This window comes from Kribbella sp. NPDC049174 (assembly GCF_043197365.1).
In the GTDB taxonomy this organism is placed as follows: Bacteria; Actinomycetota; Actinomycetes; order Propionibacteriales; family Kribbellaceae; genus Kribbella.
The window spans coordinates 671751-781876 of the sequence record NZ_JBICSZ010000002.1; the positions used below are offsets into that span (position 1 = coordinate 671751).

General features: G+C 69.1%; 109 protein-coding genes and 1 pseudogene (2 of these 110 cut by a window edge). 58 read left to right on the top strand and 52 right to left on the bottom strand.

Features of this window, described 5'->3' with window-relative positions; genetic code table 11:
- On the top strand, window positions 1-159 hold the end of the coding sequence (locus ACGFIF_RS13705; protein ID WP_393154580.1) for a protein phosphatase. 264 nt of this gene lie to the left of the window's left edge; only the last 159 of its 423 coding nucleotides appear in the window; its start codon lies beyond the left edge, outside the window; it ends in the stop codon at window positions 157-159.
- A gap of 13 nt (window positions 160-172) precedes the next feature.
- On the opposite strand, the gene ACGFIF_RS13710 is transcribed toward ACGFIF_RS13705, so the two are convergent.
- Window positions 173-916, bottom strand: a complete 744-nt coding sequence (locus ACGFIF_RS13710; protein WP_393154581.1) for a DUF899 family protein — start codon at window positions 914-916, stop codon at window positions 173-175.
- Window positions 917-1033: 117 nt separating this feature from the next.
- On the opposite strand from ACGFIF_RS13710, the gene ACGFIF_RS13715 reads away from it, so the two are divergent.
- Together ACGFIF_RS13715 and ACGFIF_RS13720 are read left to right on the top strand one after the other, a co-directional pair.
- Window positions 1034-1975: an RNA polymerase subunit sigma-70 gene (locus ACGFIF_RS13715; protein WP_393154582.1), complete on the top strand. Its 942-nt coding sequence runs from the start codon at window positions 1034-1036 to the stop codon at window positions 1973-1975.
- A 95-nt stretch (window positions 1976-2070) separates the two neighbouring features.
- Window positions 2071-2880 carry an SAM-dependent methyltransferase gene (locus ACGFIF_RS13720; protein WP_393154583.1) on the top strand — a complete coding sequence of 270 codons (810 nt, stop codon included), beginning with the start codon at window positions 2071-2073 and terminating at the stop codon, window positions 2878-2880.
- Window positions 2881-3091: 211 nt separating this feature from the next.
- On the opposite strand, the gene ACGFIF_RS13725 is transcribed toward ACGFIF_RS13720, so the two are convergent.
- Window positions 3092-4255 carry an acyl-CoA dehydrogenase family protein gene (locus tag ACGFIF_RS13725; RefSeq protein ID WP_393154584.1) on the bottom strand — a complete coding sequence of 388 codons (1164 nt, stop codon included), beginning with the start codon at window positions 4253-4255 and terminating at the stop codon, window positions 3092-3094.
- 136 nt (window positions 4256-4391) lie between these two features.
- Here ACGFIF_RS13725 and ACGFIF_RS13730 point away from each other — a divergent pair, with 136 nt between their 5' ends.
- On the top strand, window positions 4392-5729 hold the full coding sequence (locus ACGFIF_RS13730; RefSeq protein ID WP_393154585.1) for a UDP-glucose dehydrogenase family protein: 1338 nt from the start codon (window positions 4392-4394) through the stop codon (window positions 5727-5729).
- 13 nt (window positions 5730-5742) lie between these two features.
- Here the strand turns inward: ACGFIF_RS13730 and ACGFIF_RS13735 are convergent, their stop codons facing one another.
- The 3 genes from ACGFIF_RS13735 to ACGFIF_RS13745 all read right to left on the bottom strand — a co-directional run bounded on the left by ACGFIF_RS13735 (window position 5743) and on the right by ACGFIF_RS13745 (window position 8727).
- A complete protein-coding gene (locus ACGFIF_RS13735) occupies window positions 5743-6963 on the bottom strand; it encodes an MFS transporter (RefSeq protein WP_393154586.1) in 1221 nt (406 codons plus the stop codon).
- A gap of 74 nt (window positions 6964-7037) precedes the next feature.
- The gene (gene purE / locus ACGFIF_RS13740; protein WP_393154587.1) at window positions 7038-7541 is read right to left on the bottom strand and encodes a 5-(carboxyamino)imidazole ribonucleotide mutase; all 504 of its coding nucleotides are present in this window, start codon (window positions 7539-7541) and stop codon (window positions 7038-7040) included.
- Between the two features lie 13 nt (window positions 7542-7554).
- Window positions 7555-8727 carry a 5-(carboxyamino)imidazole ribonucleotide synthase gene (locus tag ACGFIF_RS13745; RefSeq protein WP_393154588.1) on the bottom strand — a complete coding sequence of 391 codons (1173 nt, stop codon included), beginning with the start codon at window positions 8725-8727 and terminating at the stop codon, window positions 7555-7557.
- A gap of 154 nt (window positions 8728-8881) precedes the next feature.
- Between ACGFIF_RS13745 and ACGFIF_RS13750 the strand changes: the two genes are divergently transcribed.
- Window positions 8882-9442 (top strand): GtrA family protein, encoded by a 561-nt coding sequence (locus tag ACGFIF_RS13750; RefSeq protein WP_393154589.1) that lies wholly within the window; start codon window positions 8882-8884, stop codon window positions 9440-9442.
- A gap of 46 nt (window positions 9443-9488) precedes the next feature.
- Here the strand turns inward: ACGFIF_RS13750 and ACGFIF_RS13755 are convergent, their stop codons facing one another.
- On the bottom strand, window positions 9489-10304 hold the full coding sequence (locus tag ACGFIF_RS13755; protein WP_393154590.1) for a phytanoyl-CoA dioxygenase family protein: 816 nt from the start codon (window positions 10302-10304) through the stop codon (window positions 9489-9491).
- 70 nt (window positions 10305-10374) lie between these two features.
- Between ACGFIF_RS13755 and ACGFIF_RS13760 the strand changes: the two genes are divergently transcribed.
- Together ACGFIF_RS13760 and ACGFIF_RS13765 are read left to right on the top strand one after the other, a co-directional pair.
- The gene (locus ACGFIF_RS13760; RefSeq protein WP_393154591.1) at window positions 10375-11208 is read left to right on the top strand and encodes an AraC family transcriptional regulator; all 834 of its coding nucleotides are present in this window, start codon (window positions 10375-10377) and stop codon (window positions 11206-11208) included.
- 50 nt (window positions 11209-11258) lie between these two features.
- Window positions 11259-12476: a GNAT family N-acetyltransferase gene (locus ACGFIF_RS13765; RefSeq protein ID WP_393154592.1), complete on the top strand. Its 1218-nt coding sequence runs from the start codon at window positions 11259-11261 to the stop codon at window positions 12474-12476.
- A gap of 43 nt (window positions 12477-12519) precedes the next feature.
- On the opposite strand, the gene ACGFIF_RS13770 is transcribed toward ACGFIF_RS13765, so the two are convergent.
- From ACGFIF_RS13770 to ACGFIF_RS13780, 3 genes are read right to left on the bottom strand one after another with little or no spacing between them, the layout of a single operon-like run.
- On the bottom strand, window positions 12520-12912 hold the full coding sequence (locus ACGFIF_RS13770; RefSeq protein WP_393154593.1) for an MAPEG family protein: 393 nt from the start codon (window positions 12910-12912) through the stop codon (window positions 12520-12522).
- Window positions 12909-13868 (bottom strand): hypothetical protein, encoded by a 960-nt coding sequence (locus ACGFIF_RS13775; RefSeq protein WP_393154594.1) that lies wholly within the window; start codon window positions 13866-13868, stop codon window positions 12909-12911. Before ACGFIF_RS13775 ends, ACGFIF_RS13770 begins: the two co-directional genes overlap by 4 nt.
- On the bottom strand, window positions 13865-14821 hold the full coding sequence (locus tag ACGFIF_RS13780; RefSeq protein WP_393154595.1) for a glutamate-cysteine ligase family protein: 957 nt from the start codon (window positions 14819-14821) through the stop codon (window positions 13865-13867). Before ACGFIF_RS13780 ends, ACGFIF_RS13775 begins: the two co-directional genes overlap by 4 nt.
- A 56-nt stretch (window positions 14822-14877) precedes the next feature.
- On the opposite strand from ACGFIF_RS13780, the gene ACGFIF_RS13785 reads away from it, so the two are divergent.
- Both ACGFIF_RS13785 and ACGFIF_RS13790 read left to right on the top strand, forming a co-directional pair.
- Complete coding sequence (locus ACGFIF_RS13785; protein WP_393154596.1) at window positions 14878-15378, top strand: MarR family winged helix-turn-helix transcriptional regulator; 501 nt, start codon at window positions 14878-14880, stop codon at window positions 15376-15378.
- A 25-nt stretch (window positions 15379-15403) separates the two neighbouring features.
- A complete protein-coding gene (locus ACGFIF_RS13790; RefSeq protein WP_393154597.1) occupies window positions 15404-15718 on the top strand; it encodes a hypothetical protein in 315 nt (104 codons plus the stop codon).
- Here ACGFIF_RS13790 and ACGFIF_RS13795 read toward each other — a convergent pair.
- Window positions 15706-16287: an ArsR/SmtB family transcription factor gene (locus tag ACGFIF_RS13795; RefSeq protein WP_393154598.1), complete on the bottom strand. Its 582-nt coding sequence runs from the start codon at window positions 16285-16287 to the stop codon at window positions 15706-15708. The genes ACGFIF_RS13790 and ACGFIF_RS13795 overlap by 13 nt on opposite strands.
- A gap of 58 nt (window positions 16288-16345) precedes the next feature.
- On the opposite strand from ACGFIF_RS13795, the gene ACGFIF_RS13800 reads away from it, so the two are divergent.
- Window positions 16346-16921, top strand: a complete 576-nt coding sequence (locus ACGFIF_RS13800) for a dienelactone hydrolase family protein (RefSeq protein ID WP_393154599.1) — start codon at window positions 16346-16348, stop codon at window positions 16919-16921.
- Window positions 16922-17040: 119 nt separating this feature from the next.
- Here ACGFIF_RS13800 and ACGFIF_RS13805 read toward each other — a convergent pair whose 3' ends face one another.
- Both ACGFIF_RS13805 and ACGFIF_RS13810 read right to left on the bottom strand, forming a co-directional pair.
- Window positions 17041-17268 (bottom strand): hypothetical protein, encoded by a 228-nt coding sequence (locus ACGFIF_RS13805; protein ID WP_132215074.1) that lies wholly within the window; start codon window positions 17266-17268, stop codon window positions 17041-17043.
- 46 nt (window positions 17269-17314) lie between these two features.
- Window positions 17315-18778 (bottom strand): MFS transporter, encoded by a 1464-nt coding sequence (locus ACGFIF_RS13810; RefSeq protein WP_393154600.1) that lies wholly within the window; start codon window positions 18776-18778, stop codon window positions 17315-17317.
- A 195-nt stretch (window positions 18779-18973) separates the two neighbouring features.
- On the opposite strand from ACGFIF_RS13810, the gene ACGFIF_RS13815 reads away from it, so the two are divergent.
- Entirely contained in the window at window positions 18974-19615 is a 642-nt protein-coding gene (locus ACGFIF_RS13815; protein WP_393154601.1) for a TetR/AcrR family transcriptional regulator, read from the top strand.
- A 10-nt stretch (window positions 19616-19625) separates the two neighbouring features.
- Here ACGFIF_RS13815 and ACGFIF_RS13820 read toward each other — a convergent pair whose 3' ends face one another.
- Window positions 19626-20420: an NAD(P)H-binding protein gene (locus ACGFIF_RS13820; protein ID WP_393154602.1), complete on the bottom strand. Its 795-nt coding sequence runs from the start codon at window positions 20418-20420 to the stop codon at window positions 19626-19628.
- A 57-nt stretch (window positions 20421-20477) separates the two neighbouring features.
- Here ACGFIF_RS13820 and ACGFIF_RS13825 point away from each other — a divergent pair, with 57 nt between their 5' ends.
- Window positions 20478-21608: an epoxide hydrolase family protein gene (locus ACGFIF_RS13825; RefSeq protein ID WP_393154603.1), complete on the top strand. Its 1131-nt coding sequence runs from the start codon at window positions 20478-20480 to the stop codon at window positions 21606-21608.
- Window positions 21609-21680: 72 nt separating this feature from the next.
- On the opposite strand, the pseudogene ACGFIF_RS13830 reads toward ACGFIF_RS13825, so the two are convergent.
- Window positions 21681-22010, bottom strand: a pseudogene (locus ACGFIF_RS13830) (GNAT family N-acetyltransferase); the annotation flags it as partial.
- A 121-nt stretch (window positions 22011-22131) separates the two neighbouring features.
- Here ACGFIF_RS13830 and ACGFIF_RS13835 point away from each other — a divergent pair.
- Window positions 22132-22620 (top strand): winged helix-turn-helix transcriptional regulator, encoded by a 489-nt coding sequence (locus tag ACGFIF_RS13835; protein WP_393154604.1) that lies wholly within the window; start codon window positions 22132-22134, stop codon window positions 22618-22620.
- A gap of 9 nt (window positions 22621-22629) precedes the next feature.
- On the opposite strand, the gene ACGFIF_RS13840 is transcribed toward ACGFIF_RS13835, so the two are convergent.
- Window positions 22630-23499 carry a helix-turn-helix domain-containing protein gene (locus ACGFIF_RS13840; protein WP_393154605.1) on the bottom strand — a complete coding sequence of 290 codons (870 nt, stop codon included), beginning with the start codon at window positions 23497-23499 and terminating at the stop codon, window positions 22630-22632.
- Between the two features lie 154 nt (window positions 23500-23653).
- Here ACGFIF_RS13840 and ACGFIF_RS13845 point away from each other — a divergent pair, with 154 nt between their 5' ends.
- Entirely contained in the window at window positions 23654-24484 is an 831-nt protein-coding gene (locus ACGFIF_RS13845; protein ID WP_393154606.1) for an SAM-dependent methyltransferase, read from the top strand.
- Between the two features lie 54 nt (window positions 24485-24538).
- Here the strand turns inward: ACGFIF_RS13845 and ACGFIF_RS13850 are convergent, their stop codons facing one another.
- Window positions 24539-25639: a ricin-type beta-trefoil lectin domain protein gene (locus ACGFIF_RS13850; RefSeq protein ID WP_393154607.1), complete on the bottom strand. Its 1101-nt coding sequence runs from the start codon at window positions 25637-25639 to the stop codon at window positions 24539-24541.
- A gap of 102 nt (window positions 25640-25741) precedes the next feature.
- A complete protein-coding gene (locus ACGFIF_RS13855) occupies window positions 25742-26296 on the bottom strand; it encodes a helix-turn-helix domain-containing protein (RefSeq protein WP_393154608.1) in 555 nt (184 codons plus the stop codon).
- 68 nt (window positions 26297-26364) lie between these two features.
- On the opposite strand from ACGFIF_RS13855, the gene ACGFIF_RS13860 reads away from it, so the two are divergent.
- The 3 genes from ACGFIF_RS13860 to ACGFIF_RS13870 are packed head-to-tail and all read left to right on the top strand — an operon-like array spanning window position 26365 to window position 28122.
- Complete coding sequence (locus ACGFIF_RS13860) at window positions 26365-27051, top strand: AzlC family ABC transporter permease (protein WP_393154609.1); 687 nt, start codon at window positions 26365-26367, stop codon at window positions 27049-27051.
- Window positions 27048-27371 carry an AzlD domain-containing protein gene (locus ACGFIF_RS13865; protein ID WP_393154610.1) on the top strand — a complete coding sequence of 108 codons (324 nt, stop codon included), beginning with the start codon at window positions 27048-27050 and terminating at the stop codon, window positions 27369-27371. The genes ACGFIF_RS13860 and ACGFIF_RS13865 overlap by 4 nt, the downstream gene beginning before the upstream one ends.
- 25 nt (window positions 27372-27396) lie before the next feature.
- Complete coding sequence (locus ACGFIF_RS13870; RefSeq protein WP_393154611.1) at window positions 27397-28122, top strand: hypothetical protein; 726 nt, start codon at window positions 27397-27399, stop codon at window positions 28120-28122.
- On the opposite strand, the gene ACGFIF_RS13875 is transcribed toward ACGFIF_RS13870, so the two are convergent.
- Both ACGFIF_RS13875 and ACGFIF_RS13880 read right to left on the bottom strand, forming a co-directional pair.
- Window positions 28119-30218 (bottom strand): spermidine synthase, encoded by a 2100-nt coding sequence (locus tag ACGFIF_RS13875; protein WP_393154612.1) that lies wholly within the window; start codon window positions 30216-30218, stop codon window positions 28119-28121. The two genes, ACGFIF_RS13870 and ACGFIF_RS13875, sit on opposite strands and share 4 nt — an antisense overlap.
- Before the next feature lie 96 nt (window positions 30219-30314).
- A complete protein-coding gene (locus ACGFIF_RS13880) occupies window positions 30315-31175 on the bottom strand; it encodes a serine protease (RefSeq protein WP_393154613.1) in 861 nt (286 codons plus the stop codon).
- A 280-nt stretch (window positions 31176-31455) separates the two neighbouring features.
- On the opposite strand from ACGFIF_RS13880, the gene ACGFIF_RS13885 reads away from it, so the two are divergent.
- On the top strand, window positions 31456-32931 hold the full coding sequence (locus ACGFIF_RS13885) for an LCP family protein (RefSeq protein ID WP_393154614.1): 1476 nt from the start codon (window positions 31456-31458) through the stop codon (window positions 32929-32931).
- Window positions 32932-32937: 6 nt separating this feature from the next.
- Window positions 32938-33945, top strand: a complete 1008-nt coding sequence (locus ACGFIF_RS13890; RefSeq protein ID WP_393154615.1) for a glycosyltransferase family 2 protein — start codon at window positions 32938-32940, stop codon at window positions 33943-33945.
- On the opposite strand, the gene ACGFIF_RS13895 is transcribed toward ACGFIF_RS13890, so the two are convergent.
- Genes ACGFIF_RS13895 through ACGFIF_RS13915 form a run of 5 tightly spaced genes read right to left on the bottom strand, consistent with a single transcriptional unit; the run spans window position 33931 to window position 38141 of the window.
- Window positions 33931-34686, bottom strand: a complete 756-nt coding sequence (locus ACGFIF_RS13895; RefSeq protein WP_393154616.1) for an ABC transporter ATP-binding protein — start codon at window positions 34684-34686, stop codon at window positions 33931-33933. The genes ACGFIF_RS13890 and ACGFIF_RS13895 overlap by 15 nt on opposite strands.
- Window positions 34673-35560, bottom strand: a complete 888-nt coding sequence (locus ACGFIF_RS13900) for an ABC transporter permease (RefSeq protein ID WP_393154617.1) — start codon at window positions 35558-35560, stop codon at window positions 34673-34675. The genes ACGFIF_RS13895 and ACGFIF_RS13900 overlap by 14 nt, the downstream gene beginning before the upstream one ends.
- Window positions 35561-35598: 38 nt before the next feature.
- The gene (locus ACGFIF_RS13905) at window positions 35599-36300 is read right to left on the bottom strand and encodes a tyrosine-protein phosphatase (protein ID WP_393154618.1); all 702 of its coding nucleotides are present in this window, start codon (window positions 36298-36300) and stop codon (window positions 35599-35601) included.
- Between the two features lie 9 nt (window positions 36301-36309).
- Window positions 36310-37416, bottom strand: coding sequence for an iron-containing alcohol dehydrogenase family protein (locus ACGFIF_RS13910; protein WP_393154619.1), 1107 nt, complete (start codon window positions 37414-37416; stop codon window positions 36310-36312).
- A complete protein-coding gene (locus ACGFIF_RS13915) occupies window positions 37404-38141 on the bottom strand; it encodes a sugar phosphate nucleotidyltransferase (protein ID WP_393154620.1) in 738 nt (245 codons plus the stop codon). The genes ACGFIF_RS13910 and ACGFIF_RS13915 overlap by 13 nt, the downstream gene beginning before the upstream one ends.
- A 67-nt stretch (window positions 38142-38208) precedes the next feature.
- Between ACGFIF_RS13915 and galE the strand changes: the two genes are divergently transcribed.
- On the top strand, window positions 38209-39162 hold the full coding sequence (gene galE / locus ACGFIF_RS13920; protein WP_393154621.1) for a UDP-glucose 4-epimerase GalE: 954 nt from the start codon (window positions 38209-38211) through the stop codon (window positions 39160-39162).
- Between the two features lie 20 nt (window positions 39163-39182).
- Entirely contained in the window at window positions 39183-39602 is a 420-nt protein-coding gene (locus ACGFIF_RS13925) for a hypothetical protein (RefSeq protein WP_393154622.1), read from the top strand.
- Here ACGFIF_RS13925 and ACGFIF_RS13930 read toward each other — a convergent pair.
- Window positions 39599-40378 carry an SDR family NAD(P)-dependent oxidoreductase gene (locus tag ACGFIF_RS13930; RefSeq protein WP_393154623.1) on the bottom strand — a complete coding sequence of 260 codons (780 nt, stop codon included), beginning with the start codon at window positions 40376-40378 and terminating at the stop codon, window positions 39599-39601. The genes ACGFIF_RS13925 and ACGFIF_RS13930 overlap by 4 nt on opposite strands.
- 1 nt (window position 40379) lies before the next feature.
- Window positions 40380-41060: a TIGR03089 family protein gene (locus tag ACGFIF_RS13935; RefSeq protein ID WP_393154624.1), complete on the bottom strand. Its 681-nt coding sequence runs from the start codon at window positions 41058-41060 to the stop codon at window positions 40380-40382.
- Between the two features lie 67 nt (window positions 41061-41127).
- Between ACGFIF_RS13935 and tatA the strand changes: the two genes are divergently transcribed.
- Window positions 41128-41463, top strand: coding sequence for a twin-arginine translocase TatA/TatE family subunit (gene tatA, locus ACGFIF_RS13940; RefSeq protein ID WP_393154625.1), 336 nt, complete (start codon window positions 41128-41130; stop codon window positions 41461-41463).
- Here the strand turns inward: tatA and ACGFIF_RS13945 are convergent.
- On the bottom strand, window positions 41401-42318 hold the full coding sequence (locus tag ACGFIF_RS13945; protein ID WP_393154626.1) for a LysR family transcriptional regulator: 918 nt from the start codon (window positions 42316-42318) through the stop codon (window positions 41401-41403). The two genes, tatA and ACGFIF_RS13945, sit on opposite strands and share 63 nt — an antisense overlap.
- A gap of 70 nt (window positions 42319-42388) precedes the next feature.
- On the opposite strand from ACGFIF_RS13945, the gene ACGFIF_RS13950 reads away from it, so the two are divergent.
- The 5 genes from ACGFIF_RS13950 (at window position 42389) to ACGFIF_RS13970 (ending at window position 48011) form a co-directional block, all read left to right on the top strand.
- On the top strand, window positions 42389-43210 hold the full coding sequence (locus ACGFIF_RS13950; protein ID WP_393154627.1) for an SDR family NAD(P)-dependent oxidoreductase: 822 nt from the start codon (window positions 42389-42391) through the stop codon (window positions 43208-43210).
- A 47-nt stretch (window positions 43211-43257) separates the two neighbouring features.
- Window positions 43258-44595 (top strand): hemolysin family protein, encoded by a 1338-nt coding sequence (locus ACGFIF_RS13955; RefSeq protein ID WP_393154628.1) that lies wholly within the window; start codon window positions 43258-43260, stop codon window positions 44593-44595.
- Window positions 44592-45662, top strand: a complete 1071-nt coding sequence (locus ACGFIF_RS13960; RefSeq protein ID WP_393154629.1) for a hemolysin family protein — start codon at window positions 44592-44594, stop codon at window positions 45660-45662. Before ACGFIF_RS13955 ends, ACGFIF_RS13960 begins: the two co-directional genes overlap by 4 nt.
- Before the next feature lie 130 nt (window positions 45663-45792).
- Window positions 45793-46902, top strand: coding sequence for an NAD(+)/NADH kinase (locus ACGFIF_RS13965; protein ID WP_393154630.1), 1110 nt, complete (start codon window positions 45793-45795; stop codon window positions 46900-46902).
- A gap of 11 nt (window positions 46903-46913) precedes the next feature.
- Window positions 46914-48011 carry a mannose-1-phosphate guanylyltransferase gene (locus tag ACGFIF_RS13970; protein ID WP_393154631.1) on the top strand — a complete coding sequence of 366 codons (1098 nt, stop codon included), beginning with the start codon at window positions 46914-46916 and terminating at the stop codon, window positions 48009-48011.
- Window positions 48012-48357: 346 nt separating this feature from the next.
- On the opposite strand, the gene ACGFIF_RS13975 is transcribed toward ACGFIF_RS13970, so the two are convergent.
- The 5 genes from ACGFIF_RS13975 to cofD form a co-directional block, all read right to left on the bottom strand.
- Window positions 48358-48861, bottom strand: a complete 504-nt coding sequence (locus tag ACGFIF_RS13975) for a PIN domain-containing protein (protein ID WP_393155470.1) — start codon at window positions 48859-48861, stop codon at window positions 48358-48360.
- A 48-nt stretch (window positions 48862-48909) separates the two neighbouring features.
- Window positions 48910-49368: a helix-turn-helix domain-containing protein gene (locus tag ACGFIF_RS13980; protein ID WP_393154632.1), complete on the bottom strand. Its 459-nt coding sequence runs from the start codon at window positions 49366-49368 to the stop codon at window positions 48910-48912.
- A gap of 642 nt (window positions 49369-50010) precedes the next feature.
- Window positions 50011-50772, bottom strand: a complete 762-nt coding sequence (locus tag ACGFIF_RS13985) for a DUF3105 domain-containing protein (RefSeq protein WP_393154633.1) — start codon at window positions 50770-50772, stop codon at window positions 50011-50013.
- A 44-nt stretch (window positions 50773-50816) separates the two neighbouring features.
- Window positions 50817-51791 carry a coenzyme F420-0:L-glutamate ligase gene (locus tag ACGFIF_RS13990; RefSeq protein ID WP_393154634.1) on the bottom strand — a complete coding sequence of 325 codons (975 nt, stop codon included), beginning with the start codon at window positions 51789-51791 and terminating at the stop codon, window positions 50817-50819.
- Entirely contained in the window at window positions 51788-52765 is a 978-nt protein-coding gene (gene cofD, locus ACGFIF_RS13995; protein ID WP_393154635.1) for a 2-phospho-L-lactate transferase, read from the bottom strand. The genes ACGFIF_RS13990 and cofD overlap by 4 nt, the downstream gene beginning before the upstream one ends.
- Before the next feature lie 114 nt (window positions 52766-52879).
- Here cofD and ACGFIF_RS14000 point away from each other — a divergent pair, with 114 nt between their 5' ends.
- The 4 genes from ACGFIF_RS14000 to ACGFIF_RS14015 all read left to right on the top strand — a co-directional run bounded on the left by ACGFIF_RS14000 (window position 52880) and on the right by ACGFIF_RS14015 (window position 59446).
- On the top strand, window positions 52880-54130 hold the full coding sequence (locus ACGFIF_RS14000; RefSeq protein WP_393154636.1) for a hypothetical protein: 1251 nt from the start codon (window positions 52880-52882) through the stop codon (window positions 54128-54130).
- Between the two features lie 375 nt (window positions 54131-54505).
- Window positions 54506-54757 (top strand): WhiB family transcriptional regulator, encoded by a 252-nt coding sequence (locus ACGFIF_RS14005; protein WP_020389877.1) that lies wholly within the window; start codon window positions 54506-54508, stop codon window positions 54755-54757.
- Window positions 54758-55058: 301 nt separating this feature from the next.
- The gene (locus ACGFIF_RS14010) at window positions 55059-57971 is read left to right on the top strand and encodes a glycosyltransferase (protein WP_393154637.1); all 2913 of its coding nucleotides are present in this window, start codon (window positions 55059-55061) and stop codon (window positions 57969-57971) included.
- Complete coding sequence (locus ACGFIF_RS14015) at window positions 57968-59446, top strand: DUF5719 family protein (RefSeq protein ID WP_393154638.1); 1479 nt, start codon at window positions 57968-57970, stop codon at window positions 59444-59446. The genes ACGFIF_RS14010 and ACGFIF_RS14015 overlap by 4 nt, the downstream gene beginning before the upstream one ends.
- 1 nt (window position 59447) lies before the next feature.
- Here the strand turns inward: ACGFIF_RS14015 and ACGFIF_RS14020 are convergent, their stop codons facing one another.
- Window positions 59448-59831, bottom strand: coding sequence for a DUF3499 domain-containing protein (locus ACGFIF_RS14020; RefSeq protein ID WP_393154639.1), 384 nt, complete (start codon window positions 59829-59831; stop codon window positions 59448-59450).
- A gap of 31 nt (window positions 59832-59862) precedes the next feature.
- Between ACGFIF_RS14020 and ACGFIF_RS14025 the strand changes: the two genes are divergently transcribed.
- The 3 genes from ACGFIF_RS14025 (at window position 59863) to ACGFIF_RS14035 (ending at window position 62352) form a co-directional block, all read left to right on the top strand.
- Window positions 59863-60309: a metallopeptidase family protein gene (locus ACGFIF_RS14025; RefSeq protein ID WP_393154640.1), complete on the top strand. Its 447-nt coding sequence runs from the start codon at window positions 59863-59865 to the stop codon at window positions 60307-60309.
- A 230-nt stretch (window positions 60310-60539) separates the two neighbouring features.
- On the top strand, window positions 60540-61616 hold the full coding sequence (locus ACGFIF_RS14030) for a Gfo/Idh/MocA family protein (RefSeq protein ID WP_393154641.1): 1077 nt from the start codon (window positions 60540-60542) through the stop codon (window positions 61614-61616).
- On the top strand, window positions 61609-62352 hold the full coding sequence (locus tag ACGFIF_RS14035) for a ThuA domain-containing protein (RefSeq protein WP_393154642.1): 744 nt from the start codon (window positions 61609-61611) through the stop codon (window positions 62350-62352). Before ACGFIF_RS14030 ends, ACGFIF_RS14035 begins: the two co-directional genes overlap by 8 nt.
- A 36-nt stretch (window positions 62353-62388) precedes the next feature.
- Here ACGFIF_RS14035 and ACGFIF_RS14040 read toward each other — a convergent pair whose 3' ends face one another.
- From ACGFIF_RS14040 to ACGFIF_RS14050, 3 genes are read right to left on the bottom strand one after another with little or no spacing between them, the layout of a single operon-like run.
- On the bottom strand, window positions 62389-63036 hold the full coding sequence (locus ACGFIF_RS14040; protein WP_393154643.1) for an ABC transporter ATP-binding protein: 648 nt from the start codon (window positions 63034-63036) through the stop codon (window positions 62389-62391).
- Window positions 63033-63872 carry an ABC transporter ATP-binding protein gene (locus ACGFIF_RS14045; protein ID WP_393154644.1) on the bottom strand — a complete coding sequence of 280 codons (840 nt, stop codon included), beginning with the start codon at window positions 63870-63872 and terminating at the stop codon, window positions 63033-63035. Before ACGFIF_RS14045 ends, ACGFIF_RS14040 begins: the two co-directional genes overlap by 4 nt.
- The gene (locus tag ACGFIF_RS14050; protein WP_393154645.1) at window positions 63869-66970 is read right to left on the bottom strand and encodes an FtsX-like permease family protein; all 3102 of its coding nucleotides are present in this window, start codon (window positions 66968-66970) and stop codon (window positions 63869-63871) included. Before ACGFIF_RS14050 ends, ACGFIF_RS14045 begins: the two co-directional genes overlap by 4 nt.
- A 120-nt stretch (window positions 66971-67090) precedes the next feature.
- Between ACGFIF_RS14050 and ACGFIF_RS14055 the strand changes: the two genes are divergently transcribed.
- Genes ACGFIF_RS14055 through ACGFIF_RS14075 form a run of 5 tightly spaced genes read left to right on the top strand, consistent with a single transcriptional unit; the run spans window position 67091 to window position 71909 of the window.
- A complete protein-coding gene (locus tag ACGFIF_RS14055; RefSeq protein ID WP_393154646.1) occupies window positions 67091-68476 on the top strand; it encodes a phosphomannomutase/phosphoglucomutase in 1386 nt (461 codons plus the stop codon).
- Complete coding sequence (locus tag ACGFIF_RS14060) at window positions 68477-68674, top strand: Trm112 family protein (RefSeq protein WP_393154647.1); 198 nt, start codon at window positions 68477-68479, stop codon at window positions 68672-68674.
- On the top strand, window positions 68674-69750 hold the full coding sequence (locus ACGFIF_RS14065) for an SIS domain-containing protein (RefSeq protein ID WP_393154648.1): 1077 nt from the start codon (window positions 68674-68676) through the stop codon (window positions 69748-69750). Before ACGFIF_RS14060 ends, ACGFIF_RS14065 begins: the two co-directional genes overlap by 1 nt.
- A complete protein-coding gene (gene manA / locus ACGFIF_RS14070) occupies window positions 69744-70916 on the top strand; it encodes a mannose-6-phosphate isomerase, class I (RefSeq protein WP_393154649.1) in 1173 nt (390 codons plus the stop codon). Before ACGFIF_RS14065 ends, manA begins: the two co-directional genes overlap by 7 nt.
- A 33-nt stretch (window positions 70917-70949) precedes the next feature.
- On the top strand, window positions 70950-71909 hold the full coding sequence (locus ACGFIF_RS14075; protein ID WP_393154650.1) for a cation diffusion facilitator family transporter: 960 nt from the start codon (window positions 70950-70952) through the stop codon (window positions 71907-71909).
- On the opposite strand, the gene ACGFIF_RS14080 is transcribed toward ACGFIF_RS14075, so the two are convergent.
- Window positions 71906-72265 (bottom strand): MerR family transcriptional regulator, encoded by a 360-nt coding sequence (locus ACGFIF_RS14080; protein ID WP_337005270.1) that lies wholly within the window; start codon window positions 72263-72265, stop codon window positions 71906-71908. The genes ACGFIF_RS14075 and ACGFIF_RS14080 overlap by 4 nt on opposite strands.
- A gap of 120 nt (window positions 72266-72385) precedes the next feature.
- Between ACGFIF_RS14080 and ahcY the strand changes: the two genes are divergently transcribed.
- Window positions 72386-73822 (top strand): adenosylhomocysteinase, encoded by a 1437-nt coding sequence (gene ahcY, locus ACGFIF_RS14085; RefSeq protein ID WP_393154651.1) that lies wholly within the window; start codon window positions 72386-72388, stop codon window positions 73820-73822.
- A 51-nt stretch (window positions 73823-73873) separates the two neighbouring features.
- Here the strand turns inward: ahcY and ACGFIF_RS14090 are convergent, their stop codons facing one another.
- A complete protein-coding gene (locus tag ACGFIF_RS14090) occupies window positions 73874-74878 on the bottom strand; it encodes an RDD family protein (protein WP_393154652.1) in 1005 nt (334 codons plus the stop codon).
- Window positions 74879-74958: 80 nt separating this feature from the next.
- Between ACGFIF_RS14090 and ACGFIF_RS14095 the strand changes: the two genes are divergently transcribed.
- Window positions 74959-75957, top strand: coding sequence for a stage II sporulation protein M (locus tag ACGFIF_RS14095; protein ID WP_393154653.1), 999 nt, complete (start codon window positions 74959-74961; stop codon window positions 75955-75957).
- A 53-nt stretch (window positions 75958-76010) separates the two neighbouring features.
- Window positions 76011-76784 (top strand): DUF1206 domain-containing protein, encoded by a 774-nt coding sequence (locus ACGFIF_RS14100; RefSeq protein ID WP_393154654.1) that lies wholly within the window; start codon window positions 76011-76013, stop codon window positions 76782-76784.
- Between the two features lie 76 nt (window positions 76785-76860).
- Here ACGFIF_RS14100 and ACGFIF_RS14105 read toward each other — a convergent pair whose 3' ends face one another.
- Genes ACGFIF_RS14105 through ACGFIF_RS14115 form a run of 3 tightly spaced genes read right to left on the bottom strand, consistent with a single transcriptional unit; the run spans window position 76861 to window position 79963 of the window.
- On the bottom strand, window positions 76861-78450 hold the full coding sequence (locus ACGFIF_RS14105; protein ID WP_393154655.1) for an ABC transporter permease: 1590 nt from the start codon (window positions 78448-78450) through the stop codon (window positions 76861-76863).
- Window positions 78447-79358, bottom strand: coding sequence for an ATP-binding cassette domain-containing protein (locus ACGFIF_RS14110; protein ID WP_393154656.1), 912 nt, complete (start codon window positions 79356-79358; stop codon window positions 78447-78449). Before ACGFIF_RS14110 ends, ACGFIF_RS14105 begins: the two co-directional genes overlap by 4 nt.
- Entirely contained in the window at window positions 79355-79963 is a 609-nt protein-coding gene (locus tag ACGFIF_RS14115; protein WP_393154657.1) for a TetR family transcriptional regulator, read from the bottom strand. The genes ACGFIF_RS14110 and ACGFIF_RS14115 overlap by 4 nt, the downstream gene beginning before the upstream one ends.
- 180 nt (window positions 79964-80143) lie before the next feature.
- Between ACGFIF_RS14115 and ACGFIF_RS14120 the strand changes: the two genes are divergently transcribed.
- From ACGFIF_RS14120 to ACGFIF_RS14140, 5 genes are read left to right on the top strand one after another with little or no spacing between them, the layout of a single operon-like run.
- Window positions 80144-81946: an ABC transporter substrate-binding protein gene (locus tag ACGFIF_RS14120; RefSeq protein WP_393154658.1), complete on the top strand. Its 1803-nt coding sequence runs from the start codon at window positions 80144-80146 to the stop codon at window positions 81944-81946.
- A complete protein-coding gene (locus tag ACGFIF_RS14125) occupies window positions 81943-82986 on the top strand; it encodes an ABC transporter permease (RefSeq protein ID WP_393154659.1) in 1044 nt (347 codons plus the stop codon). The genes ACGFIF_RS14120 and ACGFIF_RS14125 overlap by 4 nt, the downstream gene beginning before the upstream one ends.
- Window positions 82983-83867 carry an ABC transporter permease gene (locus tag ACGFIF_RS14130; protein ID WP_393154660.1) on the top strand — a complete coding sequence of 295 codons (885 nt, stop codon included), beginning with the start codon at window positions 82983-82985 and terminating at the stop codon, window positions 83865-83867. Before ACGFIF_RS14125 ends, ACGFIF_RS14130 begins: the two co-directional genes overlap by 4 nt.
- Window positions 83867-84826 carry an ABC transporter ATP-binding protein gene (locus tag ACGFIF_RS14135; RefSeq protein ID WP_393154661.1) on the top strand — a complete coding sequence of 320 codons (960 nt, stop codon included), beginning with the start codon at window positions 83867-83869 and terminating at the stop codon, window positions 84824-84826. The genes ACGFIF_RS14130 and ACGFIF_RS14135 overlap by 1 nt, the downstream gene beginning before the upstream one ends.
- Window positions 84820-85764, top strand: a complete 945-nt coding sequence (locus tag ACGFIF_RS14140) for an ABC transporter ATP-binding protein (protein ID WP_393154662.1) — start codon at window positions 84820-84822, stop codon at window positions 85762-85764. The genes ACGFIF_RS14135 and ACGFIF_RS14140 overlap by 7 nt, the downstream gene beginning before the upstream one ends.
- Before the next feature lie 60 nt (window positions 85765-85824).
- Here ACGFIF_RS14140 and ACGFIF_RS14145 read toward each other — a convergent pair whose 3' ends face one another.
- Complete coding sequence (locus ACGFIF_RS14145; RefSeq protein ID WP_393154663.1) at window positions 85825-86079, bottom strand: amphi-Trp domain-containing protein; 255 nt, start codon at window positions 86077-86079, stop codon at window positions 85825-85827.
- Between the two features lie 73 nt (window positions 86080-86152).
- Here ACGFIF_RS14145 and ACGFIF_RS14150 point away from each other — a divergent pair, with 73 nt between their 5' ends.
- Both ACGFIF_RS14150 and ACGFIF_RS14155 read left to right on the top strand, forming a co-directional pair.
- Complete coding sequence (locus ACGFIF_RS14150) at window positions 86153-86485, top strand: ArsR/SmtB family transcription factor (protein WP_393154664.1); 333 nt, start codon at window positions 86153-86155, stop codon at window positions 86483-86485.
- Window positions 86485-87288: a VOC family protein gene (locus tag ACGFIF_RS14155; RefSeq protein WP_393154665.1), complete on the top strand. Its 804-nt coding sequence runs from the start codon at window positions 86485-86487 to the stop codon at window positions 87286-87288. The genes ACGFIF_RS14150 and ACGFIF_RS14155 overlap by 1 nt, the downstream gene beginning before the upstream one ends.
- A gap of 324 nt (window positions 87289-87612) precedes the next feature.
- Here the strand turns inward: ACGFIF_RS14155 and ACGFIF_RS14160 are convergent, their stop codons facing one another.
- The 8 genes from ACGFIF_RS14160 to ACGFIF_RS14195 all read right to left on the bottom strand — a co-directional run bounded on the left by ACGFIF_RS14160 (window position 87613) and on the right by ACGFIF_RS14195 (window position 95066).
- The gene (locus ACGFIF_RS14160; RefSeq protein WP_393154666.1) at window positions 87613-88194 is read right to left on the bottom strand and encodes a dihydrofolate reductase family protein; all 582 of its coding nucleotides are present in this window, start codon (window positions 88192-88194) and stop codon (window positions 87613-87615) included.
- Window positions 88195-88259: 65 nt separating this feature from the next.
- The gene (locus ACGFIF_RS14165; protein WP_393154667.1) at window positions 88260-89210 is read right to left on the bottom strand and encodes a helix-turn-helix domain-containing protein; all 951 of its coding nucleotides are present in this window, start codon (window positions 89208-89210) and stop codon (window positions 88260-88262) included.
- A gap of 95 nt (window positions 89211-89305) precedes the next feature.
- Entirely contained in the window at window positions 89306-89773 is a 468-nt protein-coding gene (locus ACGFIF_RS14170; protein WP_393154668.1) for a Tn3 family transposase, read from the bottom strand.
- Between the two features lie 228 nt (window positions 89774-90001).
- The gene (locus ACGFIF_RS14175; protein WP_393154669.1) at window positions 90002-91294 is read right to left on the bottom strand and encodes a DUF58 domain-containing protein; all 1293 of its coding nucleotides are present in this window, start codon (window positions 91292-91294) and stop codon (window positions 90002-90004) included.
- A gap of 13 nt (window positions 91295-91307) precedes the next feature.
- Entirely contained in the window at window positions 91308-92279 is a 972-nt protein-coding gene (locus tag ACGFIF_RS14180; RefSeq protein WP_393154670.1) for an AAA family ATPase, read from the bottom strand.
- Window positions 92276-93418: a DUF4350 domain-containing protein gene (locus ACGFIF_RS14185; protein ID WP_393154671.1), complete on the bottom strand. Its 1143-nt coding sequence runs from the start codon at window positions 93416-93418 to the stop codon at window positions 92276-92278. Before ACGFIF_RS14185 ends, ACGFIF_RS14180 begins: the two co-directional genes overlap by 4 nt.
- Window positions 93415-94044, bottom strand: coding sequence for a DUF4129 domain-containing protein (locus ACGFIF_RS14190; RefSeq protein ID WP_393154672.1), 630 nt, complete (start codon window positions 94042-94044; stop codon window positions 93415-93417). The genes ACGFIF_RS14185 and ACGFIF_RS14190 overlap by 4 nt, the downstream gene beginning before the upstream one ends.
- Window positions 94041-95066 (bottom strand): hypothetical protein, encoded by a 1026-nt coding sequence (locus ACGFIF_RS14195; protein WP_393154673.1) that lies wholly within the window; start codon window positions 95064-95066, stop codon window positions 94041-94043. Before ACGFIF_RS14195 ends, ACGFIF_RS14190 begins: the two co-directional genes overlap by 4 nt.
- Window positions 95067-95295: 229 nt before the next feature.
- On the opposite strand from ACGFIF_RS14195, the gene mtrA reads away from it, so the two are divergent.
- From mtrA to hpf, 5 genes are all read left to right on the top strand, one after another.
- A complete protein-coding gene (mtrA, locus tag ACGFIF_RS14200; protein ID WP_131345780.1) occupies window positions 95296-95973 on the top strand; it encodes an MtrAB system response regulator MtrA in 678 nt (225 codons plus the stop codon).
- 95 nt (window positions 95974-96068) lie between these two features.
- Window positions 96069-97754, top strand: coding sequence for an MtrAB system histidine kinase MtrB (gene mtrB, locus ACGFIF_RS14205; protein ID WP_393154674.1), 1686 nt, complete (start codon window positions 96069-96071; stop codon window positions 97752-97754).
- Window positions 97751-99508, top strand: coding sequence for an LpqB family beta-propeller domain-containing protein (locus ACGFIF_RS14210; RefSeq protein WP_393154675.1), 1758 nt, complete (start codon window positions 97751-97753; stop codon window positions 99506-99508). The genes mtrB and ACGFIF_RS14210 overlap by 4 nt, the downstream gene beginning before the upstream one ends.
- Window positions 99509-99678: 170 nt before the next feature.
- Window positions 99679-100260 (top strand): ComF family protein, encoded by a 582-nt coding sequence (locus ACGFIF_RS14215; RefSeq protein WP_393154676.1) that lies wholly within the window; start codon window positions 99679-99681, stop codon window positions 100258-100260.
- A gap of 233 nt (window positions 100261-100493) precedes the next feature.
- Entirely contained in the window at window positions 100494-101120 is a 627-nt protein-coding gene (gene hpf / locus ACGFIF_RS14220; protein ID WP_393154677.1) for a ribosome hibernation-promoting factor, HPF/YfiA family, read from the top strand.
- Window positions 101121-101259: 139 nt separating this feature from the next.
- On the opposite strand, the gene ACGFIF_RS14225 is transcribed toward hpf, so the two are convergent.
- On the bottom strand, window positions 101260-102075 hold the full coding sequence (locus ACGFIF_RS14225) for a S1 family peptidase (RefSeq protein WP_393154678.1): 816 nt from the start codon (window positions 102073-102075) through the stop codon (window positions 101260-101262).
- A 137-nt stretch (window positions 102076-102212) separates the two neighbouring features.
- Window positions 102213-103010 carry a hypothetical protein gene (locus ACGFIF_RS14230; protein WP_393154679.1) on the bottom strand — a complete coding sequence of 266 codons (798 nt, stop codon included), beginning with the start codon at window positions 103008-103010 and terminating at the stop codon, window positions 102213-102215.
- A 209-nt stretch (window positions 103011-103219) separates the two neighbouring features.
- Between ACGFIF_RS14230 and ACGFIF_RS14235 the strand changes: the two genes are divergently transcribed.
- From ACGFIF_RS14235 to ACGFIF_RS14250, 4 genes are all read left to right on the top strand, one after another.
- Complete coding sequence (locus tag ACGFIF_RS14235) at window positions 103220-104803, top strand: BTAD domain-containing putative transcriptional regulator (RefSeq protein WP_393154680.1); 1584 nt, start codon at window positions 103220-103222, stop codon at window positions 104801-104803.
- A 106-nt stretch (window positions 104804-104909) separates the two neighbouring features.
- Entirely contained in the window at window positions 104910-106061 is a 1152-nt protein-coding gene (locus tag ACGFIF_RS14240; protein ID WP_393155472.1) for a winged helix-turn-helix domain-containing protein, read from the top strand.
- A 218-nt stretch (window positions 106062-106279) separates the two neighbouring features.
- On the top strand, window positions 106280-109213 hold the full coding sequence (gene secA, locus ACGFIF_RS14245; protein WP_393154681.1) for a preprotein translocase subunit SecA: 2934 nt from the start codon (window positions 106280-106282) through the stop codon (window positions 109211-109213).
- Window positions 109214-109308: 95 nt separating this feature from the next.
- Window positions 109309-110126: the 5' portion of an NAD(P)H-dependent flavin oxidoreductase gene (locus tag ACGFIF_RS14250; protein ID WP_393154682.1), read on the top strand. 124 nt of this gene lie beyond the right edge of the window; only the first 818 of its 942 coding nucleotides appear in the window; the start codon lies at window positions 109309-109311; the stop codon falls past the right edge of the window.

The following is a 110126-nucleotide window of genomic DNA, read 5'->3' on the forward strand; positions in this document are numbered from 1 at the left end:
GCGTGCGGGGGCGGCAATGGCCGGACCGGTACGGCCCTGGCATGTCTGGCAATCCTGGACGGCGTACCGGCGGACGAAGCGGTGGCGTTCGTCCGCGCCAACTACGACCGCCACGCCGTCGAAACCCCCTGGCAGAAGCGCTATGTCCGCAACTACTGAGAGCGGGACGGCCTCATCCGCAGCAGTGTCCGCGCGGTGCGCCAGCGTCGAGCGGTACGGCGCCCGGCCTGGTCCACTGCGGGACGGGGCGTCCGTCCTTCTTCCACCAGGTGCCGGTCCGATCCTGCGGCCAGCCCTCCGGCGAGTCCTCCCAGACTTCCTGCCGGCCGTAGACCGTCAGATCAAGCAGGTGGGCCTGCACCATGGTCGCTTCGACGCCGCGCGCGATCGTCTCGTTGGTGAGGAAAACCCGATCGCCGTCGCGCAGGTAGCAGGCGATGTAGCCCGGTTCGTCGATGAGCCCGGCGCCGACGCCGCGATCGTCGACCCCGACCATCGAGTACCACGGCACCGTGTAGCCCATGAACTCCCGGAACGGCGCGATCTCCTCCCACGGCCCCTCGCAGAAGACCGCGAAGGACACGCCGCGATGGTTCAGGTAGCTGACGTCGTGCACATCGAAGATGCTCGCCGTGCAGCCCTCACACTGGCCTTCGATCCCCGCGCCGAGGTGCCACATGTGCTTGTACGCGATGAGTTGGTCGCGGCCGTCGAACACGTCCAGGAACGAGACCGGCCCGTCCTGGCCGACCAGCGTGGCCGAGGCGTCGACCTCGGTCATCGGCAGCCGGCGCCGGGCCGCCGCGATCGCGTCGCCCTCCCGGGTGTGGGCCTTCTCCCGGGCGAGGAGGGCCCGGCGTTCCCGGCTCCAGGTCTCACGGTCGACGATCGGCGGCGATGCGGACGCTTCGGTCATGGGGTTCTCCTCGTCGGTCTGGCGAGCACAAGCTCAGTGGGTGTTATGAATATCGACGAGCAACCCGGCGAACCGTCATCGCACTTTCTTGATCGCACCCCGGGAGGACCTGAACGCATGGCGAGCAGCGCGGACGAGGTGTGGTTCCGGGACGCGTTCGAGGAGCACCGGCGCCCGTTGCACGCGCACTGCTACCGGCTCGCCGGGAACGTCGCCGACGCGGACGACCTGGTCCAGGAGACCTTCCTGCGCGGCTGGCGCTCACGGGCGCAGTACGAGGGGAGGGCATCGATCCGGACCTGGCTCTACCGGATCGCCACCAATGTCTACCTCGATCACCGCAAGGCCGCGGCGCGACGGACCGTACCGGTCGGCGACCCGATGGAGTGGTGCACCGACATCGGTCCCTATCCCGACGCGCTGCTGGGCGAGGACCCGCCATCAGAACTGGTGGCGCGGGAGACCGTCGAGCTCGCGCTGATCGCCGCGCTGATGTACCTGCCGCCACGGCAGCGGGCGGCGTTCGTCCTGCGTGACGTCTCCGGCTGGACACCGGCCGAGATCGCCGACGGTCTCGGCCTCGCGGTGCCAGCGGTGAACAGCCTGATCCAGCGTGCCCGGAAGACTCTCCGTCGCTGTGCGCCAGGTGACTCCCGAGAGTGGCGCCGACCGGTGCTGACCAGCGAGGACGAGGACGTCTTGCGTCGCTACGCCGCGGCTGCGGATCCCGCCAGCTTCCGGGAGTTGCTGGCCGAAGACGTGCGCATCACCATGCCGCCGGACCCACCGGTCATCGGGAGAGACGCAGCGGCCGAGTTCCTGGGCAGGCCTCTGGATTGGCGCACGTTCCCGTCGGCTGCCAACGGCCGGCCTGCCCTGATCTGCTACCTCCGTCGTCCCGGCAGCGATCAGTACGACGCGATGGTCGTCGACGTCCTCAGGATCGAGAACGGCAGGATCGTGGCAAGCAACGCCTTCGTCGGAGCCCACCACGTCACCGCCTTCGGCCTGCCCAAAACCCTCAACTCTCCGCAGGTAGAACGGCGGTGTTTCTTGTAATGTCACAGTTGCCGTTTTGGTAGCCACTCTGTGCGATGCCTGCTGCGCTCCGCCTGGCGTCGCGCGCCATTTCAATAACTGAGGAGCTCGCGCCTATGCCCGAAGACGTCATCCCTCTGATCCGAACCGATATTCCACACTCGGCGCGGATCTGGAACTACTGGATGGGCGGTAAGGACAACTTTGAGATCGACCGTGTCGCCGGCGACGCCGGCACGGAGGTCGATCCGGACATCGTGACGATGGCTGTGCAGTCTCGGCGGTTCCTGGTTCGTGCTGTGACCCACCTGGCCGCCGAGGCCGGTATCCGCCAGTTCCTGGACATCGGAACGGGCCTGCCAACGATGCAGAACACCCATGAGGTCGCCCAGAGCGTGGCACTGGATTCGAAGATCGTCTACGTCGACAACGACCCGATGGTCCTGACGCACGCCCGCGCGTTGTTGACCAACACCACGCCCGAGGGCGTGACCACCTACATCGACTGCGACTACCACCAGCCCGAGCAGATCGTCGCCGACGCCCGTAACGTGCTGAACTTCCATGAGCCGATCGGCGTCATGTTCATGGGCGTGCTGGGCCACGCCCACACGTACGACGACATGCGCAGGATCGTTTCCACGGTGATGGATGCGGTCCCTTCGGGCAGCTACCTCACTCTGTGGGATGGCACCACCGACAGCCAGGCTTACGTAACGCTTTGCGAGAACTACGCCAAGTCCGGCGGTACTCCCTACGTGCCTCGTCCGAAGGAGCAGATCCACGCGGTCTTCGAAGGCCTGGAGCTGGTGCCGCCTGGCTTCGTACCGATCACTCAGTGGTGGGCAGAGGGCACTGACGACGAGGCCGGCGAGAGCGAAACAAGACCGATCTCCGCCTACGGCGCCGTCGGCCGAAAGCCGTAACCAGGCCCGGTGACCATGCGCTCCCGTTGCGCCGACCGACGCACCGGGAGCGCATGACTTCTCGGCACCGGCGTTGACCAGCCGGGCTCCACAGCTCGCGGACGAAGCCGGCCGGCGTTCCTGGAGTCGGGCACCTCAGCCAACTCGTTCCATGTCACCGACCGATGCGCGTGAGGAGGCCTGAAAGGCTCTCTGACCCGCGGAAACGGCGTCAGCTGAGGCCCTTCAGGAGTTGGCGGGCCATGACGATGCGCTGGACCTGGTTGGTGCCTTCGTAGATCTGGGTGATCTTGGCGTCGCGCATCATCCGCTCGACCGGGTAGTCGTGGGTGTAGCCGTAGCCGCCGAGGAGCTGGACGGCGTCGGTGGTGACGGCCATCGCGACATCGGAGGCGAAGCACTTGGCGGCGGCGCCGAAGTAGGTCAAGTCGGCGTCACCACGCTCCGACCGAGCGGCGGCGGCGTACGTGAGCTGCCGGGCCGCCTCGATCTTCATGCCCATGTCGGCGAGCATGAACTGCAGGCCCTGGAACTCGGCGATCGGCTTGCCGAACTGCTTGCGCTCCTGCACGTACCCGAGCGCGTAGTCGAGGGCGCCCTGGGCGATCCCGAGCGCCTGCGCGGCGATCGTCACCCGGGTGTGGTCCAGCGTCGCCATCGCGGTGCCGAAGCCGGTGCCGGGGTCGCCGATCAGCCGGGACACCGGGATCCGGACGTTGTCGAGGTACACCTCGCGGGTCGGCGAGCCCTTGATGCCGAGCTTCTTCTCCGGCGCGCCGAACGAGACGCCCTCGTCGGACTTCTCCACCACGAACGCGCTGATCCCCTTCGAGCGCGCGTCCGGGTCGGTCACCGCGAAGACGGTGTAGTAGTCGCTGACGCCGGCGTTGGTGATCCACCGCTTCACGCCGTTCAGGACGTAGCTGTCGCCGTCGAGCACCGCCCGCGTCTTCATCGAGGCGGCGTCCGAGCCGGCCTCGGGCTCCGACAGGCAGTACGAGAACATCGCGTCACCCGCGGCCACCGGCGGCAGGTACCGCTGCTTGACCTCGTCCGAGGCGGACAGCAGCAGCGGCAGCGAGCCGAGCTTGTTCACGGCCGGGATCAGCGAGGTCGAGGCGCAGGCCCGGGCGACCTCCTCGATCACGATCACCGTCGCGAGCGCGTCCGCCCCGGCGCCGCCGTACTCCTCCGGGATGTGCGGGGCGTGGAAGTCGGACGCCTTCAGCGCGTCGTACGACGCCTTCGGGAACTCGGCCAGCTCGTCCACGTCACCGGCGTGCGGGGCGACCTTGGCGTCGCAGACGTCGCGAACCGCCGCCCGGATCGCCTGGTGCTCCTCGGACAGCGCGTACAGGTCGAAAGAGTTACTCACGAGTCGCACTGTACGACGCGAGGCCCGCGAAACGGCACCCGTCGGACGCCGAAAGTGACCAACAGCGCACGCGGCGGAGGACCGGTGGACATGAGCCGGTCACCGGCTGATAACCGCGGTGGGTAGAGTCCCGGGCATGAGTGAAGCGACCTCCCGCCCCCTGCGGATCGCCGTGATCGGTACCAGCTACCTCGGCGCGAACACCGCCGCGGGGATGGCCGAGTTCGGTTTCGACGTGATCGGAGTCGAGATCGACGAGCACCGGCTGAAGCTGCTGAACGACGGCAAGGCGCCGCTGTACGAACCCGGGCTGGACCCACTGCTGAAGAAGCATGTCGACTCCGGCCGGCTGCGGTTCACCAAGGACTATCGCGAGATCGCGGACTGGGCCGACGTGCACTTCATCGCGGTCGGCACCCCCCAGCTCGAGGGCAGCGACGCGGCCGACCTGTCCCAGGTCAACTCGGTCGTCGACATGCTCGCGCCGCTGCTCACCCGCCCGACCCTGATCGTCGGCCGGTCCACCGTCCCGGTCGGTACGTCGATGCTCGTCGAGGCCCGGTTCCACGCCGAGGCCCCGGCCGGTACGGCGGTCGAGGTCGCCTGGCAGCCCGAGTTCCTCCGCGAGGCGCACGGCGTGGAGGACACGCTGCACCCGGACCGGCTCGTGTTCGGCGTCCAGTCGGAGACCGCGGAGGCTCGGCTGCGCGAGGTGTTCGCCACCCCGATCGCCGAGGGGACGCCGGTGGTCGTCTGCAACCGGCCCACCGCCGAGCTGGTGAAGGGCGGTGCGAACGCCTTCCTGGCCACGAAGATCTCGTTCATCAACGCGCTCGCCGAGATGGCCGACGCGACCGGTGCCGACGTCACCCAGCTGGCGGACGCGCTGGGGTACGACAAGCGGATCGGCCGCGGCATGCTGAACGCGGGTCCCGGGTACGGCGGCGGCTGCCTGCCCAAGGATCTGCGCGCCTTCATGGCCCGGGCCGGTGAGCTCGGGGTCGAGGAGGTGATCACGCTGCTGCGCGAGGTGGACGACATCAACCACCACCGCCGGGCCCGGATCGTCGACCTGGCCCACGAGGTGCTCGGCGCGGAGTGGGTCGGCCGGAACGTGACCGTCCTCGGTGCCGCGTTCAAGGCCGGTACCGACGATGTCCGCGACTCGCCCGCCCTCGACGTGGCCGGCCGGATCCAGCTGCACGGCGCGAACGTCACCGTCTTCGACCCGGAGGCGATGGAGAACGCCCGCAAGGTCCGGCCGACGCTGCGGTACGCCGGCTCTGCCGTCGAGGCCTGCGAGGGCGCGCACGTCGTACTGCACCTGACCGAGTGGCCCGAGTTCCGCCAGCTCGACCCGGTGGCGCTGAAGGACGTCGTCGCCATCCCCGCGCTCATCGACGCCCGGCTGCTGCTGGACGCGGCCGTGTGGCGTGCCGCGGGCTGGACCTACCGAGCGCCCGGAAAGCCCTAGGTACCGGAAGGCCCTAGGTGACGGTTGCCGAGCGCAGGACGGGTCGAGTCAGGACGACGACACCCGTCAGCGCCGCGGCGATCGAGATGCCGAGGCAGACGCCGGTGATGCCGACGCCGTTGACGTCCGAGAGGGTGCCGAGGACCGGGTTCATCACCACGAGCGCGAGGCTCTGGCACAGCACCACGACCGACTGCAGCCGCGACTGGTACTCGCGCTCGACCGAGTTCATCAGCAACGGCAGCACGTGACCGGTGAACGTCCCGACGCCGATCCCGCTGAGCACGCCGGCCGCGAACGCCAGCGGCAGCGGGTCGAGAACCGACAGACCGAACAGCCCCACCGCGGCGATCAGCAGGCCGAGCCCGGCGAACACACCTGGCCGGGGGAACGCCCCGCGCATCAGGATGCGGAGCGCGATCACACCCACGCCCAGACTCCGGCTCGCCACCAGGATGCCCGCGGTCGCCGCGTCCCACCCGTGTGACCTGGCCAGCAGCGGGAACAGCAGCGCGTCCAGCGGCATCAGCAGCCCGGCGGCGACCGTCATCGTGATCAGGAGTGCGCGGGTGAGCGGCCGGCCGAAGGCGACCCTGATCCCGGCCGCGATCGACCGCAGCATGCCGGCCGGCATCTGGCCGGGCGGGGCGATCGTCTTCCGCAGCAGGATCAGGACGACGATCATCACGCCGAAGGTGAGGGCGTCGAAACCGGCCGCGGCGGCGAGGCCCTGCCAGCTGACCAGGAGGCCGCCCACCGCGGTGCCGGAGACGGCGAAGACGACGCCGGTGACCTGAAAGCTGGCCAGCGCCCGCGGCACCTGCTCCGGCGGGACGAGCAGGCGCGGCATCGAGCGCGACGACGGCAGGAAGAACGCGTCGATCACGCCGACCACGAGGGCCAGGCCGAGCAGCAGCCAGATCGGCTCACCCGCCACCAGCGTGGCCGGCACCAGCGTGGCCGTCACGACGAACATCGCCGTACAGCTGGCCAGGAGGACGCGTGGCGCGCCGAACCGGTCGCCGACCGCGCCACCGACCAGCAGCAGGGCGGCGCGGGGCGCGGCGGCGAGGAGCAGGATCAGACCGGCGACTCGGCCGCCGTGTTGGCTGGCGGACCAACCGATGGCGAACGTCATCGTCAGGTCGCCGAGCAGGGACACGGCGGCGCCGAACAGCCAGATCCAGTAGCGGACCGGGATGCGCTGCGTATCCGATTCAGCGGGCGGAGTCACGATCGACGACCTTAGACGACATCGGTTGGGATCTCACGGCTACCCGGCCACGCCCTGTGGAAAACCGGTCTAGCTCAGTCTTTACGGAGCTCTGCCGCGCCGTCACGGACCGTGCTGCCCTTGGACCGGGCACTCTCGGCCAGCGATTCCTGGAAGGCGATCATCCGGTCCCGCAGTTTCTCGTCCGAGGCAGCCAGGATCCGGACCGCGAGCAGGCCCGCGTTCCGGGCGTTGCCGATCGAGACCGTGGCCACCGGCACCCCGGCCGGCATCTGCACGATCGACAGCAGTGAGTCCATCCCGTCGAGGTACTTCAGCGGCACCGGTACGCCGATCACCGGCAGCGGAGTCACCGACGCGAGCATGCCCGGCAGGTGCGCGGCGCCGCCGGCTCCCGCGATCAGCACCTTGAGACCCCGCTCGTGAGCTGACCGTCCGTAGTCGATCATTTCGGTCGGCATCCGGTGTGCCGACACCACGTCCGCCTCAAAGGGCACGTCGAACTCGATGCACACCTCGGCCGCGGCCTTCATCACCGGCCAGTCGGAGTCCGACCCCATCACGATTCCCACACTCATGCGGTAGCGCCCCTTACTCGTCGATGGTGCCGGTCAGGTACGCGGCCGCGTGCCGGGCGCGTTCACGAACGTCCTCGAGGTCGTCGCCGTACGCCGTGACGTGGCCGATCTTGCGCCCCGGTTTCACGGCCTTGCCGTAGAAGTGGACCTTCAGCCCGGGGTCGCGGGCCATGCAGTGCAGCAGCCCGCGGTGCATGTCCTCGACGTCCCCGCCGAGCACGTTGACCATCACCGTGTACGGCGCTCGCGCGGCCGGCGATCCGAGCGGCAGGTCGAGCACCGCGCGGAGGTGGTTCTCGAACTGGGACGTGACCGCGCCGTCGATCGACCAGTGGCCGGTGTTGTGCGGGCGCATCGCCAGCTCGTTGACCAGCAGGCGGCCGTCGCGGGCCTCGAACATCTCCACCGCGAGGATGCCGACCACACTGAGCTCGCCGGCGATCTTGAGCGCCGTCTGCTGGGCCTGGGCGGCCCTGTCCGGGGCGAGGCCGGGCGCGGGCGCGGTGACCTCGACGCAGATGCCGTTCTCCTGCACCGATTCGACGATCGGGTAGGCGACCGCCTGGCCGTGCGGCGACCGGGCCACGATCGCGGACAGTTCGCGGACGAAGTCGACCTTCTCCTCGGCCAGGATCGGTACGCCGGAGCCGAAGGCGGCCATGACCGCCTCGTCGTCCGGACCGTCCACGAACCAGACGCCCTTGCCGTCGTACCCGCCGCGGGTGGTCTTCAGGATGATCGGGAAACCGCCGACCCGCTTGGCGAAGTCCTCGACGTCGGCGGGCGATTCGACCACCTGGTGGGCCGGGGACGGCGCGTCGAAGCTGTCGAGGCGGCGGCGCATGACCGCCTTGTCCTGGGCGTGCACCAGCGCGTCCGGGCCCGGGTGGACCTTCACACCGTCCGATTCCAGGGTGTGCAACAGGTCGGTAGGTACGTGCTCGTGGTCGAAGGTGACCACGTCGCACTCGGCGGCGAACCGCCGTACCGTCTCGGGATCGCGGTAGTCGCCGACCGGCGCGTCCGCCACCGCCTGGGCTGCGGACACCGCCGGGCCCTCGGCGAGCACCCGGAGCTGGATGCCGAGCGCGACCGCTGTTTCCTGCGTCATCCGGGCCAACTGCCCGCCGCCGACCATGCCGACCACCGGCGTACCGACGGGGAGGTCCTTCCGTTCGAACTTCACAGCGTGGAGCCTAATGTCCATACATCACCCCGCCCGCAGCGGGCCACAGGGACGCGCTGGGGCGCGCGGGTGATTTCGGAGTCGGCCCGGTCGCCGGGTACCGTGGGAAGCTGCCCTCCCGTTGCGGTGTGATCACAGAAGGTTCCGGAGACCGTTGAAGCTCGTCACCACGCTGTATCGCCAGGTCGAGCACCTGGTGCACGAAGTGGCCAAGTTCGGTCTGGTCGGTCTGCTCGGCATGGTCGTCGACCTGCCGATCTACAACTGGCTGGTGTTCAACAACCCGCTGGTGATCGCCGACTCGGGCGTCGGCATGCTGCACCACAAGCCGCTGACCGCGAAGTTCATCTCGGTCACCGCCGCGACCATCGCGACGTACCTGGGTAACCGGCACTGGACCTGGCGGCACCGCGAGCGCACCGGGCTGCACCGCGAGTACGTGCTGTTCTTCGTGCTGAACGGCGTCGGCCTGCTGATCGCGGCCGGCTGCCTCGGCTTCTCCCGCTACGTGCTGGACCTGCACAGCTGGCTGGCCGACAACATCTCCGCGAACGTGATCGGCCTCGGCCTCGGCACGCTGTTCCGCTTCTGGTCCTACCGCAAGTTCGTCTTCCGCGAGGAGATCGAGCTCGACGAGGCCGAACACACGCCGGCCCCCGATTCCCCCGCCGAACTCGACGGCGAATCCACCGGCGACCTCCCCGTCGTCCGCTGACACACACTTCCCGAGCGGCGCCACCCTGGTCGGGGTGGCGCCGTTTCTACGTGCGGGGCCAGAGGACGGGCTGGATGGCAGGGTCGGTGTAGTCGGGGGTGTTGGTGGCCGGGGTGTTGCGGACGAGGGTGTCGTTGGGGTGGGCCGCGCCGGGGCGCCAGCGGTTGCCGGTGGGCTGGAGGTGGATCGCGATGGACCGGCGTGGCGCGGTCCCGCGGTTGGCTGAGCTGCCGTGGACGGTCCGGCAGTGGTGGAAGCTGACCTGCCCTCTGCGCATCCGGGGCGTGACCGGCGTCGGGTCGAAGCCCTGGGCGACGAGTGCGGCATCGAGGGCTGCGCTGTCCTGGGAGAAGAAGTCCAGACCCGTGACGTCCCACTTGTGACTGCCGGGCAGGAACGAGACCGCACCGTTGACCTCATCGACGTCGTGGAAGCCGACCCAGGCGGTGAGCATGTGGTCCGACGTACACGACTGCCAGTACTGCCGGTCCGTGTGCCAGCCCACCCGGGCCGTGCCGCCCGGTCGGTCGACCGGCTTCCTGAGGAGCTGGTCGTGCCACAGCCGGATCCCGTCCGCACCGGACAGCGCAGCTGCGGTGGCCCCGATCGCCGGATGCTGCACCAGCGCCGCCAGCTCGTCGACCCGGAGCGAGGCGTAGTCGTTCTTACGCAGTACGTCGCCATCGGCCGGCTGCCAGCCCCGCGTCGACGGCAGGTCGGGCAGCGCGTGATCGTGGTCGCCCGCGTAGAAACGCTCCATACCGCGCTCGGCCGCGTCGAGTACGTCGGGCGCCAGCATCACCGGCGAGATCCAGTAGCCGTGCTCACGATAGAACGCAATGTCCTCAGGTCCTGGCTGCATGAGGTAACCGTACGAAGCCGGCGTCGACTATTGCGTTGCCGATGTTCAGGCGACTGGACACAATCTTCAGGTGTCTCTGAGTCGACCGGACGGGCTGCGTGCGGGCTTCCACGCCGACGTACACGACCCGGTCAGCGGACTCATGCACGCGGGGGAGCAGTGGGTGCCCGAGCAGTTCCTGATCGAGCCGCACGAGCATCCGGTCTGGGAGATCTACCTTCAGCTGCACGGTGTCACTCGGTGGGTCGCCGGCGGCCAGAGCTATCTGCTCCAGCCTGGACACCTGTTCGCCGTACCGCCGAATCTCGTGCATCACCTGGCCGGGCGGTCGGGTAATCACCACTTCTACTTCGCCGCGGTCGATCTCGCACCCGTCGTACGGCGGCAACCTTCGTTGACCGCGGTCTGGCCGCCGACCGTGGTTCACCGGGAATCGGGAGAGCTCAGCTCTGCCTTCGCCCAGCTCGTCCGCGAGCTCACCACGCGCCACGAGTACGCCGACGTCGGGCTTAGTCTCGCGGTCGACCACTTGGTGCTGGCAGTCTCTCGTGCGATGGCGCCGACCGGTGCGCCGCAACTCGCGATGCACCCGGCAGTGCGGACCGTCAAACGCCTGCTGGACCAGGAGTTCCACGAACGCTGGACACTCCGCCGTCTCGCCGACCGAGTCGGCCTCGCCCCGTCGTACCTGGCCGAACTGTTCGCGAACCACCTCGGCCAACCCCCACACCGCTACCTCAACGAACGCCGGATCGATCGCGCCCGCCAACTCCTCGACTCCACCGAGCTGACCATCACCGCCATCGCCCACACCCTCGGCTTCAGCTCCAGCCAGCACTTCGCCCGAGCCTTCCGCCAACTCACCGCCACCACGCCGACCGCGTACCGCACCAGCGTCCGCTGATCCCAGAAAAGGCGTCGGCTGTTGTCGGTGGGGCGTGTGAAGATGCGGGGATGACGGGAATCGACGTTCGTGTGGCGGTTGCTGAGGACTACGAAGAGTTTCTGGCTCTGTTCGGCGGGGCCATGATGTTCGAGATGCAGGCTGACGACCTGGGCCGGCAGCTGTTCGAGCCGGAGCGGGCGCTGGTCGCGGTCGAGGGTGCGGAGATCATCGGCACGACCAGGGCGCTGACCCGTGATCTGTCCGTGCCTGGTGCGGTGGTGCCGGCTGCGCATGTGACCGCGGTCGGTGTCCGGCCGACACATCGGCGGCGCGGTGTCATGGCGGAGCTGATCAGCCGGCAGTTGCGCGAGGTGCCGGAGGCGATCGCGGTGCTCTGGGCCAGCGAACCCGGGATCTACGGACGGTTCGGGTACGGCGCGGCCGCCTGGGGGACGTCGTACGAGGTCGATCTGCACCGGGTCGGACCGCCTGTGGTGCGGACCCGCCCGGGCGAGCTCAGTGAGCTCGCCGCAGACGACGCCGTGAAGCTGCTGGCGCCCCTGCTGCGGAGCCTGCAGGAGCGTCGGCCCGGCGTGTCCGGCCGGAGCGAGCTCGGCTGGCAGAAGCATCTGCAGGACAAGCCGGACGATCGTGGCGGCAAGACGGCTCGCCGGATCCTGGTGCACCGTGACGAGACCGGCGAGATCGACGGGTACGCGCTGTACCGGGGAAAGATGAACTGGGACTCGGGTGGACCAGCCAGCGAGGTGTCGGTCGAGGAGCTGGTCGCGATCGAGCCGTCCGCGTACCGGGCCCTGTGGCAGCACCTGCTGACGCTGGACCTGGCCGCCAAGCTCGACTTCGGGTACGCCGCGATCGATGAGCCGGTGCAGCAGCTCGTCACCACGCCGACCGCGCTGAACCGGCGAGTGACCGAGTCCCTGTGGGTCCGGGTGACCGAGGTGGCTCGGGCCCTCGGCGAGCGGCGGTACGCCGTTCCCGTCGACCTGGTGATCGAGGTCGCCGACGACCTGATCCCGGCCAACGCGGGCAGGTACCGGCTGACGGCTGCCGGCCCGGCGGCGGAGGCGCGATGCGAACGGACCGAGGACCCGGCCGACCTGAGCCTGACCGTGACCGAGCTCGGCGCCGCGTACCTCGGCGGCCGGCCGCTCGCTGAGTTCGCCGCGACCGGCCGGATCACCGAGCAGACGCCAGGCGCCCTGGCCGCCGCCACGGCAGCCTTCGGCTGGCCGGTTCTCCCGGCCAGCATCGAGATCTTCTGATCCGCCCGCCGACTCTTCACCGAAGAGTCGGCGGGCGGTCGCCTCAGATGGTTGCGATCGCGGTGACGCCGATCGCGACGCCGACCGCATAGGTGCCTAGGGCCCCTATATCGCGGAGTGGGCCGTGTGAGGCGAGGCTCTTCGAGGTCAGCATGCCGAGCGCGTGCAACGTGCGGACGACGAGGGCTGCCACGGCCAGCGCGCCGACCAGCCAACTGTCGGACAGGGCAGAGCAGACGAGGAGCAGGACGATCATGGTCGGGATGTACTCGGCGGCGTTGCCGTGGGCGCGGATCGCGATCAGCAGCGGGTCGGCCGGATCGGTCGGCGCCTGGTTGCCGCCGCCGCGCATCGCGCGATGACGGGTGACGTTGGCGCCGAGCAGGAACAGCAGGATGCCCATCAGGGCCATCGAAACGATCGTCACGGTGCTCATGCGAATACTCCTTCGCGATCAGGGGTGAGTCGGCGCACCATGGCTTCGCTGAGCCGGGTGCCGAGGAGTGCGTCGGTCTTGTGCATCCCGCCGGGGCAGGTGACGTTGACCTCGATCAGCCGGCCGCCGATGACGTCGGCACCGGCGATGGCCAGGCCGTGCCGGACCAGCAGCGGACGCAGCGCGGCGGCGATGGCAAGGTCGGCGTCGTCGATCGCGGCCGGTGCGACCGGCGGTCCGATCCGGAAGTCGTCGGCACACGGCCGCCGCAAGACCGCGCCGACGATCTCGCCGTCGAGCAGGAACAGCCGTTTGTTGCCGTACTCAACGGCCGGCAGGTACTGCTGTGCGATCACCTGCCGGCGCCCGCCCCGCGTGGCCGACTCGAGCAGGGCGACCGCCGAATGGTCGTTCTGCACCAGCCACACATCGATCCCGGCGAACCCGTCGACCGGCTTGACCACGGCCGTCCCGACCCGCGCGACGAACTCGCGCAGTCCGCTGAGCGACGTACCGACGTACGTCGGTGGGCACAGCTCCGGGAACCGGAGCGCGACCAGCTTCTCGTGCACCGCGCGAATCCCATCGGGCCGGTTGACCACGCGGGTGCCGGCGAGATCGAGCAGGTACGTCGTGTGCAAGTACCGATCGTCGACCGGCGGATCGATGCGCAGATGCACAACCTCGAAGTCGGCGGCATCGACGACGGCGACGTCGAGCTCGTCCCACCAGGTCGGGTCGACCACCCACCGGTGGTCCACGCCGGGCCGCCGCGGCCGCAGCCGGATCTTGTGCGCGTGCGCCTGAACCCGGCCGTCGACTACGGCGAGTTCCTCCGGCGCACAGCACCACACGTCGAGGCCGAGGTCCTGGCTCGCGTTCATCAGGCCGATCGTGGCGTCGATCTCGGCGTGCAGCCCGGCGAGCGGGTCGGTGATGAAGAGGACGCTGTTCATGCGACGAGCTCCAGATCAGGAATCAGCTCGTGGCCGCGAGCCGCGGTGGCCGGATCTCCGTCAGCGGCCGAGCGCCAGTGCTCAGCCAAGTGGGCACGTTCCGGCTCCAGTGCGCGCAATGCGTTGCGCCGGCGCTCGTCGTCGTACACCAAACTCGTCAGCGCGCCGATCACCTGGCCGAGCGCGTTCGGCTCCTGCGCGTCGAGGAAGCGGACCTCGAGGTACGTCGTCCGCGGCCGCACCGGCGGGAACATCGTGGAGAGGTGCTCGGCCGGGCCGCCGGTCGTGAAGGCGGTGGCGCCGGCGGCGAACGCGGTGTAGGCCGCGACCGGGTCGTCGCCGTGCAGGACGCGGTCGTCGAAGCCGGTTCGCGCCGGGTCGACCTCGAGCCAGGTGGTCAGCCGTCCTTCACGCCCGACGCTGCGAGCGAAGGCCGCCGCCAGGAACGGGCCGGCGAGGTTGAGGACCCGCCACTGCTCGGCGCCGGCCCTGCCCGGCCACCAGTCGAGGCACACCTGTGTGGAGGCGGTACGACGCATCATCCGGCGACCGGCCGGGCCGATGGAGTCGAAGTGCCGGTGCATCGCGACGTACCTGGGGCTGGTCAACTGCAGCGGCACCTCGTGTTCGGGGCGCGGGTCGACCGGGAGCGCGTAGGTGCTGATGCGTGCGGCGGTGAGGTGGCGTTGCAGATCGTCCGTGAGCGTGCGGACCTGGGCGACCGGGTCGAGGGTGCACGGCAGGCTCAGCTCGAGCTGGCCACCCGGTTCGAATCCGACGTACGGCGAGACGAGCGCGGCTGCGGCTGCCCGCCGTACCCGCTCGATCGGTACGGCGGCACCCGTCGTGCTGTCGGCGACGAGGAGCTCCTGCTCCACGGCCACCCGGACGGTGCGGCGGCGGCCCTGGGCGAACAGGCCGGCGACGATCGGGTGTAGCTCCTTGGGATCCATGACTGCTCCTGATACTGTAAGGATGCCTGTCGAAATATTGAAAGGAATCCTTACGGATGTCAAGAGTCGATCTACCCCGGCTCGACCGCAAGCCGTTCATCGCCCTGGTGGACCGGGCGAACCGGGCACTCCAGGCGGACATGGTCCGCAGAGGGCACCGAGACGGTCATCCGGAGCTGAAACCGGCCCACAACGCGGTCTTCGGGACGCTCAGCCGAGACGGATCGCGCGCTGCCGACATGGCCACGCGGGCCGGGATCACCCGGCAGTCGATGGGTGAGGTGATCCGCGAGTTGGTCGCCCTCGACATCCTCGAGATGCGCCCCGACCCCGAGGACCGCCGCGCCAAGCTGGTCACCTACTCCGACCACGGCGTCGAGGTCGCCGCCGACGGCTACACCCACCTCAAAGACCTCGAGGCCCGGTTCGCCGAGGAGTTCGGCCAGGAGGACTACGACACCGCCCGCAAGGTCCTCGCCCGAATCGCCGACCTCCTCGACCGCTGGGCCGCCGAGGAGGACGACCCCCTGTCAGCCCGTGACGACGAAGCGGGCTAGCGCGGGCCTGGCTCAGGGGATTCGTATGGCGGGGGTCGGGCCTGATCCGATCGGCATCTTGGGGTCCGGGATCGGTGGTGGCGCGATCGCTGTGCCGGTTTACGGCATGCTCGGCGGCTACGCCATCGCCGGCCGCGGTCGCCTGGTGCCTCGGTTGATCGCCGGCGTCCTGGCGTTCAGCGTCGTACCGATTTGGGTGCTGACGGTCGGCTCCTTCGCCCCGCATCTCACCCTCGACACTCCAGCCGGCCTCTGGGTCGCCCTGTACTACTTCTCGTTCATGGCCATGCTCATGCTCGCCTGCGCGATCCCGCACCGGCCGGTGGTTCAGTCGTCCTGAGGTGGTGGCAGGGTCGGGTAGTCGAGGATCGGGTAGAGGCCGACGGTGAAGCCGTAGGTGGTGTCGCCGGTCCGGGGGAGCTTGTCGAACGTGTGGATCAGCCGGTCGACCTGCTGCCAGAACTCGGCGGCGCGCTCCTCCGGGATCCGGGCGTGCCGGATGAAGGACCGGAGCTGGCCGGCGTCGTACGCCGCGGTCGACTCCTTCGCGGCGACCTCGAAGTCGTTGAAGTCCGGCGGTAGCGGTACGCCGTCCGGGCCGGACCGGCCGAGGCCGACGTAGAACATCCGCGCGGCGCGGCCGTAGAAACGCTCCTCGATCGCCCGCACCCGCCGGGTCCGGACCACCCGCAGGATGCCGGCATCGGCGAGCACCTTCACATGGTGCGCGACCGTGCTCTTCGGCCGCTTCACCGCGGTCGCCAGCTCGGTCACGGTCGCGGCCCGCTCGTGCAGCAGGCCGAGGATCGTCGTCCGCAGCGGATCGCTGATCGCGCGGACCTGCTCGGCGGTGGTGAGCTCGATCGTGTCCTCGAGCTCGTAATCCGGCACCGGAGTATTGATCGGCATGATCGGATTAGACTAGCATCGCCGATTGTTCGAAATAATTGGATCATTGGAGCGGATCATGGCCGAGGTCGTGCTGTACCACCACGCGCAGGGACTCACCGAGGGAGTGAAGGCCTTCGCCGACGAACTGCGGCAGGCGGGCCACACCGTCCACCTGCCTGACCTGTACGACGGGCACACTTTCGACACCCTGGAGGAAGGGATCGGGTACGCGCGGACGACCGGCTTCGGTGTCGTGAAGAACCGCGGTGTCGCAGCGGCTGAAGGACTTCCGGAGGCGCTCGTCTACGCGGGTTTCTCGCTCGGCGTGATGCCGGCGCAGGAGCTGGCCCAGACCCGCCCGGGGGCCAAGGGTGCGCTGTTCTTCGACGCCTGCCTGCCGGTCGAGGAGTTCGGCACCTGGCCCGACGGCGTACCGGTCCAGATCCACGGCATGGACGAGGACCCGTTCTTCACCGAGAAAGGCGGTGACCTCGACGCCGCCCGCGCTCTGGTCGCCTCCACCGACCAGGCCGAGCTGTTCCTCTACCCGGGCAAGCAGCACCTCTTCGCCGACTCGTCGCTCCCCGGGTACGACGCGGAAGCCGCAGCCCTGATGACCAGCCGGACCTTGACCTTCCTGGAGCATGCCTGACCCCGGACGACAGTCCGGCCCGGTCGGAGCGACCGGGCCGGAAGTCGAAGGGATGGGTAACCGAGTCGGGGGGCCGACGGGGTACCGGATGAGGGGAGGGGAGTCGTGGCGGGCAGACGTCAGAGGGCGTGGAGTTTGGGGAACGGGGCCAGGATGCGCATGAGCTTCCCGTCGCCGAAATCGACGACGACCGCGTGGCCGCCATCGACCGAGCTGACCCGGCCCAGGCCTTCCTTGTCGTGGGACACCCGCTGGCCGACCTCGAAGACCTTGACCGGGTCCGGCACGCGGGGTTTGAACGGGCTCGTGGAGAGGTGACGACGCGTCGTCGCGCGGAAGGAATCCATCAGGGTTCCAGTATGCGCCAATCCCAGCCGCTGAGAACCTGCTCGGTCAGGAAAGCGTGGCTCCGGCGGCCTCCACGGGTGCCGGTTCGGCGGCCTGAGCCGGGCGGCGGGTGGGGATGAACGAGGCGGTCGCCAGGGCGGCCAGGGCCGCGGCGGCGCCGATGATCAGCACGACGCGGAAGCCGTTCTGCGATGGCAGAGCGTAGCCACCCAGGTTGATGGTCAGCTGGGCCAGGATGACGCCGGCGACCGCGCTGGAGACCGACGTGCCGATCGAGCGCATCAGCGTGTTCAGGCTGTTCGCGGCCGCGGTCTCCGAGACCGGTACGGCGGACATGATGAGCGCGGGCATGGCGCCGTACGCGAGGCCGATCCCGGCACCGATCAGGACCGAGACCAGGACGAGCTGCCAGACCGCGGACATCAGCACGGTGCCGACGCCGTACCCGGCGGCGACCACCACGGCACCCATCATCAGAGTGACCTTCGGGCCGCGGGTCGTGGAGATCTTGGCGGACAGCGGCGCGGTGAGCAGCATGACCAGGCCGGACGGGCCCATCACCAGACCGGCGCCGAGCATCGACTGACCGAGGCCGAAACCAGTTGCCTTGGGCATCTGCAACAACTGCGGCAGGACCAGCGACATGGCGAACATCGCGAACCCGAACACCATCGACGCGAGGTTCGTCAGCAACACCTGAGGACGAGCCGTGGTGCGCAGGTCGACCAGCGGTTCAGGGGTACGGCGTTCCCACCAGCCCCACACCAGCAACGCGACGACAGCCAGCGCGAACAGGCCGAGCGTCCGGCCGTCGGTCCAGCCCCAGTCGGCACCCTGGGAGATCGCCAACAGCAACGAGATCAGGCCGACCGAGAGGCCGAGACCGCCGAGCAGGTCGAAGCGTCCGCCCGACCGCACCGAGGACTCCGGGACGAAGCGCAGGACCAGCGTGAACACGATCACGCCGAGCGCGGCGGAGATCCAGAACAGCGTGTGCCAGTCGAAGTTCTCGGCCAGCAGAGCGGCTGCGGGGAGGCCCAGAGCACCGCCGACGCCGAGTGATGCGCTCATCTGCGCGGTCGCCGTACCGAGCTTCTCCGACGGCAACTCGTCGCGCATGATGCTGATGCCCAGCGGGATCACACCGGCGGCCAGGCCTTGCAGGGCGCGGCCGACGATCATCGGCGTCAGCGAGGTGCTGAGCGCGGCGACGACCGAGCCGACGACGAGCATCGCCACGCTGAGCAGCAGCATCCGGCGCTTGCCGTACATGTCACCGAGCCGCCCGACGATGGGCGTGGCGACGGCGGCCGCGAGTAGGGTGGCGGTGATCGCCCAGGCGGTGCCGGAGGCCGAGGCGTTCAGCAGCCTGGGCAACTCCGGAACCAGCGGGATCACCAGGGTCTGCATCAGCGCGACCGTGATGCCGGCCGAGGCGAGCACCGGTACGACGGCACCGGACCGCACCGGCGCCGGCGGCGCCTCGACCGATGAGGGGACAGCGGACATCACAGGCCTCCGAAGAGCGACTAGATAGTTGGTTTATGCAACTAGACCTTAAGTCAGGCAGTTGACTTAAACAAGTCGAACGGGCAAGCTGGGACCGAAATCAACGCGGAGATGGGTTCACGTGACACGGAGTGATGGACCTGATCCCAGTGGCGGCCTGAGCAGGCCCCGGGAAGTACCGGTGCGGTGATGATGATGGAGAAGGACGTGCGATCGGTGCGGGTGACCGCGACCCGCGAACTAATCCTGGCGACGGCGGAGCGGATGTTCGCCGAGCGCGGCGTGCACGAGGTGTCCAACCGGCAGATCAGCGAGGCGGCCGGTCAGGGCAACAACACGGCGGTCGGGTACCACTTCGGGACCAAGACGGACCTGGTCCGGGCGATCGTGCGCAAGCACTCCGAACCGATCGAGGCGCGGCGCCGCGAACTGCTGGCCGAGATCGGCAGCAGCGCCGACGTCCGCGACTGGGTGACCTGCCTGGTCCGCTCGGCGACCGACCACATGGGCAGCCTGGGCACCCCCAGCTGGCTCGCGCGGTTCAGCGCGCAGTTGATGAACGACCCCTCCCTGCGCGAGATCCAGATCGAGGAGTCGCTCAACTCACCGACGTTGCGGCAGATCCTCGACGGTCTCAATCAGTGCCTGGTAGACCTGCCGTTGCCGGTGCGGCTGGAGCGCGGTGACATGGCTCGGCACCTGATCATCCAGATGACGGCCGAGTTCGAACGTGCGCTGGCCGAGGGGACGCCGACAACGCGGGCGACCTGGCGGGAGATGGCCGATGGACTCATCGACGGGATCGTCGGATTGTGGACGGCGCCGGTGACCACGTGAGTGGCGATCGTCAGCGAGGACTGAACGCACCCGCGTTCCGGCCGGCCCAGTCCAGGAAGGTCCGGGCCGGCCGCCCGGTGAGCTCTGCCACGGTCGTGGTGACAAGATCGGACCGCGGCCGCCGTTCGGCACTGGTGAGCAGCGCATCGACGAGTGCCTGCGGGCGGCCGTCGGCAAGCATCTGAGCCCGAGCCTCGTCGAACGGCGTCGGCTCGAAGGTGAGGGTGCGGCCGAGCGTCGTACCCAGGATGTCGACCTGATCGGCGCGACTGAGCACTCCTGGCCCGGTCAAGGTGTGGGTCGTGCCGGGCTGGGGATCCAGTAGGACGCGTACGGCGGCCGCGGCGATGTCACCTGGGTCGATCACGGCTGTCGCGGCGTTGTCCGGGCCGCGGACGACGTCGCCGGCTCGGATCTGGCCGGCCCAGCCGAGTGCGTTGGACGCGAAGGTGTCGGCGCGCAGAACGATCCACTCCAAGCCGGACTGCTGGATGGCCTGCTCGAGATCGCTGTGCAGCCTGGTGATCGGGTCCGTGTCGCGGCCGAACCGGACGGCGGACGAGGAGAGATAGACAACCCGCTCGGCCTGCTGCGAGATCGCGTCGAGTGTTGCCGTCGCCCCCTCGGCGGTGAGGAACGGCCAGATCAGGAACACCGTGTCCACGGCCTCGAGCGCCCCGGCAAGAGTCTCGGGCCGGCCGAGATCGGCGCCGGTGCCACGGTCGAGGGTGCGGACCTCAGCTGCGGGCAGTTGAGCAACCAGTTCGCGGCCGACGTTCCCGGTGGCACCTGTCACGAGGATCATCTCCGGCACAACCCTCGCGCGGCGCCGGCGTATTCCGGGGCGCGTAGGTTTCGGGGTATGCGAGAGTTCAGGATCCGGGTCCCGGACGAGGCGCTGGACGACCTGGCCGAGCGGCTTCGGCGGGTTCGTTGGCCGGAGCAATTGCCCGGTGGCGGGTGGGAGCGCGGGGTGCCGGTCGAGTACCTGCGCCACGTGGTCGAGCAGTGGAAGTCGTACGACTGGCTGGCGTGGGAGGCGCGGCTCAACGGCTATCCGCAGTTCACGACCCGGATCGACGAGCAGACGATTCACTTCCTGCACGTTCGATCGCCCGAGCCGGAGGCCTTGCCGCTCATCCTCACCCACGGCTGGCCGGGATCGGTCGCCGAGTTCCTGCCGGTCCTCGGCCCGCTCACCGATCCGGCGTCGTACGGCGGGGATCCTCAGGACGCCTTCCACATCGTTGCGCCGTCGGTTCCGGGTCATGGGTTCTCCGTGCCGCTCGAGTCGTCGGGGTGGAATCACCGGCGGATCGCGCACGCGTGGGCGGAGTTGATGGCGCGATTGGGTTATCAGCAGTACGGCGCTCAAGGCGGGGACACCGGGTCCGTCGTCTCACCACTGCTCGGCCACATCGACGCAGCGCACGTCATCGGCGTACACATCAACGGCGGGCTGGCGTTTCCGCCGATCGAGCCCGGCGATGTCGAGCAGTTGAACGAGATCGAGCGGGCCCGACTGGCGGCGGCCGAGCGGCTGCGCGAAGTGGGGACCGGGTATGCCGAGCTGCAGGGGACACGGCCACAGACGATGTCGTTCGGGTTGAGTGATTCGCCGGTCGGTCAGTTGGCCTGGATCCTGGAGAAGTTCTGGGAGTGGACCGATCCGGCGCGCGCGTTGCCCGAAGACGCGGTCGAGCTCGACCACCTGCTGACGGACGCGTCCATCTACTGGTTCACCAACACCAGCGCGTCATCGGCCAACCTGTACTACGAGAATCGTGTGGCGGCTGACGATCCGGCCGAGCCGTCCGGTGTGCCGACCGGGGTCGCGGTGTTTCCGACCGATCCCGCGATCCGGCGGGTGCTAGAGCGCCGCCACCGCATCGTCCACTGGTCGGAGTTCAGCCGCGGCGGTCACTTCGCCGCCCTCGAGGCTCCCGACCTGCTGGTCGACGACATCCGCGCGTTCTTCCGAAGTCTTCGCTGACACCAGGAAGTTGATCAGCGCGCCGTCGCGTTCGGCGGTGGCGTCCGGCCAGCGCCGGCGGATCATCCGGACGGTCAGCTCGTTGGCCGGGCTGACCACGAACAGGAACCGCGTCATCCCGGCCGCGACGGCATCCGCGGCCGCGACCGACAGCATCCGTACGCCGAGGCCGCGCCGCTGCTCGGGTTCGCTGATCACCGCGGCGAGCTCGGCGGTCGTCCTACTGTCGTCGCCGTAGGCACAGGCCCACATCGCGTGGCCGACGATCGTGTCGCCGCGGGTGGCCACCCAGGCGCGCCCGATCGGGCAGAGCATGCGCAGCACCAGCGCGGGTCGCGGCGGACGGCCGATGGCGGTCTGGAACCGGAAGTAGAGGCTGAGATCGGTCAGCCCGGAAAGCATCGTGGTCAGGCCCTCCGCGTCGGGTTCACCGGCCGGGCGGATCTGGGGTGGCTGAGTCTGGTTCACGGATTCAGCCTGGCCCGACTTGGCTGAGTCTGTCAAGCGGACTTATCCTCGGGATATGAATGAGCAGGCGCCCGAGGCGATGCGCTGGTCGACGGAGAACTGCACGATCTCGCGGACGATGCAGATCCTCGGCGACAAGTGGACCTTCCACGTGCTGCGGGAGCTGTTCGTCGGCGTCCGGCGGTTCGAGGACATCCGGGCCCGGTCCGGGATCCCGCGGCAGGTGCTGACCGAGCGCCTCGCGGCGCTGATCGAGCGCGGCCTGCTGCGGCGGCATCCGTACCGCCTGCCCGGACAGCGGGAGCGGTACGAGTACCGCCTGACCCAGGCCGGGCTCGACCTCTATCCGGTTCTGGTCGCGATGATCCAGTGGGGCGATCAGTACCTCCCGCTCGACGGCGGCCCGCCGATCGTCCCGCAGCATCGCGACTGCGGTGAGCACGTGAGCGTCGTACTGCGGTGCCAGGCCGGCCATGAGCCGGACGCCCGCGCGATCGCGATCCGTCCCGGTCCGGGGGCGACACCGCGAGCCCTGGCCGGCTGACGCTGTCGGTCAGAGAAGGTCGATCGCGTTGCGGATCAGGCGTTCGGTCTCGCGCGGCTGAGCGGCGGAGATCGACAGGGTGTCCATGGTGACGGTGTAGCCGTCCACCTCGTCACGTTTGTCGACGTACACGGCACTGGTGAGGTGCTCGATGTAGACGATGTCCGGCAGGTCGGCGTCGTTGAACCGGAGCAACGTGAACGCGCCGCCGGTGGCGCAGTACCCGCCCTTGTCGAACGGGATGATCTGCATTGTGACGTTGTGCCGCTTGGACGCCACGATCAGGTGTTCCAGCTGCGCCTTGAGGATCTCCTTGTTGCCGATCGGTCGGCGCAACACGGCCTCGTCGATGACGGCCCACAGCCGGGCCGGACGCTGCCGGGTGAGCACCTGCTGCCGCGACATCCGCAAGGACACCAGGCGTTCCCGCTCCGCCGACGGCAACGGCTTGTCCCGGCCGAGCTGGAACACGGCCCGCGCGTACTCCGGTGTCTGCAGCAGACCGGGGACGAACTGGAGCTCGAACGTACGCACGAGGTCGGCCGCCATCTCCAGGCCGAGGTAGGAGTGAAACCAGGTCGGCGTGACGTCGTCGTACCGCTGCCACCAGCCGGGGTTGTTCGCCTCGCGGGCCAGGTCGAGCAGGCGCTCGCGTTCGGTCTGGTCGTCGAGTTTGTACAGCGTCAGCAGGTCGTCGACATCGCGGACCTTGAAGCCGACCCGGCCGAGTTCGAGCCGGCTGATCTTCGACTCCGAACCGCGGATCGCCCAGCCGGCGTCGGTCCGGGTGATCCCGGCGTCCTCGCGCAGCCGGCGCAGGTGAGCTCCGAGCATGATGCGCAGGGCGGTCGGCCCGCCGTACGCGCCCGGCTCAGTCACCCTCGCCTCCCCAGAAGTCACGTGCAAGCCGATCGATCATTTCACAACAGATTGTGACGCGGGCCAACGCGGCGCGCATGCACGACGTGTTCACGGAACCCTACGGTCAGTAGAGTCTGCCCTACAGACATCCCGACTCCTGCGAGGTTCGCTGATGCCCGATGCCACCAAGGCACCCAGTTCGATTCCGGTGGGCGTGGACACCACCCGGGCCAGCATCGCCCGGGTGTACGACGCCGCGCTGAACGGCAAGGACAACTACGAGGTCGACCGTGAAGTGCTCCGCCAGGTCGCCACCGTGGCACCGCAGGTCAACGATCTCGCGTGGTCCAACCGGAACTTCCTGATCCGGGCCTGCCGCTTCCTGGCCGGCCAGGCGGGTATCACGCAGTACCTCGACTGCGGCTCCGGGCTGCCGACCGCGGAGAACACCCACCAGGTGGTGCAGCGGCTGCGGCCCGAGGCCAAGGTGCTCTACATCGACAACGACCCGGTGGTGCTCGCGCACGGCCGCGCGTTGCTGGAGGAGAACGACAACACCCTGTTCGTCAGCGCCGACATCTTCGAGCCCGACGAGGTGCTCGAGCTGGTGAAGGAGCAGGACTTCCTGGACTTCGACCAGCCGATCGCGGTGATCCAGAACGGCACCATCCACCACTACCTGGGCGACGACGCTCCGCAGCTGATGCAGAAGTACGTCGACGCCGTGGTGCCCGGTTCGTACACGGTGATCGCCCACTTCCTCGACCCGCAGACCCCGGAGCACTCCGAGATCGCGCGCAAGATGGAGGAGAAGTTCACCCACAGCCCGATGGGCAGCGGCGTCTTCCGCACGTACGACGAGATCCGCGCGATGTTCCCCGGCCAGGAGCTCGTCCCGCCCGGCCTGGTCCTCTGCGACGACTGGTGGCCGGACGGCCCGCGGGTCAAGCCCCTCAACCAGGTCGAGGAGTGCATCGCCGGCGGCGTCGGCCGCAAACTCTGATCCTCGAGGTACGACGAGGCGCCCGGGACCGGCGGTCACGGGCGCCTCGTCGGGTCAGGCCGGCACGGTCCAGCGCTGTGCCGCAGCATTGTTGCAGCTGGCAACGGTTACCGGATTGCCCGAGGCAGCGGGTGCGGTGAGGCAGAGTCCGGTCGAGCGGTTGCGGACGGTGCCGTCACCGGGTAGGTCCCAGCTCTGGTTCGTGCCGCCGTGGCAGCTGTAGAGGACGACGGCGCCGGCCTGGGTCGCGCTCGCGTCGAGGCAACTGAACAGCCCGTGGATCGAGCCGTTCTCGGCGCGTACCCAGTTCTGGTTGTTCCCGCCGGTGCAGCTGTACAGCAGGATCGCCGTACCGTTGGCACTGCCGCCGCCGGAGACGTCGAGACAGCCGCCGCTGCCACGGATCTCGCCGGACGACGAGTTGCCGATGCCGTTCTCCTGCACCGCTGTGGATCCGGAGATCGTCACCTGGCTGTCGGCCGCACAGCCGCTGCTCTCCGAGCTGCCGGTGAAGTGGGCAGTCTGGCTGCCGCTGGTCGGCAGGGTCATCGTGAGCTTGGAGTACGGCTCGTCGTCGCAGGTGGCCCGGTCGTTGTTCCAGTCGAAGTACTCGGTCCAGCTGACCATGCCCGACGTACTGATGGTGTTGCCTGCGCCGGTCTGCAGGCTGCCGAGCTTGAACGACGTACCGGCGGTCAGGTCGCGAACGGTCACGCCGTACCAGCCGCTACCTTCGCTCGCGATGGCGAACGCGTAGGTGTGACCGGCGACCGGACTCTGGTCGAGCCTGCAACTGCCGCCGGTGCCGTCCTCCTGGAACTGGATGCAGTAGGTGCCGGCGTCGCCTGCCCGCCAGGCGGTCGAGTTCCAGAGCGAGTAGATGAACATGCCGACGCCGTCACGATGGGTCTGCATGCCGGTGTAGCCACCGACACTGCCGGCAGTGAAGCCGAACTGGTTGGCCCAGTACACGTTGGCCTTGCCCGGTGACGCGTTGATCGTCATCCGGAACTCGGCCTGTGTCAGCGACGGGTTGTCGAAGGTGTAGTTGACGTACGTGCCGGGCGTGACGCCGACCGCGGTCGCGGTCGACGCCGGGATCAACGCCGTGGTGAGGCCGAGAAGGGCGCAGAGCAGCAGGGACTTGAGTCGCATCGGGGTGCTACCTCCAAGCGAAGCGGGGCGGACTTCGTTTGAGCGCTCGACGACGATGATGCGCAGAATTGTGCAGTGCTGTCCAGACCTGAGCAGGAAAAGTCAGTTGTGCTCGGAGACCAGGACTGCCGTGGTGCCTTCTTCCAGGGCCTGGAAGATGTGCGGGAGGTCGCCGGGGTAGGCGAGGTAGTCGCCGGGGCGGAGTTCGATCGGGTCGTCGGCGGGGCCGACCAGGGCGAGGCCCGAGCTGAGGACGACGTGCTCGACGACGCCGGGCATGTGGGGTTCGGACTTCCGGCCAGGGCCGGGGGAGGCGACGATGCGGTAGATGTCGCGGCGGGCGTTCGGCGGGCTGGACGCGACCAGGGTGGCGCTGTACTCGGCCTGGTCGGAGTAGATCACCGGACCGTCGCCGGCGCGGATCACCTGGACCTTGGGCCGGGGCGGATCGAGCAGCGCGGCGAACGGGGTGTCGAGGGCGACGGCCAGCGCCCACAGGGTTTCCACGCTCGGGTTGCCCGTGCCGGACTCCAGCTGGGACAGCGTGGACTTCGCGACGCCGGCGCGTTTCGCCACTTCGGTCAACGACAGTCCCGCGCGGGCCCGGTGGCGGCGCAGCGAGGCCGCGATCACGTCGAGCGGGGCCTTGGTGTCCATCAGTGTTCGCTCCATCGGTCTACTTGTTCGGCTTGACGAACGGGCGCCTGCTGTTCATCATAAAACCCATGCGTTCGATCTGGCGAACACTCGACCGAGGACTGGCCCGCGACATCGGGCTGGTCTGCCTGGCCGACGGCGTCGTCGGGCTCTCGTACGGCGCGATCAGCGTCGGCAACGGGCTGCCGCTGTGGGTGCCGGTGGTGTTGTCGATCGTGGTGTTCGCGGGTGCGTCGCAGTTCCTGTTCGTCGGGATCGTGGCGGCCGGCGGGAGCCCGATCGCGGCGATGATCGCCGGTCTGCTGGTGAACACCCGGCACGTCGCGTTCGGGCTGGCCGTCAGCGACGTGATCGGTCGCGGTTGGCGGCGGGTGCCGGGCAGTCACCTGATGACCGACGAGAACGTCGCATTCGCATTGGGCCAGGACGAACTCAGGCAGAAGCGGGCAGCGTACTGGGCCGCTGGGATCGGGATCTTCGTCTGCTGGAACGTCGGTGTCGTGGTCGGCGGGCTGGCCGGGACCGTGATCACCGACACCGACGTCTTCGGGCTGGACGCGGCGTTCCCAGCTGTCCTGTTGGCGCTGGTGCTGCCGGCGTTGCGGGACAAGTCGACGCGCACGGCGGCCTTGGTCGGAAGTGTGGTCGCGTTGGCGGCGACGCCGTTCCTGCCGGCCGGTCTGCCGGTGCTGCTCGCCCTGGTGGGCTTGGTGTTCTACCGCACGAACAAGCCCGCCCTGGAGGTCACTTTATGAACAACACCCCGCTGCTGCTGGCCGCGATCGCGATCCTTGCTGTTGGCACCTTTTCGCTCCGGTTCGCGGGGCCCTTGATGCGCAGCCGGTTCGAGATCCCGGAGCGGACCCAGCAGGTCCTCGGTGCCGCGGCGATCGTCCTGCTGGCCGCCTTGGTCGCGACCGCCGCGTTGATGGACGGCGACGGTCCCGCCGGGATCGCCCGGCCGGCCGGTGTGCTGGTCGGCGGCGTCCTGGCCTGGCGGAAGGCGCCGTTCGTGCTGGTCGTGGTGGCTGCCGCCGCGACCGCCGCTGGTCTGAGGTTGCTCGGCGTACCTTAGGCCGCGGTGGCGCTACCGTTCAGTCATGAGCACCTATCCCGGACCGGCCGCGCCGCGGAAGAAGAGGACCCTGACCTGGATCGCGGTCGCGTGCTTCGTGATCGGGCTCGGTCTGACCGGCTTCTTCACCTACCGAATCATCGCGACGGCTCCGCGGACGCCGGAGCCGATCGAGGCGGGTGTCGTCCACCTGGACAAGGAGGGCCTGACGATCTACGCGTCGGTGCCGGTGCTCACACCACCGTGCGAGGCGAAGGACTCCAGCGGCGCCGACATACCGCTCAAGGAGCCGACCGGCTCGGAGCAGATCACGGTCAACTCCGAGACCTGGTACGTCGTCGCCCGGTCGGTGGACAGGGTGCCGGCGGGCGACTACAACATCTCCTGCACCGACGACGAGACCGGCGCGACGTACGCCGCCGGCCCACACATGTCGGTCGTCGCGTTCGTCGTCTCGATCTTCGGCGCGATCGGCTCGTTCCTGATCTTCCTCGGCCTCGGCATCGTCTTCCTGGTCGTCGGCGCGGTCAGGAATCGCCGCCGCAACCGCCCCGGCGACACCTTCCCCGGCGGCGGCCCGGGGCAAGGTGCCCCGGGCAACTACCCACCGGGCAACTACCCGCCGCCGGGCAACTATCCGCCGCCGGGCAACTATCCGCCGCCCGGCAACACCTTCCCGACCCAGCCGCCGGGCACCGGCTTCCCGCCGTACAACGCGGGCCCTAACCCGGAACGCCCGCAGGACCGCTAACTTCGGACCACCGCGCGGACCTTCGGTGTCAGCAGGAAGGCTCCGATGTAGAGCAGCGCGGCGACGATCAGCAGCCCGTCGAAGCCGATCAGCAGAGCGGCGTACTCGAGGCAGCCGCCGAGCATCGCCCCGAGCAGGTTGGCACCGAACGAGGCGGTGGCATCCGCGGTGTCGGTGAACCGTTTGGCGAAGATCACGTTCGCGGCGAAGATCGGCAGGAACGCGATCAGGACGGCGACCACCGCGCGCAGGCCGACCGGCATCGAGAGCAGCCACTCGTCGGGGAAGATCCACGCCAGTGCCAGCCCGCCGAACAGGACGGCGTACATCACCTTCATCGGTGGAGTCTTGAACCGTCTGGTCACTTCGACCGCGGCCAGTACGGCGATCAGGACGCCGGCGAACACGATCGCGTTCACCACCCACGTCGTACCGAACAACAGGGCGAACCCGGTGATGCTCTTCGTCTCCAGCAGCATGAAGCCGGCGCCGAGGAGGAACAGGTCGGCGTACGGCTTCATCCGCCGGTACGACGACCCGCCGCCGGCGATCCCGACCCCGATCAGCCCGGCGACCATGATCAGGCCGAGAGTGACCAGGTAGAGCGACGGGATCCGGTCGGTGAACAGGTACAGGAACGGCCGGTTGTCGGTCGCGGGCGGCGGGGTGATCGACGTCGCCCCGGCCCACGCCTTGTCGCCGCAGGTCTGGTCGGCCTCGGTCAGCCCGACCGTCACGACCGCCTGCTGCAGGTCGTCACCGACCTGGTCCACACACGGCTTGTGCCCGAACGCGGTCTCCGCGGTCGACGCCAGCCGGTCGATCAGCCAGGTCTCGCGGTAGTAGTTGTACATCGCGAACGCGCCACCCGGGTTGAGGTGCTCCTTGGCGCTCTCGAACGCCTCCTGGGTGAACAGGTAGCTCTCCAGCCGCAGCGAACTCGCGCCGTTCACCAGCGTCAGCGAGTCCGGCAGGGCCAGCAGGATCAGGTCGTACTTCTTGTCCGTCCGGGACAGGAACGCCCGCCCGTCGTCGATGTGCGAGGTCACCCGCGGGTCCTGGTACGGACGGTCCGGGTGCAGTTCCTTGCCGAGGTCGCGGATCCGCGGGTCGATCTCGACCGCGTCGACGTGCTCCGCGCCCTTCTTCAGCGCGATCGCGACGTCCGAACCCGAGCCGGCACCGATGATCAGCACGTTCTTCGGGGCCTTGCCGGCGTTCGCCCGCTCGTACGGCAGCCCGTACTGCGGCTCCCACTGCAGCCGCGAGTCGGCCGGGATCGCCTGCTGGTGCGGTACGCCGTTCACCGTGATCGTCAGCAGCGGGACGCCCTGCCAGGTGTAGCTCTTGGTCTGCACCTTGTAGTACGGCGACCAACTGTTCTCCGGCTGCTTCGACTCGTGGAACAGGATCCCGACCATCACCAGCAGCGGCGACAGGACGAGGACCGCGCTCAGCCCGGTGGCGACGACCGTACGACGCGATATCGCACCGATCTGGGTCCGCGGGATCATCAGGGCGCCGAACATCCAGGTGACGATCGCGCCCCACCAGATCGGCGGCGCGCCCAGGAACGACAGCCCGGTGAACGCCCCGATCCCGATCAGGCTGCCGATCAGGTCGTACCGGTACGCCGTCAGTCGCGGCAGCTCGGCGAAACAGCGGCCGACCAGCTCGGCCGGACCGGCCAGGATCACCGCGGCCGCGATGAAGATGATCGGCAGGATCACCCAGACCGGCGGGCCGGTGGTGTTCAGGCTGGTGAAGTAGATGACGCTCTCGGAGCTGCCGCGGTTGACGGTGACCGGCTTCCAGGCGACCACCAGGACGAGCAGGCCGAGCATCAACGGTGAGTAGTAGGGCAGTCGTTTCGCCCGGCTGGACCGGAGGATGCCGATCCCGATGCCGAGGAACGAGCCGAGCAGGACGAAGTTCGAGAAGTAGCTCAGATGGACCACGTTGGAGCCGGTCCAGCGGATCAGCGCGAGCTCGAGGAAGAGCATCAGCGCACTGGACGCGACCAACCTGGTCCGGACCCCGAACGGGCTCGGCCATCGTGCTTGGCTGACTTGGTCAGTGGAGGTGTCGACTGCCATGCGCCGCGACGTTACCGGATATCAAGTGGAATGCGTCACTCGTACGGTGTTCAACCGGTCCGGCGGCCACGCGCGGTGGCCGCCGGACACACTCGGTCAGCGGCGGGCGGCGGGCTTCGGGAGTTGGCAGCCGGACTTGTTCAGGTCGATGGTGCGGGTCGCGGTCAGGCAGGTGTAGATCCACCAGGTCTGCTGGCCGTAGGCGGCGCCCTGGTCGACGGTGATGTTGCCATTGGCGTCGACCTCGCACGGGTTGTTGACCGTGCAGCGCTCGCCGTCCTCGTTGCCGGTGTTGTTGACACCGATGACCTCACCCGTGGAGGTGCTCACCACCGGGGATCCCGACGTACCACCGATCGTCTCGCAGCCGGGCTGCTGGTACTTGATCGAGTTCTGCCAGGTCCAGTTGCCCTCGCGCAGTTGCGGGATCGTCGCCTGCACCGAGCAGGTGTAGATGCGCTTCCAGTACCCGGACACGACCGCCATGCCGGCGCCGTCGGCCGGTCCTTGCTTGGCCAGGGTCAGCGGGCTGACGTTGAGCCGGGACTTGATCGACGCGTACGACTCGTTCACCTCGTAGACGAGCATGTCGGTTTTGGTCATGGTGCCGAAGACGATCCGGCGCGCCCGGACCGTGCCGGCCCGGCTCGAGTCGGGCCGGAGCAGCGTGATCGAGCGGCTCGACGCCCGGTTCACCAGTACGACGCCCGGATTCAGGAACCCGCCTTCGTAGCAGTGCCCGTTGGTGAGCACCAGCGCGCGATCGGAGTCGACCGACTCGGCGTACCGGACGAGGGAGGCGGAGCAGTTGCTGAGTGCCGCGATCCCGGCGAAGTCGGCACCTGGTGCCTGGACGGCCGGCTGCGGGGCGGACTCGACGGCCTGAGCCGACATCGTTCCGACCAGAGTGGTGGTGACAGCCGCTGTGGCGGCCAGAAGTGTACGGAACAGTTTCATGGGCGGTTTCCTGTCCTCACTGAGTGTGCTTGGGGCACTTCGTAACGCATCCACCCGCCGTCTACCATCACAACTGCGTCAAACCGGCCGTCCACAGGGTGTCTGCACGGGTTTTCCTGCGCTGAGTGAGAAGGCTGCTACTCTTCGTCTCCGGATCCGCCCTTGCTCGAACCATCACACCGCTCGGCACGTCTACTCAGTGGTGGTGGGGACGACAAGGTACGGTCGACTGCAGCTTCGGTCCGCCGTGTTGCGTGAGATCAGAGAACGGAAGGACGTCATGCCGCAGGAGAAGCCTGACCTGCGCAGTCTCAGCGAGCCGGTGCGATTCAAGCGGGCGTTGACGCTGGTACTGATGACCCTGGTGCTGCCGGGGTCGGCGCAGATCGTGGCCGGTAGCAAGCGGGCCGGCAGATGGGCCTGGCGGGTGATCGCCGGCCTGGTCGCGATCGTCGTCTTCCTGGTCGTGCTCTCGCTGATCTGGCGGTCCGGCACGATCAATCTGATGGCCCGGCCGGGCACGCTGCGGATCGTCCAGATCCTGCTGATCGTGCTCGCGATCGGCTGGGCCGCGCTGTTCGTGGACGCGTACCGGCTCGGCCAGCCGCTGACGCTGGAGCGCAACCACCGGCTCGCCACCAGCATCCTGGACGCGGTGCTGGTGTTCGCGGTGGTCGGCGCACTGATCTACGGCAGTGTCATCGTGAACACGCAGCGGGACTTCGTCGCCAGTGTGTTCGGCAGCGGCCAGAAGTCGAAGGCCGAGAAGGGCCGCTACAACGTCCTGCTGCTCGGCGGCGACTCCGGTGCGGACCGGATCGGCACCCGGCCGGACAGCATCACGCTGGCCAGTATCGACGCCGACACCGGCCGGACCCTGCTGATCGGCCTGCCGCGGAACATGGCCAAAGTGCCGTTCCCGGCCGGTACGGCGATGGCCAAACAGTTCCCCGAGGGCTTCACCTGGAAGAACTGTGCGTCGAACTGCCTGCTCAACGGCGTCTACATGTACGCCTCCGAGCACAAGAACCTGTTCCCCAATGACCCGAACCCGGGCGTGACCGCGACCCGGCAGGCGGTCGAGGCGATCACCGGGCTGAAGGTGAACTACTACGTGCTGATCGACCTGGCCGGGTTCCGGGACCTGCTCAACGCGGTCGGCGGAATCACCCTGGACGTCGGCAAGCGGGTCCCGATCGGCGGCGGCAGTTCGCCGATCAAGGGCTATATCGAGGCCGGCAAGAACCAGCACCTGGACGGCTACCACGCGCTCTGGTTCGCCCGGTCCCGGGAGGGATCGACCGACTACGAGCGGATGACCCGGCAGAAGTGCGTGATGTCGGCGATGCTGAACCAGCTGTCGCCGCAGACCGTGCTGACCAAGTTCCAGGGCATCGCCAAGGCCAGCAAACAAGTGGTCCAGACCGACATTCCGGCCGGTGAGCTGGGCACCTTCACCGATCTCGCGCTGGACGCGAAGAAGCTCCCGGTGTCAAGCTTCTCCGCGGTCCCTCCGTTGATCCGGACCGGCGATCCCGACTTCGCCCTGATCAGGACCAAGGTTGCGGAAGCGGTCGGGAAGTCGGAAGCGCTGGACAAGGCGGCCCCGGAAGGAGACGGTAAGACTTCGAGCACTCCGCGTAGTCCTACCAGCAAGCCCACCACCAGTACCACCAAGAAGACCCCGAAACCCAGCAGCTCACCGTCCAAACCCACCAACGACGTCGACGACGTCGCTTCGATCTGTAAGGCCTGACCTGATATGCCGTTGTCCCACTGGCCGCCAGTGTCCGTCGTGATGCCCGTGCTGAACGAGGAACGCCACCTCGAGGAAGCGGTCGGCCGCGTCCTCGACCAGGACTATCCCGGCGAGCTGGAGGTCGTCCTCGCCATCGGCCCGAGCAAGGACCGGACCCAGGAGATCGCGGAGAAGCTCGCCGACCGCGACCCGCGGATCACGATCGTGCCGAACCCGACCGCCAAGACACCGGCCGCGCTGAACGTCGGCATCGCGCACGCCAAGCACGACATCCTGGTCCGGGTCGACGGCCACGGTGCCCTCACCGACGGGTACATCACCCGCGCGGTCGAGGTGCTCGACGAGAGCGGCGCGGACAACGTCGGCGGCGTGATGGCGGCCGAGGGCCGGACGCCGACCGAGATGGCGGTCGCCTGCGCGTACCGGTCCCGGCTGGGGCTCGGCGCGTCGACGTTCCACCAGGGCGGTAAGGCGGGTCCGGCCGACACTGTCTACCTCGGCGTGTTCCGGCGGGCCGCGCTGGAGCGGGTCGGCGGGTTCGACGAGACCATGCACCGGGCCCAGGACTGGGAGCTGAACTACCGGATCCGCAAGACCGGCGGCCTGATCTGGTTCAGCCCGGACCTGTCCGTCACCTACCGGCCGCGATCCTCGCTGTCGGCGGTGGCGAAGCAGTTCTTCCACACCGGCCAGTGGCGCCGTGAGGTGATCCGCCGGCACCCGGAGACCGCGAACAAGCGCTACCTCGCGCCGCCGGTCGCGGTGATCCTGCTGGCGATCGGCACCATCCTCGGCATCATCGGCCTGATCACCGGCAACAGCTGGCTCGACCTGGGCTTCCTGGCTCCGCTCGGCTACGGGCTGCTGCTGCTGGCGGGCTCGGCCTTCGAGGGGCGCTACCTGCCCTGGAAGGCGTTGTTCTGGATGCCGCTGGTCTGCGCCACCATGCACGTCTCGTGGGGTCTGGGCTTCCTGGTCGGCCTCCGCGAGAAGCCGTCAGCCGCGCGTTGATTTCGTGTAGGCGGCAACGACCTCGGCTGCACTGCCGTCGAGGCGGAGTACGCCTTGATCCAGCCACAGTGCGCGGTTGCAGGTGTCGAGTACGACGTCCAGGCTGTGGCTGACCAGGAACACTGTCCCGGCGTGGTCGCGTAGTTCGCGGATCTTGCGTTCGGACCGGACCCGGAATTCGGCGTCCCCGGTCGCGAGTGCCTCGTCGACGAGCAGGATGTCGTGGGTCTTGGCCGACGCGATCGCGAACTTCAGCCGGGCCGCCATCCCGGACGAGTACGTCGACATCGGCAGGTCGATGAACTCGCCGATCCCGGAGAACTCGACGATCTCGTCGTACCGCCGGTCGATCTCGGCCGCCGACATCCCCATCGCGAGACAGCCGAGGACGACGTTGCGGTCGCCGGTGAGGTCGTTCATCATCGCCGCGTTGACGCCGAGCAGCGACGGCCGGCCGCCGGTGTAGATGGCGCCGGACTCGGGTGGCAGCAGGCCGGCGATCGCGCGCAACAGGGTCGACTTGCCGGAGCCGTTGCGGCCGATCACGCCGATCGCGTCGCCTTTGTAGGCGGTGAAGCTGACGCCCTTGACCGCGTGCACCTCGCGGATCGTCGGCCGGTCCTGCCGCTTGAGGATGCGCCGGAACGCGGTGGCCGCCGTACCCTTGCCGCCCTGTCCGGCGATCACCTTGTAGACGATGTCCACGTGGTCGGCGATGACCGTCGGTTCAGCCCCGTCCATAGCGGTCCTCCGCTCGCCAGAAGTAGACGAACCCACCGGCCAGTACGACGACCGACCAGCCGATCGCGATCGGCCAGGCGTGCGGCAGCTGGTTCACCTCGTGCTCGTCGAGGAGCGACCGCCGGACGATGTCGATGTACGCCGAGATCGGGTTGAACGCGAGGACGTGGATCACCCACTCCGGCGCGTTCGCCTCGGTCAGCTTGGCCGGCAGCGAGAAGAAGATCCCGGAGGCGTACAGCCAGGTCCGGGTGATGAACGGCAGCAGCTGACTGACGTCGGAGATGAAGGTGCCGATCCGCGCGAAGATCAGCGTCATCCCGACGTTGAACATGCTCTGCAGCAGCAGCGCGGGGGCGACGAGCAGCCAGCGCCAGGCGAATCCGTCGGTCACGCCGACGATGACGAACAGGAGGCCCATCGAGACGAGCATCTGGTTCAGCTCGTTGAGCACGTAGCCCAGCGGGAGGGTCGCGCGCGGGAAGTGCAGGGTGCGGATCAGGGACAGGTTGAGGGCGAGGGAGCGCGAGCCCTCGGTCATGCAGCGCTGTGTGTAGGTGAAGACGAAGATCCCGCTGAGCAGGAACGCGACGTAGTTGTCGATCCCGTTCTTGGTGCCGAGCAGGACACCGAACGCCAGGTAGTAGACGGCCGCGTTCAGGATCGGGGTCAGCACCTGCCACAACGAGCCGAGGCGGGCACCGGCGTACATCGCGTAGGTGCGTGCTCGCGCATAGCTGGCGATGAACTTGCGACGGCCCCAGAGCTCACGCAGGTAGGCGCCGAGCCGTGGGCGGAGCGAACTCTTGGTCAGCCCGTAACGTTCGGCCAGTGCCGCCGGGTCAGTCACTCCGGTCGGCTTGGCGATGGGCATGGGCGCCAATGTACTGCGCTTGGTGATGTTGTCGTGACTCAGGTCAGGCGCTTGCGCAGCCGGTCGAGATCGTCGGTGCTGAGGCCGCCGTGGCGCAGGTAGGCCTCGGGGCCGCCGTACGTGTCGTCGAGGTGGCGCAGGATCGCGATGATCGACTCGGCCCGGGTGTCGCGGAACTCGATCATCTCCGGGTGCAACGACGTGTCCGGCTCGTCCGCGAGTTGCTCCTCCAGCCAGCCGGCCAGCCGTTCCTGGGTGAGGAAGTAGTCGGCCACGATCTCGTCCTCGGGTACGCCGGCGATGCTCAGGGCCAGCGCGACGACCATGCCGGTGCGGTCCTTGCCACCGTGGCAGTGCACCACCACCGCACCGTCGGGTGCGTCCGCGATCGCCTTCAGCGCGGCCGCGAACAACTCCGGGCGCCGATCGAGCATCCACGTACACGCATCGATGATGGTCGCCTGCCCGTGGTCCGGATCCGCCGGATCCTGCAACGCCTGCCGAACCGCCAACGGATCGTCCGTGAACGGCGTCGGCCACTCGGCCACCTCGCCGTCACCTCGCAGATCCAGGATCCGCCCGACGCCGGCCCGCCGTACCGCTTCGACGCCCTCGGGTGACAGGAACTGCAGGCTGTCGGCGCGAATCAGCACGCCCTCCCGGACCCGGCCCCCATCGGCCGTCGGCAATCCACCAACATCCCGCACGTTCCGGCACCCCGGCCAGTCAAGATCCACCACCCCATCCAATCAAACGCCGAGGTTCCGGCCTTCGGGGGTGACCGGGGCCTGGGTACGGGCGTAGGCGTGGTCGGTGAAGTCGGCGACCTTGGCGGTGATGCGTTCGGGGGTGAGCGCGGCTTCTTCCAGGACGGTGAAGCGGCCCGGGCGGGTCTGCGGGGCGAAGGCGACGATCTCGGCGAACTCGTCCAGCGTGAACCCGAGTTGCAGCGGCGTCACCGGCAGGCCGTGCCGGTACAGGCAGTCGACGGTGGCGTGGAAGCGGTCGAGGTCGCCGCGCAGGAACCAGGCGAACGCCGCGCCCAGCCCGACCTGCTCACCGTGGAATCCACGCCGCTCCGGGTACAGCAGGTCGATCGCGTGCGAGATCTCGTGACACGCCCCGGACGACGGCCGCGACGTACCGGCGACCACCATCGCCATCCCGGACAGCACCAGGCTTTCGGCCAGCGTGGTCAGGAACCGGTCGTCGGCGAGCGTGCCGGGATGGTCCATCACCGCCTGCGCCGCGGTCCGCGACAGGGCCACCGCCAGCCCGTCGATCGCCTCACCACGCAGCAGGTGCGCGGCCTCCCAGTCGGCGGTCGCGGACAGGTTCGAGACGATGTCGCCGATCCCGCTGCGGACCGACCCGGCCGGCGCCTGGCCGATCAGGTCCAGGTCGACCAGGACCGCGATCGGCGCCGGCACGCTGTACGAGCCGCGGCCGGCGTCGTTGTCCAGGGTGCTGATCGGCGAGGCGATCCCGTCGTGCGCGAGGTTGGTGGCGACCGCGACCATCGGCAACCCGATCCGGGCCGCGGCGAACTTGGTCACGTCCAGCACGGTGCCGCCGCCGATCCCGACGATCGCGTCGTACTGCTGCCGCCGGCTCTTCTCCATCAGCTTGATCGCGGCGTTGATCGTGCCGCCCTCCACGGTGAACCAGTCCGCGCCGACGAGGCCGGGCTCGAAGGTCTCCCGGATCTCCGGCCCGTGCGTCGCACCGACCGCGATCGCGACCCGCCCGGACGGCGAGATCCGCTGGTCCGCAAGGATCTTCGACAGGTCGCCCAGCGCCCCGCGCCGCACGTCGACCACCAACGGCACAGGAATCATCCGGGCTAGGAGCGGCATACGATCTCCCGCGCCCGGGCCAGGTCGTCGTGGTTGTCGATCTCGACCCAGTCGACGGTGCCGATCGGGGCGACATCGATGCGGAAACCCTGGTCCACCAGGATCTGGTACCCATCTTCGTAGTACAGGTTCGGATCGCGTTCCCAGGTCGCCCGGAGCGCGTCGGCGAGCTCCGCAGCGGCGGTCGGCTCGATCAGGGTGACGCCGATGTATTCGCCGGTGGCGGTGGCCGGATCCATCAGTTTGGTGATCCGCTCGACGCCGGCCGGCTCCGACCAGATCACCTTCATCTCCTCGTCGGCCAGCTTCTTCTCGGTGTCCAGCGCGAGGACGATCTGCCGGCCGTCACCCCGGGCGTCGAGCAGCGCGCGCTGGACCGAGGCCGGGTGCACGGTGTCACCGTTCGCGAGCATGACTCCGTTGGTCAGCAGGTCGCGGGCGCACCACAGCGAGTACGCGTTGTTCCAGGTCTCGGCCTTGTCGTTGTGGACGAGTTCGAGGTGTACGCCGTACCGCTCCTCGAAGCCCTTCACCCGGGCCTGGACGGCCTCGGCGGCGTACCCGACGACGACGGCGACCTCGGTGATGCCGACCTCGGCGTAGTTGGCCAGCGTGAGGTCGAGAACGGTGGTGCCGGGATGGATCGGGACCAGTGCCTTGGGCAACGTGTCCGTGTACGGGCGGAGGCGGCGGCCGGCTCCGGCGGCGAGCACAAGTCCGATCATTGCCTGATGGTACGGGTTCGGCCCGTCTGCGCGCCCTGGGTTGCGGTGTGGTGGCAGGATCGAAGACATGACGTGGCTCGTGACTGGTGGTGCCGGATACATCGGGGCGCATGTGGTGCGCGCGTTCCTCGCGGACGGTATCGACGTGGTGGTGATCGACGACCTGTCCAGCGGGAAGGCCGAGTTCGTCCCGGACGGCGTCCCGTTCGTGCGGTCGAACCTGCTCGACGGTGCGGCGGTCCGCGACGCGCTGGACGGGGTCAGCGGGGTCGTCCACCTCGCCGGGTTCAAGTACGCCGGAGTGTCGGTGGACCGGCCGTTGCACACCTACACGCAGAACGTGACCGCGATGGTGTCGCTGCTGGAGGCGATGGCGGACAAGGAGATCCGCAACCTCGTCTTCTCCTCCAGCGCGGGGGTCTACGGGACACCCAAGGACGAGGTGGTCACCGAGCAGACGCCGCCGGACCCGCAGAGCCCGTACGGCGAGTCGAAGCTGATCGGCGAGTGGTTGCTCCGGGACCAGGCCCGCGCCGTCGAGCTGAACCACACCTCCCTGCGGTACTTCAATGTGGTCGGCTCCGGCGATCCTTCGGTATACGACGCCAGTCCGTACAACCTGTTCCCGATCGTGTGCGACTTGTTGACGCGGGGGAAGGTCCCGCAGATCTACGGCACCGATCACCCGACGCCGGACGGCACGTCGGTCAAGGACTACGTGCACGTTGCTGACCTGGCCCGCGCGCACGTGGCCGCGGCCCGGGCACTCGAAGGCGGGAAGGCGCTGGAACGCGTCTACAACCTCGGCAGCGGCACCGGTACGTCGGTCCGCGAGATCATGGACGCCGCCCGCAGAGTCACCGGCATCGACTTCACGCCGACGGAAGGCCCCCGCCGTCCGGGCGACCCCTCCCGGGTCGTCGCCACCGGCGAACTGGCCGCCCGCGACCTGGACTGGAAGAACAGCTACACGGTCGACGACATGTTCGCCACCGCGTGGCAGGCCTGGCCGAAGGGCTGATCCGGCCTACCATCTGGCCCATGACTGCCGACCCCGGCAACCCCGTTGGGATGCCCGACCCCGGCAACCCTGCCGGGAAGCCCGCCGGGATGCCCGACCCCGGGGGCCGATGGACTCCGCCGGGGGCGGCGGACGCCGTTGTGGGGTGCCCATGTGGGCTGCCGGTGCGGCAGCCGTGGCGGACGCGTGACGCGCTCTGGAGCCCCGCGTCGTTCCTCGGCGGGCTGATCTGGCTCGCGCTCGGGATCGGATCGGTCATCGGTGGCTGGACGACCTTTGGTTACAGCCTGCTCGGCGTTCTGGCTGCGCTGACTCCGGGATCCCTTGTTTTGCAGGCGATCCGCCGTCATCGCGGCGGATGCCTGCTCGGTCGCGCGTTCTGGTTCGGCCTCGCTGTTCCCGGCCTACCGCTCCGCGTGACCTTCTGGTTCAGCTTCTAGTACTCCTTCCGGAAGTGGCCGGAGGGGGTCAGGTTCATCAGGCCCGGGCCGGTGAGGATGCCGCCTTCGACCGGGAGGGTGTGGCCGGTGATCCAGGAGGCGTCGTCGGAGGCGAGGAACGCGACGGCGGCGGCGATGTCCTCGGGTTCGCCGACCCGGCCGAGCGGATACATCTTGCCGAACTCTGTGAGCGTGTCCGGCTGATTGTCCCAGTTCGGGGTCCGGATGGTGCCCGGCGCGACGACGTTGAAGCGGATGCCCATCCCGCCGTACCGCGCCGCGTAGTTCACCGTCATCGCGATCTGGCCGGCTTTGGCCGCGGAGTACTCGATGTTGCCGAAGGCAGCGAGGCCGTTCACCGAACTGATGGTGACCACGTTGCCGCGGGTCTTCACCAGGTGCGGGAGCGCCGCCTGGATGCAGCGAGCCGCACCGACCAGGGTCAGGTCAAGCTGCTGGTGCCACTCCTCGGTGGTCGCATCCTCGGGCACGGACGTCACGATGCACCCGCCGGCGTTGTTCACCACCACGTCCAGCCGGCCGAACCGCTCGACCGCGGCGGCGACCGCCGCGTCGACGTCGTCGCGGTTCGTCACGTCGACCCGCAGGCCGATCGCCTGCTCGCCGAGCTCCCCGGCGACCTGAGCGACCTTCTCCTCCTGGAGATCGGTCACGACCACCGAGCCACCCTCGGCCGCGATCCGCCGTGCCACCGCGGCACCGATCCCTTGCGCCGCCGCCGTGACGAGTGCCACCCGCCCTGTGAACCGCTGCACGTCAGTCTCCCACCACTCGATCGACCTTTTCGTCCGACATCCGCCGCTCCAGTTTCGACGCGTCCAGGTTGCGGCAGAGCACGATCGAACCACCTCCGGCGATCACCCCGACCAGCAGACCCACACCTTCGGGGCTGACCAGGTCGCGGGTGACCAGGATCCGGTCCGCGATCGGTTCCGCCGTACTGATCAGGTCGTCGTGTGTCAGGTCGTCGTACGCCGGTGACGTCGGCGACGGTGGATCGAACGGGACGAACACGTCCGGGTGGTTGTAGACCTCGGCGCCGTAGTCGTGGATGCCGTCCGGGAGCGGCTCGCGGAACCGGCCGCCGAGCGGCAGCAGCGCCGACGCGATGGTCTCCCGCTCACCGCGGATCGCGAAGTCCGGTCCGGTGATCGCGAGCGCGCCGGTGCCGCTGGTGAGCGACGCGCCGGCCGACCAGGCGGACAGCGCCCAGACGACGCCGAGCCAGTGCGGCGGAAGCCCGATCGCGACCGTCTCGCCGGACTCCAGGTCGTACTCGTCGACCAGCAGGTTGGCCGTCTTGGCGACCCAGTTCGCGGTGGTGACGGTGCTCAACTCGATCCGCTCACCGCTCGCGTCGTCGTAGTAGGTGAGGAAGGGAGCGCCACCGTCCCGGCGGACCGCGGTGGCGAAAAGTTCCGGCAGAACTCGTGACATATGGCCCACCCTACGGTTCGCCGGCCGACGTACTTTGGCGGGGGATTTCCTGGAAAGAGGACATGTCATGGTGCCACTGCTCGAGCTGCCGCAGGGCGGCGAATGGATCGTCATCCTGGTCATCGTGGTGTTGCTGTTCGGGGCGAAGAAGCTGCCCGAGCTCAGCCGGAACGCCGCCCGGGCGATGGTCGAGTTCAAAAAGGTCACCGCCGAGGAGGAGAAGCCGGCACCTGCACCTGCACCTGCACCTGCACCTGCACCGGCACCGGCAGCACCGGCAGCAGCGGCACCGGCAGCAGCGGCGAGCGCGGTCGAGGCGAAGGCGCCGGCGGCCCAGGGCTCAGTGACCGACCTCGAGGGTGGCGGCGCGCAGGGCGTCGGCGAGGAGCGCCGCGGCGTCTGACGGCCGGCCGGGAAGCCGGGCCAGGACGGTCCGGCGGAGTTCTTCCGGTCCACCGCGGACAGCGAGCACGCGGACGCCGGGCGGTGCGGCCGCGGCCATCGATGCGGAGATCGTGGTCAGACCGGCACCGGCAGCGACCAGCTGCAGCTTCGCCAGCCAGTCGCGGACCGTGTGCGCGATCTCCGGACGTTCGTCGAGCCCCGGCCACACACCCATCAGCAACTCCTCGCCGGACGGCGGCCCGGCGATCCAGCGCTGACCGCGCAGTTCGGACACGTCCACCCAGTCGTTCGCGGCGAGCGGATGACCGGCCGGCACCGCCAGCAGCAGGCTCCGCTCTGCCAGCGTCTCCAGCTTCAGCGCGGGCGACTCGGCGTCCGGCGGCCGGAACGGCGGCGCCGACGCCAGCAACGCCAGATCCACGCTGCCCGCCCGCAGCGCCCGTACCAGGGCCGGCGTCGAGCCTTCCCGCGTCGTCACCGTGATCGCCGGATGTGCCCGCCGCAACGCACTGATTGCCCGGGGCAACACCACCGCACCCGTGCTCGGGAACCACCCGAGCCGCACGGTCCCACCCGCCACCGGCAGCCCGGCCAGCTCACGTGCGGTCGCGTCGATCCGATCCAGTACGCCGGCAGCGGTGCGCAGTACCACCTGGCCTGCTGCCGTCAGCCGCACGCCTTCGCGCCGCCGTTCGAGCAACGACGCACCTGCCGCACGCTCGAGCGAGGCGATCTGCCGGGACACCGCCGACTGCGTGTACCCGAGAGCGGTCGCCGCCGACGTGAACGTCCCGCGCTCCGCGACCTCGCGGAACACCCGTAACGCGACCAGGGAGACATCGGTGAAGTCCATGACGTTTACGCATACTACGTGTGCTGAAGTCTCGTTGGAGTCATGCCGGATCCGAACCTAGGTTGGCCGCATGACAGCTCATCGCATCGCTCTCGTCACCGGCGCCAACCAAGGCATCGGCTTCGCCTTCGTCCAGGAGCTCGCCACCCGGATGGACCCCGAGGACCTGGTCCTCCTCACTGGCAGAGATCCCCAGCGGGTGGCCGAGGCGGTCAGCAGGATCGACGGAGTCGCCCGGGTCGAGGGGCGGGTGCTGGACGTGACCGACCCGGATGCGGTCGCCGGACTGGCCGGGGAGCTGGGGGCGGTCGACATCGTGATCTCCAACGCGATCGGACCGTTGGTGCCGGAGCGTCCCCAGAGTGAGCAGGTGGATGTCTTCGTGGATGTCGCCAATCGCGGCGCGCAGTACGTGCTCCGGTCGTTCGGACCGATCATCAGGCCCGGCGGCCGGCTGATCGTGGTGGCGAGTTCGCTGGGCACGCTCGATCACCTGCCGGAGCGGTTGTGGCCCCGGTTCGACGGCGTGACGTTGGCGGAGGTCGAGCAAGCGGTCGAGGACTGGCTACGCTCAGTGCACGACGGTACGGCGGGGGAGCACGGCTGGCCGGAGTGGATCAACCTGCCGTCCAAGGTTGCGCAGGTCGCGGCGGTCCGGGCGGTCGCGGCAACCCGTCGTACCGCGGATCTGGCCGACGGGACGTTGGTCGCAGCGGTCTGTCCGGGGCTGGTCGACACGCGTGCGTCGCGACCGTGGTTCGAGGACTTCAGCCAGGCGAAGGCGCCGGCCGAGGCGGTCACGCCGATCGTGGACCTCATCCTGGCCGACCGCGTCGATCCGGCCATGTACGGCGAGTTGATCCGCGACGGCAAGGTCCTCCTCTGGAAGTAGTTCACCCCGCGGTACTGCGATCGCTGGAGTTCTCCTACAGTCGGTACATGCTGATCCTGGCCGGCCTGGGCCTCATCCTGGTGCTGACCGTTGCCACCGGCTACTTCGTCGCGCAGGAGTTCTCGTACGTCGCGGTCGACCGGAACCGGCTGCACAAGCTGGCCGACGGTGGTGACGCGGCGGCCGCCCGAGCCCTGAAGGTGACGGCGCGGCTCTCGTTCGTGCTGTCCGGCGCGCAACTCGGGATCACCATCACCGCACTTCTGGCCGGGTATGTCGCCGAGCCCTACCTCGGTGAGGGCCTGGCCCGCGTCCTCGGCTCGGCCGGCGTCCCGGAGACGGTCAGCCTGTCCATCTCGGTCGTCCTGGCGTTGCTCGCGGCAACGATCATCCAGATGGTGCTGGGCGAGCTGGCGCCGAAGAACCTGGCGATCGCGAAGGCCGAAGCGATCGCGCTGGGCCTGTCCCGGTCCACGTTGATGTACCTGGCCGTCGCGGGTCCGCTGATCACGGTCTTCGACACCGCCTCGAACCGGATCCTGCGCCGGGTCGGCATCGAGCCGGTCGAGGAACTCCCGCAGGGTGCCACTGCTCAGGAGCTCGACCGCATCATCGTCAGCTCGTACGAGCAGGGGCTGCTGGACGAGGACACCACGCGGCTGCTCGACCGCGGCCTCGACTTCCGTGGCCGGATCGCCGGTGAGGCGATGCGCCCGCGCCCCGACGTGGTCACCGTGCACCAGGACGACCCGCTGACCCGGGTGGTCGAGCTGCAGGACACCGGGCACAGCCGGTTCCCGGTCATCGCCGACTCCGTCGACGAGGTGGTCGGGGTGATCGCGATCGGCGACGTGGTCGAGGTCGAACCGGCCGACCGGAGCCACGTCACTGTGGGCTCACTCGCGTCGGAGCCGGTCGCCATACCGTTCACGCTGCCGCTGCCCGTCGTACTGGAACGGCTACGGACGGCGCATCGCCAGCTCGCGATCGTGGTGGACGAGTACGGCGGATTCGCCGGGATCATCACGCTGGAGGACATCGCGGAGGAACTGGTCGGTGAGATCCGGGACGAGGACGATCTGCCGGAGACCGGGCTGGTCCAGGGCGCGGACGGGTCGTGGGTGGTGCCGGCGCGCTGGCGGCTCGACGAGGTCGCCGAGGCCACCGGCATCAACCTGCCGGAGGGGGACGGCTACGAGACGGTGTCCGGCCTGGTGATGGCCGAGCTCGGCCGGATCCCGGTGGTCGGTGACGAGGTGATGGTGGAACTGCCCCGGCGGTTCGATCACGACGGCCGCCTGATCCCGCCCGAGATCGTCCGGCTCACGGTTCAGAGCATCGAACGGCATGTGCCGGGGATCGTCGTGATGGAGCGGGTGACATGAGTACGCCGATCGCCCTGCTCATCTCGGGACTGCTGCTGATCCTGAACGGGTTCTTCGTGGCCGCGGAGTTCGCCCTGGTCGCGTCGAAGCGGCACCGGCTCGAAGCGGCCGCCGCGTCCGGCAGCCGATCGGCACGGGCCGCGATCGCCGGAGTGAGCGAGCTGTCGCTGATGCTCGCCGGCGCCCAGCTCGGCATCACCCTGTGCACGCTCGGCCTCGGCTCACTGGCCGAGCCGGCGGTCGCGCACCTGCTGCATCCGCTGTTCGAGCTGATCGGCCTGCCGGAGGGCGCCGGCCATGTGATCGCGCTGATCATCGCCGTCGGTGGTATCGGTCTGCTGCACGTCCTGCTCGGTGAGATGGCCCCGAAGTCCTGGGCGATCAGCAACCCCGAGCGGTCCGCGCAGCTGCTCGCGCTGCCGTTCCGCGGTTTCACGTTCGTCTTCCGCCCGTTGCTCCTTGTCCTCAACTGGCTCGCCAACCTCTGCGTCCGCGCACTCAAGGTGACCCCGCAGAACGAGCTGGCCAGCGCCCACGGTCCGGACGAACTCCGGCTGCTGATCGAGTCGTCCCGCCGGCACGGCACCCTCGAAGCGGCCGAACACGACCTGCTGACCGCGATGCTCGCCCTGCAGAACACCACGGTCGTCCAGGTGATGACGCCGATCGCGAACCTCAGCACGGTCCCGGCCGACGCCTCGGCCCGCGAGGTGGAGCTCACCAGCCGGCGTCAAGGCCGCTCCCGCCTGGCCGTCGTCAGCACCGGTACGACGATCTGCGGCATCGTGCACGTCCGTGACGCTGCCCGCGCGACCACGGGCGGCGGGACCACCCTCCGCGCCTCCGACCTGATGACGGCGCCGCTGCAGTTGCCGGCCGACACCCCGGTCGCGACGGCGATCCGGACGATGCGCGATCGCCGTTCCCAGTTGGCCGTCGTACAGGCCGATGATCAGCCGCTCGGGGTGGTGGCGCTGGAGGATCTGCTCGAGGAGGTGATCGGGGAGTTCGACGACGAGACGGACCCGATCATCAGTGCCGCGCGGGGAGAAGCACCGGAGCAGTAGTCTCCCGGATCGTTGAAGTTGCCGAGGGCAAGCAAGTCGATGTGGTGGAGTCGTGGTCGGACCTGGTGAGTAACGGTCCTCCGGGCGGTTGGCTACCTTTGAGGCAGTAACCGTCCGGAGGAGGACTGTCGTGCCTGTACGCCGGCTTGGGCTAGTAGTTCACGAGGGGCGTCCGCTCGCCGTGCAGACGGCCGGGACCGTGCGGGAGTGGGCGGACCGGCACGGGATCGGGTGCACCGATATCGACGTCTGGAAGGCGCATGAGGACCGGCGCGGCGGCATGGACGAGCTGCATCACGCCGGCGACCCGGATCTGGTCGTGACGCTGGGCGGTGACGGGACGTTCCTGCGCGGCGCCCGGATCGCGGCCAAGAACAACGCCGCCGTCCTCGGGGTGGACCTCGGCAAGGTCGGCTTCCTGACCGAGGTCGCCTGCAGCGACGTGGAGGCGGCGCTCGAGGCGGTGCACCACGGTGGGGCCAGCTTCGAGGAGCGGATGACGCTGACCATGCGGGCGTCCCGTCCGTTGGAGATTCCGGCCGGGATCGAGTCGCTACTGCGGTACGGACACGGGCCTTCGCTGCCGCCACCGGCTGTCCGGGCGGAGAGCACCGAGGGTGACGGGTGGGGTGTTGCGCTGGACGTGACGGCGTTGAACGACGTCGTACTGGAGAAGCTGGCTCGGGATCACCAGGTGGCGCTTGGTGTGTACCTGTCCGGGCGGTTGCTGGCGTCGTACTCGGCGGATGCGGTGATCGTGGCGACGCCGACCGGCTCGACGGCGTACAGTTTCGCGGCCGGTGGACCGATCCTGTCGCCGAACACCGAGGCGATCGTGTTCACCCCGGTCGCACCGCACATGACTTTCAACCGTTCCGTTGTGGCGGCGCCCGACGAGTCGATCGGGCTGCGCGTGCTGCCGCACTCGGGACAGGCCGCGGTCAGCATTGACGGGCAGTTGCGTGGGGTGCTCGACCCCGGCGACTGGATCGGCGTGTACGGCGCGCCCCGACGGCTGCGCCTGGTGCGGCTGCGCCCGACGGATTTCTACGGCCGGCTGCGCGATCGCTTCCGCCTGACCGACGCCCCCGCAACCGCCCAGGACGGCGAATCCGACGCCTTCTGGCGCCCAACCACCCCCGTCCCCGCAGACCTGTCCCACCTCCGCCTGCCCCCACCCCCCGACGACGTCCCTTCCGACGCCGCCCAGCTCTCCTCGCCACCTGACGACGCCCGGTAAGGTCTCTCCTCATGCGAAACGTGGTGATCCTGGCCGGAGGTTCGGGGACGCGGCTGTGGCCGATGTCGAGGGACGACAGGCCCAAGCAGGTGCTACCGCTGGCGGCCGGGCAGTCGCTGCTGCGGGTGGCGTACAACCGGCTGCGCGGCCTGGTCGAGCCGGAGAACATCTACGTATGCACGGTCGGTGCGTACACCGAGGTGGTCCGCAAGGAGCTGCCGGAGCTCGGCGAGCACAACATCATCGGTGAGCCCGCCCGCCGCGACACCGCGAACGCGGTCGGCCTCGCGTCCGCCGTGGTGGCCCGCAACGACCCCGACGCCGTGGTGGCGTTCGTCGGGTCGGATCACCTGATCAGCCCGGAAGACGAGTTCCGGGCCGCGATCGAGAGCGGTTTCGACGTGGTCGAGCAGCGGGCCCGGTCGCTGGTGACGTTCGGGATCGAGCCGACCCATCCGCACACCGGCCTCGGCTACATCGAACGCGGCGAGGCCATCGAGAGGACCAAGGCGTACGTCGTCGACCGGTTCCGGGAGAAGCCGGACCGCGCCACCGCCGAGGAGTACCTGGCCACCGGGCGGTTCTGGTGGAACTCCGGCATGTTCGTCTGGCGGGCCGAGACCGTGCTCAGCGTCCTCGACGAGCTGCTGCCCGAGTCCGCCTCGCAACTGCGCCAGGTCGCGTCGGTCTGGGACACCCCGGAGCGTGACGCCACGCTGGCCGAGATCTACCCGAACCTGCGCAAGATCAGCGTCGACTACGCGGTGATGGAGCCGGCCTCCCAGGGCAAGGTCGACGCCGACGTGGTCGTCGTACCGATGCCGGTGCACTGGCTGGACGTCGGCTCGTGGGCCGCGCTGGCCGGCACGTACGGCGTCGATGCCTGCGGCAACCGCACGGACGGCACCACGCTGAGCTGCCTGCTCGACTCCCACGACAACATCATCGTCACCGACGACCCCGACCACCTGATCGCTGCCGTCGGCCTCCGCAGCCACATCATCGTCCACACTCAGGACGTCACCATGGTCTGCCCACTCGCCGACGGCGAACGCGTCAAAGACCTGGTAGCCCAAGTCCAAGAAGACCACGCCGAGCGCTACATCTAACCGCCCAAAGGACACCGCCTCCGGCGGGGTCGCGCGGCCTGGTAGCGGCGTGCAGGTGATCGGCGGACCAACTGCGGACACCTGACGAGGGGCTGCTACGCGACCGGACACGCCTCCGGCGGAGGGCTCGATGGCCAACCGCGACGAGCGATCGGCGAACGGGATGTGGACGCCTCCGCGAGGCTGGTGCGCAGGCACCGAAATGCGTGCAAGCAGTGAGTAACGTCAAACAACTCGCTCCCACCGCTCGCGGCATTGGGAGGTAGTTGTTGTCTGGCCGGGCGACGGGGCGCGGGAGCCCTGGCGGCGGGATGTTGCACCGTTGCCGGACCGAGGCTTCTAGGCGTCAGGCCGGGAGGGCCGCAACGCTGCCGAGAACTCCGACCTGTTCGAGCGAGTTGAGTACATCATCGAGTGTGCTCGGAGGGTTCTGGAAGCTGTCGGCCATCCGTTGAACCTGCGCATAGACCGCCTGCCGGTTCAGGTCGATCAAGTCGAGCACGAACTCGTCAGCGGTCTGAGCTGCCACGTTCCACGCCGACAGTTTGTCCTCGGGGAAGTCCTTCGTGTTCTCTGTGACGATCAGCTGTGCATTGCCCTTGATGGCCGCGGCGAGCACGTGCCGGTCATCGGGATCGGGAAGGTCCAGGACGTCGATCAGCGGTTCGTAGCCAGTGATGAGGACATCTCGAATCGCCCTGTTCATCAGCTCCCGGGTCCGGCCGAGCTTGATCGGATCGAGGTCGGGCCGATTGCTGGTGAGATTGCGGAACGTCTCATCGAGGATCTGATCGGTCCACCTCGCCTGGACCAGACCAGCCTGCGCGACCCGGATCAGGAGGTCGCGCAGGCTGTTGGGTAGAGAACGTTTGCGTCGTAGATGACGATGACCGGCACGTCAGTACAGCCCCATCTCCCGGTTGAGATCGGTGAGCTCGTCGGCAGCTTCGCGGCGTGCGTGATCGTCCCTGCGCTTGTAGTCCATCAGTGAGTCAGCGCGCACTCGACGATGCTTCCCGACCTTGCGGTATCCGATCTCGCCCGCGTCCAGCAGGCCGATGAGAAATGGTCTGGAAACGTTCAGCAGATCAGCTGCCTGCTGTGTCGTCAGCTCTGCGTGAGCAGGAACAACCGACACTGCTTGGCCAGCCGCCATGTGTGCGAGGATGCGCGCCAAAAGCTCTACAGCACTCCGCGGAAGAGCAAGGGTGTTGTCTGGGTCCCCGCCCACAACCACCCGAATATCACGCTCCTCAGCGTGGCTGGCCAGGTAGCGCTGGACGCGACGCATCGCAACGTCCGCTGTCACGGCCTCGGCGGCATCCGGCCGTACGGCTGAAAACTCTGGGGTGCCCATAGCTTCTCCTCCTGTGGATCGCTGGTGCTCATCAGCGATCTCAAACGAATTATCCGCAACAAACGCAGCAAACGCAACGGTGGAGATGCCTTCAAGCCGGCGTCCGCACCGAGTGCGCGGACTTTGGTTGAGGGCGTGCCGATTTGTGAGCGAGAGTCCATGACTGGGTGCTCCGAGCAGGTCTCGTGTGCGGCGGATTGGCCCAACGGATCAGGCGTGTCACGGCTGGGTGGCCAAAGAGAGCCGGCGTCGCCGAAGGCGGTGTCTGGTGCAGGCAGAACTCACGCCCTCAGTACGGCGAACGCCCCAGTGACCTCAGTACGGCGAACGCCCAGCGACTGCGGCGCTGGCGAGCTGTTTGGGTGGGATCGGTGTGGCAGTCCGGGGGTCTGCTGCGGTCGCCGATGCAGCTCACTCGCCGATCACGGCAACGGAGGTCGAGGCCGGGCGGGTGCCGCCGGAGGCGGCCGGAAGAAGAGCCGCCGGAGGCGGTGTCCGCTGTGGGTTCTGGTGTGAGTTCACTCGCCGGTCGCGTCGACCTGGGTCCACATTGGGTGACCTGCCGAAGGCAGCACAAAGACAGCCGCCGCCGAAGGCGGTGTCCTTTCGGCGGCGGTGTTCAGCGGTGGTCAGGTGGTGGGGTCAGCCGCCGTTGGGTTCTTGGGCGTCGGAGGCGGGGTATTTGTCCATGAACTGCTGGAGGGCCTCGCCGCTGACGGAGCCGCAGAACTGGCGGTGGCCGAAGGCGGTGGTGCCGCCGGCGGCGTTACCGCTCCAGTGGGAGAAGGCGACGTTCTTGCCTTCGGGCCAGGGCTTGCCCTCGGACTCCTTGAAGGGGGCCGCGATGAACTTGCCGGTCGAGCTGTCCGGCAGCTTCGCCTTGGAGATCTTCTCGATCAGGTCGATCTGGTCCTTGGCCAGGGTGTCGCGGTACCACAGGATCGTGTAGCCGTGCTCGAGGTTGTGCACCAGGTTCGGCACCGCGGGCCGGTCGTCGACGGTGTAGAACTTCTTCCCGAACGGCGCCCAGACGGCGTAGTGCGGGCCGGACGACGGCGGCGACACCGGGTAGGCGATGACCTCACCGTCGGGCTTGTGGTCCTGGGTGCCGGAGGCGGGGTCGTCGATGACCTTGTCGCAGGAGGCGGATCCGGCGGCGACGCCGAGCTCGGTGATCGCCTGGTTCTTGGTCCGGGAGTCCTGGATCAGCCGGATCGCCGGGTAGGCGATGATGGCCAGCCCGACCACGATCGACGCGACCACGATGAAGAGCGTCCGGTTGCGGTCGGCCCTCGCCTGGTCCCGCTGCATCTTCTCGATCATCTCGCGGCGCGACTGCTTCTGCGACGACGCTTTACCCACAGTGTTGGTCTTCCCGGATCGGGGCGGCCAAGGCGCCGCCATGCGGATGCAGTGTACGCATCGACCCTGAGAGGTTGCCTAGAAAACTACTTCGACCGTGAGCCGAACGTGACCGTGGCCTCACTGCCCGGTCCGGTCCGTACGTCGACGCCGTATCCCTCCGCGTGCAGCAGTACGGCGAGCCGCTCGGCGATCACGCCGACCGCGACAGGTTCGTCCCCGAAGACCGTGACAGCGTTGTCAAGCAGCTCGACGTGGATGTCCTCGACCTCGTCCAGCAGCCCGTCCCACAGCGACGGATCCACCTCGCGCGGGCCGGCCGGAGACTGCCGGTCGAGTACGGCGGCTCGCGCGGCCTCCCGCGTCCCCAGGCTGAACATGTCCGACGACGCGTCCCGCACCAGCGCCCGCGCGCCCGGCCCGTGCTCCCCGACCGGCAGTACGACGTCCTGCAGCCCCCGGAGTACGGCGACCGGCACGCCGTCGGCCTTGCCCTTGACCAACTCACTCGCGCTCGCGATCTCGTCGGCCAGCGCCGGCTCGGTCACCGCGAGGACGTTGCCGTGGCTGTCCGTCGTACCGCGAAGGTCTTCCACCACCCGGACCCCGGCGGCGCCGATGGCGAGGTCGGTCTGCCCGTTGCGCCACGGGCGGCCGAGGGTGTCGGTGATGACGACGCCGACGTTGACGTCGTACCGCTCCTTCAACGCGGTCCGCAGAGCTCGTGCGGACAGATCGGGGTCGATCGGGAGCAGCAGGACCGTGCCGGGCGCGGTGTTGGACGTGTCGGTGCCGGCGGCCGCCATCACCAGGCCGTGCCGGGTCTGCACGATGCGGGTCTCGCCGCGCTGGGCGACGACCCGGACGAGCTCGGCGTCGATCGCCTCCTGGCGGGTCCCGGTGGTCAACCGTCCCTCGGCCTTGCTGACGATCTTCGACGTGACCGAGACGACGTCGCCGTCGCGCAGGTCGGCCTCGTCGCCGATCAGGGCCGCCAGGTCGGCGCCGGCGGCGACCTCGGGCAGGCCGGTGACCGGGTAGATCTCCAGGTGCTTCCTCATCGCCGGACTGCCTCCGCGAGGTTCAGCGCCGCATCGGCCATCGCGGCGGTCTTGGTCTCGTCCGTCATCCACAACGGCACGGCCTGGACGTGAATTCCGGCGCCGGCGATCGAATCCTGCTGGGCGTAGTCCGAGGTGTCGATCAGCCAGCCGTCCAGTACGCCGCCAGACGCGCGCGAGCCGTAGTACCGGGCCACGGCCGAGGCGGTCGAGGCCACCCCGACGGTGGCCAGCACCTTGTCGGCCATGCCGCGGACCGGACCGGAGCCGATGATCGGCGACAGGCCGATGACCGGCGCGGCGGTCTCCCGGACCGCCTCGCGGATCCCCGGAACGCCCAGGATGGTGCCGATCGAGACGACCGGGTTCGACGGCGGCAGGATCAGCGCGTCGCAGTCCGCGATCGCGTCCAGTACGCCGGGCGCGGGCTTGGCCTTGTCCTGGCCGACCGCGACGACCTGGTGCGCCTGGATCTCGGCGTGCCAGCGGACCCAGTACTCCTGGAAGTGGATCGCCTTGCGCCGGCCGGGCTTGTCCGGGTCGTCGACCACCACGTGCGTCTCGACCCGGTCGTCGCTCATCGGGAGCAGTCGCACCGGCAGCTTCCAGCGCGCGCACAGCGCCTCGGTGACCGCGGTCAGCCCGTAGCCGGCGTCGAGCATCTGGGTCCGGACCAGATGGGTGGCCACGTCGCGGTCGCCGAGACCGAACCAGGTCGGCTCCACGCCGTACGCGGCGAGCTCCTCCTTGATCACCCAGGTCTCGTCCTCCCGGCCCCAGCCGCGCTCGGCCGAGATGCCGCCGCCCAAGGTGTACATCACCGTGTCGAGATCCGGACACACCCGCAGCCCGAACAGGGTGATGTCGTCCGCGGTGTTCCCCACCACGGTGATCTCGGCGTCCGGCCGGGCCCTGAGCAGCCCGCGCAGGAAGGTGGATCCGCCGATGCCACCGGCGAGCACTGTCAATCGCATGGGAAGAGTCTGCACGAGTCGTCAATGTGGCGGACCACCGCACGACTATGCTGCGGTGGGTCATAACCAAACCGCACAGCTGTTGTACGGCCCCCAACATCCCGAGGAGCCCTCGTGGTCACCGACGCAACCAAGAAGCTCAGAGAGCCGGTCGCGTACATCCTGCTCGCTTTCGCCGGCCTGATGGCGCTGGCTTCGCTGATTCGCCTGTTCGTCGGCGGTGCCGGCTTCACGGCAGCCGCCGGAGGCGTGCAGGGCACGCTCACTCCGCCCGGACTCGCCGCGCTGGTGATCCTTCTCTCGCTGGTCGGCTCGGTCTGGCTGGTGAACGAACTCGGCGAACGCACGCCCAACGCGCGGATCGTCACCCTCGCCTCGCTGGTCATCACCGGCGTGGTCGTGCTGCTCGGCCTGATCACGGCGTTCGCCGGGTTCGCCGAGACCAGCACCGCCGGTCTGAAGATCGTCGGTTTCATCTATGCCCTCGGTGGTCTCGCGCTGTACGGCGCCGCCGGGCTCTACATCCTCAAGACCTTCCAGGCTCTGCCGGCGCCGGTTCGCGCGCCGAAGCAGGGTCAGTTCGCCCCGCAGGGCCAGCAGTACGGCGGCCAGCAGCAGTACGGCCAGCAGGCGCCGTACGGGCAGCAGCAGGGCGGCTATGGCCAGCAGCAGGGCCAGTACGGGCAGTACGGCCAGGAGCAGGGCCAGGGCCAGGGCCAGTACGGCGGCTATGGCGCAGCCGCGGCTGGTGGCGCGGCCGCCGGTGCGGCCGGTGGCTACGCCGCTGCGCAGGGCGACCAGCAGTGGCCGCAGGAGCAGGGCTGGAACCAGGGCGAGCAGCAGAACTGGTCGGCCGGTGAGGCCGAGGCTCAGCAGGCCGGCGGCGAGCAGGCGTGGTCCCCTGAGGGCCAGCACGCCGAGCCGACCCAGGCGTGGAGCGCCGAAGGCCAGCAGCAGTGGTCCGGCCAGGAGCAGGGCCAGCAGTGGCCGCAGGAGCAGCAGCAGTGGGGCGGCGGCGAGGCCGGTCAGCAGCAGTGGGGCGGCCAGGACTACCCGCAGCAGGAATGGCCCGTGCAGCAGCCGGAGCAGGCCCAGCCGGAGCAGACGCCGGAGGCCCAGCCCTGGTCGGCCCAGCCGGAGCAGGCGCAGCCGGAAGCTCAGCCGGCCTGGCAGCCGGGCGAGCAGGCCTGGCCGGCCGCCGAGGAGACTCCGGCCGCCGAGCCGGCCGCCCAGCCGGAGGCGCAGCCCGCATCCGAGGCGGCCGACGAAACCCGCGTGGATCCGCGGGTTTCCGAGTCCGACAAGGACGAGCCGGGGCAGCAGCAGGGCCAGGGTCAGCAGGGCTGGTGGTCGCAGCCGTCCTGATCCGGCACCTGCCTGATCACGCCGCCCGGCGCGGCGAACGGTGGCGATTCGCCTGCCTGACAAGGCAGCAAGCCCTTACCGAACCTGTGGGGTAAACATTTTTCCACCGGTTCGCGGGGTACCACATGGAAGCGAGAGGCCTGTGTACGCAGGCCTCTCCTTCTTTTGCAGCCGTGTTGCGGATGATGCCAATAGCAGACCACGGCTTGACTTTCGTGGATTGCAGGAATGTAATTTCAACCGTGTCGTTCGTTGGACACTCGGTATCGGGGACCGTTGCAGAGCGCAGGACGGACGAGGTCAGGCATGTGGACCGCAAACCCACATGTACAGGGGAACGAACAGGGTCGAGGAGGTCGTACCGTGACAGAGCTGATGGCGATTGTCGACGGTGAGGCGATCGAGGAGGAGCCGAACTGGCAGGAACGGGCACTGTGTGCCCAGACCGACCCGGAGGCTTTCTTCCCGGAGAAGGGCGGATCCACCCGCGAGGCGAAGAAGGTCTGCCTCGGCTGTGACGTGCGGGGCGAGTGCCTCGAGTACGCACTGCAGAACGACGAACGCTTCGGCATCTGGGGCGGTCTGTCCGAGCGGGAGCGCCGCAAGCTGAAGAAAAAGGCCGTCTGAGGCCCGGCTGATCGTTCGGTGGTGGTGCCCTGCCACCCCGCCGCGATCGGCATCGAGGAGCACAACCAGAGAAGAATCACCAGCGGAGGCCCCGGCTCGACATTCGTCGCCGGGGCATGCTGCTGTCCGGGGGCCGGAGCCGCGCCGGAGTCCGCGGTGGTGGGGTTGCCGGGGCCGGGGTGGTCGGGCTGGCGGGGTGAGCGAGGCGTAGCTCTGGGTCGCGGCTGTATGGTGAGTCCTCGCCGCGACCTTGGTCGTGGCTGAAGGCCGTCCCTTCCCCTCAAAGGTGTTACTGCTCCGCATGGAACAAGAAGCTCCGGCCGGCTGGGAGTTCTTCGACTCCGTCGACTACCCGACCGACCACACCGACGACCCGATGGGTCGGCCGCGGGTCCGGCATGTCGTCACCGCGGTGGTGGTCGGGCACGAGGGTGCTGCCTGGCTGCCCCGGCTGTCCGAGGCGCTGTGGGCGCTCAACCCACGCCCGGACCGGCTGATCGCGGTCGACACCGGCTCCACCGACGAGACGGCCGAACTGCTCGCCGCGATGCCCGGGGTCGAGCCCGTGGTCAGTGTGTCCGCCCGCACCGGTTTCGGTACGGCGGTCGCCCGCGGTCTCGAGGCGGTCGGCTTCGCCCCGATCCCGTCGTCGGTCGGACCGTACGGCGACGACGGTCACATGCCGGTGGTCGAGTGGCTGTGGCTGCTGCACGACGACTGCGCACCGGCCCCGAAGGCTTTGGAGAAGTTGTTGCTCCAGGCCACGATGTCGCCGGACACCGGGGTCTGGGGTCCGAAGCTGCGGCTGTGGCCGCGGGACCGTGAACTGCTCGAGGTCGGAGTCAGCACCTCGCTCGGCGGTCGCCGCGACACCGGGATCGAGACCGGTGAGCTCGACCAGGGCCAGCACGACCAGTTGCGGAACGTGCTGTCGGTCAGCTCGGCCGGCATGCTGGTCCGCCGCGACGTCTGGGACGCGCTGCACGGGTTCGACCCGCGGCTCCCGATGTTCCGCGACGACCTCGACTTCGGCTGGCGGGCCAGCCGCGCGGGTTTCCGGGTCGGCGTCGCACCCGACGCGGTCGTCTACCACGCGCAGGCCGCCGCGACCGGTGAGCGCGCGCTGGCCGGCACCCGGCGGCACGCATACCAGCTCGACCGCTCGCACGCGTACTACACAGTCCTGGCCAACGCACCCGGCAAGCTGCTGCCACTGCTGATCCTGCGCTTCCTGCTCGGCACGATCCTGCGCTCGGTCTGGTTCCTCATCGGCAAGACGCCGTCCGGTGCTGTGGACGAGTGGACCGCATTGCTCGGCACGTTGCTCGCCGGCGGCTGGACCCAGGCCCGCAAGGACCGCCGCAACATCGATCGAGTCCCGTACGACGACATCAAGGGACTGTTCTCCCGGTCCGTGCACGCCTTGCGGCACAACCTGGAGGAGACGACCAGCACGATCTCCGAGCGGATCCGCGAAGCCTGGGCGGACGAGCCGGAGGAGCAGGTCGTCACGACCGCACGCCGGGCGAAGTCCACGGCGCGCGTTGCCGTCGACCAGCCTCGTTGGCGTCGGCAACTGATTCGCCGGCCCTTCCTGATCGCCTGGGTCTTCCTCGCGATCGGTGCGTTCGTCGCGGCCCGCAGCCTGATCGGTAGCGGTGTGCTGCGATCCAATCTCCTGCTGCCTCCGCACGAGAGCCTTGGCGCGCTCTGGGATGCGGCCGCTGCTGCTCCGCCGGGTGTGACACCTCCTGCTTGGCTCGGCCAGTTCTGGGCCTTCTCCACAGTGATGTTCGGTCCGTCCGGTGCGACGAACCTGCTGCTGCTCGGTGCTGTTCCGTTGGCCGGTCTGGCCGCGTGGGTTCTGCTGCGTGCGTTCGTCGTCGACCGGGTGGCCCGGGCTTGGGGTGCGACGGCGTACGGGCTGGCTGTCTTTGCGAACGGCGCCGTAACGCAGGGGCGGATCGGGACGTGTGTGGCGGCGATTGTGCTGCCGTTGCTCGGTGCTGCCGTGCACACGGTCGCTCGACGGCGTCGCGTGATCATCCAGGGCAGTTGGCGGGCCGCGTGGTTCGCGGGGATCTGCCAGGCCGTGCTGTTCGCGTTCACGCCGGCTCTCGGTCTGCTGGTCAGCGTCACGCTGGTCATCGGCGGAGTGCTCGGACTGGGGTGGCGTCGACAGGGGCGCCAGCTCGTGTTCTCCGTCGTGCTGGGTCTGCTGCTCGTGTTGCCGTGGACGATCCAGTTGGTACTGCACCCGTCGCGACTCGGACAGGAAGCGGGCGGACCGCCCACTGCCGCCATCGGTCCGGGTGACAGCCTTCCGCACTTGCTGACCGGTACGCCGATCGGTGCGCCGACTCCTTGGTGGCTCGTCGTACCGCTGATCGTGGTGGCGTTGGTCAGCCTGCTGCGTGAGTCACGGCAGCGCTACGAGCTGCTCGGGTGGTTCGCCGCACTCGCCGGTCTGGCCGCGACACTGATTGCCAGCCGGCTGGGTGGTGGCAGTGGGCCGCTGATGTTCCTGATGACCGCGGGCTGGATCATCGCGGTGACGGTCGCCTGGGACTCGGTCGGCAAGTCCAGTGAGCTCATCGTGCAGGGCGTGCTCGGGATCGTGCTGGTGACGACGATCGTGACCGCCGGGTTCTGGATGGTGCGGGGTGCCGACGGTCCGCTGTGGCGTGGCACCGCGCAGGACCTCCCGGCGTACCTGATGTCCGCGCAGGGTCCGCCGGAGGACGCGTCGATCCTGGTGGTGCGGAAGGACCCGAGTACTCCGATGCGGTACTCGCTGGTCAAGGACGGCGGTCCGCGGATGGGTTCGCTGGAGGCCGCGCCGAAGCCCGAGCAGACCAAGCCGATCACCGATGTGCTGTCGACGCTCGGCGGTGGCGGGACAGGTGAGGAGGGCCGGCAGTTGGCCGGACTGGCGATCGACTACGTCTACCTGCCCGCGCCGGTCGACCCGACGCTGCAGGCGACACTCGACTCGCTGCCAGGCTTGACCAGGGCGAGTGCGGCCGACGGTGACGCGGCCTGGCTGGTCGACCGGTCCGGCAACAAGGGCACCTCGCCAATCGTCGACGTGACCCACAGCCTGTGGCGCGTGCTCGGCCTGATCGTCTGGATCATCGCGCTGATCTTCTGTCTGCCGACCGTCCGCCGTACCGTCGCGGTCCCGCACGGCACCCACGCGAGGAGGGACCGATGAGGCGACTGCTCTCGGACGCCCGGATCCGGCTCGGTGCCTGTGTGCTGGCGATGGCTGCCGCTGCCGGACTGGGCATTGTCACGCAGGCCAAGGACCCGGTGACCCGGGCGGAAGGCGTGGACGAGCCCACCCGCGTCGTCGTGAACCGTACGGCGCTGTCCTGCCCGGCCCTGGCCAGTGGCGGCAAGGTGTCGAGCGTGGTCAACGCGGTGTCGCCCACGCTGCCCGAAGGTACGCCGACCGCCGAGGGCAACGAGACCCCGCTGACCATCGCGCCGCTGCCGGAAACCGCCGACCCGACCGGGTCGTTGCTGGTGCGCGGCAAGATCGGCTCGAGCACACCGGCCATCAAACCCGCGCCGCTGCTGATCCGCGGCGTCGGCCCGCTCGCGGCCGGCACCGTCGGTACCAGTACGACGACCTCGATCGAAGGCGTGAACCAGGGCATGGCGAGTACGCCGTGCCAGTTGCCCGGCTCGGACTTCTGGTTCGTCGGCGCGTCCGGGGCCGGCGATCGGCGGGACGTGCTGGTGCTGACGAACCTCGACAGCATCAACGCCGAGGTCAACGTCACCGTCTACGCACGCAGCGGTCCTCAGGATCTGCCGCAGGCCCGCGGCATCGTCGTACCGGCGCGGGGTACGTCGGAGCTCTACCTCAACCTGATCGCGCGCAACCTGCGCGACATCGCGCTGCACGTGGAGTCCACCGGCGGCCGGGTGGCGCCCGCATTGCGGTCCAACGCGACCAACGGCACCAAGCCCGCCGGTGTGGACTGGCTGAATCCGTCGGCACCGCCGGCGAACAAGGTGTTCGTGCCTGCCGCCGCCCCCGGCGCCGGACTGCGGATCCTGTCGGTGGCGAACCCGTCCGACCTGCAGGCCAGCGCCAGCCTGACCGTGCACGGGCCGAACGGGCCGTTCAAGCCGGCCGGCCTGGAGACCGTGCAGATCCCGGCCGGGTCGGTGAAGACGTTCAAGCTCGACCCGGTGCTGCACGGCGATCCGAGTGCCATCACGTTGACGTCGGACCAGCCGGTGACAGCCTCCCTGCGGATGGTGGACGCGAGCGGGGACGACTTCGCGTCGATCGGGTCCGCCGAGGCGCTGACCGGGCCGGCGTACCTGGTGCTGCCGGCACACCAGCAGCCCGCGACCCTGCAGGTGACTGCGCCCGGTAAGACCGGCAGTGTGAAGTTCGAGTTGCGCGACGCGGCCGGGCGGATGCTGGACACGCGGGCCCTCGACGTGATCGCCGGTGCGACGAGTCCGATCTCGCTCAAGGCTCAGCCGCGTCCGACGTACCTGATGGTCGAGCAGACCCGCGGCACAGTGGTGGCGGGTGTCACGCTGATGCCGGCGGCCAAGCCGGCCGAGGATGACGTCGCTCAGGTGGCTGCCTGGCCGCTGAACACGTCGTTGGTGTTCCGGGCGCAGCTCGGGGCCCAGCCGGATGTGCGCGCTGCGCTGAGGTAGCTCAGCCTTCGGAGGTGTTCGCGCCGGGGTCCTGCAGCATGCGCAGGTGTCCTCGGCGGGCCACCTCGACCGGCGCGCCCGGAGTGCCGGCGCCCGGCTCCTGCCGTGGCAGCGGGCGGGCCGCCTCGCGGACCGCGTTCGCCAACGCCTCCAGGTCGTCCGACGACGGTCCGGCCGCGGCCGGGTCCGGAGCCAGCCGGATCACTTCCCAGCCGTTCGGAGCGGTCAGCCGGTCGGCGTGGTCGGCGCACAGGTCGTAGCAGTGCGGTTCGGCGTACGTCGCCAACGGGCCGAGCACACAGGTGGAATCGGCGTACACATACGTGAGCGTCGACACAGCCGGCTTATGACAGGCGGCGCGCGAACAGATCCTGGCGATGCTCACGACCAGACGTTACCCCCACTAGGCTGAGCGCGTGACCGAGGCTCGCCGTCATCGCAGGCACATAGACCGCCACGGCCGCGGCATGCTCGGCCCGATCAGCCGGCCGAGCAGGTTCGCGCCGCGTGGACTGCCGCTGCAGCGATCCGCCGCGGCCCAGTTCGACGAGGTGGTCGCGATCGAGGTGACCCGGCTGGAGAAGCGGCTGCCGCAGGTCGTCGCCCGGGTCGAGTTCGCCATCGAGGACGTGCCGAACCTCGACCTCGACGCGGTCGAGATCCCGCTCACCCACTCCACCGGCGGTACGTCGCACGAGCCGTACCGGATCGTGGTCTTCCGCCGCCCGATCGAGCTGCGGGCCGAGCGGTCCGGCACCAGCCTGGCCTGGCTGGTCCGGTCCGCGCTGGTGCTCGAGCTGGCCGACGTACTGGCGCTGTCGCCGGAGCAGATCGACCCCGAGTTCGACTCCGACGACGACTAGCTGTGTTGAATTGCCGGGCCTTCGGCGCCGGCGCGGTCCTGGGCCCCTGGCTCCCGACCTTCCCTCGTCGCTCCGGTCGCTTCGCTCCCTGCGCTCCTCAGTCCAGGCCGGGAGGGCCCATGACCTCATGACACGCCTATGGAACCACCCGATCCACTGGTGTTCGAACCTGTTCCGTACTGTGGGAAGCGGTTTGTGACCTTCGTTGTCATTGCGAGAGGATCGGGAGTGTGAACGATCAAAAACTGCGCGTCGGAGTGGTCGGACTGGGCTTCGCCGGGCGTACGGCGCTCGAGGCGTTCTCGGAGTTGCCGGACGTCGAGGTGGTCGCCCTGGCCGGTCTGGAGAAGGACACGCTGACCAGCCTCGGCGAGAAGCACGGGGTTCCGCACCTGTACGAGAAGTGGGAGGACCTGCTCGAGACCGAGGGCCTGGAAGCGGTCAGCATCGGTACGCCGACCCAGCTGCACGCCCCGATCGCCCTGAAGGCACTGGAGAAGGGCCTGCACGTCCTCTGCGAGAAGCCGCTGGCCCGGACGGTGGCCGAGGGCACCGCGATGGTCGAGGCCTCGAAGAAGGCCGGCAAGGTGCTGAAGGTCATCTTCAACCACCGGGAGCGCGGCGACGTCGCGGCGCTGAAGCACCAGATCGACGAGGGCCAGCTGGGCCGGCTGTACTACGCGAAGGCGCACTGGATGCGCCGCAACGGCATCCCGGGCATGGGCGGCTGGTTCACCAACCGCGAGCTGTCCGGCGGCGGTCCGCTGATCGACCTCGGTGTCCACATCCTCGACCTGGCCCTGCATCTGCTGGGCGAGCCGCAGGTCACCACCGTCAGCGCGAACACCTTCGCCGAGCTCGGCCCGCGCGGCAAGGGCAGCCGCGACCCGAACGCGAACACGCTCGGGTCGGCGTTCGAGGTGGAGGACCTGGCCACGGCGTACCTGCGGCTGGAGGGCGGCGGCGCGCTGCAGCTGGAGACCAGTTGGGCCACCTACCGCGCGCCGGGCGACAACTTCGGCATCGAGCTGTTCGGTACCGAGGGCGGCGCCAAGATCGAGGTGCAGAACTACACCACCGAGGACACACTGCGGATCTTCACCGATGTCGGCGGTGTCCCGGCCGAGGTGAAGCCGGCCACCGGCGCCGGGCTCGGCCACCGCGCGGTGGTGCAGGAGTTCGTCAAGATCGTCCGCAGCGGCGACTGGGCCGCACACAACGGGTCCGAAGCGTTGCTCCGGACCGAGGTCATCGACGCCTGCTACGCCTCGGCGAAGGCGGGACGAGAGGTTGTTCTCCATGACTGATCCGATTCGCGTCACCGTGTGGGGCGAGAACGTGCACGACCAGCGCGACGCCTCGGTGCAGAAGGTCTATCCCGACACCATGCACGAGACGATCGCGGCCGCGGTGCGCGCCAAGCTCGGCGACAACGTGGTGGTCCGGACGGCGTGGCTGCAGCAGCCCGAGCACGGTCTGACCGAGGAGGTCCTGGCCGAGACCGACGTACTCACCTGGTGGGGGCACGCGGCACACGGTGACGTCGACGACGCGGTCGTCGAGCGGGTGCAGCGGCACGTGCTGTCCGGGATGGGCCTGATCGCGCTGCACTCGGCGCACTTCAGCAAGATCTTCATCCGGCTGATGGGTACCACCTGCTCCCTCGACTGGCGGTCCGACAACGACCGCGAGCTGCTCTGGACCGTGGCCGCCGGTCACCCGATCGCCCAGGGCGTCCCGCACCCGCTGGTGATCGAGCGCGAGGAGATGTACGGCGAGCTGTTCGACATCCCGCAGCCGGACGAGCTGGTGTTCGTCAGCTCGTTCTCCGGCGGCGAGGTGTTCCGCTCCGGCTGCTGCTACCGCCGCGGTCAGGGCCGGGTCTTCTACTTCCGCCCCGGCGACCAGGAGTACCCGACGTACCACCAGCCGGAGGTGCAGCAGATCATCGCCAACGCGGTCGGCTGGGCCGCTCCGACCAGCCCGCGGCAGCTCCCGGAGGTCCACCACCGCAAGACTCCGGGCTGGTTCGACCAGGCCTGAGACCGCCGCTCAGCGGCGCCTCTGAGCGCAGGCCGCTCAGAGGCGCCGCTGCCAGGTCAGGTGGCCTTCGTCCATGGTGGCGTGGCCGTCGGCGCCGGCCGCGACGTTCGGGTCGTGGGTGGCGATGATCACCGCGGCCCCTCGGCGGGCTTCGCGGCGGAGCAGGTCGAGGACTCGTTCACGGTTCGTGCCGTCGAGTTCGCTGGTCGACTCGTCGGCGAGGATGGCACGACCCTGCTGGGCGAGGCCGCGCGCGACGGCGATGCGTTGCTGCTCGCCGCCGGAGAGTTCCTCGACCAGGTGGTCGCCGCTGTCCTGGAGCCCGACGTCGACAAGTGCCTGCTCGACGTGGCGGTCGACGGCTTCCGGTTCGTTGCGTTTGGCAAGAAGTGGCAGGGAGAGGTTTTCCCGGGCGGTCAGCACCCGGGCCAGGCCGTTGCCCTGTGGGATCAGTACGACGCCGTGCGCCGCCGCCGCGGGCCGGTCGCTGATCGTCAGGCCGTCCACCTCGACCAGGCCGGACTTCGCCGGAACGGCGCCGGCGATGGCCCACAGCAGCGAGCTCTTGCCGGCTCCGGACGGCCCGCTGACCGCGAGGACGAACCCGGGCGGCACGCGCAGGGACACGTCCGCGACGGCGACCAGTTCGTCGTACGCGACGGTGAGGTTGGTGACCGTGATCACGACTGACCTTCTTGCTGGATCGGGCTCAGGCGAACCTCGCCGGCCTCGGTGGTGGTGACGCGGAGCAGGGTTCCGGGTGGCAACAGTTCGGCGACGTGCGGCGGCAGCGGCAACGACCCGTCGGTGGCGACGACCGCGAACTCCTCGCCGCTGCGCCCTTCGGACGCGATCCGCCCGTCGCGGATGGTGATCGTGCGGGGGAGCACCGCGGCGACCTCGGGGTCGTGGGTGATCAGCAGCACTGTCATGCCGGTGCTCGCGTTGATCGTCGAGATCGCGGCCAGGACCTCGTCCCGGGCCCGGTGGTCCAGTTGGCTGGTCGGCTCGTCGGCCAGTAGCAGGCCGGGGAACGTGGCGATCCCCACTGCCACGGCGCAGAGCTGGATCTGCCCGGGCGTCAGCGACGGCAGCGGACTGCGGGCCTGGTCGGTCAGACCGACCAGTTCGAGCACTTCCTCCGGCTTCGGCAGGGACGGATCACGAGACGCGGCGCGCTGTGCGTACCGGACGTTGTCCACCGGTGACAGGTAGGGGACGAGGTTGCGCCCGGCGCCCTGCAACACGATGCCGACGTCACGCGCGCGCATCCGGTCGAGCTCCGGCTCGGTCATCGTGGCCAGGTTGTGCTCGCCGATCTGCAGGCGCCCGGCGCTCGGCGTCAGCAAACCACCACAGAGTTGAAGCAGTGTCGACTTGCCGGCCCCGGACGGGCCCAGGAGACCGACAAGCTCGCCGGGCCGCACGGTGATGCCAATCCCCGACAGGGCAGCGACGTCATGGCCTTGGCTGCGGTAGATGTGGACCAGGCCGCTGGTGCTGATCGCGAGTCCACTCATGACAGCTCCTCCCGGATCCGGCTGTAGCCCGCCCGCCGGTTCACAGTGGTGCCCAGGACCAACGTGGTCGCGGTCAGGACCACGGTGCCGGCCAGCCAGAGGATCACTGCTCCGGGCCAGTTGATCGCCAGGTCGAGTGGAACCGGCGACGGTTCGGAGGTCTCGGCGAAGAGCGGAAACATCGGTAGCGCGATGTGGGCGCCGACGACGCCGCAGGCCGACCCGAGCAGCGCTGCCAGCGCGACCGGTCCGGTGTGTTCCCAGCGCGCCGCGCCGCCGGTCGTGGTCGCCGGTACGCCGTTGATGCGCAGACTCGCGTAGTCCTGGGCCCGGGATCGCCAGGAGCTGACCCCCATCAGCAGCAGCACGATGATTGCGAGGGCCCAGCTGGCGAGTCCGACGATCGGAGTGAGCTGGAGCGCGAGTGCGCTGGCGGAGCGCCCGTACCCCGCGATGCGGTCGGACTGCCGATCGACGAGGGTGGGGGTGATTCCGGCCGCGGTGAGGTCCGCGATGATCGTGTCGACGTTCGCGAGCCCGTCGGCGTTGAGCCAGAGCTCGAAGTCGGTCGAGGTGTCGTCGACGCTGCCACCGAGCCGGCGGACGGTCTCCAGGTCGAGGACGGCGACGCGCTCGGTGTGGCGCGGCATCGGAGTCTGCAGGCCGTCGAGCTTGCGGACCGGGATCGACAGCCCGTCGAGGCCGGGCACGGTCTGGACCTCGCTGACGGAGAAGTCCGGACTCACCAGCGCCGGTACCGGCGTGGGGATGGCGGCGTGCTGGAGATTCTGGTCGCCGCCGACACTGGCCACCGTGAGCGTCAGCCCGTTCGGCCGGTCCCCGGCCTCGATGCTGCCCTGGTTGTCCGCTCCCGTCTGTGGGCCGCTCACCCAGTCCTGCGCCCGGCCCAGCGGTATCGATGGCTGGGTGTCGGTCGCCAGTTGGCTGATCGCGAGCTCGCCCTTGACGCCCACGGAGTCACCGACCTCGCGGGCCACCCCGAGCCGGATCAGGCGGCAGGACGGCCGGCAGTCGATCGGCGTACTCAGCCGGACCGGCCGGCCGGCGCGCAACGGAATCGGTGGGAAGCGGACCAGGTAGCGCGCGCCTAGGCGCTGATTGATCACCGTCGCTTGCAGGACCACAGACCTCGCCTGCTCGTCGGCCGGCGGAACCACGCCCTCACTCGCAGGCGGCACGTACGGCTTCATCGCACCGAGGTCCGCGGTCACCGTCAGCCGGTCACCGCGCAGCTCGATCGGACTCGGCTGCGTGGGCGCCTGGAGGTTGCGGAAGCCCTCGGCGTCGGTGAGTTCGTCGCCGTGGAAGGCGATCCGCCGATAGCTGTCCGGCTCGATCAGCACGGCGCGCAGGCTCTCGGTGGAGGGCGGCTGAGAAAGAACGACGGGGGTCAGCCACCGACGGTCCGGATCGACCTTGTCGATCGCGGCGGTGAAGTCGCCGAGGTTGCTGGTGTCCGCGGCCAGGACGGCCTCGGCACCGGTCTCGTAGCCGGCCCGGGTCTCCCTGTTGCGATCAGCGACCGAAGCGGCCTGACCGGCGAACGACACCAAGCCGGTGGCTACCGCGACGACGGCGACGAGTCGAGTCACGGCCGGACGCCGGGACACCTGCAGAGCGCCGAGCGCGAGACCGAGACGCCCCTTGCGCAGCGCGTACCGGCTCACCAGCCCGGCCGCCGGCAGCAGCAGATGGGCGAAAGCCAGGCCGGCGGCCAGCGCGAGCAAGGTCGGGGTCAGGACCGGCAACGGACCTCGTCCACCACTGGTCAGTCCGCTCACCAGTCCGGCGGAGGCGAGGACGATGACGGTGAGATCGATCAGCCCGATGGTTCGGTGCCGTCGACGGGGTGGGATCCGCCGGAGGAGGCTCGAGATCGGCTGGCGGACGACAGCACGAATCGACAGCGCGACAACCGCCAGCCCGGCCAGAGCCGCCAGCGCGGCCGCGGCCGGAACCGTCCACGGCACCTCCATCGGCGCTGCTCCGTCCAGCCAGACGGCCCGCACCGCGAGGAGCAGGAGGAAGCCGGTGGCCGCGCCGACCGACGTACCGAGCAGCACGGGCACGCTCAGCTCGACGGCCAGTGCCCGGCCGATCCGGCCGGCGCCCGACCCGCGCAGTCGCGCGACAGCCAGTTCCGGGCGGCGCTGGTCGACCACCGCGGCCAGCGCCAGGCCCAGCACGACCACACCGAACAGAGCCACCTGCACCATCACCAACGGGATGATCGTGCCGGCCTGCCGGCGTTCCGCCTGGATCCCGTCGATGACATCGATCAACCCGGAGTTGTTCCTGGCGTCGAGGCCGAGCTCGGAGATCCGGCCTTCGAGCTGATCGGTCACCTGCCGGATCCGGTCCAGGTCGCCGACTCGCGCGCTCCCCGGCTGTGGGCGGGTGTCCAGCGTCGAGTGGTAGCCCCATCTCCCCTCGGAGAACGTGCCGCGCTCGGTGAGCAGGAAGTCGGCCTCAGCCGGTCTGCTCTCGCTGGCCGGCCTCGAGTGGCCGGTCGGTCCGCGGCCGAACCAGTAGGTGGCCTGGTCGTCCGCCTGGTAGACCCCGACCACGCGCAGTCCGCCCGCGTAGCTGCTGGTCTCGGCCTTGATCGTCGCCCCGAGCGTCGCGCCGAAGTTCTTCGCGTCCGCTGTCGACGCGACCACTTCACCGCGGTCGCGGGGGCACCGGCCGGCGGTCAGTACGAGTTGGGCACAGTAGCCGTCCCGCCAGACCAGCCGGCCCCCGATCGTCGGCTTCTCCTTGCCGAGGCCCCAGGTGACGCCGACGGTCAGTCCGTACGACGGCGGGGTGAACAACGGCTTCAGGTCAGCTGGGACGAGCTGGGCCAGATCCTCCGGCGGGGTCGGATCGGTCGGTCCGGAGACCGCCGTCGGAGGGGCCGCATCGAGCTGCCAGGCCGCCGCGTTCCACTGGCGGGTCAGGGTCTCGGTGGCGACCGTCTGTTCGACCGCCCGGGCGAACCAGGGCGCGAACGCGGCGCACGTGCCGATCAACATGCTGACGCCGGCCAGGACCAGGGCTTGGGACCACCGGTACCGCAGAGCCTGCCGCAAGAACATCACTGGCCACCCCCCAGCCGCCAGGCCACCCCGGTCGGTGACCAGGCCCGAAGATACGGACCGAGGGGGGCAGCGTCACCTGAAATACAGGTTTGCGGGTGGGCCGGATAGGGTCCACGCATGGTTGACGTTGCTGCGATCTTCAAGGCGTACGACGTACGTGGGCTCGTCCCGGACCAACTGGACGAGTCGGTGGCCCGGGCGACCGGTGCGGCCTTCGTCGAGGTCCTGGACGTCCTCGCGTCTCCGGGGGCGGTCGTGGTCGGCTACGACATGCGGCCGTCCAGCCCGGCCCTGGCGGCCGCGTTCGCCGAGGGGGTGACCAGCACCGGTGCTGATGTGATCGACATCGGCCTGGCCTCCACCGACCAGCTGTACTTCGCCTCCGGGCGGCTGCAACTGCCCGGCGCGATGTTCACCGCGAGCCACAACCCGGCGCAGTACAACGGCATCAAGATGTGCCGTGTCGGTGCCGCTCCGGTCGGCTCGGACTCCGGTCTGCGCGAGATCGCCGACCTGGTCGCGAAGGCACTCACCGAGGGCCCGGCGACCGGCGCCGTACCGGGCAAGGTGACGCACAAGAACCTGCTCACCGCGTACGCCGACCACCTGCACGACCTGGTCGACCTCAGCGGCATCCGTCCGCTCAAGGTCGTCGTGGACGCCGGCAACGGGATGGGCGGCTACACCGTCCCGGCCGTGTTCGCCTCCGGCCCGGTCGAGATCATCCCGCTGTACTTCGAGCTGGACGGGAACTTCCCCAACCACGAGGCGAACCCGCTGGACCCGAAGAACCTGGTCGACGTGCAGGCCAAGGTCCGTGCGGTCGGCGCCGATCTCGGCCTGGCCTTCGACGGTGACGCGGACCGCTGCTTCGTGGTGGACGAGAAGGGCGACCCGATCTCGCCGAGCGCGATCACCGGCGCGGTCGCGGTCCGGGAGCTGGCCAAGCACCCCGGCTCGGCCGTCATCCACAACCTGATCACTTCCAAGGCCGTGCCCGAGCTGATCACCGAGCACGGCGGGACACCGGTCCGGGCCCGGGTCGGGCACTCGTACATCAAGCAGAAGATGGCCGAGACCGACGCGGTGTTCGGCGGTGAGCACTCCGCCCACTACTACTTCCGGGACTTCTGGCGGGCCGACACCGGCATGCTGGCCGCACTGCACGTGCTGGCAGCGCTCGGTGAGCAGGACAAGCCGGCCAGTGAGCGGTTCGCCGACTACGAGCGGTACGTCGCGTCCGGCGAGCTGAACAACAAGGTCGACGACGCCGCGGCCACGGTCGCGGCGATCGAAGACACCTACGGCGGCCGGGACGGGATTACCGTTGACCATCTGGACGGTCTGACCGTGTCGGCGGGACAGTGGTGGTTCAACGTTCGTGCGTCGAACACCGAACCGCTGCTGCGGCTGAACGTCGAGGCGGAGGACCGGGCCACGATGGAACGCGTCCGTGACGAAGTACTGGCCCTGATCACCGGTGCATCGGTGGAGGAGAACTGAATGGCAGTCAATCTGGACCCGGACCTGCTCAGCATCCTGGTCTGCCCCAAGTGCCGGTCGGAGTTCCGGGTGGACGACGAGGCGAATGAACTGATCTGCACGAACGGCGCCTGCGCGCTGGCCTACCCGGTCCGCGACGACATCCCGGTCCTGCTGATCGACGAGGCGCGGGACACGAAAGAGGCCTCGGTCGACTGATGAGTTCCTTCGACGACTCGCGGCTGGACGACCTGGCCGCACTGCGGGCGGCGGATCACCTGCTCCGGCGGCTGGCGATGGCCGGTGCCCGGGTCCGGGCCGAACTGGACGCGGCCGAGGAGTCACTGGCCAAGGTCGACACCGACGGCTTCCGGCCGCGCGCGGTGCTGGCCGCCGGCCGGGACGCCCGGCTGGTCCGGGCCATCCTGGAGCCGGTCTGTCCGGTCCCGTTCGTCGCCTGGCCCGGCCCCGGACTGCCGGGGTGGGCCGGGCCGCTGGACCTGGTGATCGTTCTCAGCGGGACCACTGAGGACTCCGACTCGGTGTCCGCCGCGTCAGAGGCCGAGCGTCGTGGCTGCGGCCTGATGGTGGCCTCCCCTCCGGACTCCCCGGTTGCGCGGGCTTCTGCCGGCTCGCGGCACGCCATCCGGCTGCCGTCCCAGTCCGATGACCAGTTGGCCTCGGCTGTCGCCGTACTGCAGGCGCTGCACCAGATGGAGCTCGGTCCGGAGGTGGACCACAAGGCGGTCGCGGAGCTTCTGGACGAGGTGGCGATCGAGTGCTCGCCCAACAACGACGTTGCGTCGAACCCCGCGAAGGACATGGCCCTGATGCTGGCGGACGCGCTGCCGCTGGTGTGGGGTGGCTCTGTCCTGGCAGCCCGGGCTGCGCGGCGTGTGGTGGAGGCGCTGCGGCTGGCGAGTGCTCGGCCGGCTCTTGCGGCTGACGCCGGGCACCTGCTGCCGGTGCTCAACCAGCCGCCGCGTGACCTGTTCGCCGACCCCTTCGACCAGCCGCAGGAGTTGCGGCCCGGCCTGGTCATCCTCGACGACGGTGTGGACGACCCAGGTGTCGCCGAGCACCGCCGCAAGCTGGAGGCGAAGGCAGAGCGCAACGACGTTCGCGTGCACGTGGTGACGCAGGCTGAAGGCACGGACATCGCTCGGTACGCCGCTCTCACCCAGCACGGCCGCTACGCCGCGGCGTACCTGGGCATCGGCCTGGGCCGCTACGGTTCGGCGACCGACGAGGATCCCGGAGAATCGAAGAACCCTTCGGAGGACCCAGCGTGGTAGTTCGGCTGCAGAACACCATCCGGGACTACGCCTGGGGCTCGCCGACCGCGATCCCCGAGCTGACCGGGGTGGAGCCGGACGGGCGGCCGCAGGCCGAGTTGTGGATGGGTGCGCACGAGTCCGCCCCGTCCGTGCTGCCGTCGGGCGACTCCTTGTACGACGTGGTGTCCGCCGGGCCGGCCGACGTGCTGGGAGCGGAGACGGCGGAGCGGTTCGACGGCCGGTTCCCGTTCCTGGCCAAGCTGCTGGCCGCCGCGCAGCCGTTGTCGATCCAGGCGCATCCGTCTCGTGAGCAGGCCATCGACGGGTACGCACGGGACGAGGCCGCCGGGATCCCGCGGGACGCCGGCGACCGCAACTACAAGGACGCCTGGCCGAAGCCCGAGATCCTGATCGCCCTCGGTCCGTTCGACGCGCTGGTCGGGTTCCGGCCGCTCGAGACCACCGTGGCGTTGCTGGACGCGCTCGCGCCGGTCGGGTTCGAGGAGCTCACCGAACTGCTCCGCGACGGCAAGCTGCAGGACGCGTTCACGCAGGTCATGAGCAGCGACCGGGACAGCATCCGCCCGCTGGTCGCCGCTCTCGCCGAGGCCATCGACCGGTACGCCGGTGAGGCCTTCGCGCTGGAGCGGGAGTCGCTGCTGCGGCTGTGCTCGGACTTCCCCGACGACCCCGGCGTACTGGCTGCCTTGCTGCTGAACCGGGTCCGGCTGGAGCGGTTCGACGCCGTCTATCTGCCGGCCGGGAACGTGCACGCCTATCTGCACGGACTCGGGTTCGAGGTGATGGCGAACTCCGACAACGTGTTGCGCGGCGGCCTCAGCAGCAAGCACGTCGACGTACCGGAGTTGGTCTCGGTGGTCGACTTCGAACCGCTGACCGACCCGGTGCTGACGGCGTCCCCGGTGAGTGACGGCATCTCGTCGTACGAGACCGGTTGTGAGTACTACGCCATCGTCCGGGTGGACCTGGACGACGACCAGCGGACGGTGGCCGGTGAGGGCCCGCGGATCGTCTGCTGCGTGGCCGGAACCGTCGAGGTCGGTGCTGAGGGCACCGAGTCCGCGGTGATGTTGTCCGCCGGTCAGTCCGCGTTCGCGGCAGGACCCGAAGGACCCTGTAACCTGCGTGGTTCCGGCACGGCGTTCGTCGTGTCCGCGCGCTGATCACCCCCAACTGTTGACGGAGGACCTGGAGAGATGGCTGGTGGCGGAACCAAGGCGGTCGTCGCGGCATTGCTGGCGAACACCGGGATCGCGATCACCAAGTTCGCCGCCTGGGGCCTGACCCAGTCGGCGTCCATGCTCGCCGAGGCGATCCACTCGGTCGCCGACGCCGGCAACCAGGTGCTGCTGCTGGTCGGCGGCAAGCGGGCCCGGCGGGAGGCCGACGAGCTGCACCAGTTCGGCTTCGGCCGGGAGCGCTACGTCTACTCGTTCATCGTGGCAATCGTGCTGTTCAGTGTCGGCGGTCTGTTCGCGCTGTACGAGGGCTGGCACAAGATCCACGACCCGCATGGCATCGACAACTGGAAGTGGGTCCCGGTCGCCGTTCTGGTGGCCGCGATCATCATGGAGACGTTCTCGTTCCGGACCGCGATCGTCGAGGCGAACAAGGTTCGCGGCCCGGTCGGCTGGGCCAAGTTCATCCGGCAGGCCCGGTCGCCGGAGCTGCCGGTCATCCTGCTGGAGGACTTCGCCGCCCTCACCGGTCTGGTCCTGGCGCTGATCGGCGTCGTCCTGACCCTTGCCACCGGCAACGGTATCTACGACGGCCTGGGCTCGATGGCGATCGGTGCGCTGCTGGTCTGCGTGGCGATCTTCCTGGCGATCGAGATGAAGTCGCTGCTGCTCGGCGAGTCCGCGACCCGGGAGTCGCAGCAGAAGATCGTCGCCGCGATCGAGAACACCCCCGGTGTGCAGCGGCTGATCCACATCAAGACCCTGCACCTCGGCCCGGAGGAGGTCCTGGTCGCCGCCAAGGTCGGGGTCGAGCCGACCACCGACGCCGCCGTGGTCGCCGAGACCATCGACGCCGCCGAACGCGCCATCCGCGAAGCCGAGCCGATGTCGATCCACATCTACCTCGAACCCGACGTCTACCAGGAGAACCACGTCCCCGACGAGCGCCCCGCCGTCCCCGAGGCCCCGTCGCACTAACGCGGTCTGGGTGGAAGGACGCCGGAGCGGCCCAGCCACCGCAATGCCCGCTCGCGGTCGATCTCGGACTGGGTGGGTGGCGTGGTGAGGCGGCCGGTGCGGTAGCCGAGGTTGCGGATGTCGGCCGCCACGGACGGTTCGGCCAGGGCCCGGAGTGCGAAGGCCAGCGCGGCCGGCGTCACGTCGTACCGGTGCTCGAGGTCGAGAGCGAGCTTGACCGCGGCCAGGTCGCGGTCGTCGTACTGGCGTTGGGTGTTGTGCCCCGGGCGTGAGCGCGGGAGGAGGCCGAGGGCCTCTCGGTAGCGCAGCATGCGCGGGGTGGTTCCCAGGTGGCGGGCTGCCTCGGTGATGCGCATACCGCTAATCTTGACATTTCAGTGTCAGAAACACCTCCCGAGCGATCAAACCGTGGGGTTCGGCGCTCTAGGCTCTGGCAGGCAGGAAGCAATCACAGTCTTCAGGGGAGCGGAACCGGTATGACCTTCGACTACAAGGTGGCGGACCTCGGGCTGGCCGAGTTCGGCCGCAAGGAGATCCGGCTGGCCGAGCACGAGATGCCCGGTCTGATGGCGATGCGCAAGCAGTACGGCGACAGCAAGCCGCTGGCCGGTGCCCGGATCATGGGCTCGCTGCACATGACGATCCAGACCGCGGTGCTGATCGAGACGCTGACCGCGCTCGGTGCCGAGGTGCGCTGGGTCTCGTGCAACATCTTCTCCACCCAGGACCACGCTGCCGCCGCGGTCGTCGTCGGCCCCGAGGGCACGGCCGACGCCCCCGCCGGTGTCCCCGTCTTCGCCTGGAAGGGCGAGACGCTCGAGGAGTACTGGTGGTGCACCGAGCAGGCGCTGAAGTGGCCCGGCGGTGAGGGCCCGAACATGATCCTCGACGACGGTGGCGACGCGACGATGCTCGTCCACAAGGGCACCGAGTTCGAGAAGGCCGGCGCCGTACCGGACCCGTCGACCGCGGACTCCGAGGAGTACGCCGTCGTCCTGAAGCTGCTGACCCGCACGCTCGGCGAGGAGCCGCAGCTGTGGACCACCATCGGCCAGGGCATCAAGGGCGTGACCGAGGAGACCACCACCGGTGTGCACCGGCTGTACGAGATGCACAAGGCCGGCGCGCTGCTGTTCCCGGCGATCAACGTGAACGACTCGGTGACGAAGTCGAAGTTCGACAACAAGTACGGCTGCCGGCACTCGCTGATCGACGGCATCAACCGGGCCACCGACGTACTGATCGGCGGCAAGGTCGCGGTCGTCTGCGGGTACGGCGATGTCGGCAAGGGCTGTGCGGAGTCGCTGCGCGGTCAGGGCGCCCGGGTGATCGTCACCGAGATCGACCCGATCTGCGCGCTGCAGGCGGCGATGGACGGCTACCAGGTGACCACCCTGGACGACGTGGTCGGGATCGCCGACATCTTCGTCACCACCACCGGCAACAAGGACGTCATCACCGCTGACCACATGGCGGCGATGAAGCACCAGGCGATCGTCGGCAACATCGGCCACTTCGACAACGAGATCGACATGGCCGGCCTGTACAAGCGTGACGGCGTCGAGCGGGTCACCATCAAGCCGCAGGTGGACGAGTTCCGGTTCCCCGACGGCCACACGGTGATCATCCTGTCCGAGGGCCGCCTGCTGAACCTGGGCAACGCGACCGGCCACCCGTCGTTCGTGATGTCGAACTCCTTCACCAACCAGGTGCTGGCCCAGATCGAGCTGTTCGTGAAGACGGCCGACTACCCGACCGAGGTGTACGTCCTGCCCAAGCACCTCGACGAGATGGTCGCCCGCCTCCACCTCGACGCCCTCGGCGTCAAGCTCACCGAGCTCTCGAAGGAACAGGCCGCCTACCTCGGCGTCCCGGTCGAGGGCCCGTACAAGTCGGACCACTACCGCTACTGATCCCCCCACAAAGGGCGCCCCACCGAGCAATCGGTGGGGCGTCCTGCTGTGTCAGAACCACTGTCCGGACTCGTTGCTGCCTGGGGCGGCCCAGCCCTGCGGGTTCACGGCGGCGGGCCGGTACGGCGCAGCCGGGGCGGGTGCCGGGAATGGGCCAGGCGCGCCCGGCAAGGCGGTCACAGGCGGCAGAGCGCCGTACGGGGTAGGCGGAGCGAAGGGACCGGCCGGGACCCCGTAGGGGCTTGCTGGGACGGCGTACGGGTTGGGTGGACCGAAGGGACCCGTGTTGAGGGCTGGGCGGGCGGTAGCCAGTCGGGTCAGCTCACGGCGGCGGCGTTCGGCCAGTACGGCGGACAGGAAGGCGGGCGCCACGATCGGCACCGGAGGGGCGGGTGCGGTGACCTGACTGACCCGATAGGCGAGTGCGTCGCCCAGCGCGGCTCTGGCGCCGGGGAGCAGTTCGGTGTAGCGGGCCAGGTACTCGCGGGACGCGTTGGCGAGCTCGTCGGACAGCCTCGACAGCTCCAGCGACTGCGCCCACTGCACCAGGTGACCGGGGACGAACAGCGGCGGTGACGCCATCGGCTGGTGCCGCTCGCGGATCACCACGGTGCCGGAGACCATGTCGCCGATCCGCTTGCCCTGCTTGTTCATCAGGCTCGCCACGATCCCCGGGCAGGCCGCGAACCAGGGCGCGAAGTCGACGAAGAACCAGAACAGGGACCGCACCAGCGCGTGCCGGAACCGGATCGAGCTGCCGTCGTCGCGGACCACCTTCAGCCCGAGCACCATCTTGCCGAGCGTCCGGCCGCGGGTCAGCGTCTCCATCACCACCCGGTAACCGATCACGACGACCAGGACGGTCAGGAAAATCAGCGCCACCGCGAGCGCCTCACTCGCGTCACCACCGATCAGGAACCCGGCCAGCAGCGAGATCAGCACCCCGAGGACGATGGCCTGCAGGATCACGTCGATCGCACACGCCAGCGCCCGGGTCGGCATCCGGGCGATCCGCACCTGGAGGACGACCGCTTCGCCAGTGACCAGCTGAGACACTCCGTCGCCCCCCTCCTGCCGAGACACTAGGTCCGGCTAGTCTGCCAGCGCGGAGAGCCAGAGCCGGGAGGAGGGCCACTGTGGATGTCGAGGCGTTCGTATCGGTGCACCAGCCGCAGTGGGACCGGCTGGCGTACCTGACCCGCCGGCAGCGGCGTCTGACCGGTGCGGAGGCAGAGGAGCTCGTCACCCTCTACCAGCGCGTCGGCACGCACCTGGCCGCGCTCCGAGCCGCCGGTGCGGACCCAGTGTCCATCGGTCGGCTCTCCGGCCTTATCGCCGACGCACGTGGTGCGGTGACTGGTGCACAGGCCCCTGTCTGGCGCGACATCTCCAAGTACTTCCTGGTGAGCTTCCCCGCCGCGCTCTACGTGTCCAGACGCTGGTGGCTCACCATCGGCCTGCTGTTCTACCTGGTCGCGGCCTGGGCCGCGTGGCGGATCATCGCGCACCCCGAGGTGGTGGACTCCATCCTCACGTCGGCGCAGGTCCAAGAGCTGGTCGACAAGGAGTTCGCCGCCTACTACTCGCAGAACCCGGCCCAGGACTTCGCCTTCCAGGTGTGGATCAACAACGCCACGATCAGTGCCGTCGTGCTCGCTCTCGGCATCCTGCTGATCCCGTCGATCTTCATCCTCTGGGACAACGCGCTCAACCTGGGCGTCAACGCCGGCCTGATGATCGGCCACGACCGGGCGGACGTCTTCTTCGGCCTGATCACCCCGCACGGCCTGCTGGAGCTGACCGCGGTCTTCGTCGCCTCCGCGGCGGGTCTGCGGCTCGGCTGGTCCTGGATCGCGCCCGGCCCGCGCACCCGCATGCAAGCGCTCGCCCAGACCGGCCGTGCCACCGTGGGCATGGCGATCGGCCTGGCCGCGATCCTCCTGGTCACCGGCATCATCGAAGCGTTCGTCACGCCGTCCGCACTGCCGACGGCCGTTCGGGTCGGCATCGGCGTACTGGCCGAGATCGGTTTCATCCTCTACGTCTGGGTCCTCGGCCGCCGCGCTGCCCGCGCCGGAGAGTACGGCGACGTCGAAGAGTCCGACCGCGAGGCGACAGCACCGGTCTCCGCCTAGCGTTTCGCTCCTGGGCACTGGACGGGGGTACGTTTCCCCGCCCGAGGAGCATGATGAGCAGCAACACCGCCCAGGAAGCCAGACAAAGTCAGTGGTATGGCGTCGCCATCACGGTCGGACTGATCGCGTACGGCGTGGTCCACCTGCTGGTCGCCTGGATCGCCCTGCAACTCGCCTGGGGGAAGTCGTCCCAGGAGGCGTCACACGAGGGCGCACTCGCGGAACTGGCCTCCAAGCCGATGGGCGGCGTACTGCTCTGGATCGTCGCCATCGGCATGTTCGCGCTGGTGATCTGGCGCGTCCTCCAGGTCGTCTACGGTCACCTGGACACGGAGCGGAAACTGTCGGCCGCGGGCCGCAGCGTCCTCTACCTGATCCTCGCCATCACCGCCGCCAAGTTCGCGATCGGGTCCGGCGGGTCCGGCAGTGAGAAGAAACAAACCCTCAGTGCGAAGCTGATGGAGCACGGCGCCGGCCGGATCCTGATCGTGCTGATCGGCCTCGGCGTGATTGCCCTCGGTGTCCGTCAGATCTACAAGGCGGTCACCAAGAAGTTCACCGAGGACCTGGTCGGGGGTGTCTCCGAGGTGACGATCCTGCTCGGCCAGATCGGGCACGCCGCCAAGGGCGTCGCCTTCATCGTCGCCGGTGGGCTGGTCGCCTGGGCCGCGATCGCCTACGACCCGGAGAAGGCGGGCGGCCTCGACACCGCGCTCCGCACGGTCAAGGATCAGCCTTTCGGCTCGGTCCTGCTGACCGTGCTCGCCCTCGGCATCGCCGCCTTCGGGGTCTACGCCTTCGTCTGGTCCCGCAACGCCAAGCGCTGACCGGATCGCCCAGCCGCTGACCGCTCGCCAAGCGCTGACCGGCTGACCGCTGACCGCTGACCGCGAGTCAGCCCGGTCAGCCGACCGGCAGATCCCGGCGCCGCAGGCCGACCAGACCGACAACTCCCAGGACAACGGCGATCGCGACCAACGTGATCACCGGCGCGGCCGAGGTCGAGCCGCCCGGCAACTGGGGGAGATGGCTGAACGGCGAGATGTCCCGGACCCACTCGTCCAGTTGCACACCGGCGCTGGTGAACCCGATCAGCATGCAGATCGCCGGCCCGGCCCACGCGACCGCGGACAGCCGCGGGAACAGGCCGAAGATCGCGATCGTCAGCCCGGCCAGAAACCACACGGCCGGAAGTTGCACCATCGCCGCACCGATCAGCCGCGGCACCTGCCCACCCACATCGCCGATCGCCGCACCGTACGCCAACCCCGCCGTGACGCCGGATACCAGCAACGCCAGCGCCGGACCGAGCAGCCCGAAGGCCAGGTGACTCGCGGCCCACGGCAGTCGTCCGACTGCCGTCGACAACACCGGCTCGGCCCGTCCGCTCGTCTCCTCGGCCCGCAGTCGCAGCGTCGCCTGGACGGCGTACGCCGACGCGATCAAACCGATGATCGTCATCACCCCGGCGAAGAACGAGTCGATCAGTCCTGCCGCACCACCGAGGCGTGCAAACACCTCCTGCACCGCGGGATCGTCGCGCATCAGGTCGCCGACGCCGTCGGCCACACCGCCGAACAGCAAGCCCAGCAAGGCGAATCCGGCCAGCCACGACACCAACAGCCCGCGATGCAACCGCCAGGCCAACCCCAGTGGCGAGGCCAAATCGCCGTCGGCCGGTCCGAGCTTGGCGGGCAACAGTCCGGCGCCAACGTCCCGCCGTACCGAGAGATAGATGGCGGCGGCAACGAGTACGACGGTTGCCGCGAGCACCAATACGGCCAGTCCCCACTGGTTGGCGCCGTACGGGTGGATCCGTTGGGCCCAGGCGATCGGGGACAGCCACGACAACCACGCGAGCGGGCCGTCTGTGCGAGCGCTCGTGTCACCGGCCGCCCGCAGTACGTACGCCGCACCGAGAACGGTGATCGCGATGCCGCGCGCCGTCGAGGCGCTCGCGGTGAGCTGGGCCGCGACGGCGCCGACGGCCGCGAAGAGCCAACCGGCACAGAGGAATTCGAGGCCGAGGGCAACCGACCCGGCGGCCGGCAGGTCCTGGCTCTGCATGCCCAGGGCAAGCAGTACGGCGAGCACCAGGTTGGCCGCGAACGTCACCAGCAACGCGGCCGCCAGCCCGGCGTGCCGGCCGACGACACTCGACCCGAGCAACTCGGCCCGGCCGGTCTCCTCCTCGACCCGGGTGTGCCGGATCACCGTGAGCAGGCTGAACAGCCCGATCATCACCGGCACGAAGCCGACCCGCCAGGTGATGAACTCACCCAGACTGGTCCCGGACAGCTCGCCGTACAGGGTGATGAAACCGGCGTTGCTCGCGTACTGCTGCCGCGACCCCGCCGTCGGGAACAGTTCGCCGAACGACTGCACGTAGCTGATCGGGATCAGCGCCAGCGGCAGGATCCACAGCGGCAGCAGGATCCGGTCGCGGCGCAGGATCAGCCGGACCAGACCCCCGGTGCCGGCGAGCGTCTTCATCGTGATCCCTCCGGCTCGTACAGCCGCAGGAACAGCTCCTCCAGCGTCGGCGGCTGGCTGACCAGACTCCGTACGCCGATCTCGGTGAGCCGCTTCAGCACCGGGTTGATCTCGTCGGTGTCGACGTCGAACCGCACCTGGCCGTCCTCGACCTGCAGGTCGTGAATGCCGTTCAGCTGGGCAAGACCGTTCATCGGCCCGACCAGCTCGGCCTTGATCGACGTACGGGTCAGGTGCCGCAGCTCGGACAACGTGCCGCTCTCGACGGCGCGACCGGCGCGGATGATGGTGACCCGATCGCACAGCGCCTCGACCTCGGACAGGATGTGGCTGGACAGCAGGACGGTCCGGCCGTCCCGGTCGCTCACCTCTTGAACGACCTCGCGGAACACCTCTTCCATCAACGGGTCGAGGCCGGAGGTCGGCTCGTCGAGCAGCAGCAGCTCGACGTCGGTGGCGAGCGCGGCGACCAGCGCGACCTTCTGGCGGTTGCCCTTCGAGTACGTCCGCGCCTTCTTCCGCGGGTCCAGGTCGAAGCGCTCGAGCAGCTCGGCCTTGCGCTTCTTGTCCAGCCCGCCGCGCATCCGGCCGAGCAGATCGATCGCCTCGCCTCCGGACAGGTTCGGCCAAAGGGTCACGTCGCCAGGGACGTAGGCCAGCCGCTTGTGCAGCTCGGTCGCATCCGACCACGGGTCGCCGTCGAGGAGGCGCGCGGTCCCGGAGGTGGCCCGGGTCAGCCCGAGCAGGATCCGGATGGTGGTGGTCTTCCCGGCGCCGTTCGGGCCGAGGAAGCCGTGCACCTCACCGGCGCGGATCGTGAGGTCGAGGCCGTCCAGGGCGCGGGTGGGCCCGAACGTCTTCACCAAGCCTTCGGTACTGATCGCCGACGTCGAGTCAGCCATGGTCATTGCTCCTCTGAGTACTTCCGTAGTTGTTCGAGCTGCTCAGGCGTCACCACCGGGATGGTGAAGACGTCGAGCATCGCCTTGGTCAGCCGGGCATAGCCGCTGGGACCGGCGATGTCCTCGCCGATCGCCTTCGAGACCTGGTCGCGGAGCACGAAGACGCCCATCTTCATCGCCGCCAGCACCGCGGCGTACGCCCGCCGGTCGCTGGGCTCGGTACCGAGCGTCTTGGTGAACTCCTCGCCCGCGTCGACCATCTCCAGGAACAGCGCGGTCGCGGTCTCCGAGCCGTCCATCATCGAGCGGACCAGGTACGTCTGCAGCGGCATCGTGATCGGGTGCACCGCGGAGATGTCGGTCTGGGCCGCGCCGCCCTGGAAGACCAGCTCCTCGCCGATCTGCAGCATCCGCTCCTTCGCGTACTGGTCGCAGGCCTCGCGCAAGGCCTGCTTGGAGCCGAAGTGGTGCCGGACCAGGCCGGACGAGACGCCCGCCTCGGCCGCGATGTCGCGGATCGAGGCGCCCTCGATACCACGCTCGGTGAACAGCTTCATCGCCGCGTCCCGGATCCGGGCCCGTGCGGTCAGATCGTCGGCCGGTCGGTCCATGTCACTTCCTCTCGCTACACACAAGAGCAAACTACTACACGACCGTGTAGTCAAGAGGAAAATGATTACTGCTTCGGAAACGTTCCAGTGACAAATTTCCGTAGCTCGTTGACAGGAGAGCGCTTGCTGGTGTGTTTTCTTCCCCAATACACATGACTGGGCGGAAGGTGTGTGGGGCGGATGAGGAAGGTGCTGGCAGCAATCGCTGCCGCCGGACTACTGGCACTTGCGGCACTACCCGGTACGGCGGCCAACGCCGCTGAACCGTCGAAGAAGGTCATCCGGGTCGGGGTCACCCAGGCGGTGGACTCGATGAACCCGTTCCTGGCCGTCCGGCTGGTGTCCGGATCGCTCCAGCGGTGGATGTACGGCTTCCTGACCGTGCCGGACTCCAAGACCCTGCAGCCGAGTCCCGACCTGGCCGAGTCCTGGACGACGTCACCCGACGGCCTGACCTGGACGTTCAAGATCCGCGAGGCGAAGTGGTCGGACGGGCAGCCGGTGACCGCGGCCGACGCGGCCTGGACGTTCAACAAGATGATGACCGACGACGCCGCCAAGACCGGGAACGGCCCGGCGGTGGAGAACTTCGCCAGCGTCACCGCGAACGGCCAGGAGTTGACCATCAAGCTGAAGGCCCCGCAGGCGTCGATGCTGGACAACCCGGTCCCGATCATGCCGAAGCACGTCTGGGAGAAGGTGCCGGACATCGCGAAGTACGAGGCCGACGTCTATCCGACCGTCGGCAGTGGTCCGTACATCGCGGTGGAGAGCAAGAAGGACCAGTACGTGAAGCTCCAGGCCAACCCGAACTACTGGCGTGGCGCCCCGAAGATCGACGAACTGCAGATGATCTTCTACGACAACCCGGCGGCCGCGATCGTCGGGCTGAAGAAGGGTGACATCGACCTGATCGGCCGGCTCGCGCCGCCGGACTTCGAGTCGCTCAAGGGCGACGAGAACATCGTCCAGTGGAACACGGCCGGCCGGCGGGCGACGTACCTGCAGATCAACCACGGCGCCACCACCAGCGACAACAAGCCGATCGGTGACGGGCACCCGGCGCTGAAGGACCCGCTGGTCCGGCAGGCGCTGCACTACGCGATCGACAAGCAGAAACTCGTCGACGAGGTGCAGAACGGCCTCGCCCAGCCGGCTGACGGATCGATCATCCCGCCGATGTACAAGGACTTCTTCTGGCAGGCCGAGGGCGACAAGAAGGTCGGGTACGACGTTGCCAAGGCCAACAAGATCCTGGACGACGCCGGATACAAGAAGGGTGCCGACGGCATCCGGACGATGCCGGACGGGTCGCGGAAGCTGCAGTTCCGGTTCAGCATCCACACCGACACCCCGATCGAGGACAAGCTGTCCGAGTACCTGACCGGCTGGTTGAAGGAGATCGGTATCCAGCTGTCCACCAAGCGGCTCGACTCGAGCAAGTTCACCGAGGAGACCGGGACGACGGCGCTGTTCGACATCGCGATCAGCGGCTGGTCGGTGAACCCGGACCCGGAGGAGGTGCTGGCCACGCACCTGTGCAGCCGGCGGCCGACCGCGTCCGGCGAGGGCGGCGGCACCGAGTCGTTCTACTGCGACCCGCAGTACGAGGACCTCTACAAGCAGCAGCAGAAGGAGCTCGACCGGCCGAAGCGGGCCGAGATCATCAAGAAGATGGAGGAGCGGCTCTACACCGACGCACCGGTGATCGCGCTCTACTACCCGAACAACCTCGAGGGCTACCGCAAGGACCGGATCGCCAAGGTCACGCCGATCCCGGAGGACAAGGGCATGCTGTACGGCGGTAGCGGCTACTGGCCGTTCTACACGCTGGAAGCGGTGACGAACGATGCCGCGAGTACGGACGAGGGCGGTTCGAGTGCGGGCGTGATCGGTGGAGTCGCGGGTGGCGTCGGCGTCCTGGCCATCGCCGGGTTCTTCCTGCTGCGGCGTCGCCAGGGTGCCGCCGACGAGCGCGAATGACAGCAACACCGCCGGTCACCCAGCCGGCTGCCGAGGTACTGGAGGAGAACCCGGCCCGCCACGGTCTGCTGCGCTACGCGGCGACCAAGGCGGGCGGGGCCCTGTTCAGTATCGCGATGGTCATCGTCGCGACGTTCTTCCTGTTCCGGCTGCTGCCGGGTGACCCGGTCCGGGCGCTCGCGCAGGGCCGGAACATGACACCGGAGCAACTCGATCTCGAACGGGCCCGGCTCGGGCTGGACAAGTCGGTGCCGGAGCAGTTCCTGCATTTCGTCAAGCAGACACTGCAGTTCGACCTCGGGACCTCCTACGAGTACAAGCGGCCGGTGCTGGACCTGATCGGGGAGCGGATCGGGTCGACGCTGCTGCTCACCGGGACCGCGCTGGTGATGGCGGTCAGCCTCGGGCTCTGGCAGGGCGCGCGGGCGGGCTGGAAGCCGGGCAGCCGGTTCGACAAGTTCTCGACCGCGATCTCGCTGGTGTTGTGGTCGGTGCCGACGTTCTGGCTCGGGTTGCTGCTGCTGATGGTGTTCGCGGCCGGGGTCGGGCCGATCCCCGGTCTCTTCCCGACGCGGGGGAGCTCGAGTGTGGACGCGCCCGACGGGTTCGCGTACGTGCTGGACGTCGCGCAGCACATGGTGTTGCCGTGTCTGACCATGGTTGCCGTCGTCTACGCGCAGTACCTGCTGGTGATGCGGTCGTCGGTGCTGGACGAGGTCGGGCAGGACTACATCACGACGGCGCGGGCCAAGGGTTTGCGTGACGACGACATCCGGCGCAAGCACGCCGTACCGAACGCACTGCTGCCGACGGTGACGTTGGTGTTCATGCGGATCGGGTTCGTGGTCGGGGGTGCGGTGACGGTCGAGGCGATCTTCAGCTGGCCGGGGCTTGGGCAGCTGTTCTACGAGGCGATCCGGGTGCCGGACTTCACCTTGATGCAGGGCACGTTCCTGCTGATCACGGTGTCGGTGATCGTGATGAACACGCTGGCAGACGTCGTCTACCACGTGCTGGATCCACGGGTGAGGTCGGCATGAGCAGCGTGACGTGGACCCGCCGGCAGCGGGCGTTCAAGCGGTTCTGGGGTGAGTTCCGGACGCACCGGGCCGGGATGGTGGGGCTCGCCATCCTGGTGCTGGCTGTGCTGCTGGCGCTGATCGCGCCGCTGTTCATCGATTCGGGTGTGACGAACGTCGTCAGCGGGACCGGCGAGAAGATGGCGCCGCCGAGTTTCGACTATCCACTCGGCACCGACGAGTCCGGGCGCTCGGTGCTGCTGATGATCTGGTGGGGTTCGCGGACCTCGCTGCTGATCGGGTTCCTCGCGGCTCTGCTGAGCATGGTGATCGGGACCGTGCTCGGGATCGCGGCCGGGCACTTCCGCGGTTGGTTCGGGGCGATCATCCTGCGCATCACCGATTGGTTCCTGGTGCTGCCGTCGCTGGTCACCGCACTGGTGCTGGCCGCGATTCTCGGCGGCAGTACGGCGACCATCATCGTCGCGATCGGGGTGACGTCCTGGCCGTCGACGGCCCGGCTGATCCGGGCCCAGACGCTGGCTGTGGAAGCACGCCCGTACATCGAACGGTCTCTCGCCCTCGGCGCCGGCCACTGGCACATCACCACCCGGCACGTGCTGCCCAACGTCGCACCGTTGCTGTTGGCAAGTACGACGCTCGAGGTGGCGAGTGCGATCGTCACCGAGTCGACACTTGCGTTCCTCGGGGTGAGTGCGAACAAGACCTCCTGGGGGACGATGTTGCGCGGCTCATACGACTGGGGTGCGGCCACCGCCGGTGCGTGGTGGTACATCCTCGTGCCGGGTCTGTGCATCGTGATCGTGGTGATGGCGTTCACCTTGTGCGGGCGGGCGTTGGAGAGTGTGCTCAATCCCCGGTTGCGGACGAGGACGGCGTGATGGGTCTGCTCGAGTTGGACGATCTGTCCGTCACCTACCGGATCGCATCCGGCGACGTTCCCGCCGTACGGGGTGTGTCTCTGTCGTTGGAGGCCGGTGAGGCTCTCGGACTGGCGGGGGAGTCGGGGTCGGGGAAGTCTTCCATCGCGATGGCACTGCTGCGGCTGTTGCCGCGGTCCGCGCGTCTCGAAGGGCGCATTGTGCTGGACGGCGAGGACGTCCTGACCATGAACTGGGGCCGGTTGCGGGCGGTCCGGTGGTCCGCGGCGTCGATCGTGTTCCAGGGTGCGCAGCACGGGTTGAACCCGGTGCAGCGGATCGGGGACCAGATCGCCGAGCCCTTGCTGGTGCACCGGTTGGCTTCGCCGGCCGAGGCGTCTGTCCGGGTTCGGGAGTTGCTGGAGCAGGTCGGATTGCCGACCTGGCGGGCGCGGAGTTACCCGCACGAACTCAGTGGTGGCCAACGGCAACGAGTCATGATCGCGATGGCATTGGCCTGCTCGCCGCGGCTGATCATCGCGGACGAGCCGACCACCGCGCTCGACCTGATGGTGCAGGCGCAGGTGCTCACGCTGATCCGGCAGTTGATCGCCGAGCACGACATCTCACTGCTGATGATCTCGCACGATCTGTCCGTGCTCGCGGACGTGTGCGACCGGCTGGCCGTGATGTACGCCGGTCGGTTGGTCGAGTCCGGTCCTTCGGCCGGGGACTTCCAGCATCCGTACAGCAAGGCGCTCGCGGCCGCGTTCCCGACCGTGGGCGATCCGGCGTCGCGGTTGGCGCCGCGCGGTCTCGCGGGCGATCCGCCGGATCCGCAGCAGTTGCCTGATGGGTGCTCGTTCCATCCGCGGTGTCCGGTGGCGCTGGAGTCCTGTTCGACGGCTGCCGTCGAGCTGCGTCCGGCGGGTCAGGGTCGTACCGCGGCCTGCGTACTGGTGGGGGAGGGAACTTGCTAGAGGCAACTGATGTTGCGGTCGAGTTCGCGTCACGCGGCCGACGCGCGCGGGCGGTGGACGGCGTCAACCTGTCCGTCGGCGCCGGCGAGATCGTCGCGCTGGTCGGCGAATCCGGCTGCGGCAAGACCACCCTGGCCCGGACCCTGCTCGGCCTCGAACGCCCGACCTCCGGTCAGGTCTCGTACGACGGCACGCCCCTGAGCTACACCGGACGTCGCCTGCGCGCGTTCCGCCGGCAGGTCCAGCTGGTGCTGCAGGATCCGATGGGCTCGCTGAATCCACGGCAGACCGTTTACGAGGCGGTTGCCGAGGGCCCGCGGATCCATGGGCTGCCGGATGAGGAGGCGGTGGTCACGAGCGCCTTGTCGCGCGCGGGTTTGCGACCACCTGAGCGGTTCTTCCTGCGGTACCCGCATGAGCTGTCGGGCGGTCAACGGCAGCGGGTCGTGATCGCAGGGGCGTTGGCGTTGAACCCGAAAGTGCTGATCGCCGACGAACCGGTCGCCTCGCTGGACGCGTCGGTCCGTGGCGAGATCCTCGCGTTGCTCCTGCGGTTGCGTGACGAGCTCGGTCTGGCCGCGCTGGTGGTGACGCACGATCTCGGGCTGGCGTGGAACATCGCCGACCGGGTCGCGGTCATGTACCTCGGCCGGATCGTCGAGTCCGGGCCTACTGAGGAGGTGCTGACGAATCCGCAGCACCCGTACACGCGGGCACTGCTGTCGGTCCTCCCCGAGTCCCCGCAGCGGATCGTCCTGAGTGGTGAGCCACCCGACCCCACCCGCATCCCCACCGGCTGCCGCTTCCACCCCCGCTGCCAACTGGTAGCTGCCGGCGCCGGCACCGACGCCTGCCACTCGACTGCCCTCTCGATCCTCCCCGCACAGGCCGACTCCCAAGTCGCCTGCCACGTGGCCCAGGTCCGTATTTCCAGCTGAGGGCGGCAGACCAGACTCCGGCCGGTGCCCCCAACGTCGTGGGCACCGGCCGGCCCTCGGCTAGACCTCGGTGTCGTCGTCTTCGGGGGCTTCGTCGGCGTCGGCGATGGCCCACTTCAGCTGGAACTCGACCTCTTCCTCGCTGTCGCCGCGCTCGTGCTCGACGCTGATCCGGGCGTTCTTCGGCACGGTGAACCGCTCGCCCGCGATCTGGATCCGGAACGGCTTGCCCGTCTCCAGGGCATCCGCCAGCCGCCGCAGCTTGGCCGCGAAGTCGGCGACCGAGTAGTCCTTCTCGACATCTCTTTCACTCATGCGGCTCATCCAATCAGGCGGGAGGTTCTTCCAGCAGTTGACAATAGTTGTACGTCGGGTTAACTATTGCGCCATGGTGGAAGATCAGGTCGATCGGTTCTTCGAAGTACTGGCTGATCCGACCCGGCGTCAGGTGGTGCGGCTGCTCGGCGAAGGCCCGCAGCGCGCCGGCCAGTTGGCCGCCGCGACCGGTTCCTCGTCACCCGCGATGAGCCGGCACCTGCGGATCCTGCTGTCGGCCGGGCTGGTCGCCGACGAGCGCGGGCCCGACGACGCGCGGGTGCGGATCTTCCGGCTGAACCCCGAGCCCGTGGTCGCCGTGCAGGCCTGGCTGGACCAGGTGCAGGCGCACTGGCGAGACCAGTTGGGCTCGTTCAAACGACACGTCGAGCAGAAGGAGTCATGATGACGACCAAGCAGTCCGCATCGGCGTCGGTCGAGGTCGCCGCCGATCCCGCGACCGCGTTCCGCATCTTCACCGAGGAGATCGACCTGTGGTGGGTCCGCGGCCCGATCAACTTCTTCGACTCCGCCCGGGCCACCGCGATGCAGATCGAGCCGGGCGTCGGCGGCCGCATCCTCGAGGTGTACTCGCCGCCGGACGACGTACTCGAGCTGGGCACGATCACCGACTGGGAGCCCGGTGCGGTGCTCGCGTACCGCAGTTCGGTCGACGACACCGAGACGCGGATCAGCTTCGACGCCCTCGACGGCGGCACTCGCGTCACCGTCGTACAGTCCCTGGTCCAGGGTGGCTCGAAAGCGTTCTACTTCTGGCCCAACATCCTCCACTGGGTGCCGCAGTGGATCGACCGGCGCGACGTACCGCAGACCCCGCGTGAGCTTGACCGGCTCTCGATCGCCTTGTACTACGAGGATCCGGCCGGCGCGGCGCGATGGCTGCACTCGGTCTTCGGCCTGGGGTCGTGGGACAAGATCCCGGCCGAGGGTGAGGACCCGTCCTGGATCGAGCTGCACGTCGGCTCCGCGGCGATCCTGCTCTTCAAACTGACCGAGGAACGCGTCGGCGGGCTGGATCATGAGGTCTGGGTGTACGTCGACGACCTCGACGCGCACTTCGCCCGCAGTTCCGAGAACGGCGCCAAGATCGTCTCCGAGATCCACCAGCACGGCTACCGCCGCTACGAGGCCGACGACCTCGAAGGCCACCGCTGGATCTTCGCCCAGGCCCGCCCCACGATGCAGTGACGATCCCGCTCACCGGAATCAACGGCCGCCTGGAGCACCTGCGCGGCTCGCCCTCGGCTTCCGCAACCTCACCAACTACATCGCCCGATCCCTACTCGAGACAGCCGGATTCAGACCCCGACTACACCCTGCATTGGTGAAGAGCCGCTCTTCCTGGGGTCGGCCGAAGATACGACGGAAACCGGCACCCAGTGATCTTGAGTTGAACTTGCCGCAGGTGAGGTGCTGGGGCGGATCGGCGTCGGCTGCGCGACCAGGGACAGCGATGCGCAAACGCAGTGTCACCGTTCGCAGTGGACTTCTTCGCGTACCGGCTCAGATCGGTCAACGGCGCACCCGATAGCGCAGGTGAAGCACCCGGTTGCCCTGAATCACCACGTCAGGATCCTCCAACAGGTGCTGCGCGTCGACCGACCCGAAGTAGCGCTTGCCGGACCCGAACACGACGGGTACGACGTCCATGCGCACATCGTCGACCAGGCCTGCGGCAAGCGCCTGGCCACCGACGTCGCCGGCGGCGACCTCGACGATGCGGTCACCGGCAAGCTCCTGCGCCTTGGCCACGGCTGCCTCGACGCCGTCGACGAAGTGAAACGGCGCCTCGGGGTCCCAGCCCTCGGGCTTCGGCCGGTGCGTCACGACGACCACGTGGTCGACCCCGCCCGGAGGCTTCCCGTCCCAGCCGTCCGTCAGGTCGAAGACGTGGCGGCCGGCGATCGTCGCCCCGATCTGGTCCCAGTACGCCCGGGTGTAGTCGTAGGACGCCTGCGACAGCTTGAGCACGCCGCTCTCGTCCAACGGGACGTCACCGCTGGTCAACCAGTCGAACAGCGGTCCGGGCTGGTCATTCGCGTCCGCGATGAAGCCGTCCACCGACACCGAGCTGTACATGACCACCTTGCCCACGGCGCTCTCCTTTCCTTTGGGTGCCCCCAAATTAGCGTGTCGTGAGCTGTCGCTCTTGTAAGAAATCAATCGGCCGGCAGCGGCCAGCCGTCCAGCACGTGGCCGGGATGTTCGCGCAGGAACCGCCGCCGGACTTCGACGTACCGGGTCGGCGTGAGCCCGGTGAAGGCCTGGAACTCGTGGCCGAAGTGGGCCTGGTCGAAGTAGCCTGCGCCACCGGCGAGGTCGCCCCAGTCGATCGGTCCGGCGGGGTTGATCGCGAGCACGGTGGCGGCGAAGCGGTAGCTGCGGGCCAGCCGCTTCGGCGTGACGCCGATGAGCTCCTTGAAGCGCTGTGCCAGATGAGTGCTGCTGACACCGGCTGCCACGCTCAGGTCGCCGATCGCCACCGCCCCGCTGGTCGCCGCGATGACGCTGCTCGTATGGCGGACCAGCCCCAGGCCGGCGGTCTCGCACAGCCGTCGCATCAGCTCCTCCTCGAGCAGTGTCAGCATCTCGTGCGGTCCGTCCGCCGTCGCCAGCCGGTCTCTCAGCTCAGCAATGGCGGGCCGGCCCCAAACCTGCTCTATCGTCACCGGCCGGTCACACAGCTCGGCCGCGGGCATCGGCAGGAACGGCGCCAGCCCCCACGGCTTGACGTGCACGCCGACAGACCGGGTCCGGAACGGGTAGCCGAACTCCCACGCGCGGGTGGGCATGGTGACCACGCAGCCGTCGGCGTACTCGGCCGTCTCGATGTCGGTGCCGGCGCGGATGCGGAACGGTGCCCCGAGGTTGACGATGAGCAACGCCGACGGCGCCGGCGGCAGCGTCAGCAGGGCGTACGGCGGCACACCCTCCAGGTAGTAGAGGTCGTCGATCAGCCCGTCCAGCGGCGGTCGCGGCACTCTGGACACGTACTCCATGCCCACAGCATCGCCGACGCCCCACCGGCATCGCGCGCCGGGATGGTCCAGCCGCGCTGTCGCCAGCATCGAGCCGGCGCCGATCCCGGACGAGCGCCCGGCCGCGGACATTTGCGTGGGTTACGCGTGCTGCGTGAGCGATGGAGGATTCTCGGCCCTTCAGTGTCGCCCTGCATGGGGGAGCGCTAAACCAACCCTCTGCCGCGTTACCGTGCCCTGCTACGCGGCCGCGGGCTGTTCGCCGCCAAAGTCGACCTCGTCCAGCGCGGGGTCGAACACGTTCGGCGGGGTGTGGAGTTCGTCGGTTGCGTGGCGCCGAACCGGGGGATGTGGGAGGTCAGGTCGGGCGAGAGCTGGGCCAGATCCTCAGCGGTCACCTGCCACCCCTCGGTAACCAGCTGCCGGATGACCTCCATCATGTCGATCGCGGTGTGGAACACGATCAGGTTGCACAGCAGCGAGTTCCATTTGACCGACTTCTCCTGCTCGGCCGGGTCGTTCTCGGCGATCACGCCTTGGTTGCCGATGCTTTCACGGCAGCAAACCGTGAGGCCTTCGAACGGGTTCCGCGCTAGAGGGCAGGTCTTGCACAGCCCGAGGTAGCTGTCGACGGGTGGTGTCGCTTGGCTCGACGTGCCGTTGGACCGGGACGCGAGTCGCCCCAGCGGGTGCACGTCCCACGCCTTGCGCGACGGTTTCCGACCCCTGCTCGTGTAGATACTGCTTGGCCGCTGGGCGCCCGGCCGGTAGGTCAGGCACGAGGCGCAGGAGCCCGGAACGCGGGCGAAGCCCGTGGGGTGCGGCGGAAGCCGCAGGGCGGGCGGTAGCCCGCAAGGAAGATCGGGTGGGCGGGAGCGCGCGTAGCTGGGGCGACGAAGGAGCCGCTGCGTAGCACGCGGGGGTTACAACCGGCCGGCCTTCTTCAAAGCCAGGTACGTGTCGGCCAGCGCGGGCGCGATGGTGTCGGGGTTTTCGTCCACGACGGTGACGCCGGCTCGGGTGAGGATCGCGGTGACTCGTTCGCGGTCCAGGCGGGTGCGAGCAGCCGACGCCGCGCCGTACACCTCGATCAGGTCGGAGCGGGTGGATTCGAGTTCCGTGAGGCGCGGGTCGGCGACGGAGGCGAGCACGATCACGTGGCGGCGCAACAGCGGACCGATCACCGGCAGCAGGGACTCCTCGATCACGGCCGGGTCCAGACCGGTCAGCAGTACGACGAGGGACCGCTGGCCGAGACGTTCGAGCACCTGCGACACGACCACGCGGAAGTCCGTCTGGACCAACTCCGCCTCGACGTTCGCGAGCGCGTTCACGAACGACGGAAGCACGTCCTCCGGCGCAGGACGCCGTACGTCGGCACGTACCGCGGAATCGCACGCCAGCAAGGAGACCCGGTCACCCGCACGGGTTGCCAGCGCGGCCAGTAGCAGCGCGGCGTCCATCGCGTGGTCGAGGCGTGGCGCGTCGCCGACCCGGCCTGCGGACATCCGGCCGGAGTCGATCACGATGGCGACCTGGCGATCGCGTTCGGGCCGCCAGGTGCGCAGTACGACGTTGCCGCGCCGGGCGGTGGCACGCCAGTCGATGCTCCGTACGTCGTCACCCGGCACGTAGTCACGCAGTGAGTCGAACTCGGTGCCCTGACCCCTGACCAGCAAGGCGGTCCGGCCGTCCAGCTCCCGCAACCGTGCCAGCCGCGACGGCAGGTGCTTACGACTCTTGAACGGCGGCAACGCCCGCACCGTCCACGGCACCCGGTGCGACCCCTGACGACCGGCGAAGCCGAGCGGACCGATCGATCTGATCGTCACCCGATCCGCCTGCCGATCACCCCGCCGCGTGGGCAGCAGATGTGTCGTCAGCCGTCGCCGCTCGCCATGTGGCAGGTCCAGCGTGTGCGGCGGATCCTGTACGCCGGCCGACGGCGGCCACGCATCACGCAGCAACCCCTTGACCCGCCGACCCGGATTGGCAACCAGCAACTGAACGACAGCCGGTTCACCCAGTCGTACGGCGTTGTCGCCCGCGCGACTCAACTGGAGTCGTCGCGGCGACCCGGCCAGCAGCATGTCGACCAGACACACCACGAGCACGACCGCGACCACCACGCCGACTCCGCCCCAGCTCGGCATGAGCAGAGCGACGAAGACGACGCCCGCGGCGGCCAGCAGACCGGCCCGGCCTGTGAGCACCATCAGCTGTGCACCATCAGCGTGGCACCGGCACCGTGGCCAGCACGCTCTCGAGGACGGCGTCCGCGCTCACACCCTCGAGCTCGGCCTCCGGACGGACCTGCACTCGGTGCCGTAGGCAAGGACGCGCCATCGCCTTCACATCGTCCGGAATGACGTAGTCCCGCCCGGACAACCACGCCCACGCTCTGGCCACGGCCAGCAAGGCAGTAGCCCCTCGCGGCGACACACCGAGCTGCAACGACGGCGACTGCCGCGTCGCCCGGCAGAGGTCCACCACATAGGCCAACACGTCCTCGCGGACGGCAACCCGTCGTACGGCGGCCTGTCCGGCCAGGAGGTCCTCCGGCCCGGCCACCGGCCGCAGACCCGCCGCGGCCAGGTCCCGCGGGTCGAAGCCCTGCGCGTGCCGAGCCAGTACGGCGATCTCCGCATCGCGCGGCGGGATGTCGAGCGTGACCTTGAGCAGGAACCGGTCGAGCTGGGCCTCCGGCAACGGATACGTGCCCTCGTACTCGATCGGGTTCTGCGTTGCGGCGACCACGAACGGCGCCGGCAGTTTGCGCGGCACGCCGTCCACGGTGACCTGCCGCTCCTCCATCGCCTCCAGCAGCGCCGCCTGGGTCTTCGGCGGTGTCCGGTTGATCTCGTCGGCCAGCAGGATGTTGGTGAAGACAGGGCCTGGCCGGAACTCGAACTCGCTGCTCTTGGCGTCGTACACCAGCGATCCGGTGACGTCACCGGGCATCAGGTCGGGGGTGAACTGCACCCGCTTGGTGTCCAGCCGCATGGCCATCGACAACGCCCGCACCATCAGCGTCTTCGCCGTACCGGGGACGCCTTCGAGCAGCACGTGGCCGCGGCAGAGCAGGGCGAGTACCAGCGCGGTCACCGCGGTGTCCTGACCGACCACCGCCTTGCCGATCTCGGTCCGCAGCGCGACCAGTGCCTGCCTGGCCTGGTCCGCGGTGACCTCGGTAGTCGTCACGGGTGTCTAACCTCCTGCGTCAGTACGTCGAGTTCGTGGGACAGGGACATCAGGGCGGCGTCGCTGAGCGGCGGGAGGCCGTAGAGGAGTTCGTACAGCATGGCCGGGTCCCGACCGGTGCGGGCCGCGACAGTCGCGACCACCGCGGACGGCTCGGCCCGCCGGGGGATGCCGTGCGCCTTGTGAAGTTTGCCGAGGGCCGACTCGCGCAGAGCGGCCGCGGCGCGGTCCCGGGCGCGTGAGCGACGGTAGAGCCGCGCTCTGCCCTCGGTGGTCTCCGCAGCGCGCACGATGACCGGCAGCCGCTCGGCAACCACCGGCCCGAGTCGACGACCTCGCCAGAGCGCCACGACGAGTACGGCGAACGCCAGCGCCCAGGCGATGTAGCGGACATCCGGGGGGATCAGCGGCGGAGCGTCCTCGTCGGGATCGTCGTACCCGGTGGACTCCCACTGCGGCAGGTACCAGGTCAGGTCCTGGTGGGTGCCGATCAGGTTGAGTGCGAGGGCGGCGTTGCCGTCGTCAGCGATCTGATCGTTGGTGAACGAGCGCTGCGAGCCCACGACGTCGACGATCCGGCCGTCGGTCTCCAACCGGATCACCGTGTTCGTGATGCCGTCTCCGTAGCAGGCCTGGGCCGTCGAGGGCGCCGAGTAGGTGGAGCCGCTGACCGTCACCGTGCCGGCCTTGACTGCGGCCGGGAGGTCGCAGTCGGGTTCACGGCTACTGGAGGACAGGATCTGGCCGGAGTCCTCGACACCGGGCGCGAGAGCCTCCAGCGCGCGGGAACCGGGCCGGATCAGGATGATGTGGCTCCACCCCGCGTCAGCGATCCGCTGCCAGTCAGAGCGGTCCAGCTGGCCCATCGGGCCTATCAGCAAGGTCTTGTCGTCTCCTGGCTCCACCGCGTCGTCCAGCAGCTCGGTGCCGCGCACGGTAACGCCGTGGTTCTCCAGCAGCGCCGCCAGAGCCCGTGCACCGCCCTGCTCGGTGGAGTCCGGGCTGAACGGCCCTGAGGTCCGCGCCGCGGTGGCGATCATGATGACGATCGCAGCCAGCACGATGATGCCGGTGACGAGCATCGGCGTCCTCAACGCGCGCCAGCTCTCGCCGGCACTCCGCCCGACCACAGTGCTCATCCGCGCACCAGCACCCGCGCAGTCCGGGCCGCTTCATCAGCCGCGACCACCGCGGCGTACCGCTCGGGTGTCCCGGGACGGTTGCCGTAGACAACCTCAGTGAACGCGAGTGCAGCCGGCTGCAGCGGGTCCCGGAGCTCCGGCACCGCTCGTCCGGCGTCCGTCACCACCTCGTACGCCGTCCGGCCAGCCCGCTCGTCCAGGATGGTCCGCTCGGTCAACTCGGCGACACAGGCGCGGAACCGGCTGCGAATGGCGTGCGCGTAGTCACCGGCCGCAGCCTCCTGCTCCGCCTGAGCCCGGTACTCGCCCGCACTCCGCGGTCTGGCGGTGTCGAAGACCACCTGCTTCTCCCGGTGGCTGGTCCGGAGCACACCGGCTCGCCAGAGCACCACGACGATGATGAGCACGATCAGTCCGATCAGCATGAACAGACCGGCGTGGCCGCTCGGTGAGGTCCCGGTCAGGCTGTCGAGCAGGTCGGCGACCCACTCCAGCACCTTGCCGATCGCCCGCTCGATGAGGGAGTCGCCGGACTGCCGGTACGTCGCCTTGGACAGCTCCTTGGCCGCCTCGGCAGCGGCCTCGTCCCGGCCGATGTCGATCGGGGGCTCCAGGATGATCACGGAGTTCCTCCAGAACCCTGAGCCGGGCGCAGTACCGGCCGCATCCACAGGTCGAGGCCCTCACGCCGTACCCGGAGATCCAGGTAGATCAGGGCCTGGACGGCGGACATGAAGGCCAGACTGGCGATCAGTGTGATCGCGGTCGCCAGCCCCGCGGCCACACCGAGCACGATCGCGGCCACCGTCGCACTGCTGCTCTCGCTGCTGTCGGCCCACGAGCCGACCGTCATCACCAGGGTGGTGACCCCGTACTGCAGGGCGTAGCTGACGATGTTCACCACCAGCCCCGCGAACAGCAGGATGCCGAACACCCGCCAGAACTTGCCCTTCACCAGCTGCCAGGACCGCTTCAGCGCACCCCAGATCCCCACTCTGACAGGGATGTGGAGGCCGACGTCCGACGCGTGCCGGCCTTCCATCAGGACGACGGTCCCCGCCAGAAGCAGCCGGATGCCGAAGATCAGCACCAGCACCGCACCGACCAGCATCATCACGATGGCCACCGCGCCGGCCACGTCGGACGAGATCGCCGACTCGGCCCCGGAGCCGATGCCGATCACGGCCAGCCCCCACCCGCCGATCAGGATGATGAACGACAGGGACTGCACCAACCCGACGGCGGACAGCGCTGGCAGCGCCGGCCGGACCAGCCGCAGCAGCTCCCGAGGCCCGACCCGGTGTGCCAGCTGACTCCGTACGGCGGCCAGCGCGATGATCCCGGCCAGCATGCTCGACACCACCGTGAACAGCACCAGTTGGACGCCGTACGTGAGCAGGAGCGCCGCACCGGCCTGCTGGAACGGGTCGTCGGCGCCGAAGAACCCACCGATCCCACCTGGTACGGCGACCTCCGTCAGCACAGCCTGGACGGCCAGCAGGGCGATCGCGGCGAGCACCGGGAGGCCAAGCATGATCGCCTTGTTCTCGGAGATGGTCCGGGCCGCGTTGTCGAGCAGGTCGGCAGGCAGCCAGGGGCGCAGCGGCTCCGCCGCCGGATCCTCGTGCAGGCCGATGTCGTCCACTGGCACCTCCCCTCGTTGAACCGACTGCCAGTCTGAGCCGTGTAGTCCTTAAGTTGTCTCAGGCGCGGGCTGTGCACCATGATCACAGCCCAACTCGGGGTCACTCGGCGATCCGGCGTGTGCACTACCCGGGGAATGGGACACTATCCGTAGTGCGTACGGTCAGCATCCGCTGGGCGCACAACGATCGGACGGCAAGGAGCAGGGCGTGGCAGACGGTAACCGGACGATGAGGGGTCGCGTTCTCATCGTCGACGACGACACAGCGTTGTCGGAGATGCTCAGCATCGTGCTGCGCAACGAAGGCTACGACACCTATCTGTGCGCGACCGGTGACAAAGCGGTACCGGCGTTCCGGGAGTTCAAACCGGACCTGTTGCTGCTCGACCTGATGCTGCCCGGCATGGACGGAATCGACGTCTGCCGGGCGATCCGGGCCGAGTCCGGCGTACCGATCGTGATGCTGACGGCCAAGAGCGACACCGTGGACGTGGTGCTGGGCCTGGAGTCCGGCGCGGACGACTACGTGGTGAAGCCGTTCAAGCCGAAGGAGCTGGTGGCCCGGATCCGGGCCCGGCTGCGCCGGATGGACGAGCCCGGGCCGGAGTCGCTGACCATCGGCGACCTGACCATCGACGTGGCCGGGCACTCGGTGAAGAGGGCCGGTGAGACGATCCAGCTGACCCCGCTGGAGTTCGACCTGCTGGTCTGCCTGGCCTCCAAGCCCTGGCAGGTGTTCACCCGCGAGGTGCTGCTGGAGCAGGTCTGGGGCTACCGGCACGCGGCCGACACCCGGCTGGTCAACGTGCACGTCCAGCGACTGCGCTCCAAGATCGAGAAGGACCCCGAGCACCCGGAGATCGTGGTCACGGTCCGCGGTGTCGGCTACAAGGCGGGTGCGGACTGATCGAGTACGGACGCGACCAAGAGTCGCAGGCGGCCGCCGACGCCCCGGCCGCCACGGCCGGGCCGGAGCAACAGCAGCCGGCCCCGGCCGAGCAGGTGACGGCGGAGACACGCGGGACGGAGCTGGAGCTCACCGCCGTGGCGGACTGGCCTGCCTACCCGCACCCGCTGTGGCGGACGAACCCGAAGCACTGGCCGGACATCTGGCGCCGGTCCATCCAGGCCCGGATCGTCACCGGCACCCTGCTGATGTCGACCGTCGTCCTGCTCCTGGTCGGCTGGGTGATGATGAGCCAGGTCACCGACGGCGTGCTGGAGTCCCGCCGGAGCAGCGCCCAGGCGGAAGCGGTCGCCCAGCTGGCCTCGCTGTCCAACAGCATCGATGCCGCCGTCCCGAACACGATCAACCAGCAGCTGTCCGAGCTCGTCCTCGGCTCCAACCGCCCCGGTCTGTACGACGTGCTGCTGGTGCCGGCCGACACGTCCACCACCAACGCGATCCGCTACACCGGTCTGGTCGACAGCGACTCGATCCCGACCGAGCTGGCGTCGTCGGTGATGAGTGACGACACCAAGCTCTGGGACACCTACACGGTGATCCACTACCGCGACGGGCCCAGCGTCCCCGGTCTGGTGATCGGGTCCCAGCTGCGGGTCCCGACCGCACCCACCGAGCGGTACGGGGTCTACTTCCTCTTCCCGCTCACGCCGCAGCAGGAGACGCTCGACGTCGTCCAGCGCGCACTGCTCACCGCCGGCTTGCTGCTGGTCGTCCTGCTCGGTGCGGTGGCCTGGCTGGTCACCCGCCAGGTGGTCACCCCGGTCCGGATGGCGCGGCGGATCGCGGAGCGGCTGGCGGCCGGCAAGCTCGAGGAGCGGATGCAGGTCCGCGGCACCGACGACCTGGCCCGGCTGGCGGTCTCCTTCAACAAGATGGCCGGCAACCTGCAACGGCAGATCCGCCGGCTGGAGGAGCTGTCCCGGCTGCAGCGCCGGTTCGTCTCCGACGTCTCGCACGAGCTGCGCACGCCGCTGACCACGGTCCGGATGGCGGCCGACCTGCTGCACGAGAGCCGGGACCAGTTCGACCCGATCAGCCGGCGCTCGGTCGAGCTGCTGCAGAACGAGCTCAACCGGTTCGAGGAGCTGCTCGCCGACCTGCTCGAGATCAGCAGGTTCGACGCGGGTGCGGCCGCCCTCGATCTGGAGGACGTGGACCTGCGCGACATCGTCAACCGGGTGCTGGAGAACCACGAGACCCTGCTGCAGCGCAAGGGCTGTGAGGTCCAGCTGGAGATGCCGCAGCCGTGCCGGGCCCAGGTGGACGCGCGCCGGATCGAGCGGATCCTGCGCAACCTGATCGGCAACGCGATCGAGCACAGCGAGGGTCTCCCGATCCGGATCAGTACGGCGTACGACGACGATGCGGCGGCGGTCGCGGTCCGCGACCACGGCGTCGGCTTCCGGGCCGAGGAGGCCGAGATGGTGTTCAGCCGGTTCTGGCGGGCCGACCCGGCCCGGGCCAGGACCACCGGCGGGACCGGGCTCGGCCTGTCCATCGCGCTGGAGGACGCCAGGCTGCACGGCGGCCGGCTGGATGCCTGGGGTTCGCCCGGTGACGGCGCCTACTTCCGGCTCACGCTGCCGCGGCGTCCGGATGTCACGTTGTCCGGATCGCCGTTGCCGGCCCGTCCGGCCGACGCCAGCCGGGTCGTGACGGAGAAGTCCCTGGTCGACGTCGGAGCGCCGTACCAGAAACTGACCGGTGGTGAGGACGAGTGAGGCGGAAGCTCCTCGCAGCGGTCCTGGTGGTCCTGCTGCTGGTCACCGGCTGTGCGACGGTGCCGACCAAGGGCACGATCCGCAGCGGCAGCCGGGAGGGCCTGGCGCCGGACTTCGGCGGCGTCGGCGTGGAGGCGAAGCCGCCGCGGGACGGCACCCAGCCGCTGCCGCTGGTGAACGGATTCCTGGAGGCGATGTCGGACTCGCGGGCCTTCGACGTGGCCCGGGAGTACATGACGCCGGAGGCGGCGGCGGCCTGGAAGCCGGAGTCGCAGACGGTGGTGTACGAGCAGCAACGTGACGCCGTCACCAGCCTCGGCGCCGACCAGGTCCAGCTGAAGGCGCGCAAGATCGCGACCATCGACGAGCGGGGGTCGTGGATCCCCGCGAAGGTCGACGACGAGATGTCGTTCGTCTTCAAGCTGATCAAGCTCGACGGCGAGTACCGGGTCGCGTCGGTGCCGCCGGGGGTGTACCTGGGCAGCAACCAGCTGGACCCGAAGCTTGCCCCGCGCAACCTCTACTTCTTCACCCCGGCCCGGGACATGCTGGTCCCCGACCCGGTCTACCTGCCGGTCAACCTGTCGGCCGGACAGGCCGCCACCCAGCTGGTCCAGGAGCTGCTCAAGGGCCCGACCAGCCGGCTCGGCAACGGTGTGGTCTCGCTGGCACCGCCGGGGACCGAGGTCCAGGTGTCCGTACCGGTCGAGTTCGGCGTGGCGACGGTGGCGCTGAACGACGCGGTCTCCGCGCTGCAGGACACCGAACGACGGTTGCTCGCCGCCCAGATCGTCTGGACCCTCAACCAGATCAACCTGCGGGTCAAGATCACCGTCGGCGGCGCCCCGCTGCTGCCCGACGATCCGGACGTGCTGCCGTTCTCCAACTTCACCCAGTACGACCCGTCCGTCCCCAACGGCGCGATGACCGAGCTGTACGGCCTCCGGGGCGGCAAGGTGCAGCGGATCGAAGGGCTGGACGGTGCGTCGGACATCGCCGCGCGGCCGCTGAAGGACAGCAAGCTGAGCGACTACGTGGCCGAGTCGTTCGCGGTGAACCTGCGCGGTGACTCCGGTGCCGTCGTCACCACCCACGGGGGTGACGATGTGGTGGCCTACTCCTGGCTGGACAGCACCGACAAGCCCGACCCGGTCAGGACGATCCCGACCCAGGGCCGGGTACTGCGGCCGAGCTACGACAACCACGACAACCTGTGGATCCTGGACCGGGCGGACGCCACACCGCGACTGCGGGTCCGCGACCGCGACGGCAAGCTCGCCGAGGTGACGACCAGCTTCCGCGGCGACACACCGCTGGTGCTGCGGATGGCGCCGGACGGTGTCCGCGCGCTCCTGGTGATGAGATCCAAGACCACCGGCAAGAACTACGTGCAGACCGGGACGATCCAGACCGCCGCCGAGAGCCGGCTGGTGCTCGGGCCGCTCCGCCTGCTCCAGTTGCCGCTCGAAGACATCACCGACGCGGCGTGGCACAAACAGGGGCTCCTGGTCGCCGGCTCGTCGAAGTCGGTCAGCAAGTCGCCCTGGCTGGTCAACACCGACGGCTCCCAGCTGCAGTTGCTGCCCGGCGCAACCGTCGAGTTCGCGACCGACGAGCTGGCCTCGAACCTGAACAAGGACACCCTTCCGGTGATCCAGGACGTCCAGGGTCACCTGCACTGGCAGACCCGCGACCTCACCTGGGTGAACATGGACGAGGCCGGCGCACCCATCGACCCGACCTACCCGGGCTGAGTTGTCCACAGGAGCACCGAAGCCCGGTTGCGGGCGGCGGTGCTGTCGCGGATCGTTGAGCGGTGCCGGTCCGGGACGCGTTCGTGGATCTCGTCCTGGGTGGACGATGTGCCGGGTGCGAGCGGCCGGGCGTCACTCTCTGTGGTGGTTGCCGGGAGCTACTGACCTCCGTGACTCCGTTCCGTGCCTGGCCGGATCCACGGCCGGCCGGACTGCCCCCGCCCACCGCGAGCGCGCCGTACGCCGATGAGTTGCGGAAGCTGATCGTCGCGCACAAGGAGGAAGCCAGGTACGCGCTGGCGCGTCCGCTCGGAGCGGTGCTGGCCGCCGCCGTCCGCACCGCTCTCGGTGAGCGCCGGGCCGTCTGGTTGTGTCCGGTTCCGTCGTCGCGATCCACCGTCCGGCAGCGCGGACACGACCCGCTGCGCCGGATCACCCGAGCCGCCGTACGCGCCCTGCGGCGGCAGGGGATCGACGCCCGGCCGGCTGCGGCGGTGCGGGTCGTACGGCGTCCTGACGACCAGGCCGGACTGTCCGCTGAGCGCCGTACCGCCAACCTGGACGGGGCTTTCGCGGCTCGTTCGCGCTGGGCTGAAAGACTGACGGATCAGCCGGTCGTCGTGGTCGACGACGTGATCACCACCGGTTCCACGCTCGCCGAAGCCTGCCGGGCCTTGGAAACCGGGGGGATTCCGGTGCTCGGCTGTGCGGTGCTGGCCGCGACCCGTCGGCACAAGCCGTCTGGTTCATGAGAACTTCCCTACCGGTTTTCGCCGAAGCCGACTAGCGTTGGCCTATGACACCCGCTAGGGCTTGTCGGGCAGGGATGTGGTGCAGGGCCGGATCAGCCGGAATCCTCACCACGGAGTCCGACCGGTTCGACAGCGGGTGTTCTCGTTTCGGGCGCCCCAACCGCAACCGATACAACAGCGAGTGACGGGGGTCCGGAGACGTAACAAGAAGTCGCCGATCGATGGAGGTTTCCGTGGACGTCGTTGTCAAGGGTCATCACTGCGAGGTCAGTGACCGCTTCCGGCAGTACGTCGAGGAAAAACTCGAACGGATCGAGAAGGTCGATCACCGGGTACTGCGATGTGAAGTAGAAGTCAGTCAGGAAAAGAACCCGCGACAGCACGATCGGGCGATGCGTGTCGAGCTCACCATGTACACCAAGGGTCCGGTGGTCCGCGCCGAAGCAACCGGCGAGACCAAGCAGGCGGCGTTCGACGTCTGCCTGGACCGGCTGCGGGCGCAGGTCCGCAAGGCGGCGGACCGACGCCGGGTGCACCGCGGTGAGCGGACGCCGGAAGGCCTACGGCACGTGAACGCGAAACAGCCGCTCAACGGCACCACACCAGTAGTGGAGGAAACAGTCGCCGACGACGAGGTGGCGACGTACAAGTTCGGATCGCTCACGGTCACCGGCGACGGGCCTTTGGTGATGCGCGAGAAGACCCACACCGCCAAGCCGATGTCCCTGGACCAGGCGCTCTACGAGCTCGAACTGGTCGGACACGACTTCTATCTGTTCGTCGACGCCGACGAGAACCAGCCCAGTGTCGTGTACCGCCGTCGCGGTTACGACTACGGCGTGATCCGTCTGGCCGTCTGACACCCCAGGTCGCGTGAGGCCGACCGCCGAACCTCGGGAGGAGCAGAAAGAAAGAGGGGCCGGGCAGCGAGCCCGGCCCCTTCTCCTTCCCCTGTGAAGGTTCCTGCCTCAGCGCCGCGAGCCTGCGCTGAGGGTCTGGCTAACCGTCGATCTGGGCCTGGAGTTCACTCGCGTACGTCGCTACCTCCGCGTAGACACCGGGGTTGCCGGCGTCGGCGCAGCCCACGCCCCAGGAGACGACACCGAAGAGGCGGCCGTTGAGGACGAGCGGCCCGCCGGAGTCACCCTGGCAGGAGTCCTTACCGCCTTCCTCGTACCCGGCGCAGATCTCGCCGTCGGCGGTGTAGCCCTCGCTCGCGTACGCCTGCTCGCAGTACGCGTCACCCAGCACCGGGACGTCGACCTTCTGGAAGGTGTTCGCCGGGCCGGTGCCCTCGGTCTCACCCCAGCCGTACACGACCGACGCCGCTCCGGCCGCGTCCGCCGCGGTGTCGGTCTCCAGCGCCAGCGTCGGTACGCCATCGAACGGCGTGGTCAGCGTCATCACCGCGACGTCGTGCCCGGGTGCCTGCCCGTACTGCGGGTCGACCCAGATGCTGCCGATCTTCGACTCCTTGCCGACCGACGTGTCACTCAGCACGTCCCGGCCCTGGATCGCGGTGTAGGTGGACGCCGCCTCCTGCGAGCAGTGCGCCGCGGTGACGATCTTGTTCGCCGCGACCAGCGTCGCCCCGCACCACTCGCCGGTCGGGTCGGGGGAGCCGGTGTTCGACAACTGGATCGCCCAGGACGTGTCGGCGGTGTGGGCGATGGTGCCGCCGACGATCCGGGTCTTCGGTCCGTCGGGCGTCTGCGCGGCCGTTGCGGAGCCGGCTACGGCCACCGCACCGAGGGACGCCACGGTCAGCACCCCGGCCGCCACGGCGGCACGGATCAACTGCAATCTTCCTGTCATGCCTCACTCCAGGTTGATAGGGGCCACGCGGGCGGCGTGGCCTCCCTGGAGCGTCTCCCGGATACCGTGCGTAGCGCACCTCCCACTTGCGGTAACTCCTGAGTTATGGCCTGGTCCGCCCCAGCCGGCGGCACCGGTCACAGCCCCATCGCCTTGCCGTCGAGTACCTGGCTCTTCGCGGGAGCCTTCGGTGCGGGCACCTTGCCGTAGTCGCTGAAGCTGAACCGGTTCTTGCCCTCGGTCATCCGGACCAGCCGGCCCGTCGAGGTGTCGATCCACAGGGCGGCGCCGTCGTCGGTGAGCCCGACGCAGCGGATGCCGTCGACCATCCGCGCCGAGACCTTGCGAGGCGGCGCAGCCGTGGCCGTGCCGTCCTCGCTGAACATCGTCGCGAAGAACTTGCCGGGCGTGACCAGGTCCACCATCTCCTGGGTGTCCTTGTCGACCTTGGACAGCTTGATCCACTTGTTCTTCAGCTGTCTCACGATCTCCGCCGTCTCGGCCGGGCTGCTCTTGTCGGCCTTCGCCTGCGCGCGGATCGCGGACTCGGACAGTTGGAGGTAGACGGTCCGGCCGATCGCACGGACGGAGTACGACGCTCCCGCGACGGTGAAGGTGCCCGAGCCACCGCCCGTCGCCAGGGTGATGTCGAACGTCATCGGGCCGGTGGTGTCGGTGATGGTGCCGCGCATCCGCAGGCTGGTCGCCGCCAGTGACGCCTCCCGCGTCTTCTGCATGATGGTCCGGACCGGCAGGCTCTCCAGACCCGCGGCGGGCGTCGGCGTGGGCGTGACTGGCGTGCCGGCACGTGCCGTCGCCGGGGTGGTGACGGGCGGCTTGTTCTCGCCCGCGGTCTCGGCGCTGCCGCCGCAACCGGTGGTGACCAGGGCGATCAGGGCGGCCGACGCCGCAGTACGGATCCAGGGGAAGGACATGTGTCGGACTCACTTTCCGGTACGTCGGCGCGGTGGCCGGTGCTGGTTGGAATCGGTGCCTCCGACTCTGCGGCGGCCGACTGCTGTCCCACTGCCGTTCCACTGCGCCCGACTGCTGTCCCACTGCCCCCACCCCCGAAACCTCTGCGGATAGACTGCCGTCGGCCGAAGGGCAGCTCGGTGGGGGCGGATCGGGAGGTTGCTGACCAGTGCCAGGGGCGGTCGATGACTCGGTCCGGTTCGATCTGCTCGGACCGCTGCGAGCCTGTCGTGGGTCGCGCGAGCTGGATCTCGGCCCGGCCAAGCAGCGCGCGGTTCTCGCGAGTCTCCTGCTCTCCGCCAACCGGCCGGTCCCGCCGAGCCGGATCATCGACGCCGTCTGGGGCGACGAACCCCCGGAGAACGGCCCGAACGTCGTGCAGAAGTATGTCGCCGGTCTGCGCCGGGTGCTGGAGCCGGAGCGGGCGCCGAGATCGGCAGGCCGGCTGCTGACCCTGACCGAAGGCGGCTACCGGCTCGCCGTTGCTCCCGGCGCCACGGATGTCGACCGATTCGCCAGTCACGTCCGCACTGCCGGCCAGCGCCGTGCTGAGGGTCAGCTGGCGGAGGCCGCCACGGAGCTCCAGGCGGCCCTGTCGTTGTGGCGGGCCGAACCGCTGGCCGGCCTGACGGGCTCGTACTTCGAAGCCGCCCGCGCCCGGCTCGCCGACGACCGGGCCGCGGCCGTGGAGGAGTGGGCCGAGCTCGAGCTCGAACAGGGTCACCAGCAGAGCCTGCTGCCTGAGTTGTCTCGGCTGGTCGCGGAGTACCCCCTGCGCGAGCGGCTACGCGGCGTTCAGATGTTGGCCCTCTACCGCTCCGGCCGGGCAGCCGAAGCCCTGGCCGCCTTCCGCGAGATTCGCGCCCTGCTGGTCACCGCCCACGGTGTAGACCCGAGCCGCCACCTCCAAGACCTCCACCAGCGGATCCTTCAGGACCACCCGACCCTGAGCACATCCACCCCACCCGCAGCCGCTCCCGCGGCGCCTTCGCCCAGCCTCACTGCACCCGCGGCGCCTTCGCCCAGCTCCACGTCGCCCGCGGCTGGTCCTCCGGCGCCCTTGCCCACCCCTGTCCCGTCCCCAGCCCCAGCTGGGCGGGCACGAGAGGAGCGATTGCGGGTCCAGGACTGGATGCTGAAGTTCGTGGTCGCGGCGGTTCCAATCCTCTCGGTCGGGCTCCTGGCCGGCCCGGCGATGGGCGTCGTCGCACTCCGGCGGCGCAGCGTCCGCCTCGGGCTGGCGGCCGCCGCGTATCTGGCCGCGACGACCACCGGCGCCCTGATGATCGACACGACCAGCGACGACATCACCAGCACCAAGGACGGTCTCGGGGTGACTCTGGTGATCGCGACCGCGCTGGTCTGCGCGGTGCATCTGGCGGTGATCGTGCCGAGGCGCACCCGGCAGCCTTCCGATGACGAGACGCGCCGGCAGTACGGGCGCCAACTCGCCGCCGAGCATCCGCTGATCGCCCGGCAGCTCGGCATCGGGCGCCCCGATCTGCCGAACCAGTTCGAGGACGGTGGGCTGATCGACGTCAACGAGGCTCCCGAGGCGGTACTGCGGACGCTGCCGGGCGTCTCCGCCGAGCACGCCACGCTGATCGCCGCGGATCGGGCCCACCGCGGGCCGTTCCGCTCCCTGGAGGATCTGTCCGCGCGCGGTCTGTTCCCCTGGCCGATCCCGCCGCGGGTGGCCGACGTCCTGCTGATCATCCGGGTCGAGGACACCGTCGATCGGGACCGCCCGTGAGCGACCGGGATTTCTGTCGGTGGTGCCAGGAAGAATCGGTGACGTGACCACACAGGTGTTGTCGACGGCTCAGGCCCGGCGCGTGGCGCTCGCGGCGCAGGGGTTCATGGATCCGCGACCGAAGGGTGTGCCCGACGCCCGGGCGCTGGCGCGCGTGCTCGGCCGCATCGGCCTGATCCAGATCGACTCGGTGAACGTGCTGAGCCGGGCCCAGTATCTGCCGCTCTACTCCCGCCTGGGGCCGTATCCGCGCGATCTGCTCGACCGCGCCGCCGGGAAGGCACCACGCCGCCTGGTGGAGTACTGGGCTCACGAGGCCTCCTTGATCCCGGTCGAGACGCATGCCCTGATGCGGTGGCGGATGGCCCGCGCGGCGACCGAGGCTTGGGGCGGCCCGCGATCGATCGCCAAGGAGCGGCCGGATCTGCTCAAGCAGGTGCTCGCCGACGTCCGCGACCACGGCCCGCTGACCGCCCGCCAGATCGACGACGACGTCGAGCGGTCGAAGGAGAACTGGGGCTGGAACTGGTCCGACGTGAAACGGGCCCTCGAGTTCCTCTTCTTCGCCGGTGAGATCACGGTGGCCCGCCGCAACCAGCAGTTCGAGCGGATGTACGACGTACCGGAGCGGGTGCTGCCCCGCGCCGTACTGGAGACTCCGACGCCGTCCGTGGCGGAGGCGCACCGGGGGCTGGTGTCGATCGCGGCGAAGGCGCACGGGGTGGCGACCGCGCAGTGCCTGAAGGACTATTTCCGGACCGAGCCGGCGCCGACCGCGCAGGCGATCGCCGAGCTGGTCGAGGACGGCGAGCTGATCCCGGTCGGGATCGAGGGGTGGAAGCGGCAGGCGTATCTGCACCGGGACGCGCGGCTGCCGCGGCGGGTGAACACGCGGGCCCTGGTCAGCCCGTTCGACTCGCTGGTCTACGAACGGACCCGGACCGAGGTGCTGTTCGACTTCCGGTACCGGATCGAGATCTACGTCCCGGCGGAGAAACGCATCTACGGGTACTACGTGCTGCCCTTCCTGCTCGGGGACCGACTGGTTGCCCGGGTGGACCTGAAGTCGGACCGCGCCGCCGGGGTGCTGCTGGTCCAGTCGGCCCACGCCGAGCCGAAGGCGCCGGTGGAGACCGCGGACGAGCTGGCCGCCGAGCTGGTCCAGCTGGCCGGGTTCCTGGGGCTGGACCAGGTCCGGGTGGTCGGCGGCGGCGACCTCTCACCTGCGCTGAGTGACGCCCTGCTGACAGCGCGGTAGCACGGCGACAGACCCGGCCCGGTGGTTCCCGACCGGGCCGACGGAACTTTTCCGGCGGCCGGATCGTGGGTCGGATAGGCCCCGCGGCACGCATAGGGGCGTGGCTTGGCACACCCGGCCCCGTACCATGGGTGTCGCGCGCCCGCCCACGGGTGGATCGTGCCCTGTCGGCGTCGGCCGCACCCAAGGCTTCAGCAGCAAGGAGAGAACTCCCCACCATGAAGGTGATCGACAAGGTCCTGCGGATCGGCGAGGGCAAGATCCTGCGCCAGCTCCAGGGCATCGCGAAGATGGTCAACTCGATCGAGGACGACTTCGTCGGGATGACCGACGAGGAGTTGCGCGGTCAGACCGCGGAGTTCAAGCAGCGGCACGAGAACGGGGAGTCGCTCGACGCGCTGCTGCCGGAGGCGTTCGCGGTCGTCCGGGAGGCGGCCAAGCGGACCCTGCACCAGCGGCACTACGACGTCCAGATCATGGGCGGCGCCGCGCTGCACCTGGGCAACATCGCCGAGATGAAGACCGGTGAGGGCAAGACCCTGGTCGGGACGCTGCCGACGTACCTGAACGCGCTGTCCGGCAAGGGCGTGCACGTGGTCACGGTGAACGACTACCTGGCCAAGTTCCAGGCCGAGTGGATGGGCCGGGTGTACCACTTCCTCGGCCTCGACTACGGCGTGATCCTGCCGGAGATGTCGCCGGCCGAGCGCCGGATCGCGTACAGCAAGGACATCACCTACGGCACCAACAACGAGTTCGGCTTCGACTACCTGCGCGACAACATGGCGCAGAGCATCGAGGACTGCGTCCAGCGCGAGCACAACTACGCGATCGTGGACGAGGTGGACTCGATCCTGGTCGACGAGGCCCGGACCCCGCTGATCATCTCCGGCCCGGCCGAGGACTCGCAGCGCTGGTACGTCGAGATGGCGAAGATCGCGAACACGCTGAAGCCGCGGGTCGCCGACGACAAGGTGCCGGAGGAGCAGCGTCCGGTGGCCGACTACGAGGTGGACGAGAAGAAGCGCACCGTCGCCATCCTCGAGCGCGGGATCGAGAAGGTCGAGGACCGGCTCGGGATCGACAACCTGTACGAGTCGGCGAACACCCCGCTGATCAGCTACCTGAACAACGCGCTGAAGGCCAAGGACCTGTTCCGCAAGGACAAGGACTACGTGGTCGTCGACAACGAGGTGCTGATCGTCGACGAGCACACCGGCCGGACGCTGCACGGCCGCCGCTACAACGAGGGACTCCACCAGGCGATCGAGGCCAAGGAAGGCGTCGAGATCAAGGAGGAGTACCAGACCCTCGCCACGATCACGCTGCAGAACTACTTCCGCCTCTACGAGAAGCTGGCCGGCATGACCGGTACGGCGATGACGGAGGCGGCCGAGTTCCAGAAGATCTACGGTCTGGGCGTCGTCCCGATCCCGACCAACAAGCCGATGATCCGCTCCGACGAGCGGGACCTGATCTACCGGACCGAGGACGCCAAGTTCGACGCGGTGGTCAAGGACATCGTCGAGGTGCACGGCACCGGTCAGCCGATCCTGGTCGGCACCACCAGCGTGGAGAAGTCCGAGCGGCTGTCCGCCCAGTTGCGCAAGGAGAACATCGCGCACGAGGTGCTGAACGCGAAGCAGCACGCGCGGGAAGCGGCGATCGTGGCCGAGGCCGGCCGCAAGGGCGCCGTCACGGTGGCCACCAACATGGCCGGTCGTGGTACCGACATCATCCTCGGCGGCAACCCGGAGTTCCTGGCCGACAAGGACCTGCGCGCCCGCGGGATCGACCCGGCCGAGTCGCCGGAGGAGTACGAGGCGCAGTACCCGTCGGTCCTGGAGCAGTTCGAGAAGCAGGTGAAGGACGAGCAGGAGGAGGTCACCGAGGCGGGTGGCCTGTACGTGCTCGGCACCGAGCGGCACGAGTCCCGCCGGATCGACAACCAGCTGCGCGGCCGGTCCGGCCGTCAGGGCGACCCGGGCAAGTCCCGGTTCTACCTGTCGCTGGAGGACGACCTGATGCGCCTGTTCAAGCGCGAGATGGTCGACTGGGCGATGTCGCGCAACAACGACGACACCCAGCCGCTGGAGAACAAGGTCGTCACCAAGGCGATCGCGTCGGCGCAGTCCCAGGTCGAGGCGCAGAACTTCGAGACCCGGAAGAACATCCTCAAGTACGACGACGTGATGAACCGGCAGCGGCACGTCGTGTACGACGAGCGCCGCCGGGTGCTCGAGGGCGCCGACCTGCGCGAGCAGGTGGAGGACATGCTCGAGGAGACCGTCACCGGCTACGTCCAGGGTGCGACCGCGGACGGGTTCGCCGAGGACTGGGACCTGGACGCGCTGTTCACCGCGATGAAGACGCTGTACTCCACCGAGCTGACCGAGGAGCAGCTGGTCGAGGAGGCCGGCGGCGACAAGGCCGGGCTGACCCAGGACTTCCTGGTCGAGGCCTTCAACGCCGACGCCAAGGCGGCGTACGACCGGCGCGAGGAGCAGCTCGGCACCGAGGCGATGCGCGAGCTGGAGCGCCGGGTGGTGCTCAGCGTGCTGGACCGCAAGTGGCGTGAGCACCTGTACGAGATGGACTACCTGCGCGAGGGCATCGGCCTGCGCGCGATGGCGCAGCGCGACCCGCTGGTCGAGTACCAGCGCGAGGGCTACGACATGTTCGCCGCGATGATGGAGTCGATCAAGGAGGAGTCGGTCGCCTTCATCTTCAACGTCGAGGTCGACGTCGAGGCGATGCGGGCCGAGATGGAGCTCGCCGCCGAGGCCGAGGCGGCCGACTCCGACGAGGGCATCGTGGGCCGCCGGGTCGAGGACATCCTCACGCCGGGTGCGCCGGTGGCGGAGTTCCCGGGCCGGGTGCAGGACGAGGCCCGCCCGCAGGACACGCCGCGTCCGCGGGACACGCCGCGGCTGCGCGCCAAGGGCCTGACCGGCGACAGCCGCCCGCAGCGGCTGTCGTACTCGGCGCCGACCATCGACGGCGACGAGGAGGTCGCGGTCCGCCAGGACGGGGCCGACGAGAGCGGCCTGCAGTACGCCGGTACGCCGCGCAACGTGGCCTGCCCGTGTGGCTCCGGCAAGAAGTACAAGCGCTGCCACGGCGACCCGCAGTCGGACGTCTACAAGTTCTGAGCTGACACCTCGAGCGGCCGGTCCCGGAAGGGGGCCGGCCGCTCGTGTGTCTGGCGCCATGGCGGTCGACGGACTCGGTGTGATGCTCTGGACCCATGTGGCTGACGGAGAAGTTCGGGTTGTCCGTTCCGGTGGTGGGCGCACCGATGGCGAATGTGAGCGGCGGCAGGCTGACCGCCGCGATCTCGGTGGCTGGGGGACTGGGGATGCTCGGCGCCGGTTCCGCCGTCAGCGCTGACTGGATCCGCACCGAGGGTGCGGTCGCCGCGGCGAGCGGTAAGCCGTACGGCGTCGGCCTGATGGCCTGGTCGGTGAAGGACCGCCCCGAGCACCTCGATGCCGTCCTCGAGCTGAAGCCGGCCCTCGTCTCGCTCAGCTTCGGTGACTATGCGCCGTACGTCGGGATGTTGCAGAAGGAAGGCATCGTCGTCGCCATGCAGGCGGGGACGGTCGCCGATGCGCGGGAGGCGATCGACGTCGGGGTGGACGCGATCGTCGCGCGCGGTGCCGAAGCCGGTGGTCACGGGCGCAACGCGGTCGCCACCCTCCCGCTGCTGCAGTCGATCCTCGATCTGACCGAGATCCCGGTCCTCGCGGCCGGCGGCATCTCGGGTCCGCGCGGGCTGGCCGCCGTACTGGCTGCGGGAGCAGTGGGCGGCTGGATCGGTACGGCGTTCCTCACCTGCACGGAGGCGCTGACGCCGGAGCCGGTCCGGCAGCGGGTGATCGAGGCCGACGAGACCGACACCGTGTACGGCACGGTCTTCGACGCGGCCTCGCGGGCCGGCTGGCCGGACGAGTTCGGCGGTCGCGCGCTCCGGAACGCCTTCTTCGACACCTGGGAAGGCCACGAGGAAGAGCTCAAGACGAAGGACGCCGCGCACGCCGACTACGTCGACGGCGTCCGGGCCGC

Excerpts from the sequence above, each read along its gene's own strand:
- ACGFIF_RS13710 (WP_393154581.1), bottom strand. The coding sequence starts at position 916 with ATGACCGAAGCGTCCGCATCGCCGCCGATCGTCGACCGTGAGACCTGG.
- ACGFIF_RS13715 (WP_393154582.1), top strand. The coding sequence starts at position 1,034 with ATGGCGAGCAGCGCGGACGAGGTGTGGTTCCGGGACGCGTTCGAGGAG.
- ACGFIF_RS13720 (WP_393154583.1), top strand. The coding sequence starts at position 2,071 with ATGCCCGAAGACGTCATCCCTCTGATCCGAACCGATATTCCACACTCG.
- ACGFIF_RS13730 (WP_393154585.1), top strand. The coding sequence starts at position 4,392 with ATGAGTGAAGCGACCTCCCGCCCCCTGCGGATCGCCGTGATCGGTACC.
- purE (WP_393154587.1), bottom strand. The coding sequence starts at position 7,541 with ATGAGTGTGGGAATCGTGATGGGGTCGGACTCCGACTGGCCGGTGATG.
- ACGFIF_RS13755 (WP_393154590.1), bottom strand. The coding sequence starts at position 10,304 with ATGCAGCCAGGACCTGAGGACATTGCGTTCTATCGTGAGCACGGCTAC.
- ACGFIF_RS13765 (WP_393154592.1), top strand. The coding sequence starts at position 11,259 with ATGACGGGAATCGACGTTCGTGTGGCGGTTGCTGAGGACTACGAAGAG.
- ACGFIF_RS13770 (WP_393154593.1), bottom strand. The coding sequence starts at position 12,912 with ATGAGCACCGTGACGATCGTTTCGATGGCCCTGATGGGCATCCTGCTG.
- ACGFIF_RS13775 (WP_393154594.1), bottom strand. The coding sequence starts at position 13,868 with ATGAACAGCGTCCTCTTCATCACCGACCCGCTCGCCGGGCTGCACGCC.
- ACGFIF_RS13780 (WP_393154595.1), bottom strand. The coding sequence starts at position 14,821 with ATGGATCCCAAGGAGCTACACCCGATCGTCGCCGGCCTGTTCGCCCAG.
- ACGFIF_RS13785 (WP_393154596.1), top strand. The coding sequence starts at position 14,878 with ATGTCAAGAGTCGATCTACCCCGGCTCGACCGCAAGCCGTTCATCGCC.
- ACGFIF_RS13790 (WP_393154597.1), top strand. The coding sequence starts at position 15,404 with ATGGCGGGGGTCGGGCCTGATCCGATCGGCATCTTGGGGTCCGGGATC.
- ACGFIF_RS13795 (WP_393154598.1), bottom strand. The coding sequence starts at position 16,287 with ATGCCGATCAATACTCCGGTGCCGGATTACGAGCTCGAGGACACGATC.
- ACGFIF_RS13800 (WP_393154599.1), top strand. The coding sequence starts at position 16,346 with ATGGCCGAGGTCGTGCTGTACCACCACGCGCAGGGACTCACCGAGGGA.
- ACGFIF_RS13805 (WP_132215074.1), bottom strand. The coding sequence starts at position 17,268 with ATGGATTCCTTCCGCGCGACGACGCGTCGTCACCTCTCCACGAGCCCG.
- ACGFIF_RS13810 (WP_393154600.1), bottom strand. The coding sequence starts at position 18,778 with ATGTCCGCTGTCCCCTCATCGGTCGAGGCGCCGCCGGCGCCGGTGCGG.
- ACGFIF_RS13815 (WP_393154601.1), top strand. The coding sequence starts at position 18,974 with ATGGAGAAGGACGTGCGATCGGTGCGGGTGACCGCGACCCGCGAACTA.
- ACGFIF_RS13820 (WP_393154602.1), bottom strand. The coding sequence starts at position 20,420 with ATGATCCTCGTGACAGGTGCCACCGGGAACGTCGGCCGCGAACTGGTT.
- ACGFIF_RS13825 (WP_393154603.1), top strand. The coding sequence starts at position 20,478 with ATGCGAGAGTTCAGGATCCGGGTCCCGGACGAGGCGCTGGACGACCTG.
- ACGFIF_RS13835 (WP_393154604.1), top strand. The coding sequence starts at position 22,132 with ATGAATGAGCAGGCGCCCGAGGCGATGCGCTGGTCGACGGAGAACTGC.
- ACGFIF_RS13845 (WP_393154606.1), top strand. The coding sequence starts at position 23,654 with ATGCCCGATGCCACCAAGGCACCCAGTTCGATTCCGGTGGGCGTGGAC.
- ACGFIF_RS13850 (WP_393154607.1), bottom strand. The coding sequence starts at position 25,639 with ATGCGACTCAAGTCCCTGCTGCTCTGCGCCCTTCTCGGCCTCACCACG.
- ACGFIF_RS13855 (WP_393154608.1), bottom strand. The coding sequence starts at position 26,296 with ATGGACACCAAGGCCCCGCTCGACGTGATCGCGGCCTCGCTGCGCCGC.
- ACGFIF_RS13860 (WP_393154609.1), top strand. The coding sequence starts at position 26,365 with ATGCGTTCGATCTGGCGAACACTCGACCGAGGACTGGCCCGCGACATC.
- ACGFIF_RS13865 (WP_393154610.1), top strand. The coding sequence starts at position 27,048 with ATGAACAACACCCCGCTGCTGCTGGCCGCGATCGCGATCCTTGCTGTT.
- ACGFIF_RS13870 (WP_393154611.1), top strand. The coding sequence starts at position 27,397 with ATGAGCACCTATCCCGGACCGGCCGCGCCGCGGAAGAAGAGGACCCTG.
- ACGFIF_RS13875 (WP_393154612.1), bottom strand. The coding sequence starts at position 30,218 with ATGGCAGTCGACACCTCCACTGACCAAGTCAGCCAAGCACGATGGCCG.
- ACGFIF_RS13880 (WP_393154613.1), bottom strand. The coding sequence starts at position 31,175 with ATGAAACTGTTCCGTACACTTCTGGCCGCCACAGCGGCTGTCACCACC.
- ACGFIF_RS13885 (WP_393154614.1), top strand. The coding sequence starts at position 31,456 with ATGCCGCAGGAGAAGCCTGACCTGCGCAGTCTCAGCGAGCCGGTGCGA.
- ACGFIF_RS13890 (WP_393154615.1), top strand. The coding sequence starts at position 32,938 with ATGCCGTTGTCCCACTGGCCGCCAGTGTCCGTCGTGATGCCCGTGCTG.
- ACGFIF_RS13895 (WP_393154616.1), bottom strand. The coding sequence starts at position 34,686 with ATGGACGGGGCTGAACCGACGGTCATCGCCGACCACGTGGACATCGTC.
- ACGFIF_RS13900 (WP_393154617.1), bottom strand. The coding sequence starts at position 35,560 with ATGCCCATCGCCAAGCCGACCGGAGTGACTGACCCGGCGGCACTGGCC.
- ACGFIF_RS13910 (WP_393154619.1), bottom strand. The coding sequence starts at position 37,416 with ATGCCGCTCCTAGCCCGGATGATTCCTGTGCCGTTGGTGGTCGACGTG.
- ACGFIF_RS13915 (WP_393154620.1), bottom strand. The coding sequence starts at position 38,141 with ATGATCGGACTTGTGCTCGCCGCCGGAGCCGGCCGCCGCCTCCGCCCG.
- galE (WP_393154621.1), top strand. The coding sequence starts at position 38,209 with ATGACGTGGCTCGTGACTGGTGGTGCCGGATACATCGGGGCGCATGTG.
- ACGFIF_RS13925 (WP_393154622.1), top strand. The coding sequence starts at position 39,183 with ATGACTGCCGACCCCGGCAACCCCGTTGGGATGCCCGACCCCGGCAAC.
- ACGFIF_RS13935 (WP_393154624.1), bottom strand. The coding sequence starts at position 41,060 with ATGTCACGAGTTCTGCCGGAACTTTTCGCCACCGCGGTCCGCCGGGAC.
- tatA (WP_393154625.1), top strand. The coding sequence starts at position 41,128 with ATGGTGCCACTGCTCGAGCTGCCGCAGGGCGGCGAATGGATCGTCATC.
- ACGFIF_RS13945 (WP_393154626.1), bottom strand. The coding sequence starts at position 42,318 with ATGGACTTCACCGATGTCTCCCTGGTCGCGTTACGGGTGTTCCGCGAG.
- ACGFIF_RS13950 (WP_393154627.1), top strand. The coding sequence starts at position 42,389 with ATGACAGCTCATCGCATCGCTCTCGTCACCGGCGCCAACCAAGGCATC.
- ACGFIF_RS13955 (WP_393154628.1), top strand. The coding sequence starts at position 43,258 with ATGCTGATCCTGGCCGGCCTGGGCCTCATCCTGGTGCTGACCGTTGCC.
- ACGFIF_RS13960 (WP_393154629.1), top strand. The coding sequence starts at position 44,592 with ATGAGTACGCCGATCGCCCTGCTCATCTCGGGACTGCTGCTGATCCTG.
- ACGFIF_RS13970 (WP_393154631.1), top strand. The coding sequence starts at position 46,914 with ATGCGAAACGTGGTGATCCTGGCCGGAGGTTCGGGGACGCGGCTGTGG.
- ACGFIF_RS13980 (WP_393154632.1), bottom strand. The coding sequence starts at position 49,368 with ATGGGCACCCCAGAGTTTTCAGCCGTACGGCCGGATGCCGCCGAGGCC.
- ACGFIF_RS13985 (WP_393154633.1), bottom strand. The coding sequence starts at position 50,772 with ATGGCGGCGCCTTGGCCGCCCCGATCCGGGAAGACCAACACTGTGGGT.
- ACGFIF_RS13990 (WP_393154634.1), bottom strand. The coding sequence starts at position 51,791 with ATGAGGAAGCACCTGGAGATCTACCCGGTCACCGGCCTGCCCGAGGTC.
- cofD (WP_393154635.1), bottom strand. The coding sequence starts at position 52,765 with ATGCGATTGACAGTGCTCGCCGGTGGCATCGGCGGATCCACCTTCCTG.
- ACGFIF_RS14005 (WP_020389877.1), top strand. The coding sequence starts at position 54,506 with ATGGCGATTGTCGACGGTGAGGCGATCGAGGAGGAGCCGAACTGGCAG.
- ACGFIF_RS14010 (WP_393154637.1), top strand. The coding sequence starts at position 55,059 with ATGGAACAAGAAGCTCCGGCCGGCTGGGAGTTCTTCGACTCCGTCGAC.
- ACGFIF_RS14015 (WP_393154638.1), top strand. The coding sequence starts at position 57,968 with ATGAGGCGACTGCTCTCGGACGCCCGGATCCGGCTCGGTGCCTGTGTG.
- ACGFIF_RS14035 (WP_393154642.1), top strand. The coding sequence starts at position 61,609 with ATGACTGATCCGATTCGCGTCACCGTGTGGGGCGAGAACGTGCACGAC.
- ACGFIF_RS14045 (WP_393154644.1), bottom strand. The coding sequence starts at position 63,872 with ATGAGTGGACTCGCGATCAGCACCAGCGGCCTGGTCCACATCTACCGC.
- ACGFIF_RS14050 (WP_393154645.1), bottom strand. The coding sequence starts at position 66,970 with ATGTTCTTGCGGCAGGCTCTGCGGTACCGGTGGTCCCAAGCCCTGGTC.
- ACGFIF_RS14055 (WP_393154646.1), top strand. The coding sequence starts at position 67,091 with ATGGTTGACGTTGCTGCGATCTTCAAGGCGTACGACGTACGTGGGCTC.
- ACGFIF_RS14060 (WP_393154647.1), top strand. The coding sequence starts at position 68,477 with ATGGCAGTCAATCTGGACCCGGACCTGCTCAGCATCCTGGTCTGCCCC.
- ACGFIF_RS14065 (WP_393154648.1), top strand. The coding sequence starts at position 68,674 with ATGAGTTCCTTCGACGACTCGCGGCTGGACGACCTGGCCGCACTGCGG.
- ACGFIF_RS14075 (WP_393154650.1), top strand. The coding sequence starts at position 70,950 with ATGGCTGGTGGCGGAACCAAGGCGGTCGTCGCGGCATTGCTGGCGAAC.
- ACGFIF_RS14080 (WP_337005270.1), bottom strand. The coding sequence starts at position 72,265 with ATGCGCATCACCGAGGCAGCCCGCCACCTGGGAACCACCCCGCGCATG.
- ahcY (WP_393154651.1), top strand. The coding sequence starts at position 72,386 with ATGACCTTCGACTACAAGGTGGCGGACCTCGGGCTGGCCGAGTTCGGC.
- ACGFIF_RS14100 (WP_393154654.1), top strand. The coding sequence starts at position 76,011 with ATGAGCAGCAACACCGCCCAGGAAGCCAGACAAAGTCAGTGGTATGGC.
- ACGFIF_RS14105 (WP_393154655.1), bottom strand. The coding sequence starts at position 78,450 with ATGAAGACGCTCGCCGGCACCGGGGGTCTGGTCCGGCTGATCCTGCGC.
- ACGFIF_RS14110 (WP_393154656.1), bottom strand. The coding sequence starts at position 79,358 with ATGACCATGGCTGACTCGACGTCGGCGATCAGTACCGAAGGCTTGGTG.
- ACGFIF_RS14115 (WP_393154657.1), bottom strand. The coding sequence starts at position 79,963 with ATGGACCGACCGGCCGACGATCTGACCGCACGGGCCCGGATCCGGGAC.
- ACGFIF_RS14120 (WP_393154658.1), top strand. The coding sequence starts at position 80,144 with ATGAGGAAGGTGCTGGCAGCAATCGCTGCCGCCGGACTACTGGCACTT.
- ACGFIF_RS14125 (WP_393154659.1), top strand. The coding sequence starts at position 81,943 with ATGACAGCAACACCGCCGGTCACCCAGCCGGCTGCCGAGGTACTGGAG.
- ACGFIF_RS14130 (WP_393154660.1), top strand. The coding sequence starts at position 82,983 with ATGAGCAGCGTGACGTGGACCCGCCGGCAGCGGGCGTTCAAGCGGTTC.
- ACGFIF_RS14135 (WP_393154661.1), top strand. The coding sequence starts at position 83,867 with ATGGGTCTGCTCGAGTTGGACGATCTGTCCGTCACCTACCGGATCGCA.
- ACGFIF_RS14145 (WP_393154663.1), bottom strand. The coding sequence starts at position 86,079 with ATGAGTGAAAGAGATGTCGAGAAGGACTACTCGGTCGCCGACTTCGCG.
- ACGFIF_RS14150 (WP_393154664.1), top strand. The coding sequence starts at position 86,153 with ATGGTGGAAGATCAGGTCGATCGGTTCTTCGAAGTACTGGCTGATCCG.
- ACGFIF_RS14155 (WP_393154665.1), top strand. The coding sequence starts at position 86,485 with ATGACGACCAAGCAGTCCGCATCGGCGTCGGTCGAGGTCGCCGCCGAT.
- ACGFIF_RS14165 (WP_393154667.1), bottom strand. The coding sequence starts at position 89,210 with ATGTCCGCGGCCGGGCGCTCGTCCGGGATCGGCGCCGGCTCGATGCTG.
- ACGFIF_RS14175 (WP_393154669.1), bottom strand. The coding sequence starts at position 91,294 with ATGGTGCTCACAGGCCGGGCCGGTCTGCTGGCCGCCGCGGGCGTCGTC.
- ACGFIF_RS14185 (WP_393154671.1), bottom strand. The coding sequence starts at position 93,418 with ATGAGCACTGTGGTCGGGCGGAGTGCCGGCGAGAGCTGGCGCGCGTTG.
- mtrA (WP_131345780.1), top strand. The coding sequence starts at position 95,296 with ATGAGGGGTCGCGTTCTCATCGTCGACGACGACACAGCGTTGTCGGAG.
- ACGFIF_RS14225 (WP_393154678.1), bottom strand. The coding sequence starts at position 102,075 with ATGACAGGAAGATTGCAGTTGATCCGTGCCGCCGTGGCGGCCGGGGTG.
- ACGFIF_RS14230 (WP_393154679.1), bottom strand. The coding sequence starts at position 103,010 with ATGTCCTTCCCCTGGATCCGTACTGCGGCGTCGGCCGCCCTGATCGCC.
- ACGFIF_RS14240 (WP_393155472.1), top strand. The coding sequence starts at position 104,910 with ATGGATCCGCGACCGAAGGGTGTGCCCGACGCCCGGGCGCTGGCGCGC.
- secA (WP_393154681.1), top strand. The coding sequence starts at position 106,280 with ATGAAGGTGATCGACAAGGTCCTGCGGATCGGCGAGGGCAAGATCCTG.